This is a genomic window from Okibacterium fritillariae (genome assembly GCF_052783725.1).
This window is the reverse complement of sequence record NZ_CP199917.1, coordinates 281,050-394,115: the sequence shown is the minus strand read 5'-3', so window position 1 is coordinate 394,115 and position 113,066 is coordinate 281,050. Positions and strand designations below refer to the sequence as shown.

Annotated in this window: 107 protein-coding genes (2 of these 107 only partly in view); 43 read left to right on the top strand and 64 right to left on the bottom strand. The window is 67.0% G+C overall.

Annotated features, from left to right (window positions below; translation table 11 throughout):
• The 7 genes from arfA to ACUWEX_RS01895 all read right to left on the bottom strand — a co-directional run.
• Window positions 1–866, bottom strand: the 5' portion of a protein-coding gene (arfA, locus tag ACUWEX_RS01925) for an arabinosylfuranosidase ArfA (RefSeq protein WP_445996939.1). The gene continues 661 nt to the left of window position 1, outside the view; 866 of the gene's 1,527 nt are visible here — the first part of the coding sequence; the start codon lies at window positions 864–866; its stop codon lies beyond the left edge, outside the window.
• Complete coding sequence (locus ACUWEX_RS01920) at window positions 859–2,238, bottom strand: family 1 glycosylhydrolase (RefSeq protein WP_445996938.1); 1,380 nt, start codon at window positions 2,236–2,238, stop codon at window positions 859–861. Before ACUWEX_RS01920 ends, arfA begins: the two co-directional genes overlap by 8 nt.
• Before the next feature lie 5 nt (window positions 2,239–2,243).
• Entirely contained in the window at window positions 2,244–3,221 is a 978-nt protein-coding gene (locus ACUWEX_RS01915; RefSeq protein ID WP_079726593.1) for a carbohydrate ABC transporter permease, read from the bottom strand.
• Window positions 3,221–4,174, bottom strand: coding sequence for a carbohydrate ABC transporter permease (locus tag ACUWEX_RS01910; RefSeq protein WP_079726592.1), 954 nt, complete (start codon window positions 4,172–4,174; stop codon window positions 3,221–3,223). Before ACUWEX_RS01910 ends, ACUWEX_RS01915 begins: the two co-directional genes overlap by 1 nt.
• Before the next feature lie 126 nt (window positions 4,175–4,300).
• A complete protein-coding gene (locus ACUWEX_RS01905; protein ID WP_445996937.1) occupies window positions 4,301–5,560 on the bottom strand; it encodes an ABC transporter substrate-binding protein in 1,260 nt (419 codons plus the stop codon).
• Window positions 5,561–5,917: 357 nt separating this feature from the next.
• On the bottom strand, window positions 5,918–6,943 hold the full coding sequence (locus ACUWEX_RS01900; RefSeq protein WP_079726590.1) for a LacI family DNA-binding transcriptional regulator: 1,026 nt from the start codon (window positions 6,941–6,943) through the stop codon (window positions 5,918–5,920).
• A 124-nt stretch (window positions 6,944–7,067) separates the two neighbouring features.
• Window positions 7,068–8,420, bottom strand: a complete 1,353-nt coding sequence (locus ACUWEX_RS01895; protein ID WP_079726589.1) for an MFS transporter — start codon at window positions 8,418–8,420, stop codon at window positions 7,068–7,070.
• 139 nt (window positions 8,421–8,559) lie between these two features.
• Between ACUWEX_RS01895 and ACUWEX_RS01890 the strand changes: the two genes are divergently transcribed.
• Window positions 8,560–10,938, top strand: a complete 2,379-nt coding sequence (locus ACUWEX_RS01890) for an FAD-dependent oxidoreductase (RefSeq protein WP_445996936.1) — start codon at window positions 8,560–8,562, stop codon at window positions 10,936–10,938.
• A gap of 39 nt (window positions 10,939–10,977) precedes the next feature.
• Window positions 10,978–11,760: an IclR family transcriptional regulator gene (locus ACUWEX_RS01885; RefSeq protein WP_445996935.1), complete on the top strand. Its 783-nt coding sequence runs from the start codon at window positions 10,978–10,980 to the stop codon at window positions 11,758–11,760.
• A gap of 108 nt (window positions 11,761–11,868) precedes the next feature.
• Here the strand turns inward: ACUWEX_RS01885 and nagB are convergent, their stop codons facing one another.
• The 7 genes from nagB to ACUWEX_RS01850 form a co-directional block, all read right to left on the bottom strand.
• Window positions 11,869–12,648: a glucosamine-6-phosphate deaminase gene (nagB, locus tag ACUWEX_RS01880; RefSeq protein ID WP_079726586.1), complete on the bottom strand. Its 780-nt coding sequence runs from the start codon at window positions 12,646–12,648 to the stop codon at window positions 11,869–11,871.
• A gap of 44 nt (window positions 12,649–12,692) precedes the next feature.
• Window positions 12,693–14,420 carry a copper homeostasis protein CutC gene (locus ACUWEX_RS01875; RefSeq protein ID WP_445996934.1) on the bottom strand — a complete coding sequence of 576 codons (1,728 nt, stop codon included), beginning with the start codon at window positions 14,418–14,420 and terminating at the stop codon, window positions 12,693–12,695.
• A complete protein-coding gene (locus tag ACUWEX_RS01870; protein ID WP_327196272.1) occupies window positions 14,417–15,472 on the bottom strand; it encodes an asparaginase in 1,056 nt (351 codons plus the stop codon). The genes ACUWEX_RS01875 and ACUWEX_RS01870 overlap by 4 nt, the downstream gene beginning before the upstream one ends.
• A 51-nt stretch (window positions 15,473–15,523) precedes the next feature.
• A complete protein-coding gene (locus ACUWEX_RS01865; protein ID WP_445996933.1) occupies window positions 15,524–16,438 on the bottom strand; it encodes an amino acid ABC transporter permease in 915 nt (304 codons plus the stop codon).
• Entirely contained in the window at window positions 16,435–17,079 is a 645-nt protein-coding gene (locus tag ACUWEX_RS01860; RefSeq protein ID WP_077054369.1) for an amino acid ABC transporter permease, read from the bottom strand. Before ACUWEX_RS01860 ends, ACUWEX_RS01865 begins: the two co-directional genes overlap by 4 nt.
• Before the next feature lie 208 nt (window positions 17,080–17,287).
• Window positions 17,288–18,244, bottom strand: coding sequence for a glutamate ABC transporter substrate-binding protein (locus ACUWEX_RS01855; protein ID WP_234990935.1), 957 nt, complete (start codon window positions 18,242–18,244; stop codon window positions 17,288–17,290).
• A gap of 61 nt (window positions 18,245–18,305) precedes the next feature.
• On the bottom strand, window positions 18,306–19,034 hold the full coding sequence (locus tag ACUWEX_RS01850; protein WP_143785393.1) for an amino acid ABC transporter ATP-binding protein: 729 nt from the start codon (window positions 19,032–19,034) through the stop codon (window positions 18,306–18,308).
• 244 nt (window positions 19,035–19,278) lie between these two features.
• On the opposite strand from ACUWEX_RS01850, the gene ACUWEX_RS01845 reads away from it, so the two are divergent.
• The 3 genes from ACUWEX_RS01845 (at window position 19,279) to ACUWEX_RS01835 (ending at window position 21,370) form a co-directional block, all read left to right on the top strand.
• The gene (locus tag ACUWEX_RS01845) at window positions 19,279–20,481 is read left to right on the top strand and encodes an ROK family transcriptional regulator (RefSeq protein ID WP_079726582.1); all 1,203 of its coding nucleotides are present in this window, start codon (window positions 19,279–19,281) and stop codon (window positions 20,479–20,481) included.
• 17 nt (window positions 20,482–20,498) lie between these two features.
• On the top strand, window positions 20,499–21,071 hold the full coding sequence (locus ACUWEX_RS01840) for a hypothetical protein (protein ID WP_079726581.1): 573 nt from the start codon (window positions 20,499–20,501) through the stop codon (window positions 21,069–21,071).
• Between the two features lie 65 nt (window positions 21,072–21,136).
• Complete coding sequence (locus tag ACUWEX_RS01835; protein ID WP_159449461.1) at window positions 21,137–21,370, top strand: PLDc N-terminal domain-containing protein; 234 nt, start codon at window positions 21,137–21,139, stop codon at window positions 21,368–21,370.
• Window positions 21,371–21,396: 26 nt separating this feature from the next.
• Here ACUWEX_RS01835 and ACUWEX_RS01830 read toward each other — a convergent pair whose 3' ends face one another.
• Together ACUWEX_RS01830 and ACUWEX_RS01825 are read right to left on the bottom strand one after the other, a co-directional pair.
• On the bottom strand, window positions 21,397–21,801 hold the full coding sequence (locus ACUWEX_RS01830) for an SRPBCC family protein (protein ID WP_445996932.1): 405 nt from the start codon (window positions 21,799–21,801) through the stop codon (window positions 21,397–21,399).
• Between the two features lie 38 nt (window positions 21,802–21,839).
• Window positions 21,840–22,559, bottom strand: a complete 720-nt coding sequence (locus ACUWEX_RS01825) for a maleylpyruvate isomerase N-terminal domain-containing protein (RefSeq protein WP_445996931.1) — start codon at window positions 22,557–22,559, stop codon at window positions 21,840–21,842.
• 79 nt (window positions 22,560–22,638) lie between these two features.
• Between ACUWEX_RS01825 and ACUWEX_RS01820 the strand changes: the two genes are divergently transcribed.
• Window positions 22,639–23,094: a hypothetical protein gene (locus ACUWEX_RS01820; RefSeq protein ID WP_079726576.1), complete on the top strand. Its 456-nt coding sequence runs from the start codon at window positions 22,639–22,641 to the stop codon at window positions 23,092–23,094.
• A 12-nt stretch (window positions 23,095–23,106) separates the two neighbouring features.
• Here ACUWEX_RS01820 and ACUWEX_RS01815 read toward each other — a convergent pair whose 3' ends face one another.
• The 3 genes from ACUWEX_RS01815 to ACUWEX_RS01805 all read right to left on the bottom strand — a co-directional run bounded on the left by ACUWEX_RS01815 (window position 23,107) and on the right by ACUWEX_RS01805 (window position 25,260).
• On the bottom strand, window positions 23,107–23,841 hold the full coding sequence (locus tag ACUWEX_RS01815; RefSeq protein WP_079726575.1) for a hypothetical protein: 735 nt from the start codon (window positions 23,839–23,841) through the stop codon (window positions 23,107–23,109).
• Window positions 23,842–23,908: 67 nt separating this feature from the next.
• Window positions 23,909–24,907: a DUF1648 domain-containing protein gene (locus tag ACUWEX_RS01810; protein ID WP_445996930.1), complete on the bottom strand. Its 999-nt coding sequence runs from the start codon at window positions 24,905–24,907 to the stop codon at window positions 23,909–23,911.
• The gene (locus tag ACUWEX_RS01805; RefSeq protein WP_079726573.1) at window positions 24,904–25,260 is read right to left on the bottom strand and encodes a GntR family transcriptional regulator; all 357 of its coding nucleotides are present in this window, start codon (window positions 25,258–25,260) and stop codon (window positions 24,904–24,906) included. The genes ACUWEX_RS01810 and ACUWEX_RS01805 overlap by 4 nt, the downstream gene beginning before the upstream one ends.
• Before the next feature lie 87 nt (window positions 25,261–25,347).
• On the opposite strand from ACUWEX_RS01805, the gene ACUWEX_RS01800 reads away from it, so the two are divergent.
• Complete coding sequence (locus ACUWEX_RS01800) at window positions 25,348–25,920, top strand: hypothetical protein (protein WP_445996929.1); 573 nt, start codon at window positions 25,348–25,350, stop codon at window positions 25,918–25,920.
• A gap of 119 nt (window positions 25,921–26,039) precedes the next feature.
• Here ACUWEX_RS01800 and ACUWEX_RS01795 read toward each other — a convergent pair whose 3' ends face one another.
• Together ACUWEX_RS01795 and ACUWEX_RS01790 are read right to left on the bottom strand one after the other, a co-directional pair.
• Complete coding sequence (locus ACUWEX_RS01795; RefSeq protein WP_079726571.1) at window positions 26,040–26,276, bottom strand: DUF1059 domain-containing protein; 237 nt, start codon at window positions 26,274–26,276, stop codon at window positions 26,040–26,042.
• Window positions 26,277–26,357: 81 nt separating this feature from the next.
• Window positions 26,358–27,221 carry a sigma-70 family RNA polymerase sigma factor gene (locus tag ACUWEX_RS01790; RefSeq protein ID WP_445996928.1) on the bottom strand — a complete coding sequence of 288 codons (864 nt, stop codon included), beginning with the start codon at window positions 27,219–27,221 and terminating at the stop codon, window positions 26,358–26,360.
• Window positions 27,222–27,598: 377 nt separating this feature from the next.
• Between ACUWEX_RS01790 and ACUWEX_RS01785 the strand changes: the two genes are divergently transcribed.
• The 3 genes from ACUWEX_RS01785 (at window position 27,599) to ACUWEX_RS01775 (ending at window position 34,488) form a co-directional block, all read left to right on the top strand.
• Window positions 27,599–31,795, top strand: a complete 4,197-nt coding sequence (locus ACUWEX_RS01785) for a beta strand repeat-containing protein (protein WP_445996927.1) — start codon at window positions 27,599–27,601, stop codon at window positions 31,793–31,795.
• A 122-nt stretch (window positions 31,796–31,917) separates the two neighbouring features.
• A complete protein-coding gene (locus ACUWEX_RS01780; protein WP_079726568.1) occupies window positions 31,918–33,471 on the top strand; it encodes a SpaH/EbpB family LPXTG-anchored major pilin in 1,554 nt (517 codons plus the stop codon).
• Between the two features lie 72 nt (window positions 33,472–33,543).
• Entirely contained in the window at window positions 33,544–34,488 is a 945-nt protein-coding gene (locus ACUWEX_RS01775; protein ID WP_445996926.1) for a class C sortase, read from the top strand.
• A gap of 25 nt (window positions 34,489–34,513) precedes the next feature.
• On the opposite strand, the gene ACUWEX_RS01770 is transcribed toward ACUWEX_RS01775, so the two are convergent.
• Window positions 34,514–35,521, bottom strand: coding sequence for a LacI family DNA-binding transcriptional regulator (locus ACUWEX_RS01770; protein ID WP_445996925.1), 1,008 nt, complete (start codon window positions 35,519–35,521; stop codon window positions 34,514–34,516).
• Between the two features lie 278 nt (window positions 35,522–35,799).
• Between ACUWEX_RS01770 and ACUWEX_RS01765 the strand changes: the two genes are divergently transcribed.
• The 4 genes from ACUWEX_RS01765 to ACUWEX_RS01750 all read left to right on the top strand — a co-directional run bounded on the left by ACUWEX_RS01765 (window position 35,800) and on the right by ACUWEX_RS01750 (window position 41,254).
• Window positions 35,800–37,890, top strand: coding sequence for a glycoside hydrolase family 127 protein (locus ACUWEX_RS01765; protein ID WP_445996924.1), 2,091 nt, complete (start codon window positions 35,800–35,802; stop codon window positions 37,888–37,890).
• Window positions 37,891–37,991: 101 nt separating this feature from the next.
• Window positions 37,992–39,287, top strand: a complete 1,296-nt coding sequence (locus tag ACUWEX_RS01760) for an ABC transporter substrate-binding protein (RefSeq protein WP_083709800.1) — start codon at window positions 37,992–37,994, stop codon at window positions 39,285–39,287.
• Window positions 39,288–39,312: 25 nt separating this feature from the next.
• Entirely contained in the window at window positions 39,313–40,308 is a 996-nt protein-coding gene (locus tag ACUWEX_RS01755; RefSeq protein WP_234990934.1) for a carbohydrate ABC transporter permease, read from the top strand.
• Window positions 40,301–41,254: a carbohydrate ABC transporter permease gene (locus tag ACUWEX_RS01750; RefSeq protein ID WP_445996923.1), complete on the top strand. Its 954-nt coding sequence runs from the start codon at window positions 40,301–40,303 to the stop codon at window positions 41,252–41,254. The genes ACUWEX_RS01755 and ACUWEX_RS01750 overlap by 8 nt, the downstream gene beginning before the upstream one ends.
• A gap of 87 nt (window positions 41,255–41,341) precedes the next feature.
• Here ACUWEX_RS01750 and ACUWEX_RS01745 read toward each other — a convergent pair whose 3' ends face one another.
• Both ACUWEX_RS01745 and ACUWEX_RS01740 read right to left on the bottom strand, forming a co-directional pair.
• On the bottom strand, window positions 41,342–43,009 hold the full coding sequence (locus ACUWEX_RS01745; RefSeq protein ID WP_445996922.1) for a ricin-type beta-trefoil lectin domain protein: 1,668 nt from the start codon (window positions 43,007–43,009) through the stop codon (window positions 41,342–41,344).
• Window positions 43,010–43,085: 76 nt separating this feature from the next.
• Window positions 43,086–44,108, bottom strand: a complete 1,023-nt coding sequence (locus tag ACUWEX_RS01740; RefSeq protein ID WP_445996921.1) for a LacI family DNA-binding transcriptional regulator — start codon at window positions 44,106–44,108, stop codon at window positions 43,086–43,088.
• Window positions 44,109–44,250: 142 nt separating this feature from the next.
• On the opposite strand from ACUWEX_RS01740, the gene ACUWEX_RS01735 reads away from it, so the two are divergent.
• The 4 genes from ACUWEX_RS01735 (at window position 44,251) to ACUWEX_RS01720 (ending at window position 49,651) form a co-directional block, all read left to right on the top strand.
• Window positions 44,251–45,624, top strand: coding sequence for an ABC transporter substrate-binding protein (locus ACUWEX_RS01735; protein WP_445996920.1), 1,374 nt, complete (start codon window positions 44,251–44,253; stop codon window positions 45,622–45,624).
• Window positions 45,625–45,794: 170 nt separating this feature from the next.
• Window positions 45,795–46,514, top strand: coding sequence for a carbohydrate ABC transporter permease (locus tag ACUWEX_RS01730; RefSeq protein WP_234990933.1), 720 nt, complete (start codon window positions 45,795–45,797; stop codon window positions 46,512–46,514).
• Window positions 46,515–46,517: 3 nt separating this feature from the next.
• Window positions 46,518–47,456, top strand: a complete 939-nt coding sequence (locus ACUWEX_RS01725; RefSeq protein WP_234990932.1) for a carbohydrate ABC transporter permease — start codon at window positions 46,518–46,520, stop codon at window positions 47,454–47,456.
• Between the two features lie 5 nt (window positions 47,457–47,461).
• Window positions 47,462–49,651, top strand: coding sequence for a glycoside hydrolase family 2 protein (locus ACUWEX_RS01720; RefSeq protein WP_445996919.1), 2,190 nt, complete (start codon window positions 47,462–47,464; stop codon window positions 49,649–49,651).
• A 225-nt stretch (window positions 49,652–49,876) separates the two neighbouring features.
• Here ACUWEX_RS01720 and ACUWEX_RS01715 read toward each other — a convergent pair whose 3' ends face one another.
• Genes ACUWEX_RS01715 through ACUWEX_RS01705 form a run of 3 tightly spaced genes read right to left on the bottom strand, consistent with a single transcriptional unit; the run spans window position 49,877 to window position 50,892 of the window.
• Window positions 49,877–50,305: a hypothetical protein gene (locus tag ACUWEX_RS01715; protein ID WP_445996918.1), complete on the bottom strand. Its 429-nt coding sequence runs from the start codon at window positions 50,303–50,305 to the stop codon at window positions 49,877–49,879.
• Window positions 50,306–50,348: 43 nt separating this feature from the next.
• Entirely contained in the window at window positions 50,349–50,711 is a 363-nt protein-coding gene (locus tag ACUWEX_RS01710; protein ID WP_445996917.1) for a DUF6578 domain-containing protein, read from the bottom strand.
• Window positions 50,712–50,721: 10 nt separating this feature from the next.
• Window positions 50,722–50,892, bottom strand: a complete 171-nt coding sequence (locus ACUWEX_RS01705; protein WP_445996916.1) for a hypothetical protein — start codon at window positions 50,890–50,892, stop codon at window positions 50,722–50,724.
• Between the two features lie 168 nt (window positions 50,893–51,060).
• On the opposite strand from ACUWEX_RS01705, the gene ACUWEX_RS01700 reads away from it, so the two are divergent.
• Window positions 51,061–51,753, top strand: a complete 693-nt coding sequence (locus ACUWEX_RS01700) for a hypothetical protein (RefSeq protein ID WP_445996915.1) — start codon at window positions 51,061–51,063, stop codon at window positions 51,751–51,753.
• Window positions 51,754–52,101: 348 nt separating this feature from the next.
• On the opposite strand, the gene ACUWEX_RS01695 is transcribed toward ACUWEX_RS01700, so the two are convergent.
• The 4 genes from ACUWEX_RS01695 to ACUWEX_RS01680 form a co-directional block, all read right to left on the bottom strand.
• Window positions 52,102–52,740 carry a helix-turn-helix transcriptional regulator gene (locus ACUWEX_RS01695; RefSeq protein WP_445996914.1) on the bottom strand — a complete coding sequence of 213 codons (639 nt, stop codon included), beginning with the start codon at window positions 52,738–52,740 and terminating at the stop codon, window positions 52,102–52,104.
• 66 nt (window positions 52,741–52,806) lie between these two features.
• Window positions 52,807–54,249, bottom strand: a complete 1,443-nt coding sequence (locus ACUWEX_RS01690) for a hypothetical protein (RefSeq protein WP_445996913.1) — start codon at window positions 54,247–54,249, stop codon at window positions 52,807–52,809.
• A 305-nt stretch (window positions 54,250–54,554) separates the two neighbouring features.
• Complete coding sequence (locus ACUWEX_RS01685; RefSeq protein WP_445996912.1) at window positions 54,555–56,015, bottom strand: P-loop ATPase, Sll1717 family; 1,461 nt, start codon at window positions 56,013–56,015, stop codon at window positions 54,555–54,557.
• Window positions 56,016–57,327: 1,312 nt separating this feature from the next.
• Window positions 57,328–57,741, bottom strand: coding sequence for a (deoxy)nucleoside triphosphate pyrophosphohydrolase (locus ACUWEX_RS01680; RefSeq protein ID WP_445996911.1), 414 nt, complete (start codon window positions 57,739–57,741; stop codon window positions 57,328–57,330).
• 115 nt (window positions 57,742–57,856) lie between these two features.
• On the opposite strand from ACUWEX_RS01680, the gene ACUWEX_RS01675 reads away from it, so the two are divergent.
• Window positions 57,857–58,810, top strand: a complete 954-nt coding sequence (locus tag ACUWEX_RS01675; RefSeq protein WP_445996910.1) for a thymidylate synthase — start codon at window positions 57,857–57,859, stop codon at window positions 58,808–58,810.
• Complete coding sequence (locus tag ACUWEX_RS01670) at window positions 58,800–59,732, top strand: alpha-glutamyl/putrescinyl thymine pyrophosphorylase clade 3 protein (RefSeq protein WP_445996909.1); 933 nt, start codon at window positions 58,800–58,802, stop codon at window positions 59,730–59,732. Before ACUWEX_RS01675 ends, ACUWEX_RS01670 begins: the two co-directional genes overlap by 11 nt.
• Here ACUWEX_RS01670 and ACUWEX_RS01665 read toward each other — a convergent pair.
• The 4 genes from ACUWEX_RS01665 to ACUWEX_RS01650 all read right to left on the bottom strand — a co-directional run bounded on the left by ACUWEX_RS01665 (window position 59,716) and on the right by ACUWEX_RS01650 (window position 62,453).
• The gene (locus tag ACUWEX_RS01665) at window positions 59,716–60,816 is read right to left on the bottom strand and encodes an ImmA/IrrE family metallo-endopeptidase (RefSeq protein WP_445996908.1); all 1,101 of its coding nucleotides are present in this window, start codon (window positions 60,814–60,816) and stop codon (window positions 59,716–59,718) included. The two genes, ACUWEX_RS01670 and ACUWEX_RS01665, sit on opposite strands and share 17 nt — an antisense overlap.
• The gene (locus ACUWEX_RS01660; RefSeq protein ID WP_445996907.1) at window positions 60,813–61,154 is read right to left on the bottom strand and encodes a hypothetical protein; all 342 of its coding nucleotides are present in this window, start codon (window positions 61,152–61,154) and stop codon (window positions 60,813–60,815) included. Before ACUWEX_RS01660 ends, ACUWEX_RS01665 begins: the two co-directional genes overlap by 4 nt.
• A gap of 350 nt (window positions 61,155–61,504) precedes the next feature.
• Window positions 61,505–61,726 (bottom strand): hypothetical protein, encoded by a 222-nt coding sequence (locus tag ACUWEX_RS01655; RefSeq protein ID WP_445996906.1) that lies wholly within the window; start codon window positions 61,724–61,726, stop codon window positions 61,505–61,507.
• Window positions 61,727–61,949: 223 nt separating this feature from the next.
• Window positions 61,950–62,453 carry a hypothetical protein gene (locus ACUWEX_RS01650; protein ID WP_445996905.1) on the bottom strand — a complete coding sequence of 168 codons (504 nt, stop codon included), beginning with the start codon at window positions 62,451–62,453 and terminating at the stop codon, window positions 61,950–61,952.
• A gap of 339 nt (window positions 62,454–62,792) precedes the next feature.
• On the opposite strand from ACUWEX_RS01650, the gene ACUWEX_RS01645 reads away from it, so the two are divergent.
• From ACUWEX_RS01645 to ACUWEX_RS01635, 3 genes are all read left to right on the top strand, one after another.
• Window positions 62,793–63,134 carry a hypothetical protein gene (locus tag ACUWEX_RS01645; protein ID WP_445996904.1) on the top strand — a complete coding sequence of 114 codons (342 nt, stop codon included), beginning with the start codon at window positions 62,793–62,795 and terminating at the stop codon, window positions 63,132–63,134.
• A gap of 170 nt (window positions 63,135–63,304) precedes the next feature.
• On the top strand, window positions 63,305–64,369 hold the full coding sequence (locus ACUWEX_RS01640) for a PASTA domain-containing protein (RefSeq protein WP_445996903.1): 1,065 nt from the start codon (window positions 63,305–63,307) through the stop codon (window positions 64,367–64,369).
• 274 nt (window positions 64,370–64,643) lie between these two features.
• The gene (locus ACUWEX_RS01635) at window positions 64,644–65,228 is read left to right on the top strand and encodes an SRPBCC domain-containing protein (protein WP_445996902.1); all 585 of its coding nucleotides are present in this window, start codon (window positions 64,644–64,646) and stop codon (window positions 65,226–65,228) included.
• Window positions 65,229–65,249: 21 nt separating this feature from the next.
• Here ACUWEX_RS01635 and ACUWEX_RS01630 read toward each other — a convergent pair whose 3' ends face one another.
• A complete protein-coding gene (locus ACUWEX_RS01630) occupies window positions 65,250–66,371 on the bottom strand; it encodes a zinc-binding alcohol dehydrogenase family protein (protein WP_445996901.1) in 1,122 nt (373 codons plus the stop codon).
• A gap of 167 nt (window positions 66,372–66,538) precedes the next feature.
• Here ACUWEX_RS01630 and ACUWEX_RS01625 point away from each other — a divergent pair, with 167 nt between their 5' ends.
• Window positions 66,539–67,138: a TetR/AcrR family transcriptional regulator gene (locus ACUWEX_RS01625; RefSeq protein ID WP_445996900.1), complete on the top strand. Its 600-nt coding sequence runs from the start codon at window positions 66,539–66,541 to the stop codon at window positions 67,136–67,138.
• Here ACUWEX_RS01625 and ACUWEX_RS01620 read toward each other — a convergent pair.
• From ACUWEX_RS01620 to ACUWEX_RS01580, 9 genes are all read right to left on the bottom strand, one after another.
• Window positions 67,135–67,902 (bottom strand): SGNH/GDSL hydrolase family protein, encoded by a 768-nt coding sequence (locus tag ACUWEX_RS01620; RefSeq protein ID WP_445996899.1) that lies wholly within the window; start codon window positions 67,900–67,902, stop codon window positions 67,135–67,137. The two genes, ACUWEX_RS01625 and ACUWEX_RS01620, sit on opposite strands and share 4 nt — an antisense overlap.
• Window positions 67,903–67,914: 12 nt before the next feature.
• On the bottom strand, window positions 67,915–68,880 hold the full coding sequence (locus ACUWEX_RS01615) for a universal stress protein (RefSeq protein WP_445996898.1): 966 nt from the start codon (window positions 68,878–68,880) through the stop codon (window positions 67,915–67,917).
• A gap of 88 nt (window positions 68,881–68,968) precedes the next feature.
• Window positions 68,969–69,883, bottom strand: coding sequence for a M23 family metallopeptidase (locus ACUWEX_RS01610; protein ID WP_445996897.1), 915 nt, complete (start codon window positions 69,881–69,883; stop codon window positions 68,969–68,971).
• A gap of 153 nt (window positions 69,884–70,036) precedes the next feature.
• Complete coding sequence (locus tag ACUWEX_RS01605; RefSeq protein ID WP_445996896.1) at window positions 70,037–71,071, bottom strand: carbohydrate kinase family protein; 1,035 nt, start codon at window positions 71,069–71,071, stop codon at window positions 70,037–70,039.
• On the bottom strand, window positions 71,068–72,162 hold the full coding sequence (locus ACUWEX_RS01600; RefSeq protein WP_445996895.1) for a glycosyl hydrolase family 32: 1,095 nt from the start codon (window positions 72,160–72,162) through the stop codon (window positions 71,068–71,070). The genes ACUWEX_RS01605 and ACUWEX_RS01600 overlap by 4 nt, the downstream gene beginning before the upstream one ends.
• Window positions 72,163–72,168: 6 nt before the next feature.
• Complete coding sequence (locus tag ACUWEX_RS01595) at window positions 72,169–73,191, bottom strand: carbohydrate ABC transporter permease (protein ID WP_445996894.1); 1,023 nt, start codon at window positions 73,189–73,191, stop codon at window positions 72,169–72,171.
• Window positions 73,192–73,193: 2 nt separating this feature from the next.
• Window positions 73,194–74,168: a carbohydrate ABC transporter permease gene (locus ACUWEX_RS01590; protein WP_445996893.1), complete on the bottom strand. Its 975-nt coding sequence runs from the start codon at window positions 74,166–74,168 to the stop codon at window positions 73,194–73,196.
• 73 nt (window positions 74,169–74,241) lie between these two features.
• The gene (locus ACUWEX_RS01585) at window positions 74,242–75,534 is read right to left on the bottom strand and encodes a sugar ABC transporter substrate-binding protein (protein ID WP_445996892.1); all 1,293 of its coding nucleotides are present in this window, start codon (window positions 75,532–75,534) and stop codon (window positions 74,242–74,244) included.
• A gap of 99 nt (window positions 75,535–75,633) precedes the next feature.
• Window positions 75,634–76,665, bottom strand: a complete 1,032-nt coding sequence (locus ACUWEX_RS01580) for a LacI family DNA-binding transcriptional regulator (RefSeq protein WP_445996891.1) — start codon at window positions 76,663–76,665, stop codon at window positions 75,634–75,636.
• A gap of 253 nt (window positions 76,666–76,918) precedes the next feature.
• On the opposite strand from ACUWEX_RS01580, the gene ACUWEX_RS01575 reads away from it, so the two are divergent.
• The 3 genes from ACUWEX_RS01575 (at window position 76,919) to ACUWEX_RS01565 (ending at window position 80,258) form a co-directional block, all read left to right on the top strand.
• On the top strand, window positions 76,919–77,170 hold the full coding sequence (locus ACUWEX_RS01575) for a hypothetical protein (protein ID WP_079726535.1): 252 nt from the start codon (window positions 76,919–76,921) through the stop codon (window positions 77,168–77,170).
• A gap of 299 nt (window positions 77,171–77,469) precedes the next feature.
• Window positions 77,470–78,723 (top strand): LPXTG cell wall anchor domain-containing protein, encoded by a 1,254-nt coding sequence (locus ACUWEX_RS01570; protein ID WP_445996890.1) that lies wholly within the window; start codon window positions 77,470–77,472, stop codon window positions 78,721–78,723.
• Between the two features lie 275 nt (window positions 78,724–78,998).
• Window positions 78,999–80,258 (top strand): LPXTG cell wall anchor domain-containing protein, encoded by a 1,260-nt coding sequence (locus tag ACUWEX_RS01565; protein WP_445996889.1) that lies wholly within the window; start codon window positions 78,999–79,001, stop codon window positions 80,256–80,258.
• A gap of 179 nt (window positions 80,259–80,437) precedes the next feature.
• Here ACUWEX_RS01565 and ACUWEX_RS01560 read toward each other — a convergent pair whose 3' ends face one another.
• Window positions 80,438–81,043 (bottom strand): TetR/AcrR family transcriptional regulator, encoded by a 606-nt coding sequence (locus ACUWEX_RS01560; RefSeq protein WP_445996888.1) that lies wholly within the window; start codon window positions 81,041–81,043, stop codon window positions 80,438–80,440.
• 67 nt (window positions 81,044–81,110) lie between these two features.
• Here ACUWEX_RS01560 and ACUWEX_RS01555 point away from each other — a divergent pair, with 67 nt between their 5' ends.
• Together ACUWEX_RS01555 and ACUWEX_RS01550 are read left to right on the top strand one after the other, a co-directional pair.
• Entirely contained in the window at window positions 81,111–81,668 is a 558-nt protein-coding gene (locus tag ACUWEX_RS01555) for a hypothetical protein (protein ID WP_445996887.1), read from the top strand.
• A gap of 55 nt (window positions 81,669–81,723) precedes the next feature.
• Entirely contained in the window at window positions 81,724–82,317 is a 594-nt protein-coding gene (locus tag ACUWEX_RS01550) for a hypothetical protein (RefSeq protein ID WP_445996886.1), read from the top strand.
• 13 nt (window positions 82,318–82,330) lie between these two features.
• Here ACUWEX_RS01550 and ACUWEX_RS01545 read toward each other — a convergent pair whose 3' ends face one another.
• Entirely contained in the window at window positions 82,331–82,849 is a 519-nt protein-coding gene (locus ACUWEX_RS01545) for a MarR family winged helix-turn-helix transcriptional regulator (protein WP_445996885.1), read from the bottom strand.
• A 63-nt stretch (window positions 82,850–82,912) separates the two neighbouring features.
• Between ACUWEX_RS01545 and ACUWEX_RS01540 the strand changes: the two genes are divergently transcribed.
• Complete coding sequence (locus ACUWEX_RS01540; protein ID WP_445996884.1) at window positions 82,913–84,979, top strand: MMPL family transporter; 2,067 nt, start codon at window positions 82,913–82,915, stop codon at window positions 84,977–84,979.
• A gap of 113 nt (window positions 84,980–85,092) precedes the next feature.
• Here the strand turns inward: ACUWEX_RS01540 and ACUWEX_RS01535 are convergent, their stop codons facing one another.
• Window positions 85,093–85,356: a GlsB/YeaQ/YmgE family stress response membrane protein gene (locus tag ACUWEX_RS01535; RefSeq protein WP_077054416.1), complete on the bottom strand. Its 264-nt coding sequence runs from the start codon at window positions 85,354–85,356 to the stop codon at window positions 85,093–85,095.
• Window positions 85,357–85,620: 264 nt separating this feature from the next.
• On the opposite strand from ACUWEX_RS01535, the gene ACUWEX_RS01530 reads away from it, so the two are divergent.
• Window positions 85,621–88,248, top strand: coding sequence for an ABC transporter (locus ACUWEX_RS01530; RefSeq protein WP_445997593.1), 2,628 nt, complete (start codon window positions 85,621–85,623; stop codon window positions 88,246–88,248).
• Between the two features lie 10 nt (window positions 88,249–88,258).
• Here ACUWEX_RS01530 and ACUWEX_RS01525 read toward each other — a convergent pair whose 3' ends face one another.
• The gene (locus ACUWEX_RS01525) at window positions 88,259–88,573 is read right to left on the bottom strand and encodes an ArsR/SmtB family transcription factor (protein ID WP_445996883.1); all 315 of its coding nucleotides are present in this window, start codon (window positions 88,571–88,573) and stop codon (window positions 88,259–88,261) included.
• A 93-nt stretch (window positions 88,574–88,666) separates the two neighbouring features.
• Between ACUWEX_RS01525 and ACUWEX_RS01520 the strand changes: the two genes are divergently transcribed.
• The gene (locus ACUWEX_RS01520) at window positions 88,667–89,758 is read left to right on the top strand and encodes an SDR family oxidoreductase (protein WP_445996882.1); all 1,092 of its coding nucleotides are present in this window, start codon (window positions 88,667–88,669) and stop codon (window positions 89,756–89,758) included.
• Between the two features lie 978 nt (window positions 89,759–90,736).
• Here the strand turns inward: ACUWEX_RS01520 and ACUWEX_RS01515 are convergent.
• The 3 genes from ACUWEX_RS01515 to ACUWEX_RS01505 form a co-directional block, all read right to left on the bottom strand.
• A complete protein-coding gene (locus ACUWEX_RS01515) occupies window positions 90,737–91,177 on the bottom strand; it encodes a GNAT family acetyltransferase (protein ID WP_445996881.1) in 441 nt (146 codons plus the stop codon).
• Window positions 91,178–91,408: 231 nt separating this feature from the next.
• Window positions 91,409–92,659, bottom strand: a complete 1,251-nt coding sequence (locus ACUWEX_RS01510) for a Fic family protein (RefSeq protein ID WP_445996880.1) — start codon at window positions 92,657–92,659, stop codon at window positions 91,409–91,411.
• A gap of 70 nt (window positions 92,660–92,729) precedes the next feature.
• A complete protein-coding gene (locus ACUWEX_RS01505; RefSeq protein WP_445996879.1) occupies window positions 92,730–93,572 on the bottom strand; it encodes an alpha/beta hydrolase family protein in 843 nt (280 codons plus the stop codon).
• A 119-nt stretch (window positions 93,573–93,691) separates the two neighbouring features.
• Between ACUWEX_RS01505 and ACUWEX_RS01500 the strand changes: the two genes are divergently transcribed.
• Both ACUWEX_RS01500 and ACUWEX_RS01495 read left to right on the top strand, forming a co-directional pair.
• A complete protein-coding gene (locus tag ACUWEX_RS01500) occupies window positions 93,692–94,210 on the top strand; it encodes a MarR family winged helix-turn-helix transcriptional regulator (protein WP_445996878.1) in 519 nt (172 codons plus the stop codon).
• Window positions 94,211–94,218: 8 nt separating this feature from the next.
• Window positions 94,219–95,118, top strand: coding sequence for an NmrA family NAD(P)-binding protein (locus ACUWEX_RS01495; protein WP_077054423.1), 900 nt, complete (start codon window positions 94,219–94,221; stop codon window positions 95,116–95,118).
• A gap of 358 nt (window positions 95,119–95,476) precedes the next feature.
• Here the strand turns inward: ACUWEX_RS01495 and ACUWEX_RS01490 are convergent, their stop codons facing one another.
• A complete protein-coding gene (locus ACUWEX_RS01490; RefSeq protein ID WP_445996877.1) occupies window positions 95,477–96,109 on the bottom strand; it encodes an isochorismatase family protein in 633 nt (210 codons plus the stop codon).
• Between the two features lie 177 nt (window positions 96,110–96,286).
• On the opposite strand from ACUWEX_RS01490, the gene ACUWEX_RS01485 reads away from it, so the two are divergent.
• Window positions 96,287–97,231, top strand: coding sequence for a GlxA family transcriptional regulator (locus ACUWEX_RS01485; protein WP_445996876.1), 945 nt, complete (start codon window positions 96,287–96,289; stop codon window positions 97,229–97,231).
• Between the two features lie 53 nt (window positions 97,232–97,284).
• Here ACUWEX_RS01485 and ACUWEX_RS01480 read toward each other — a convergent pair whose 3' ends face one another.
• From ACUWEX_RS01480 to ACUWEX_RS01465, 4 genes are all read right to left on the bottom strand, one after another.
• Window positions 97,285–97,758: a hypothetical protein gene (locus tag ACUWEX_RS01480; protein ID WP_445996875.1), complete on the bottom strand. Its 474-nt coding sequence runs from the start codon at window positions 97,756–97,758 to the stop codon at window positions 97,285–97,287.
• A gap of 10 nt (window positions 97,759–97,768) precedes the next feature.
• Window positions 97,769–98,635, bottom strand: coding sequence for a hypothetical protein (locus ACUWEX_RS01475; protein ID WP_445996874.1), 867 nt, complete (start codon window positions 98,633–98,635; stop codon window positions 97,769–97,771).
• 85 nt (window positions 98,636–98,720) lie between these two features.
• The gene (locus ACUWEX_RS01470) at window positions 98,721–99,032 is read right to left on the bottom strand and encodes a hypothetical protein (RefSeq protein ID WP_445996873.1); all 312 of its coding nucleotides are present in this window, start codon (window positions 99,030–99,032) and stop codon (window positions 98,721–98,723) included.
• Complete coding sequence (locus ACUWEX_RS01465; protein WP_445996872.1) at window positions 99,029–99,445, bottom strand: hypothetical protein; 417 nt, start codon at window positions 99,443–99,445, stop codon at window positions 99,029–99,031. Before ACUWEX_RS01465 ends, ACUWEX_RS01470 begins: the two co-directional genes overlap by 4 nt.
• A 255-nt stretch (window positions 99,446–99,700) precedes the next feature.
• Here ACUWEX_RS01465 and ACUWEX_RS01460 point away from each other — a divergent pair, with 255 nt between their 5' ends.
• The 5 genes from ACUWEX_RS01460 to ACUWEX_RS01440 all read left to right on the top strand — a co-directional run bounded on the left by ACUWEX_RS01460 (window position 99,701) and on the right by ACUWEX_RS01440 (window position 104,753).
• Window positions 99,701–101,413 carry an amidohydrolase gene (locus ACUWEX_RS01460; RefSeq protein WP_445996871.1) on the top strand — a complete coding sequence of 571 codons (1,713 nt, stop codon included), beginning with the start codon at window positions 99,701–99,703 and terminating at the stop codon, window positions 101,411–101,413.
• Between the two features lie 112 nt (window positions 101,414–101,525).
• Window positions 101,526–102,422: an ABC transporter substrate-binding protein gene (locus ACUWEX_RS01455; RefSeq protein ID WP_445996870.1), complete on the top strand. Its 897-nt coding sequence runs from the start codon at window positions 101,526–101,528 to the stop codon at window positions 102,420–102,422.
• A gap of 2 nt (window positions 102,423–102,424) precedes the next feature.
• Window positions 102,425–103,438: an amino acid ABC transporter permease gene (locus ACUWEX_RS01450; RefSeq protein ID WP_079726513.1), complete on the top strand. Its 1,014-nt coding sequence runs from the start codon at window positions 102,425–102,427 to the stop codon at window positions 103,436–103,438.
• 65 nt (window positions 103,439–103,503) lie between these two features.
• Window positions 103,504–104,256 (top strand): amino acid ABC transporter ATP-binding protein, encoded by a 753-nt coding sequence (locus ACUWEX_RS01445; protein ID WP_143785391.1) that lies wholly within the window; start codon window positions 103,504–103,506, stop codon window positions 104,254–104,256.
• An 86-nt stretch (window positions 104,257–104,342) separates the two neighbouring features.
• Window positions 104,343–104,753: a hypothetical protein gene (locus ACUWEX_RS01440; protein ID WP_445996869.1), complete on the top strand. Its 411-nt coding sequence runs from the start codon at window positions 104,343–104,345 to the stop codon at window positions 104,751–104,753.
• Window positions 104,754–104,790: 37 nt separating this feature from the next.
• Here ACUWEX_RS01440 and ACUWEX_RS01435 read toward each other — a convergent pair whose 3' ends face one another.
• Genes ACUWEX_RS01435 through ACUWEX_RS01425 form a run of 3 tightly spaced genes read right to left on the bottom strand, consistent with a single transcriptional unit; the run spans window position 104,791 to window position 107,078 of the window.
• A complete protein-coding gene (locus ACUWEX_RS01435) occupies window positions 104,791–105,219 on the bottom strand; it encodes a hypothetical protein (protein ID WP_445996868.1) in 429 nt (142 codons plus the stop codon).
• A 22-nt stretch (window positions 105,220–105,241) separates the two neighbouring features.
• Entirely contained in the window at window positions 105,242–105,700 is a 459-nt protein-coding gene (locus ACUWEX_RS01430; protein WP_445996867.1) for a hypothetical protein, read from the bottom strand.
• Between the two features lie 46 nt (window positions 105,701–105,746).
• Window positions 105,747–107,078: an MFS transporter gene (locus ACUWEX_RS01425; RefSeq protein ID WP_445996866.1), complete on the bottom strand. Its 1,332-nt coding sequence runs from the start codon at window positions 107,076–107,078 to the stop codon at window positions 105,747–105,749.
• 64 nt (window positions 107,079–107,142) lie between these two features.
• On the opposite strand from ACUWEX_RS01425, the gene ACUWEX_RS01420 reads away from it, so the two are divergent.
• On the top strand, window positions 107,143–107,748 hold the full coding sequence (locus tag ACUWEX_RS01420; RefSeq protein WP_445996865.1) for a CGNR zinc finger domain-containing protein: 606 nt from the start codon (window positions 107,143–107,145) through the stop codon (window positions 107,746–107,748).
• Window positions 107,749–107,758: 10 nt separating this feature from the next.
• On the opposite strand, the gene ACUWEX_RS01415 is transcribed toward ACUWEX_RS01420, so the two are convergent.
• From ACUWEX_RS01415 to ACUWEX_RS01405, 3 genes are all read right to left on the bottom strand, one after another.
• Window positions 107,759–109,144 carry an MFS transporter gene (locus ACUWEX_RS01415; RefSeq protein ID WP_445996864.1) on the bottom strand — a complete coding sequence of 462 codons (1,386 nt, stop codon included), beginning with the start codon at window positions 109,142–109,144 and terminating at the stop codon, window positions 107,759–107,761.
• Window positions 109,141–109,794: an ArsR/SmtB family transcription factor gene (locus tag ACUWEX_RS01410; RefSeq protein ID WP_445996863.1), complete on the bottom strand. Its 654-nt coding sequence runs from the start codon at window positions 109,792–109,794 to the stop codon at window positions 109,141–109,143. The genes ACUWEX_RS01415 and ACUWEX_RS01410 overlap by 4 nt, the downstream gene beginning before the upstream one ends.
• 88 nt (window positions 109,795–109,882) lie before the next feature.
• Window positions 109,883–110,728 (bottom strand): pentapeptide repeat-containing protein, encoded by an 846-nt coding sequence (locus ACUWEX_RS01405; RefSeq protein WP_445996862.1) that lies wholly within the window; start codon window positions 110,726–110,728, stop codon window positions 109,883–109,885.
• Window positions 110,729–110,954: 226 nt separating this feature from the next.
• Here ACUWEX_RS01405 and ACUWEX_RS01400 point away from each other — a divergent pair, with 226 nt between their 5' ends.
• Window positions 110,955–111,431, top strand: a complete 477-nt coding sequence (locus ACUWEX_RS01400) for a DUF805 domain-containing protein (protein WP_445996861.1) — start codon at window positions 110,955–110,957, stop codon at window positions 111,429–111,431.
• Window positions 111,432–111,595: 164 nt separating this feature from the next.
• Here the strand turns inward: ACUWEX_RS01400 and ACUWEX_RS01395 are convergent, their stop codons facing one another.
• Window positions 111,596–113,066: the 3' portion of a hypothetical protein gene (locus ACUWEX_RS01395; RefSeq protein WP_445996860.1), read on the bottom strand. It continues 1,346 nt past the right edge of the window; 1,471 of the gene's 2,817 nt are visible here — the last part of the coding sequence; the start codon falls outside the window, past its right edge; it ends in the stop codon at window positions 111,596–111,598.

The window sequence follows — 113,066 nt, the reverse complement described above, 5'->3', positions numbered from 1 at the left end:
AACGAGATATTGATGGTCTTGTCGCTGCCGCGCACGGCTTTGACATGGTCGGCGGTGGCCACGACCGAGTCGATGAAGTGGTCCATGTTCACACCCGACGCGAGGTAGCTGGGCAGGTCGCCCTTGTCCTCGTAGTAGGCATGGCAGGAGATGTAGTCGACGTCGTCGTAGGTGTGGGTGAGCACGACGCGCTCCCATTCGCCGAAGGTCGGCATGGTGGCGCTGGATGAGCCGCACACGACGAGTTCGAGGTCGGGGTCGAACGAGCGCATGGCGCGGGCGGTCTGGGCGGCCAGCTTGCCGTAGTCGTCGGCCGAGCGGTGCCCGAGCTGCCACGGGCCGTCCATCTCGTTGCCGAGGCACCACATCTTCACGCCGAAGGCCGACGCCCGGCCATTCTCGGCGCGTCGCTCGGCGAGCGCGGTGCCGCCCGGCAGGTTGGCGTATTCGAGCAGGTCGAGCGCCTCGAGGGTGCCCCGCGTGCCGAGGTTCACGGCGAGCATCAGCTCGCTGCCCACCTTGTCGAGCCACGTCTGAAACTCGTGCAGCCCGATCTGGTTGGTCTCGGTGGAGTGCCACGCGAGGTCGAGACGGCGCGGCCGATCGGCCACGGGCCCGACGCTGTCCTCCCAGCGGAAGCCCGAGACGAAGTTGCCGCCGGGGTAGCGGATGGCCGACACCCCGAGCTCTTTCACGAGCTCGATCACGTCGGTGCGAAAACCGTCGGCGTCGGCCGCGGGGTGCCCGGGCTCGTAGATGCCGTCGTAGACGGAGCGCCCGAGGTGCTCGACGAACGAGCCGAAGAGTCGGCGGTTGACGGCGCCGATGGTCTGGCGCGGGTTGACGGTGATGCGGGCGTTAAGCATGGTGGTCCTGAATGTGCGGGGCGCCGAAAGCGCGGGCGGATAGGGCGTGTTGCGTGTCTTCTGCGTGCCGGGCGGCCTCGGCGTGCTGCCGGTAACGGTCGGCGACGGGGTTCTTCTGCCGCAGCAGACCCGACGGACTCTCGACGAGGTCGTAGAGCCCCATGGTGAGCAGGTGGTCGATGCGCGGGTTCTCGGTGTGCCGGTAGGTCCACTCGTACATGTCGAAGAGCGGCCACCAGGTGTAGCCGACGACCTGCTGCCCCTCGGCGCGCATCGTGTGCACGAGTTCGACGGATGCATCGAGCCACTCGATACGCTCCGCCACCGTTCCGGTGACGCAGGTTTCGGTCACCATGACGGGCGCACCGTAACGCGCCGCATACGTCTCGAGCACCTCCCGCAGACCCTCGGTGCCGGCGTCGAATGACGGTCGCGGATCGGCGAATCCCCCACCGTGGTGCACCCCCGCCTCGAAGACCTCGGTGGAGTGCCGCGGGTAGTAGTTGACCCCCATGACGTCGGGGCGCACCGCGTTGTCGAGGAACCAGGTCAGCTCGGCATCCGTGCAGCCCTTGTGCCGCAGGGTGTCGAGCAGCGGGTGATGGGGGCCGACACCACCCGTGACGAGGTCTTCGACGAGGAAGCTTTGGTGTCGCAGACGGGTGGCGAGCTCGGCGTGTTCGGTCGCCTCGGCGTCGCCCGTGTAGCGCATGCCCGCGTCGACGTGCACAAAGGTGGCGCGCTCGCCGATCGAGCGGGAGATGGCTTGCTGGGTGAGGACGAACCCTTTCGACAGGGCCAGCGACATCTGCACGAACCCGTCGGCACCCGAGAGGTACGGAGGCCAGTAGCCGTATTCGCCCGAGAAGAGCGCGTGGATGACGGGTTCGTTGACGGGCGTGTAGTCGGTGACGAACGATCCGTATCGATCGGCGAAGCGCTCGGCGTATTCGGCGACATGCTGCGGGTAGTCGGGATGCGCGAACTGCCGCTCGAGCCACGCGGGCGTGCCGTAGTGCAGCAGGTCCACGAGGGGCCGGATGCCGTTCTCCTGCATGCTCTCGACGGCACGGTCGACGAAGCCCCAGTCCCAGACGCCCTTCTCGGGCGTCACGCGGTACCACGGCACGCCCCAGCGCAGCATTTCGGCGCCCACCGTGGAGGCGAGCGCGAAGTCGGTGTCGTACTGCTCGTAGTGCTCGGTCAGCTCGTATTCGTCGATGGCCCGTTCACCCGCGCGCGTCTGCGGCACGAAGGTGTCCTCGATGCCGAGGGCGAAGTGCAGCGCGCCGTCGGCGAACCACGGGGCCGCGGCCACACCGGGGGTGGCGACAGAAGCGGGAGTAGCGCTGGGCGCGGTCGGGTCAGACACGGGGCTCATTTCAGACCGGTGGTGGCGACGCTCTCGATGAAGCGTCGTTGGACGAACAGGAACATGATGGCGAGGGGCAGCACCGCAATGAGCGAGCCGGCCATCATGACGCCGTAGGGGATGATGCCGCCGGGGCCGGTCAGCAGCGTGAGCCCCGATGTGATGGTGCCCATCTCGCTGTCGGTCGTGAACACGAGCGGCCACAACAGGTCGTTCCAGTTGTTCACGAACGTGAAGATGGCGAGCGTGAGCAGCGCGGGAACGGCGTTCGGCAGCACGACGCTGCGGAACACCCGCCACTCGGAGGCTCCGTCGATGCGGGCGGCACTGTCGAGGTCGCGCGGCAGCGAGACGAAGAACTGACGCAGGAAGAAGATGCCGAAGGCATCCGCGGCCCTCGGGATGATGAGCGCCGCGAACGTGTTCACCCAGCCCAGGTCGCTCACGAGCTGGTAGACGGGGATGAGCGTGGCCTGGAACGGGATCATGAGACTGGCGATGATCGCGATCAGCAGCACGTTCTTGCCCCGGAAGTCGATGCGGGCGAGCGCGTAGGCCACGAGCGAATCGAAGACCAGCGCGCAGATCGTGACGCCGCCAGCGAAAACGAAGCTGTTGGCGATGAGCCGCGCGAAGGGCAGCTCGGTGAAGATGCGCGTGAAGTTGTCGAACGTCCACTCGGTGGGCACGAGCGTGGGCGGGAACGCGTTGACCTCACTCGTGGGTTTGAAGGCCGTGAACACGATGATGATGATCGGCAGCAGCAGGAAGAACGTGGCCGCGAGGAACACCACGAGCGAGATGCCGCGGAGCACCAGGCTGCGCTGACGGGCCTTCTTGCGCGCGGGCGTTTCGACCCGGCCCGCCGTCGCACCTCCCGGGCGGGTCGACCGCGAGCCGCCGCGCGCGGAGCGGGTGGAGCGGGTGGAGCGGGGCGTGCGGCCGGATGAGGCGTCGGCCGGGGTTTCGAGGGTGTGTGACATCAGCTGGCGTCCTTTTCGCGGCGGCCGGCGAAGCCGAACTGAACGAGCGAGAGAATGAGCGTCGCGATCAGCAGCACATAGGAGAGTGCCGAGGCGAAGCCGAGGTCGAGGTCTTTGAAGCCGGACTCGTAGATCTCCATGACGACCGTCTGGGTGCTGCGGTAGGGGCCGCCGCCCGTGAGCACGTAGATCTGGTCGAAGGCCTGCAGCGCGGCGATGAGGGCCACGATGCCGACGAAGGCCAGCGTGTTGGACAGCTGCGGCAGGGTGATGTTGGTGAAACGGCGCCAGGCGTTGGCGCCGTCCATCTTGGCCGCCTCATAGAGGCTGCCCGGGATGTCTTGCAGGCCGGCCAGGAAGATCACCATGTAGAAGCCGAAGTTCTTCCACACCGCCACGAGCACGACGGTGGGCATAGCGAGGGCCGGGTCTTGCAGCACGTTGCCGAGGCTGATGCCGGCACCACGCAGCCAGTAGTTGAGCAAGCCGATCTGCGGGTCGAGCAGGTACTGCCACGCGAAGGCGGCGACGGCCAACGACACGATGAACGGCAGGAACAGCGTGGTGCGGAAGAAGCCCCGCCACGGCAGCCGCGGGTTGTTGAGCGCCACGGCGAGCAGGAGGGCCACGATGACCGCGAGCGGCGTGAACAGCACCGAGTAGAGCGCCGTGTTGCCGATCGACTGCAGGATGTCGGGATCGGTGAAGACCCGCACATAGTTGTCGAGCCCCACGAAGTTCTCGGCCCCGAACCCCGACGCGTCGGTGAACGACAGCCGCAGCGCCGACACCATCGGCCAGCCCACGAACACCACGAGGATCGTGAGGCCGGGGATGAGGAAGGCGGCGGCTGTGAGGCGGCGTTGCGTGCCGCCCGGCATGGGGCCTCGCCCGCCCAGAGGGGCAGGGGTGCGGAGCCGCTTGCGCGGACGCTCCCTCGTGGTGCTGGTCATGTCTCAACCTTGTGTGCTGAATCGGAGCCGACGCCTCGTGGCGGCGGCACTGTGGAGAAAGTCGTGCCAATGGCGATGTGGAGAACAGATTCGGGGGCGACGCCGTGTGCCGCCGCCCCCGAAGCGTTAGTCCTTCAGGGCCTTGTCGATGGCGGTCGATGCCGATCCGAGCAGCTCTTTCGGGTCGCCGCCCGCCATGGCCTTCTGGGTGGCCTCGTCCATCGCGCTCAGGACATCCGTGCTGTTGATCACGCCGGGCAGCAGCGCCTTGGTGGTCGACGAGATGTCGGTGAGCGAGGCGACGACGGGGTTGGACGAGACGTCAGCGGCCGGAACATCGGTGCGCAGGGGCGGCCACCCGGAGCCGAGCGACCATTCGGTGGCGACATCCTTCGAGAAGAAGTAGGAGAAGAAGTCCTGAGCGGCCTTCTGTTCCTCGGGCGAGGCCTGAGCCGTGACGGCCATCGACACGCCGATACCCGAGGATGCCTGGGCGACGGGTCCCGCCGGGATCGCGGCGATGCCGTAGTCGATCTTGTTCTCGGTCGAGACGCTGGCCATCCAGGGTCCGCCGATCGTCATGGCCGCTTTGCCCGAGGAGAACAGCTTGTCGGTGGCGACGCCATCCAGTCCTGTGGGGCTGATCTTGTCGTCGTTCAGCGCCTTCGACCAGTATTCGAGGGTCTCGACGTTCTCGGGAGAGTCGATGACGGACTTCGAGTCGTCGACGATCTCGCCGCCGTTGCCCGCGAAGAGCGAGGGCCAGACGCCGTTGCCGACCGTGGCGTGATCGGCCAGGGCCAGACCATATTGCTCGGGCGTGCCGTCGCCGTCCTGGTCGACCGTGAGCTTCTTGGCCGCGTCGACCCATTCGTCCCAGGTCTCGGGGAATTCAGTGACGCCGGCCGCTTCGAAGAGCGCCTTGTTGTAGAAGACCGAGAGCGGCACGAAGCCCGTCGGCACGCCGTATTTCGCGCCGTCGACGGTTTCCATGGCCGCGGCCTGCTCCGAGATCTCGGCCGCGTTCTTATCGTCGGCGTAGAAGTCGTCGAGGTTGACGAGCGCCTTCTTCGAGGCGTAGACGGGCAGGCGTTCGGCGGGCATAGCCACGATCTGCGGGCCCTTGTTGGCCGAGAGCGCGGTGAGCAGGGTGTCGTCGATGACATCCCAGGTCTTCACCTGCGTCTTGATCGTCACCTTGTCTTGGGACTTGTTGTAGTCGTCGACGATGCCGTCGAGGACTTTGCCGTCTGCCTCGGTGTAGCCGTGCCAGAAGGTGAGGTCGATGTGACCGTTGCTGTCGGTCGACGACGAAGACGTGGAGCAACCGGCCAGGGCCGCCGTGGCCGTGACCGCGACAGCGAGTGTCGCCAAGAGCTTCCTCATTGAATGCCTCTCTTAGCTCGCCGACATCCGTGTCGGGCGAGATCTCTGCAACGCTGCAATTACAACGTTGTAAAAGTGATGATAGGCACGAGCTCACGAGACTGTCAATTCATTTGCGCAGATCCCTCATGCCCAAAACGAGTGACACGACGGATGCCTGAGCGCGCCGCTTCAGCAGGGCACCCGTCAACCCCGGCCCCGAGCCGTGTGAGTATCAACACGCCCCGTCGAGAATGCGCCGAAATGGGGGCCTCGCCACCCTCGAAGCCTCACGGCGTCACGCCATCACGCCGCCACACCGTCGCGCCTTCACGCCTTCACGCCTTCACGCCTTCACGCCTACACGCCTTCACGCCTTCACACCGCCTGGCGCACGGCCGCCGATTCACGCTCGACCACCGCGAAGGGCGCGTTGATGCGCCGCGGCTGCCCGATCGCGCCACCCCGGTCGGAGATGCGCTCGATCAGCGCCGACACCGCGGCCTCGGCGATCTGCCGCCGCCCCGGGTCGATAGTGGTCAGGCTCGGCAACGAGAACTGGCCCTCGGTCAGGTTGTCGAAACCGACCACCGCCACATCGGTCGGCACGCGCACGCCCTCTTGCTGCAGCACACGCATGGCGCCGAGGGCCAACTCATCGTTCAGCGCGAACACCGCATCGAACTGGATGCCCCGCGCCAGCAACTCCTGCATCGATCCGGCGCCGTCCATGCGGTGCCAGCCCTCGCGATAGACCACGAGGCTCTCATCGAACGGGATGCCGTGAGCCGCCAGGGCCTCGCGATAGCCCTGCAGTCGCAGTGCCGCCGAACCGACGGCCTCGCGGGCGTGGGCACCGATCGCGGCGATATCGCGCCGACCGGAGCGGATGAGGTATTCGGTCGCCGCGCGCGCCGCCTCGACGTTCTGGATCGTCACGTGGTCGGTGGGGCCGCCGAAGATGCGCTCGCCGAGCAACACCAACGGGTAGGGGACGTCGAGATGCGAGGCATCCTCGTTGGACATGCCCAGCGGGCTGAAAAGGAGACCGTCGAGCATGGCGATGCGGGGGCTCTCGAGCACATCGATCTCGCGGTGACGCTCGCCGCCGGTCTGCTCGATGAGGACCGTGAAGTCCTGGGCGCGCGCGGCCGTCAGCACGAGGTCGGCCAGATCGGCAAAATAGCTGAAACTCAGCTCGGGAACGGCGAGACCGATGACGCCCGTGCGACCCGTGCGCAGGTTGCGGGCGGCGATATTCGGTTGATAACCGAGCTCCGTCACGGCCGCGGACACCTTCTCGCGTGTTGCCGGCTTCACGAACTCGTAGCCGTTGACCACGTTAGAGACCGTCTTCACCGAGACTCCGGCGAGCGCCGCGACATCCCGCAATGTTGCCGCCATCACGCCCCTCTCCGTCGCACCGGTGCTGACGCCATCCTAGCCAGGCGGGGACAAACGGTTGAGCCACCTGTCACAGCCGCGCGGGTCGCGCGTCACGTGCACGACCCGCGCAGTGCGGGCCGGCCTAGGACGGCAGCGGGGCCTTCGCGGTCTCGCGAGCGCGCAGCACCACGATGAGGCTGATGAGCGCGGCGGCCATCACGTAGAAGGCGGGGGCGAACTTGTTGCCCGTCGAGGCGATGAGGAAGGTGGCGAAGTAGGGCGTGATGCCACCGAACACGGCGACCGACATGTTGTAAGCGATCGACATGCTGCCGTAGCGGATGCGGGTGGGGAAAAGTTCCGCCATCGCGGCACTGGCGGCACCATCGAACGCGGCCATGAAGACACCCAGGATGATCATGGCTCCGGCGGCCGCCCAGAAGTTGCCGGCGTTCATGAGCATGAGCGTGGGGTAGGTGAGCACGAGGAAGCCCAGGCATCCGGCGATCATGACCGGTTTGCGACCGATCTTGTCGCTGAGCAGACCCATGAAGGGCACGAGCGTGGCGATCGCGAGCAGGCCCACGACGGTGGCGCCGTAGCTGAGGGTCTTGCTATAGCCCAGGTCGGTTTGCAGGTAGGACGGCATGAAGGTCTGCAGAATCCAGTGCCCGACGGCCTTGAGCACGACGAATCCGACGCAGAACAGCAGCGCGCGCCACGACGTGCGGAACGAATCGCGCAGCGGGGAGGCCGACACCTCGCCGGCGGCCTTCACGGCCTGGAATTCGGGGGTGTCCTCGAGCTTGTTACGCAGGTAGAGGCCGACGAGACCGAGCGGCAGGGCGAGCAGGAAGAGGACGCGCCATCCCCAGTCGGTGAGGGCGTCTTCGCCGAGCGTCGTGGTGAACAGCAACACCAGGCCGGCACTCACAACGAAGGCGGCGAAGCCGAAGACGTCGATGAAGCTGGTGACGAAACCGCGGCGGTTGGACGGCGCATATTCGGCGAGCAACGTCGTCGCCCCCGAGCTTTCGCCGCCGGCCGCGAAGCCCTGCACGAGCCGCACGATCACGAGTAAGAACGGCGCCCACAGCCCCACCATGTCGAAGGTGGGCAAGAGGCCCATCACCACCGTGGCACCCGAGGTGACGAGGATGACGGTGGCGAGCGTCGTCTTGCGGCCGAGCCGGTCGCCGATCGAGCCCCAGAAGAGGCCACCGAGGGGGCGCATCACGAAGCCGGCGCCGAACACGGCGAAGGCCGAGAGGAGGGCGGCCTGCGTGTTGCCCTGCTGGAAGAACTGCACGCTGATGACGGTGGCGAGGGTGCCATAGAGGCCGAAGTCGAACCATTCGACAAAGTGCCCGGCCCCCGCGGCGCCGATGACCTTGCGCATGCGCCGGCGGCGTTCCGCGTCGTCTAACGGGGTCAGGCTCGTGCGGGCGGCGGCCTCGTCGAGGCCGGCCTGCGGCTGTTTCACTGTCTCGCTCATCGGGAATCCTCACGTCATTGTTGAAGCTGGCGACGATCAACATACCACCAAGCGATCGTTTAATCCCACTGAGCGGAACATTAATCCCATTCAGTGATAGTTTGAGGTCGTCGTCCCCCGGTCAAAGGAGCCCAACCCCATGCAGAGTCGAACAGAGTCCAGCGATGTCGTCGTCATCGGCGGAGGCCTCGCCGGCGTCTCAGCCGCCGTTGCCGCCGCCCGACTCGGTTCGCGCGTCTCGCTCATCACCAATCGTCCCGTGCTCGGCGGCAACTCGTCGAGCGAGATCCGCGTGTGGGTGGTGGGCGCCACCGCGCACGGCCACCATCGATTCGCCCGCGAGACCGGCATCATGGGCGAGCTCTTCCTCGAGAACCAATACCGAAACGCCGAGGGCAACCCCTACTACTGGGACCAAACGGTGCTCGACCTCGTGCGCGCCGAGCCCAACATCCACCTGCACCTCAACACGGATGTCCGCACCACCGTCATGCGCGACGCAACACCCACTGCCGCACCCGCTGCCACCCTCGACGCCGCGCCCGCTGCCGCCCCCGACTCAGCCCGGGCTGCCGCACCCGCCATCGAGGCCGTCATCGGCTGGACCATGGGCAGCGAAATCGAAACGCGCTTCGAGGCCCCGATCTTCATCGACTGCACGGGCGACGGCCTGATCGGCGCCCAAGCCGGCGCCACCTACCGCATCGGCCGCGAGGCCCGCTCGGAATACAACGAGCCGTGGGCCCCCATCGAGGCCGACGACGAGCTCCTCGGCAGCTCCATCTTCTTCTACACGAAGGATGCCGGCCGCCCCGAGCGTTTCGTGCCGCCGAGCATCGCCATCGACCTCGCCCAGACGCCCATCCTGGCCAACCGCATCATCCGCACCGGCGACAACGGTTGCAACTACTGGTGGATCGAATGGGGCGGCGAACTCGACACCGTCGGCGACAACGAGCGCATCCGCGACGAGCTGTGGGGCGTCGTCTTCGGCATCTGGAACCACATCAAGAACTCCGGCGAATTCGACGCCGACACGCTCACGCTCGAATGGGTCGGTGCCATCCCGGGCAAACGCGAATACCGCCGGTTCGTGGGCGACCACACGCTCACCCAGCACGACATCCTCGATCAGGTGCGCTTCGACGACGCCGTCGCATTCGGCGGCTGGTCGATCGACCTGCACCCCGTCGAGGGCGTCTATGCCGACAAACCGGGTGCCCAGCAGCGTTTCAGCGATGGCACCTACGACATCCCCTTCCGCAGCCTCTATTCGTGGGATGTCTCGAATCTGCTGTTCGCCGGGCGCAACATCTCGGCTTCCCACGTGGCCTTCGGGTCGACGCGCGTCATGGCCACGTGCAGCACCCAGGGCCAGGCGGTCGGCACGGCCGCGGCCCTCGCCGCGCGCCTCGACGTGACCCCGCGCGAGCTCGGTTCCCGTCACCTCGACGTCTTGCAGGGCACGCTCCTGCGCGAGGACGCGCCCGTCATCGGCGTGCGGGCGGCTGATCCCGACGACCTCATGCACACCGCCACTCTGACCGCGTCGAGCACGCTCACCCACCTCTCGACGGTGCCGCACGCGGGGGCCGACACCACCCTCCCCCTCGACCGCGACGTCGCCCTCGTCATCCCGGTCGAGCCGCGCCTCGACGACATCACCTTCCGCGCCGACGCGAGCGCCGACACCACCGTCACGGTCGAGCTCTGGGGCACGGGCAAACCGCAGAACTACGCCCCCATCGTGCCGCTCGACACCCGCACCGTCGCGGTGACGGCGGGCCGCAGCATCCCGATCGCCGCCCGTTTCGACTGGCTGCCCGACGACCCCCAGAACGCCGTCGTCGTCGTGCGGGCCAACCCCGACATCGCGCTGCACCTGGCCGAGGAGCGCCCCTACGGCGTGCTCGCCCTCACCGCCAAACACGCCTCGGACGAGTCCCTCGACGACCACATCCCCGAAGAGGGCGACCAGCCGGTCACGGATTGGACGGCCCGGATGCTGCGCCGCCGCAGCTTCGTCGCGACCGTGTCGCCCGCGACCACCGCCTACTCCCCCGCCCACCTGATCGACGGCCTGCAGCGCCCCTTCGGCGGACCACACCTGTGGTCGTCGGCCCCACTCGACCCGACCCGCGACCTCGCCACCCACCCCGAAACGGTCGAGGCGACGTGGTCCGAGCCGGTGACCATCCGTTCGGTGCGCATCGTGTTCAACGACGACGTCGACGAGGATCTGGTGAACCTGCACCACCACCGCACGGAGTTCGAGGTCATCCCGGAACTCGTGTCCGACTACGCCGTCGAGGCGCGCACCGCCACGGGCGAATGGATGCCGGTGGCCGAGGTCTCGGGCAACCGCCACCGCCACCGCGTGCACGACATCGACGCCGTCACGACCGACGGTTTGCGGCTGGTGGTGCGCGGCACAAACGGTTCGCCGTATGTCACGGTCGTCGCGCTCAAGGCGTACTCGGCGCCGAGCGGCCGCGCCGGAGATGCCTGGGTAGGCTGACAGCTGAGTCCCCGTCCGTCCCGAGCGAAAGAGGTCCCCGTGCCCGGCGAAATCCAGCAAGGCATCGGCCGCGCCGCCTCGGTGCTCGAGGCTCTCGGTGCGTCGACGAGCGGCCCGCTGCGGGCATCCGATATCGCCCGCGCGACGGGGCTCGGCGCCTCGACAACCGCCCGGCTGCTCGGCACGCTCGAAGAGCTCGGCTATGTGAGCAAGCTCGCGGCCGGCCCCGCCTACACGATCGGCCCCGCCATCCTGGCCCTGGCGAGCGCCGGGCTCAACCAGAACGCCGTTCACCGCGAAGCCCGCAGCGCCGCGCAAGAGCTGGCCCACCGCACGGGCCTCAGCGTCAACGTCGCCGTGCGCGACGGGGCGAGCTCGGTCTACCTCTGCCACTTCGAGGGCTCGCTCGCGCCCAAATCGCACACCATGGTCGGGTTGCATCAACCGTTGCACGCCTCGGCGCTCGGCAAATGCCTGCTGTCGGGCCTCGGGGACGACGAGCGCCGCGAGCTGCTCGGCGACGAGCCCTACCCGCGCTACACGAAGAACACGCTGACCACGTTCGAGGCGCTGACCGCCGACCTGGCGCGCATCGCCGAACGCGGCACAGCCCTCGAAGACCAGGAGCTCGCGCTCGGCCGCCTGTGCGTCGCCGCCCCCATCCGCGACGCCACGGGCTCGGTGGTCGCCGCGATCTCCATCTCGGGCCGCCTCACCGTGATGAACGACCACGACCTCGACGCCCTGTCCGAGGAACTCGTCGAGGTAGCCGACCGCATCAGCGTCGGCCTCGGCATGATCTCGGCCATCCCCGTTCGCTGAGGTTGCTTCACCTTCCGCCGATCGCTGATCGACGAAAGAGAGCGTTCACTTTTTGCCACTGTTCAGTGAAACTGAACAGCGCTGAAAAATGAACGGTGGCTAACCTCTTTACAACACTTGCCAGTCCGGCTTGTTGTCGTAGGTGTAGCGGTAGTAGTCGGCGTGGGCCAGGCGCGAGGCGGCGGCCTCGTCGACCACGACCGTCACGTGCCCGTGCAGTTGCACGGCCGAGCCCGGCACCGACGCCGTGAGCGGGCCTTCGAGCGCGGCCGCCAGCGCCTCGGCCTTGGCTTCGCCGAACGCGAGCAGCACGAGGTGACGCGCCCGCAGGATGGTGCCGAGACCCTGCGTGATGCAGTGGCGGGGCACGTCGTCGACGCTGTCGAAGAAGCGCGCGTTGTCGCGGCGGGTCTGCTCGGTGAGCGTCTTCACGCGGGTCAGCGACGCAAACGATGAGCCCGGCTCGTTGAAGCCGATGTGGCCGTCGGTTCCGATGCCCAGAATCTGCAGGTCCACGCCGCCGGCGGCTTCGATGGCGGCCTCATAGTCGGCGCCCGCGTGCTGGATCGTGGCGGCATCCCCGTTGGGGGTGTGCACGAGCTGCGGGTCGAGGCCGAGCGGTTCGACGACCTCACGCGTGATGACCGAACGATACGACTCGGGATGCTCGGCGGGCAGCCCCACGTATTCATCGAGGGCGAAGGCGCGCACGCGGGAGAGATCGAGGCCGGCCGAGCGTGCCGCCAGGGAACGGTAGACGGGCAACGGGGTCGAGCCCGTGGCGACGCCGAGCACGGCATCCGGTGTGCTCGTGATGAGACGCACGATAGCGTCGGCCACCAGGTCTCCGGCGGCTTCTTTCGTGGGGAGGATGACGACTTCGGCCATGTCACGTGCCTTTCGATACGGGGATGATGTGGGGTGCACGCCGCTCAGGCGCGAGGCTCTTCAGCCAAGACGTCGGCGGTCGTCCACCGGTCGACGACCTCGCCGTGGCCGCTGGCGCGGAACGCGAGGACCGCGGCGCCGATGCGCCCGCCCGCCGTGCCCAGTTCGGAGACGCGGATTTCGGGCGCTTCCCGCCACACGAGCGACTGCGCGAGTTCGGCACGCAACGGGTCGAGCAGCAGGCCGCCGGCGCGCGACACTCCGCCGGCGAGCACGATGACGGCCGGGTCGATCAGCAGCGTCACCGATTTCAGTCCCAGCGCAAGAGCGTGCACACCGTCGGCCCACACGCGGTCGGCAACGGGGTCGTGCCCGAGGCGCACCGAGATAGCGGCGGCGTCCAGGCCAGGCTCTCCCCCGGCGGCGGCGTAGCGGCGCGCGATTCCGGCACCCGAGAGATAGACCTCGAGACATCCGTGTTGGCCGCACGTGCACGGCTCGCCGTCGGGAATGGCGGGGATGTGCCCGAGTTCGCCGGCCGTGGTGACCGCGCCGACGACCGGATGCCCGCCACTCAAGATCGAGGCCGCGACACCCGTTCCGATGGCCACGAGCACCGAGTTGGCGACACCCTTCGAGGCGCCGAAGAGGCTCTCGGCGAGCCCGCTCGACCGCACATCGTGGCCGATCTCGACGGGCACGCCCAGTTCGGCCGAGAGGATGGGGCCCAGAGGAACGTCGGTCCAGTCGAGCGTCGAGGCGTAACGCACGATGCCGTTCTCGGCCTCGACCATGCCGGGCGTGACCACGCCGATGCCGACCACGTGGTGTCCCGATTGTTCGGTGTGCGCGCGCAAACCCTGCAGCAGCTCAATGATGCGGGCGATCGACTCGTCCCCGGTGGCGCCGACGCCCACGGACCGCGACGCAATGGTGCGGCCCGAGGCATCCACGATGGCGCCCTTGAGGTTGGTGCCGCCGATGTCGACGGCGATGACGACGGATGCGTCGGAGAGCGTGTCGGTCGTCGGATTCTCGAGCGCCGCGAACAGGTCACGCACGACGTCGGGGTCGGTCCGCAGCGTCCCGTCCCCGCGCGGCGACGCGGTCTGGGCGCGCAGGTGAACCTCGGTCGCGCCCGTCGCGTTGAGGATCTCTCGCACATTGGCGGGGCGCACCGATCCGCCGACGAGCACGGTCGGGGCTGCGGGCTCCGCGCGCGACCAGCGCACGAGTTCGGCCAACACGTCGATGCCCTGAAGCGCGGGATGCGGTCCACCCGAGGTCAGCACGCGCTCGACGCCGGCCGCGGCCAGCACGTCATAGGCGGCCAGCAGATCGGATGTCGCATCGAACGCCTTGTGAAAAGTGACGGGCAGCGGCGCCGCGGCGTCGATCAGGCGGCGGAGCGCGGCGGCATCCACCTCACTTGCGGCGGTCAGGGCGCCGACGACGACGCCGACGGGAGTGCGCGCACCGGCCGCGGCTGCCGCGATGGCCCGCAGGTCGCGGCACATGACGTCGACCTCGGCCTCGCTGTAGACAAAGTCGCCCCCGCGCGGCCGCACGATGATCTGCACGCCGACGCGTTCGACGGCGTCGAGCACCGCCAGGATCGTGCCCATGCTCGGCGTCGTCCCGCCCTCGAGCAGGTCGGCGCACAGCTCGATGCGGTCCGCACCCTCACGGTCGGCGACGAGCGCCCCCTCCAGGTCGTCGACGCACAGCTCGACGAGCACGCGGCTGGTCTGCGCAGAGTCGGATGCGCTCACTGCACGTCACCGCGCGCGGCGATCCACGCCGTCACATCGGCACCCGCCGCGATCTCACCGACGGGCACGCCGCCGCCCAGAACGGGCAGCTCGACGAGCGAACCGGCGGCCGCGACATCCACGCCCAGCGCGCCCAGCACCTCGAGCGCGAGCAGGGTCGTCGCGCGCGGGTTGCCGTCGACGATCTTCATCGCGACCGCCTGACCCGTGGCCGCGGCCATGCCGATGACGCCCTCGGCGCCGCCCTTGGCGAGCACGCCGGGCACGCGCGTCATGGTGTCGCTGTTGGCGTGGTTGTCGCCGCCCACGAAGAAGGGGTGCGCGCGCATGGCGTCGGCGACGAGGCGTTCGGGGGTTCCCTCGGGTGCCGTCACGAGGGCGCGGAACGAGCGCGCCAGACCCTCGACCGTGGTGCTGAACAGGGGCGCGCCGCATCCATCGATCGCCGTGTATTCGACGGCCGTGCCCGCCACGCGCTCGACCGTCTGCCGCACGAGCTGCTGCAGCGGGTGCTCGGGGTCGAGGTAGGTGGCCGTGTCCCAGCCGTTGGCGGCGCACGCCAGCAGCATGGCGGCGTGCTTGCCCGAGCAGTTCATGCGCACACGCGAACGGGTCTCGCCGTCGCGGATGAGGCGCTCACGCGTGGGCTCGTCCTCGGGCCAGTCGACGGGGCAGCCGAGCGCCGACTCGTCGAGACCCGCGCGGTCGAGGATGCGGCGCACGGCGTCGACGTGAGCGTCCTCGCCCGTGTGGCTGCCGGCGGCGATCGCGAGCTCTTCGCCGCTGAGGTCGGCGCCGGCGAGGACACAGGCGAGGGCCTGCAGGGGTTTCGTGGTCGAACGCGGCAGCACCTGCGTGGAGCCGCGGCCGAGGTCGGCGGCCACCGTTCCGTCGGCGTCGAGGGCTACGAGCCAGCCGAAGTGGCGGCTCTCGATCACACCCGAACGCACGATCACGGCGAGCTCGGCCAGCTCGGAGGCGGCAGCGGGCACGGACGACGCCGCGGCGGGCGCGGACGAGGCGGCCAGGTCAGAGGAGGGAAGGGTTGCCACGGTGTTGCTCCTTCGTCGCGGTGCGACAGTCGATCGGGAGAGAAAGGACGCTCAGTCGAGCACGGGCGCGCCCACGATGGGCACGGGCGCCGCGGCATCCGGTTTGCGCAGGCTGCGCTTCGAGGGGCGCGTGCGCAGGCGGGCGGCGAGCGTCGAGAGCGCGCCGTTGAAGACCAGGTAGATGAGTGTGACGACGACGAACGTCTGAATCAGCAGGTGGTTGAACGACGACAGCACCTGGCCGCGATAGAGCAGCTCGGTGAAGGCCACGATGTAGCCGAGCGAGGTGTCTTTCACGAGGCTCACGAGCTGCGTCACGAGCGAGGGCGTGGCGAACCGCAGCGCCTGCGGCAACACGACGAGTCGCGAGGTCTGCGCCTCCGACATGCCGAGGCTCAGGCCGGCTTCGCGCTGACCGCGAGGCAGGCCCAGGATGCCGGCGCGGATGATTTCGGCGAACGCGGCCGAGTTGGCCACCGTCAGCGGGATCACGAGCTTCCAGATGAGCGGGAAGTTGAGCCCCAGCTGCGGCAGGCCGAACAGCATCAGGTATATGAGCAGCAGCACGGGAACCGTGCGTGCGATCTCGATATACCCGGTCGACAGCCAGCGGATGACGCGCACCCGGCTCAGGCGTCCGAGCGCCAGGAACAATCCGAGGAATCCTCCGAGAACGGCCACGAGCGCGGCCGCCTGGATCGTTCCCCACAGGCCGACGAGCAGGTACTCCCACACGGGCCACGAGAGGAACGGCGTCCACTTGTCGGCATCCAACTGCCCCTTCGAGCCGAACTGGATGAGCCCGGCCACGACGATCCCGACCAGGATCAGGATGACGACGGCCGACCAGATGCGAATATTGCGGCGGGTCTTGGGCCCGGGCTCGTCGTACAGCGACACCTTCTGCGTCGCGGCGCCCTTGCCCGCGCCCGTGCCGGTGCCGGTCGTTTGCGTTGTCGCGCTCATCGGACGATCGCCACCTTTCGCTCGATGCGGCCGGCACTCAGGCCGATGATGAGGGCGAGCAGCATATAGACGAGGCCCGCCGCCGTGAAGATGAGGATGGGTTGCGCCTCGACGAGGTTGAGCTTGTTGGCCGCCGAGGTGAGCTCGACGACGCCCACGGCCGCGGCGAGGGCGGTGTTCATGGTCAGCGCGATCATGACGTTGCCGATGGGTTGCACGGCGGCGCGCAGTGATTGCGGCAGCACCACCAGGCTGAGGGTCTGGCCGAGCGTGAAGCCCAGCGCGCGGCTGGCCTCGATCTGCCCGTTGCCCACCGTGTTCACGCCGCTGCGGATCGCCTCGGCCACGTAGGCGGCCTCATACAGCGTCAGCACGACGACCGTGGTGGGGGCCAGGGGCATGAGGATGCCGGCATCCGGCAGTGCGAAGACCGCGAGGATGAGCAGCACGAGCAGTGGCACGTTGACGAAGAACTGCACGTAGGCGAAGGCCGCTCCGCGCAGCACCGGGATCGGGCTGATGCGGGCCGCCGCGATGAGCGTTCCGACGATGAGCGAGCCGATGCCGGCGACCACCGCCATCACGACCGTCGTTCCGAGCGCGGCGAGGAGCGGGCCGGCGCTGTCGACGAAGATATCCATAACTTCCTTCGGGCGGTTTCGGGGCTGTTCGGGTGGGGCAGGTGGGGCAGGTGAAGCGGATGAAACGGGTGGTGCGGTTCAGCCCGGGCGACGCAGACGCGGCGCGACGTGCGAGACGACGCGGATGCCGCGGGGCCCGGGCGCGAGCCGCCGGAACCGGTTGCCCCTCAGAAACGTGAGGCAACCGGCATCCGGCGTCTGCTGTGGCTTAGGAGCCGGGGACCGAACCGATCTTCGGAGCGTCGGGCGTCTCGGACTCGACGGCCGCGCCGAGCGTGGCGTCCCAGACCTTGGCCCAGGTGCCGTCTTCCTGGATCTTGACGAGCCAGTCGTTGATGAACGTCTTGAAGTCGTCGTCGTCGTGCTTCAGACCGATGCCGTAGGCCTCGGTGGTGAAGGGCTGGCCGACGACCTTGATCGAGTCATCCGAGGCGGCGTTCGAGGCGAGCAGCGTGAAGTCCTGCACGTAGGCGTCGCCGCGACCCTGCTTGAGAGCCTGCATGGCCTGCGGGTCGGTGGCGAAGGAGACGAGCGTGGCGGTGGGCTGCTCTTCGGGCACGGCGGTCACGGCCGGCGTGTTCGCGCCGACGATGACGGTTTTGCCGGCGAGGTCCTCGATGCCCTTGATGTCGTCGTTGTCGCTCTTGACGGCGACGGCCAGACCGGACTCGAGGTAGGGGCCCGCGAACGAGACCTGCGCGGCGCGCTCCTCGGTGATCGTGTAGGTGTTGAAGACCACGTCGACGGTGCCGTTCTGCAGCAGCGCCTCACGGGTTTCCGAGGCCGGCGGGATGATCTCGACGTTGGGCTCGCCCAGAATGTAGATCGCCAGCAGCTTGGCCAGGTCGGCGTCGAAGCCCTCGACGTCGTCGGGGTTCGAGGGGTCCTGCTGCGAGAGCAGCGGAGCGTCGAGGGCCTCGCCCACGATCAGCTTGCCGCGCTCCTTGATCTTGGCCATGGTCGAGTCGGGCAGGATGTCTGCGGCCTCGGCGACGACCGCGTTCTTGTAGACCTCGTCGAGCGAGGAGGCGGCCGACGAGGCCGTGGGGTCGGCGCCGGGAACGGCGGCGTCTCCGCCCGAGCAGGCCGCGAGGCCGAGCATGGCGGTGAGGGCGACGGCGGCAACGGGGATGGCCCGGCGAAGGGGTGAACGTGAAACGCGCAAGGTGGTGCCTTTCTCGGTGGGGTTCTAGGGCTGTGTGTCTGTGTGGCTGTAGGGCTGCGGGTCAGTGGGTCAAGATTTTGGAGAGGAAGGCGCGGGCGCGTTCCGACTCGGGGTGGTCGAAGAACTCGGCGGGCGTGTTCTGTTCGACGATGCGGCCGTCGTCCATGAAGACGACGCGGTCGGCGGCGCGGCGGGCGAAGCCCATCTCGTGGGTGACGACGACCATGGTCATGCCCTCTTTGGCGAGCGAGACCATCACGTCGAGCACCTCGGTGACCATCTCGGGGTCGAGAGCCGAGGTGGGCTCGTCGAACAGCATGACCTTGGGGCGCATGGCGAGCGCGCGGGCGATGGCGGCGCGCTGCTGCTGGCCGCCCGAGAGCTGGGCGGGAAAGCTGTCGGCCTTGTCGGCGATGCCCACGCGGTCGAGCAGTTCGAGGCCGTGCTTCTCGGCATCCTTCTTCTTCTCGCCGCGCACCTTGATGGGGGCGAGCGTCACGTTCTCGAGGATGGTTCGGTGCGCGAAGAGGTTGAACGACTGGAACACCATGCCCACGTCGGCCCGCAGCTGCGCGAGCGCCTTGCCCTCTTGAGGCAGTGTGACACCGTCGATGCGGATGTCGCCGCTCGTGATCGTCTCGAGCCGGTTGATGCAGCGGCACAGCGTTGACTTGCCCGAGCCGGACGGCCCGACCACGACGACGACCTCTTGCGGCGCGATGCTGAGCGACACGTCTTTCAGCACGTGGTGTTCGCCGAAGTGCTTCTGCACGTCGGTCATGACGACCATGTCGGTCGATGCAGTGCGTGCCGCGGACGATGCCGTGGGGGTTCCAGGTGCGTGTGCCATAGTGCCGCCTTCTCGTGAAATGCGGCCTTCGGGGGCCGCATCGCCATCCTCGGTCGGATCCCCCATCCATGATGACGGGATCAACCTAACAACTGATTGTTACACGTAGATTTCGATAAACTTTATGCAATACTGGAGCAACTGCGGAGGCATCCGCCACCCCGACGCGACCGGAAGAGCCCCGATGAGCACGAGCGAGTTGTTCCGCACACCGCCCCGCCACGCGCCCCAGAACGTCGAGATCCTCGGGCCGTTGCGCTCCGGCCGCGCCACGTCGCGCGCCGCCCTCGCCAAGGCCACGGGCCTCTCCCCCTCGACCGTCGCGTCGCGCGTCGAGGACCTCATCGCGCAGGGCCACATCGTCGAGGTCGGGCACGGCGAGTCCCGCGGCGGCCGGCGCCCCCGCCACCTCGAGATCCGCGGCGACGCCGGTCTCGTCGGCTGCATCGACCTGGGCGTCGACCGTGCCACCTTCGGCCTCATCGATTTCGCCGGAAACCTCGTCGGCGAGCGCCACCTCGACCTCGACATCGCGGCCGGCCCGCACGACGTCCTCTCCTTCGCCGTCGCCCAGTTGGTCGACATGGTCGAGCAGTCGGATGTTCCGAGCCACACGCGCCTGCGCGGCATCTCGGTCGGGGTGCCCGGGCCCGTGTCGTCGACCACGTCCCGCATCGTCGCGCCGTCGCGCATGCCCGGCTGGAACGGCGTGTCGGTGGCCGAGGTCGTGCAGCGCGACATCCAGCTGCCCGTCGTCGTCAACAACGACGCCAACCTGATGGCCGCGGGCGAACTGCTCGACGCCGACGAAGCGGCCGCGTTCGCCAACCAGGTCTTTGTGAAGGTGGGCTCGGGCATCGGCTGCGGCATCGTGTCGGGTGGCGAGCTCTACACGGGCAGCAACGGCTGGGCGGGCGACATCAGCCACGTCTCGGTGCCCGGGGCCGCGGCGGTTCCGTGCTCGTGCGGGCGCACCGGATGCCTCGACGCCCTCGCCTCGGGCAACGCGCTGGTGCGCGAGATGCAACTCGCCGGCCACGACGTGCACACCGTCGAGGCGATGATCACCCTGGCCCGCGACTCCCACCCCCTCGCCACACGCCTTTTGCGCAACGCGGGCGTCATGACGGGCGGCGTGCTCGCCACCATCGTCAACTTCTTCAACCCCGACCGCCTCGTGTTGGGCGGCGTGCTCGCCGATTCGGCCGTCTTCGTCGCGGGCGTGCGCTCCACCCTGTACGCAGACTGCCTGCCCATGGCCACCGAGCAGCTCACCGTCGAGGTCACGCGTCACCAGGGCACGGGCGGCCTGCGCGGCGCGGCCCGCATGTTCCTCGACCGCGTCTTCTCCACCGAGGGCCTCCCCCCGCTCACGCCGGCGCCCTGACGCACTAGGGTCGATCCGTGACCCAGACTCCGCCGCCGTCGTCGTCGACTCCGGCATCCGCGCCCCTGCCCGCCGCGCTCGTGATGCCCAGCGAGATGACGCACTATGTGATCCCCCTGGGTTTCGCGCACCGATCGGCCGTCGCCCTGCTGCGCGCGAGCCTCTTCACCCGCAGCTTCACGGTCGCCTTCATCGTCGTCGCGGCGCTGTACCTCATACTCATGGGGCTGGATGCCGCCGACATCGTCGAATCCGGGGCGCTCTCGTGGATTGGGCTCATCTACTTCGCCTTTATGTGCCTCATCGCGGTCCTCCTGTACGCCGCGCAGAGGCGGTCTACCGCTGCGTTACTCCCTACGGGCAGCACTCTTTCCGCGCGCTTCGACGCCGAGACGTTCTGGGAACAGACACCGGTGGCCGAACAGATCGTGCGCTACGACGCCTTCGAGAAGCTCATCGAACAGAGCGGCTTCGTCTTCCTCAAAACGCGCCGCGGCGGCATCGCCTCCGTTCTGCCCCGCGAGCTCGTCCCCTCCGACGCCTGGCTCGACTACATCCGTTCGCAACTGGCACCCGCGTCGCGACGCTAGGTGCGCCTCCGCTCGGTCACTAGGCTGGGCGCACAGACCGGCCGGGTCGGCGGATGGGGGAAATCATGGATGTCGCACTCGCGATCGTTCTCGGCGTCGTCTTCGTCGGCGCTTACGTGGCGGTCATCGTCTACGCCATCACGCAGATCCGGCGCGAACCGACGCTGAACAGCTCCGAACGCACCGTGTGGATCCTGGCGGTCATCTTCTTCCCACTCATGGCCGGTTTCGTCTGGCTGTTCATGGGTCCACACCCGCTCGGACTGCGCATCGACCAAACGCGAACTCCGCGCAGCTAGCGCCGGCCGGACGGCTCGTCGGCCCGTCAGGTTCCGTGCTGCTCGCGCAGAACCTCGTGCTCGAGTCGCTCGAGGTCGGCGGCGACCAGCTCGATGTCGCGCGCGAACTCGTCGTCGGTGAGCTCGATCTGGCGCACCGTGAAGACGATCTCGGCACCGTTTGGATGGGCGAGCACGCGTACCGGATTCGTGACGACGGTCCCGGATGGCAGGGTCACATCGTGGTCGAGGACTCCCAGGTCGTTCCGCTCGACGAATCGAACGGTCACCCGGCCCATGGGCGACTCGACGACGAGGACGTCGCCCTCGCGAACCACTTCGGACTGCGCGAGACCCGCCGCCCACCGCGGAAGATTGTCGACATTCGACGCATACTCATACACGGCGTCCGGCGAAGCCGAGATGACCCGACTGACGTGATGGCTTCTCATACTCTCGGTCACTGATCCTCGCCTTTCGGGTTCTTCGGTCACAAGACGTGCAGCGCGTCGGACTCGTCGCGCTCGCGCCGGCTCAAAGCGCGCAGCACCGCGAGGTCGCCGTGGCGCACACGCGCCGCACCCACGAGAACGTCGACGGCAGCGGCCAGGGCGGCGGGAGGACTCGTGACGGCCGCGCCGATGCTGAGGGACAGGTCATCCGTGTGCACGGCGAATTCGACGAGACGGGTGCGCAGGTAGTCGTCGAGCGAGATGATCTCGCCCGGACGATGCGCAACGCTTAGGCGACGTTCGGCAGGTTCCATAGCGAGGCGCGATCGCAAGCGATCGAGGGTTTCACGGCACTGCGCGACCACAGCCAGAACACCCTTCTCCGCTGATTCCGTTCCACGTCGGATGACGCCGCGACTGACGTCTGACTCGCGATCGGCAATGCCCTCGAAGGTTCCAAAATAGGTGGATGCATCGATAACGGCGATGTCGGTGCCCCCGGGCCCGCCGCCCGCCTCACGACCGCTGTCCGAGTCGGGGCCAGAGTCGACCCCGGAGTCAACCTCGAGGTCGAGGAGGAACTCGACCTGCGTCAGACTGCGCCCGAGATGAGCCGCCAAAACCCCCATGGTCATGCCGGGCAGCACGGATTCCTCGTGCCACCTGCTCGCAACCCGCTCATCGCCGATGAGGTCGACGGCGCTGGCCGCGGCCTCGAGGTAGGTCACGCGAGGGATGCTCAAGGCGCTGTCAGTCATGGGCCTCAGTGTGGCAGCCGCCGACGCCCGCGAACAGGCCCAAGCTTGAGGATTCTTATCGACCGAATAGGCTGGTGGGATGGATCCAGCAGCAGTGAATTCCTGGGGATGGTTCGCTTTAGCCCTGGTCAATGCGGGCCTGGCGGAACAGAAGAACCGATCGCGCCTCAACTGGTTCCTCGTCTCGATCTTCCTCGGACCGATCGCCACCCTGCTCATCGTCGTCTGGAAACCGGCGCCCGCGCAGCCGGACGACGAGGCCCCTCAGCCCATCAGCCTGTCGACCGGTTTTCTGGCCATCGGTGTGACGCTTGCCCTCGCCTCGATCATCGTCATCGCACTGCTGGCATCGAGTCCCCCGAGCATCCTGGCGTGGATCATCTCGGGCGTCATGATGGCCGGCGCCCTCGCCTGCCTCATCACGTTCGTCGTGCGCCGCCCCGCCGATCGGGCTCGCTCGCTCGCCGGCGCACCGCAACAGACTCCCGCCCCGAGCAACACCGAGGTCTCGGCGCAGGACCGCGCCTCCTCCTGAGCCCGGCCGCTCTCACGGAACGGGTATCGGATCCCATGCCACGTTCACCGTCAGGTGAAAGAGCTTGTCCACCGAGGTGGGGCGAAAGGATGTCCCGGCGCTGAGTTGCAGTCCGCCCGCCGCGGGAAGCGACTCGCCCACACCGACGAGCTGCCAGTCCTCGATCGGGTCGGCGTTCTCGGCCGCCACGATTTTTGCGTCGAGTTCGGTGAGGCTGTCGAGGGGCAGATCCAGCTGGCCGAGCACGTCGCGATACACGGCTCGCCCGTCATCCGGGCCGTGCTCGATAGCGGCGTTGATCTGCAGACCGAAAAGCCGACCGGCGGGGACGAGCACCTCATCGGATGTCGGGTCTGTGATGGCTTCGTCGTGATCGGAGGCCTCGAAGATGACCTCGGTCGCGTCGACCTGCACGCTCTTCCCCTCGGGCAGCAGCAAGCGCACCGGCCGGGGGCCGACGGAGGTCGAACTGTAGGCGCCCACGAGAATTGGGGTGTTCGGGCGGACATCGGTATCGATGCCGAACGCCTCCGTGCTGGGAGGCACAGTGAGATCCCAGACCTCGACACCGTCCTCATAGGTCATGGCGGTGGGCTCGGGCCCCGAGTGCACGACGCCGTATTCGTTGCGCGGGAATCTGTCGGGTGCGGATGTCGGCGGGCCGATGACGGGCAGACACCCGCTCGCCCCGAGAACGACCGCGGTCAGCAGAGAAACGATCGCCGTGCGGCGCCACAGTGTGCTCATGTCTCCCCCACAGCACGCCCTCCAGACGACGGCGGTTCAACCGGAAGCTTACCGAGACCGACCGGCGTCAGCTTCCCTGCTGCACCCGGCTTCGCTCGCGCAACGCATTGGCAGCCGCCGCCGCTTCCTCGGCGTCGCGCACCGTGACCGCGACGACCGATCCGCCCGCGCGGTGAACGACCACGCCGGAGCCTCGCCTGATGACATAGGCACGCCCGCGTCCCGAGAAGCGATACCCCCAGCCGCCCCACTGCCCGGGCTCGATGGTCTCGGCCGAGACGACGTCGATGTCGCGCAGGGGGATGCGGATGAGCGGAATGCCGAAGGCACCTGAACGCAGACGCACTCCGAACCGGTCGATGGTCAGGCGCGCCGGCGACAACGCGAGCACCGAGAGCGCCACGAACGAGAGCGTGGCGCAGGTCGTCCACAGCCCCGCATCCGCCGATCTCGCCGCCGCGACACCGAGGGCCACCGCGGAGGCCACGAGCACGACGGCGATGGCCACCAGCAACGGGCTCGTGATGGTGCGCGACCAGACCAGGCGCTCGTTCGAGGCGAGACTTTCGAGCGGCTCGGGCACGCCCTGCGCGGCGCTCAACACCTCGTCTTCTGTCTCGGGGACGACGGGGAACAGGAGGAAGACGACCGTGGCGACGAGGAACGGGATCACGAGGAAACCGAGCCGTGCTCCGAGATCGGCGGACTCGGGCGAGGCGGCATCGGCCGTCGTACCGGCCAACACGATCCACACAGTGCTGGGGAACGCCGCGATCAGGGTGGCGGCCGACGCCATCTTGCGGTTCTCACGGGAGGCGCTGCCCATCAGCACCACCGCGACGGCGATCGCCGTGACGGCCGCGGCGATGGCGGCAGAGATCCAGAACGACATCCACGTCGAGCCGTAGCCGTCGGGTTCCATCGCGAAACCGGACCAGTGCGTGGCCATCGTGGGCCCCAGGCGCGGCGCGAAAACGAGCGCGGCCGCCCCCATGGCGATCAGGGGCAGAATCTGCAGGACCACCGCGGCGCTTCGCCGCAGGCCTGCACCCGATATTCGTCTCATGTCGTCTCCATCCCCTTCACGATGCCGGCGAGTTCTCGCGGCGAGATGCCCGCTCGCGCCGCCTCGGCGACCATCGCCGCCACGGCCTCGAGCACGTCGCGCACCCCCGGCTCGTCGCCGCCGACGACAGTCGCGCCGCGACCCCGACTCAGGGCGATGACCCCCGCCTCGCGCAGCGAGTCGTACGCGCGCAATACCGTGTGCATGTTCACGTCGAGCGAGGCGGCGAGGTCTCGAGCCGAGGGCAACTTCTCGCCCACCGCGACGTCGCCGCGCGAGACCGCGAGCCGGATCTGGAACGAGATCTGTTCGGCGATCGAGGCGGGTGAGCCATCCGAAAGTCTAATGAGCATGTTTGTATTATATGCAAACAATGCAAAGGTGGCGCGTGCGAACCGTGGCGGAAGCATTGCGGCGACAGGAGGCGACATACTGTCACCATGACCGACTACCCGCAGGCCCCCCTTCCGCCGCTCGTCGTCGGCTCCGACCCCGTTCGCACCGAGCGGGCCACGCGACCCTCGTTCGTTCTCACCCTGGTGGCCGCGGCGCTCGTCCCGGTCTTCGCGGCAACCGTCGCCGCTCTCATCGCGTCGTCGAGCGGCTTCGCGATGGGCTTCGTGTCGGCTCTACCGCTGCTGCTCGTGTCGTGGTTCACCCTGTTCACGGTCGCGCAGGTGGCGTCGGTGCGCGGCGCGCGGTCACGCCCGGGCACAGTTCTCACACTCGACACGGCGGGCCTGCACAGCAGCATCGAGCAGGGGGATGTCTTCCTCCCCTGGCCCGCCATCGAACGCCTCTCGGTGCGCCGCCGTGGCAAGTTCCGCATCCTCACGTTCCGCCTCGCCCCCGGCGTGACCGCGCAGTCGCCCGGCATCCACTCGACGCTGCCCACGAAGTCGTTCGCCACCCTGAGCAAACTCGGCTTCCAACTCGGCGAGGTCGCCATCGACTGCCCGCTCGACACCGTCATCGCGGCCTCGACAGCCTTAACGGGCGGCCGCCTGCGCTAAGCGATCCCAGGCGGACAAGCGGCCGATCCACCCCAGTCAGGCAGGCGGCCTCGGTCGCTTCGCTGAGTGGCCGCCTGCACCAAACGATCACAAACTAGGCGGACATCCGGATGCGTCGCCTACGACGCGGGCAGCTCGGCGAAGGCGCTCTTCACGCCGTTGTACCAGTCGAGGGACTTCTTCGGGTGGCGCCAACGGCCCTTCATGTCCTCGCGCGCCGGAACGTGAGCCTCGTCACCTGCCTTGACCGCCTCCTTGAGGTGCCGATCCTGGGCCTGGATGATCTCGTCGGCGGTCTCGGCCCGGTGCTCGAGGCCGCAGGGTCCGCCCAGGTCGGCGCAGGTCATGGTCTTCATCGTGTCTCCGTTCTCGCCGTCGCGTCTGCTGCGGCTCTCACCATATTGACGAACGGGCCACGTGGGATGTGACCATCCGCATCATTCCGCCGTCGCCCCGGGCGTGTCGCGCACGACCGGGCGTCGAACGATCGCGGCCAACACTTCGGGTTCGGCGCGGAAGACGATGGCCTCGACCACACCATCGGCAACCGTGAAGTCGAAGGCGACCATTGCCTGCCCGCGGTTGAACCAGGCCGCACCCGGTCGCCCGTCGACGAGCGCCGGAAGTGCGGCGTGTGCGCTCCCGTTGAAGAAACCGGCCACGGCCTCGCGACCTTCGATGCGTGTCGGCGTACCCGCGGCGATCGCGGCCGCGTCGGCGCTGACGGTCGCCCCCGGCGCGAGGAGCGTGAGAAGCCGCATCAGGTCACTCCCCCGGGCCGCAGCCATGAAGGCGTCGACGACCTGTTGGTCGGTCTCGGGGCCGCCCCGCTCGGCATCCGCGACTTTCGCGCGCGCCCGCGAGGCGAGTTTGCGGGCCGCCGACGGCGTGCGGTCGAGGATCTCGCCGATCGAGTCGAAGTCGAACCCGAACGATTCGTGCAGCACCCATGCGACCCGTTCGTTCGGCGTGAGGCGGTCGACCACCACGTGCAGGGCCTGACCCACCGACTCCCGGTGCAGGGCGGCCTCCTCCGGGCCGGGCTCGAGCGAGGCGGCGACATCATGGGCCTCGGCCGTGTCGGCAGGTTCCGGGATGCGCGCGCGCAATCGGTCGAGGCACAACCGGGTCGTGACGGTCGTCAGCCAGGCGGCGGCGCTGTCGAGCTGGGCGGTGTTCTCGTGCAGGCGGATCCAGGCGAGCTGCACGACATCCTCGGCCTCGTGTCGATCGCCGAGGATGCGGGCGGCGATGTTGGTCAGCCGGCCGCGCTCACCTTCGAAGACCTCCGATGCCACCATGCGCCCACTCTAGGCCCGACGACCGCTGTGTCGCCCCACAAAAGAGGGCCGCAAAAGCCCTGGCGGGAAGAGTAGAGTGCGACAAGTTCCGACCCCGCGCCCGGGGCGCCACAGTTCGCGCGATATCGCATCCGGAGCTCGCCCAGCGCCGGAACGACATCCGAATCCCAGTAGTCGCGCCGAAAAGTTAAGTACTCCTCAGCATTGCCGGTGAGGATGCTTCATTTCTACGCTGTGACAGACAGGGATGAGAAGAGGGTTTCATCCCACGCATGCAAGCGGCTTTCCTGCCGCGGTGCGCATGTCTCGATCTCTGTGGTCGTGCGGTGCTTTCTCGAGCACCCCGATCCATCTGACCGCGATCCGGGGGGCCGCAGGTGGCTTCTCGACGCACGGGCGGTGACAGACGCGCCTCAAACGGCCGCGCATCAGGGCCTCGCCGAATCGGCACGATCGCCGCCGCGACATGCGCCGTCGTCGCCCTGACACTGGGTCTCATCGCTCCCGGCGCGTCGGCCGCCACCGCTTCGGCCGCCGCGCAGGCCCAGCCCGCGGCGCCGTCGACGGCCCTCGACGCATCCGCTGACGCCACCGTCACCCAGGCACTCGCGCCGAGCACGGCATCGCAGCAGACGGCGCTGGCGCGCGTGGCCTCCGACGTCTCGATTCTCGCCGCGGGTGTGCCCGAGGCACCCGCCCAGCTCTGGCTCGAGGACTTCGAGGCGAGCACGCCGCCCGCGCAGCTCGGCACCTATGCATCGAACCGCTACACGGCAGCCGCATTCTGGCTGAACTACTCCAACTGCAACGGCGTGCTCCTCAACTACACCGTCACGTTCCCCGCCACCGGATTCTGCGGCACCACCAGCGACACGGTGTCGCGCAATCAGGTGCGTCGACTGGCCGATGTGCTCGGCCAGTCGCGCCTCGGCGTCGTCGGCAGCACGAGCAACACCGCGCCCGTCAACGGTTCGACCACGGGAACCGCCGGATCGCAGGCGAACCGGGCCCTCGCCGCGCTGACGATGGCGGGCGGCACGACGACGGCCAACCAGACGCTCATCGAATCGGTCGCACCCGTCGGGCTGTCGGCCACCGCCGAGCGCTACTACGCGGCATCCATCGACGTCGCAGAGGACTCGTGCTCGGCTCGCCCGGGCGGCGTCAACAACAACTCCCGATTGGATGTCGCGCTCGTCGTCGGCGCGACGGCGACGAACCTCACCGCGGCGCCCATCATCGCGTGCAACACGCCCGCCGGCCGCTACACCTCCCCCGCGCTGACCGGCGGTTTCGGCTCCGAGACCGCGGTGCGCGCCGGCCGGTTCTTCACCGACACGGCCGTGCGTCTCACCCCCGCGCAAGCCGCACAGGCACGCATCCGGGTCAGCAATGAGATCTCGGCGTCGACCGGCAACGACTTCGCGGTCGACAACCTGCGCATCGTCGACGCGACCCCGAGCCTCGACAAGGCGTTCTCGACCGACCTGACCACGACGGGCACGCCCACCACGCTCACCTTCACCGTGACGAACACGTCCGAGCTGGCGGCCAAGAACGACTGGAACTTCACCGATACCCTGCCGCAGGGCCTCGTCGTCGCCCCCACCCCCGCGGTCGGCGGCACGTGCGTCAACGTCACGGGCACGGCATTCGGCGTGCAAGCCGCGGCCGGCGCCAGCTCGATCGTCGTCACGGGCGGCGACCTCGCGACCAACGCCGCCAGCTGCACCATCACCGTGGATGTCGTCGCCACCGCCCCCGGAACGTTCACCAACGGCCCCGCCAACGTCGCCACCGTGCTGAACGCCCCCGAGGGCGCCACCTTCGTCGCCGAGGCCCCGGCCCGCATCACCATCCAGAAGAACGTCGCGGGCCGCGCCGTCGTGGGCGACCAGTTCCGCCTCGCCCTCAGCCTCGGCGCCACCGAGGTCGCCAGCGTGACCACGACGGGCGCCAACACGGGGCTGCAATCGGCCCAGATCGGGCCCATCAACGTGACGCGCGGCAGCGTCTACACGATCTCCGAATCCATCGTCTCGACGGCCACGCTCAACACCTATACGACGGGCTATCAATGCCTGCGCGGCACGACCACGATCGCCACGGGCACCTCGATCTCGGGCCCCATCACCATCCCCAACGAGGCCGGCGCCGAGATCGTCTGCACGTTCACCAACACGCCCCAGGCCGCATCCCTCTACTGCGACGGCACCTATTACTACGCCGTGCGCACCAACGGCTCGATCGCCCAGGTCAACGCCACGAGCTCGGCCGCGCCGACGCAGCTCTTCGGCGCGGTGACGGGCGCGACCGACATCAACGCGCTGGGCGTGAACGGCGACGGCTCGAGCGCCATCGCGATCGACCGCACGGGAACGAACGCGGTCAACGCCAGCGGCGTGGTCAACTACACGATCGTCAGCGGCGCACTGCAGGGCAACCGCACGGCGTTCACGGGCACGCAGGGGTCGTTCCTCGACCGCTCGGGTGCCGCGCTCGACGGCACGATCATCGCGGGCGCCGTCGACCCGCTCAACGGGCGATTCGTCGTCGGCAAGTCGGCGGTCGGCTCGGTGCGCCTGTGGGAGTACACGCCCAACACGCTCAACAACGGCAGCCGCTTCCTCTACCTCGGGCAGGTCACGACGGGCACGACGGCCGGCGAGAACGGCGACATCTCGTTCGACGCACAGGGCAACCTGCACGTCGTGCAGACGGCGGCCGACTCGAGCAACGTGGGCATGTTCAGCGTCACGCGCGAGTCGTTGCTCGCGGCATCGGGCGGCACCATCCCCTCGAGCGCCACCACGCGTCGCGCCCTGAGCGGCACCGACACGGGCAACGCGCTCACGGCCGTGAACGGCGTGGCCTTCTCGCCCACCGGAACCGTCTACCTCGGCAACGGCACCACGGCCTACCAATTCGACCCGCTCACCTGGACCCGCGTGCCGAACAGCCCGCGTGCCACCATCGGCACCACCGCCCCGAACACCGCCACCGACCTCGCCGCCTGCACGTCGCCGTCGACGATCTCGCTCGAGAAGAACGTGGTCGGGCGCGTGAACGCGGCCGACCAGTTCCGCCTCGCCCTGTCGGCCGGCTCGCCCCTCACCGAATCGACCGTCGCCACGACGACCGGCACCGCGACCGGTGTACAGAGCGCCCGCATCGGCCCGACGCCCGTGCAGATCAACACGTCGGTCACGATCTCCGAAACCATGGCATCCGGTTCGGTCTCGCCGCTGACCGCCTACACCTCGGTCTATGAATGCTGGGCCGACGGCGTGCGCATCTTCACGGGCACCGACAAAACGGCGGCCATCACCATCCCGAACCGTCTGAGCGTGGGCGTGGCGTGCACGTTCTCGAACTCGCCGGCGCCGTTTGCCACCGTGCGCGTGACGAAGGTGGTCGAGGACTTCAACGGCGCCAACCGCACGCCCACGGCCGGATGGACCATGACGACGACCGCGGTCGCGAACACCGGGAGCACCGTCAGCGTGCTGCCGTCGCGCAACCCCTCGCAGCAGACGGGGGCCGACGGTTCGGCCACGTGGCAGGTGCTGTTCGGTGCGGCATCCCAGCGCGGGCGCGTGACCGTGGCCGAGACGTCGCAGACCGGTTTCCGCTACCAGAGCCTGGTGTGCACCGTGAACGGCGCCGCGGCGGCCACCACCGTGACGACCGTGGGCACGCAGGTTCGCGGCGCCGTCAACGTGGATGTCGCACCCGGCGCTGCCGTCGACTGCACGTATACCAACCGACCGACCGCCACGCTCACGCTCGTCAAGAACGTGTCGTTCGGCGCGGCGGCCCCCTCGGCCTGGCAGCTGAGCGCCACGCGCAGTCAGGCCACGGCCTTGGCCGGACCGACCGGGGCGGGCGGAAGCGGCACCCTCAACGCCGTCCCCGTCTCGGCCGACACCCCGTATCGCCTGGCCGAAGCGGGCGGTCCCGCCACCTACGTGCAGGTGGGCAACTGGGCGTGCGTCACCGCGACCGGCACGGCCGTTCCCGTAACCGCGGCCGGTGACGTGACCCTGACCCGGGCCACGGATGTCACGTGCACGGTGACGAACGCGACGGCCGCCATCACGCTGCTGAAGAACGTGCAGAACCCGTCGACCGGATTCCAGCCCTCCACCTGGAACCTGACGGCCACGCCCGCCGCCCTGACGGGACTCAGCGCAACCACCGTTCCGGGCGCCGACTACTCGGCGACGAACGGCAACGCGGCGAGCACGTTCGCCGTGCGGCCGGGGCACAGCTACACACTCAGCGAAGCCCTCGCGCAGAGCGGCACGCGCCTCGCCTACCAGCAGCTGCGCCTCGAACTGCGGCAGCCGAACGGCACGTGGACCCCCGTGAGCTCGCAGACCATCACGGCCCCGGCGGCCGGGCAGACGGCGATCTATCGCTACGTCAACGCGCCCGTCTCGCCCCCCATACTCCCCCTCGCCGGGGGACCCAGCACGGACGCGTTCGTCATCGGCGGTATTGCCGTCTTGACGCTCGCCCTGGCCCTCGCGGCCTGGCAACGACGCCGCCGCACGCGAAGGAGTGCGATGTGAAGCATTGATCACACTGCCTCGACGCCTTCGTCCCTGACTTTCACTGTCACCTTCTCTTCACGCAATTTGCTTTCTACTTTTCAAGCTTTGTCAACTCACTCTCATCTCTGACAGGAGCAACAATGTCCAGGTCCATCACCCGGCGGGTCACCGCCGCGATCGGCGCCCTCGTCTTGGCGGCCGGCGCGGCGTTCGTGGCCACGGCCCCCGCGCAGGCTGTCACGCAGCCCGGAAACATCAACCCCGACCAGCCCCGCAGCCTCACGGTGCACAAGTTCGCGCTCGGCCCCAACAACGGCCAGATCGCGGGCACCGGCCAGGAGCTGCCCTCCACCACCAACCTCGGCACGCCGCTGTCGGGCGCCGTCTTCACCGCGACGCAGGTCGCCGGTGTCGACCTCACCACCCCCGAGGGCTGGGCCATCGCCAACAGCCTGAGCCCGCAGTCGGCCTCGACGCGCCTCACGGGCACGCCGTTCACGTCGACGCCCTCCGCCGCGAACGGCACGGCCACGTTCCCGACGACCATGCCGCTCGGCCTGTTCTACGTGCAGGAGACGGTGCTGCCCGCCGACGCCACCAACCCGACGGCCCCGTTCCTCGTGTCGCTGCCGTTGCCCACCGGCCCGTCCGGCGCCCCGGCGAACCAGTGGATCTATGACGTGCACGTCTACCCCAAGAACGCCGTCACCGAGACGACCAAGACGCGCATCCCCGCCCCAGCCAACTCGGCCGAGGCTCGCAACCCCGACCTCATCCGCTGGTCGATCGCCGCGAGCATCCCCACCCTGGCGGCGGGTGACGCGGTGACCGCGTTCTCCCTGACCGACACCGTGCCGAGCGCGCTCGTGTTCCCCGCGACACCGCCCGCGGGCGTCTCGCCGTCGACCGTGACCGTCACCAGCGCCGCGGGTGTCGCGCAGAACTTCGCCCTCGGAGCCGACTACACGATCACGAACACCGCGGCCACCGCGACGGCCGACGGCACCTCGGTGCTGACCTTCACGGCGGCCGGCCTCAACCGCCTCACCTCCCTGCAGGGCGGCGTCGTGTCGTTCAACGTGCTGACGCGCGCCGTCTCGATCCCGCCGAACGGCCTGATCACCAACACGGCCACGGCAAGTATCAACGGCCTCACCGACACGGTTTCGGGCACGACCCCGATCGGTCAGCTGACCGTCTTGGCCTACGAGAGCAACAACGGCGGCGCCCGCACGCCGCTGGGCGGCGCGGTCTACCAGGTCTACCTGAACCAGAACGACGCCAACAACCAGCAGAACCCGATCACGATCAACGGCAGCACCAACTGGACCACCGATGCCACCGGTTTCGTCGCGATCCCCATCATCACGCCCGGCAACTACTACGTGCGTGAGATCACCCCGCCGGCGGGCTTCAACCTGCCGCAGAGCAACCCGGTGCAGACCGTGGTCGTCGCGGGCCCGACCTCGACGGCACCTCCCGTGCAGAACTACGTCGAGTTCAACCACACCCAGGTGTCGGCAGCGAACTTCCTGCTGCCCTTCACCGGTGGTGACGGTGGCGTCTGGTTCGGCATCGGTGGCGGCGCGCTCCTCGCGATCGCCCTCGGCGCCGCGGTCATCGTGTCTCGTCGTCGCGCCGAAGCCGGTGCCGTCGCCGAGCAGACGCCCGTCGCAGCAACGACGTCCGCGTAGTCTGACGTGATGCACACGAAGGCGGGGAGTCCTTCGGGGCCCCCGCCTTCGTCGTCCCCACAACGCTGGCGCATGTCGTGGGTCTCCCTCGTCATCGCCCTGATCTCGGTGCTGGGCGCAGGCCTTCTCCTGTTCCCCACCGTCGTCTCGTGGTTCAGCCAATACGAGCAATCCCAACGCATCAACGGCCTCACGCAGGATGTCTCGGACCTCGGCACGGCCACCCTGCAGCAACAGCTCGACCAAGCCCGCGAGTACAACCGCAACCTCGTCGGCGGAGGCGCCAACCTCCTCGCCAACGAACGCCTGCCGGTCGCCGACGAACCCGACCAGACCGGCCAATACGACGACATCCTCAAGGCCGACAAGGCCGGCCTCATGGCCCGGCTCAAGATCCCGGCCATCAACGTCGACCTCCCCGTCTCGCATGGCACGGGCCCCGACGTGCTCGAGCACGGCGTCGGCCACCTCGAGGGCACGGCGTTCCCGGTGGGTGGCGCGTCGACGCGCTCGGTGCTCACCGCCCACCGCGGCCTCGCCACCGCCGAACTCTTCACCCACCTCGACCGCGTGACGGAGGACGACACCTTCACCATCGAGGTCTTCGGCGAGGTGCTCGTTTACCGCGTCATCGACACCCGCATCGTCGAACCGACCGACGGCCAGAGCCTCTTCCCGGTCGACGGCCAAGACCTCGTCACGCTCGTCACCTGCACGCCCCTCGGCGTCAACAGCCACCGCATCCTGGTCACGGGCGAGCGCGTCATCCCCACCCCCCAATCCGACCTCGACGGCGCGGGCCAACGCCCCGACATCCCCACCTTCCCCTGGTGGGCCCTCATCGCCGCGGGCGTGCTCCTCACGGCCACGGCCTATGTCTGGCACTCGGGCCGGCCGCCGCGCGTGCGCCCGGCTGCGCCATCCGCTGAGGCCGAGGCTGAGGCTGAGGCTGCAGCTGCAGCCCAGGACGACGTCGAGCCCGAGCCCGAGCCCGAGCCCGAGCCCGAGCAAAAGTAGCCTCTCGACTCGCCTCGCCTCGCGCTTAGGGAATCGTCGTACCGCGCGCGACGAGCCGGCAGTCCGTGCGTTCGATACCGGTCGGCAGCGGCGACCCGTCGATCGCGGCGAACAGCAGCTCGGATGCGCGGCGGCCCAGCAAGTCGAGGTTCATGTCGACACTGGAGATGGGTGGATTGGTGTCGGCCGTGATCAACTCCCAGTTGTCGAAGCCGATGAGGGCGACATCCGTCGGCACCCGTCTGCCTCGCGCGTGCAGAGCGTCGAGGGCACCGCGCGCGATCTGATCGGAGTCGCAGATGACGGCGTCGATCTCGGGATGGGTGTCGAGGAGCATGAGGGTGGCGCTGCGGCCCCAGCGTTCGGTCCACTCGCCATAGTCGGTGCGGTGCTCGAGCGGCACCCCGGACGCCGTCAGTGCGGCGTCGATGCCGAGCGCCCGGTCGCGCGCCGCTTGCGCCGTCGGCAGGCCGCGCACGTGCGCGATGCGGCGCCGGCCGGTCGAGAGGAGGTGTTCGGCGGCGATGCGCCCGCCCTGCACGTTGTCGGGCGTGAGCGAGAAGTCGGATGGATCGTCTGAGGGCGTGTAGACGTAGGCGACAGGGAACGGAAGCGACGCTCCGAGCGAGCGACGGGCGTCGGTGAGGCTGCCGACGACCATGAGCGCGTCGACCTGTTTGGCGGCGAGCGTGCGCACGTGACGCTGCTCGCGAATGGCGTCGCCCCGAGCATCGCTCAGCAGCACCGAAATCTCATCGGCCCCGAAAGCGTCTTCGGCGGCCATGAGGATGGGCAGGCTGAAACGACCTTCGAGGTCGGATGTCAGCAGGCCGACGGTTCCGCTGCGCCCGCGGGACAGGCTGCGGGCCATCGCGTTGTGCTCGAACGACAGCGATCGCGCCGCCTCGTGGACGCGCGTCTTCGTCGCTTCGCGGACCTCGGAGCGGTTGTTCAGTGCCTTCGAGGCCGTCGCCACCGACACCCCGGCCAGACGCGCCACATCGACCAGCGTGACCGCTTTGCTGCGCCGCATCCAAAACTCCTCGAAAATGTTTTGTCACCGTTCGACGGCGCCACATCTCCGCCAGCCCCGTGCGGTTTCTAGAGTAGCGGACCTCTCGCGAGCGCCGAAGAACCATCCGCAAAATCTCAACTCTTGAAACCGCTTTCGTTTTACATTACGGTAACCAGATCGACTCATTGCCGACACTGTGGTGGGCTTCGATATGTGACATAGCACAAGAGCGTGCGGTCGCCGTGGGTCGTTCGACTCATCGCATCGCTGCGAATGAACGAACGAAAGGATGCGCGGTGACCCTCACCAGTGCACGATCAACCGGCCCCCTCGCCACACCGCGCCGAGCGCGCCGCCAGCCCCTCGATGCCGACGCCGCGAGCTTCACGTCGGGCCTGCACGCATCCTGGCTGCGTCGCAACGTCGACGCCTCCCTCCCCCACGGCATCGCGATGCTCGAAACCGCCGGCAACCTCGACAACCTGAGGCGCCTCGCCGGTGAGTCCGATGCTCCGTTCCGCGGGCAGCTCTTCGCCGACAGCGACGTGTACAAGACGTTGGAGGCGATCGCGTGGCAGGTGGGCGACGCCGAGGCGCAGCATCCCGAACTCATGCGGTTCTATTGCGACACCGTCGGCCTGCTCGAACGTGCCCAGCGCGACGACGGCTATCTCGACTCGGCCTACCAGCTCGGCGAGGGCGACGCCGGGCCCTGGACGAACTTCACCCACGGCCACGAGCTGTACTGCCTCGGGCACCTGCTGCAGGCGGGCATCGCGGGGTATCGAGCCCTGGGCGACGATCGACTGCTCGGGGTCGGCATCCGCTTCGTCGACCTCGTGATCGACCTTTATGGCGGGCCCGAATCGGACGTGTACTGCGGTCATCCCGAGATCGAGACGGCCCTCGTTGAGCTGTATCGCACGACGGGCGACGAGCGTCACCTCGATCTGGCCGAGGCGTTCATCCGCCGCCGGGGAAGTGGCTTCATCGGCGAGGGCGTCTATGGTGCGCAGTACTACCAGGACGACACGAGCGTGCTCGACACCGACATCATGCGCGGCCACGCCGTGCGCGCGCTCTACCTGAACGCCGGGGTCACCGACCTCTACCTCGAACGCGGTGACGAAGCCCTGCTCGACGCCATGAAGACCCAGTGGGATGACCTGGTCGGAAAACGCCTCTACCTCACGGGCGGCACGGGCTCGCGGCACCGCGACGAGTCGTTCGGCGACGCCTACGAGTTGCCGAGCGAACGCGCTTATGCCGAGACCTGCGCGGGAATCGCCCTCATCAACTGGGCGTGGCGCCTGCACGTCGCCACGGGCGAGTCCCGCTACCTCGATGCCGCCGAGAACGCGCTCTACAACGTGGTGTCGGCCGGCATCTCGGTCGACGGCCTGTCCTACTTCTATAGCAACCCGCTGCAGAGGCGGCCCGACCACGGCGCCAGCCAGGAGGAATCGAGCGGTCGCCGTCTGGCTTGGTATAGCTGCGCGTGCTGCCCGCCCAACCTCATGCGCACGTTCGCGTCGCTGCAGAACCTGCTCGCGACCTCGGGCGGCGACACCGTGCAGGTGGCCAACTACGCCGCGAGCAGCATCCGTCTGCCGCGCATCGACGCCACCGGGGCGACCTCAACCGATGAATCCGCGGATGCCGAAGCCGCCGTGCTGCACGTCGACACCGACTACCCGGCCTCGGGTTCGGTGACGCTGCGCTTCGACGATGCCTGGGCGGGAACGCTCGAGCTACGCGTTCCCGAGTGGTCCCGCACCGGAGGGCGGCGAGCGCGGCTCACCGTCGATGGCGAGCCTCGTGACTCCGCCTCGGCGAACGCCCCCGTCGACTCGGGGTGGCTCCGCGTGGAGGGGCCCTTCGCGGCCGATACCGTGATTCGGCTGGAGCTCGACGTGAGCCCGAGCCTGGTGTTCCCGCATCCGCGCATCGACGGCCTGCGCGGCAGTGTCGCGGTCCGACGCGGGCCACTCGTCTACTGCGTCGACCAGACCGACAACGCCGTCGACATCGAGACCGTGGATGTCGCAGCCGACGCCTCGGTCGTCGAGGTCTCGGGCAGCGAGATCGTCGGCGGCTTCGGGCCCTTCCTCAGTATCGCCGCGCTGCGCACCCTGCCCGATCCGGCGGCCGTGAGCCTGTATTCGAACACCCCGGAGCCGATTGCCGGGGCATCCCCCGAAGCCGCTGCATCCGGCTCATCCGGCTCATCCGGCGCAATCCCCGCGTCGCAAGCCGAGAAGGCGCGCCTGATCTTGCGCCCCTACGCCCTCTGGGGCAACGGGCCGGCACCCGCCGCCATGCGCGTGTGGATGCCCCGCGCCTCGGCCCCCGCGCACCCCACCCCCACCGACCGCACCACCGCATAACCCTGCACGACGACACCCCGCACGACGACTCCCGCTCCACCGCACGACGACCCGACCCCCGCCGGGCCGCTCCCACCCTTCAGAAGGAGAAGTGACGCACCATGAGGCACTCAAGAACAACGCTGTTTCGCCTGATCGCGCTCGGCACCGCAACGGCTGCCGCGTTCTCGCTGTCCGCCTGCAGTTCGGGTGGTGGCGACGCCGACACCCTGACCGTCTGGACCCGTTCCGACGGCGAGGTCTACACCAAGCAGCTCGCCGAGATGTACGAGAAGGCCAACCCGGGTCTCACGGTCGATGTGACCGTGCTGCCGAACTCCGATGTGCAGCAGAAGCTGGGCTCGGCGATCAGCTCGGGCAACCCGCCGGATGTCGTGGCCATCGACGTCGTGAAGGCGCCCTACTTCATCAACGCGGGCGCCTTCCAGGACCTGACCGAGCGCATCGACGGACTCGACTACGCCGACGACCTCCTGCCCGCCCAGGTCGATGCCGGCACCTTCGAGGACAAGAAGTACACGTCGCCGTTCACCGCCGACACCTCGGTGCTCTACTACAACAAGGATCTGTTCCGTCAGGCGGGGCTCGACCCCGAGGCGCCGCCGACCACCTGGCAGGAGTTCGCCACCGCGGCCGACAGCATCGGCGGCCTCGGCGACGACATCACCGGCTACCACTACTCCGCGGGCTGCGGCGGGTGTGCGGCGTTCGCCCTCGCCCCCATGGTGTGGGCGTCCGGCGGCGACTTCATCGACGCCGACAGCGGCGCGTTGAACCCCGACGCCACGTTCACCGACCCGGTCGTCACCGAGTTCATCGAACTGCTCAACGGCATGGTGGCGGATGGCGGCATCACGACGGCCAGCCAGACCGACGGCGGCGAGAACTATGGCGGCGCATTCGAGAACGGCAAGCTCGGCATGGTCGCGAGTGGTTCGTTCTACCTGAACACGCTGCAGTCGTCCGATCTGCCGTTCGAGATGGGTGTCACGCCGCTGCCCGGGAAGAATGCCGGTGAGATCTCATCCATGGTGGGTGGCGATGTGCTCGCCATTCCCGAGGGTGCCAAGAACGGTGACGCCGCCTGGGACTTCGTGAAGTGGGCGACCGGGGATGACGCGCAGAAGTCCCTGGCCGAGAGTGGTTTCACCCCGGTGCGCACCGACCTCTACGAGTCGGACTACAGCTCGAAGGGACCGGAGCAGGCCGCACTCGTCGAGGCCGCGCTGCAGGGTCAGGTGCCGTACACGGTGTCGTTCAACGCGCTGTTCAGCGACCCGAACGGCCCCATGGTGAGCCTGATGCAGGCCGGTGTGTTCGGTGACGATGTGGATGCCGCATCCGCCGCCGCGCAGAAGACCGCCGAGCAGATCGTCACGCAGAACGCCACGGAATAGCCGCCGACGAGTTGATGGAGCAGACATGACCGAGACCCTCAGCACGCCGGTGACGCCGTCGCCGGACACGTCGCGCCGCGCGTCTTCGCGTGTCCGCTCCACCTCTCGCGGGCGTCGACCCGGAGGGGCGGCCGGTCCGTCCCTCCGGGAGCGCCGGCTCTCCCGCACCGGACTGCTGGCGGTGACACCCGCGCTGCTCCTCACGGCGGTGTTCTTCGTCGTGCCCGTGGCGCTCATGGCCTGGATGAGCCTGCACAGGTGGCCTCTTCTCGGCCGCAGCACCTTCATCGGCCTCGACAACTACGTGCGCGCCTTCACAGCCGACGACACGTTCCTGCGTTCCATCGGCTTCACCCTCATCTATACGGTCGTCATCACGCCGATCCTGTTCGTGGCGGGCCTCGCCCTCGCGTTCTTCGTACGGCGGCCGTCTCGCGCGAGCACGTTCTTCCGCACCATCTTCTTCACGCCCTATGTGATCGGTTTCGCGGCGGCCAGCTTCCTGTGGCTGTGGTTCACCGATCCGAGCGCCGGTTCGGTGAACGCCATCCTCACGAGCCTCGGCACCGAGGTCGACCAAACCTCCTGGTTCGTGGAGCAGTGGCCCGCCCTCATCAACGTCATCGTCATGGTCACGTGGAAGGTCGTCGGCTTTCAAATGATCCTGCTGCTCGGTGGCCTCAACAGCGTTCCGGAAGATGTGCTCGAGGCGGCGCAGATCGACGGGGCCGGGTGGTGGAGGCGCCTCACCGGAATCATCCTGCCGCTCATGAAACCCACGATCATCCTGGTGTTGGTGTTCTCGATCAGCGGCTCACTGCTCGCCTTCGAGCAGTTCTTCCTCATCACGAAGGGTCGCCCCGACAACGAGACGGTCACGGCCGTCTATTGGATCTACAACGTCTCCTTCACCAAGTTCGAACTGGGCTATGGCGCCGCGCTGTCGGTCATCATGCTCGTGCTGTTGCTCATCGTCGCGGCCGCGCAGATCCGCCTTCTGAGAGGACCCAAGAATGACTGAGCCCCGATCGGATGCGTCAGCTCCGGCCTCGTCGTCCACCGCTGTGGCCGCTCCCCCGGCTGCGGCCATCGCGGCCATCAGCCCGACTCCGGCCGCGTCCCCGCGTCGCAAGCGGGGTCGCGGAGCCGTCGGCGTCTGGTGGTGGGTGGGCGGCATCGTGCTCGTCTCGCTCTTCGCGTTGCCACTCCTCTCGGCGGTCACGGGCAGCCTCAAGTCGCCCGCCGAGTTGCAGCAACGCCCGGCCACGTTCTTTCCGCAGACGCTGAGCGGCGACGCGTGGTCTCGCCTGTTCGACCCCTCGCAAGGCACCCTCACGGGCCTGGCGAACAGCCTGGTCGTCGCGATCGGCACCGTGGCCCTCACCGTGGTGTTGTCGACCCTCGCGGGCTACGGTTTCGGCCGCTTCCGCTTTCGTGGAAGCACCCTCCTGTTCGGCGTCGTGCTCGCGGGCATGATGATCCCGTTCAGCGTGCTGCTCACCCCGATCAGCGTGGTGTTGCGCACCCTCGGCGTCAGCAACTCCCTGCTCGGCCTGGTGCTCGTCTACACGACCTACCAGTTGCCGTTCTGCATCTTCATCATGCGCAACGCCTTCGCGGCCATCCCCGACGAGATCGAAGAGGCGGCCATGATCGACGGATGCTCGCGCCGCAGTGTCCTGTTGCGCATGTTCGTGCCCCTCGTCGTGCCCGGCATCGTCACGGCCGCGATCTTCGCGTTCCTCAACGCGTGGAACGAGTTCCTCGGCGCCCTCGTCCTCCTGTCGGACCAGGCTCTCTTCACGCTCCCCGTGGTCCTGCAGACCAAGCAGATCGGCCAATTCGGCAAGGTCGACTGGGGCCTGCTCGACGCGGGTGTCGTCGTCTCGATGATCCCCTGCCTGCTCATCTTCTTCCTGCTGCAGCGCTACTACGTCAACGGCATCTTCAGCGGCGCGGCGAAGTAGGCGGCGGGCCGCCCGCCGCGCCAATGTCCATGACGACAGACGGCCGCGCAGCTGAGCGCTGCGACGGCCGTCCATACGGCAACTCGCCTAAGCGGGCAGGTTCCAGGTCTGGCTCGCTAGTCCGTTGCAGTCGTAGATCTGCAGTTTGGTGCCGTCAGCGGTGTTGCCCATGGGCACATCGAGGCATCGGCCGGACTGCGGGTTGCGCAGGCTGCCGTTCGCTCCGACCACCCATTGCTGGGCTCCGGCGTTGGGGAGGCAGTCCCAGAGCTGCACAGGGCTGAAGTTCGCCGTTCCGTTGGCCGTGATGTCCAGGCATTTGCCGAAGGCGCGGATAGTGCCGTTGGCCGAGATCGACCAGCGTTGGCCGGTGGCAACACCGCAGGTGTAGAGCTGGACGGCTCGTCCGGCGTTAGCAGTATTCGTGTCGACGTCGAGGCACTTGCCCGACGGCGACGTGATAGCGCCCGTGCGGCCGGGCAGGCTGCCAATGCCGAACTTCAGCTCGCACTGAGAACCCTGCTTGAGAGTGGCCGCGAAGTAGACGAACGATGTGCCGTCCTCGCGCGGGATGGCGGGCGTCGAGTAGCCGGGGCAGGAGGGCACACCCGGCGCGTAGCCGCCGGTCGGGTTGACGGTCACGGGAGCCTCGACCTCGGTCCAAGCGCCGACCCCGAGGTTCGTGTTCTGGAACAGCACGGTGCCCGATTCTGCGAGCACTGTCTTATTTCCGGTCGGCCCGGAAACGACGCGCTGGCCCGAGATCAGCAGCGTTCCGTTCGGGCCGCCGCCGGACGCCCAGGAGATGTAGGGCGTGTGTAGCAGCTCGCGAGAGTCGGACGTGGAGACGAGGGTTCCGGCGGTGCCGAGGGCACCCCAATTGAGACCGTCGTCGCTGAACTTGATGTAGACCTCACACGCGTGGTCAGGGTTCGTGGCATCGCGGCACATCTCGTAAGACATCACGAAGGTACCGTTCGGCAAGGCGGCGAAGGTCTGCATGCCGGGTCGTCGCAGATTGTCGGTGGGGAAGGCGACATCCTGGGTCTGCGTGCTGCTCCAGCTCGCACCGCCGTTGGTCGACGTGTAGTGGCCGATGACCTGATTGTTGGTGGCCGAGTTGGCCGGTCGCTCGTCGGAGATGAAACAGGCCAATGCGTTGTTGTCGGTCACGAGGAAAGACGGCTCCCAGATGCCGTGGCCGATCGAATTGGGCAACCCCGAGGTCTGGGTGCAGTTCGACAGGAAGGTCCAGGTCTGGCCCTTGTCGGTGCTCCTGAACACCTCCACCTTCTGCTGCGTGTAGTCACCGATCGACCACGCCGTGCCCGCGGCGAGGATGTCACCCTGGTTGAGGCCCGGGATGCTGCGAGGCACCTCATACAGCGTCGGTGCTTCGATGGTCCAGCCCGCCGTGTGCGAGGTGACCGTGGAAATCTGGCTCCAGTTCGCACCTCCGTTCGTGCTGCGGTAGATCGGCATCGTGCCCGGGCCGTTGTGGCCACCCTGGGCAAAGGTGGCGAGCATGGTCTGCGCTGCGGATCCGTCGTTGTCGACGCGGATGGCGCGCGGGTAGCCAACCGTACCGTTGGGGAATTGACTGAGATTCGGTGAGTACAGCACCTGGCCGGCCTGCGCGGCTTGCGCGGGTGCCGGCGAGCCCCCGACGGCGCCAGCTATGAGAAGAAAACTGGCGAGGAAGGCGAACACCAGCAAAATTCTGGGCTCGATCGAGCGGCGTGCGAATGACGACATTGTTATCCCTTTTTTCGAGAACGCGCCAACGCACTGATTACATTGCCCACAATTTGCCATCGTGGCAAGTCCCGATTTATGGGGACTGTGCGATGGCTGTACTCTCGCGCGCGCGCAGGGCATGGGGCGCGATGATCTGCTCGGGGGCACGATCGGGATCATCGATGCGCGCGGCCAGCCGCTCCATCGACCGCTCGGCGATGAAGGCCGTATCGAGGGATACCGAGCTGAGCGAGGGGCGCGAGAACCGCCCCTCCTCGATGTCGTCGATCCCGACGATCGCCACATCCTCCGGCACTGAGTATCCGGCATCGAAGACGGCCCGAATGGCCCCCATGGCGAGCAGGTCGGAGAAACAGAAGATGGCGTCGGGTCGCTCGGGCAGCGCCATCAAAGCGGTCGCCGCGTCATAGCCGTCAGCGCGGCTGTAGTGCTCGGCCTCGCGCACCAGCTCGGGTTCGATGGCGATGCCCGCTTCGGTGAGTGCAGTCTCGTATCCGGCGCTGCGCTGCTGCGGAGTGGCGTATTGCTCGAGCGGCTGGGCGCCGATGGCCGCGATGCGGGTTCGACCGCGATCGAGCAGGTGCTGCACGGCATCCTGAGCAGCCCTGACGTTGTCGATGGCTACATGGTCGTAGCGACCGTCGAAGTCATGCTCCCCCAGCAGGACGAGAGGCATCTTGGTCGGTGAGTTCATCTCGAGCAACTCGAGTTTCGTGACGAGCGGGCTGAAGAGGATGCCATCGAACAGCATGGTGCGATCGTTTCCCGTGAGAAGGTCGCGTTCGCGCTCGTGGTCATGGCCGGTCTGATCGATCATCACGCGGTAGCCGAAGGTCGCCGCGGCGTTGATCATGTCCCGGGCGAGGGCGCTGAAGTAGGGCACATCGATCTCGGGGACGATCAGCGCCACCACTCCCGTTCGGCCCGTGCGCAGCGTGCGAGCCACGGGGTTCGGACGGTAGTCGAGTTCTTCGATCGAGCGCAGCACGTGGGCGCGCATCTTCTCACTGACGTGCGTATAGCCGCTGACCACGTTGGACACCGTGCGCATCGAGACCTGCGCATGATCGGCAACGTCCCGCAGAGTCGCTGCCATGGTCACCCCCCTCACTTGTCACGGGTGCAGCGGTCACTGCGAATCCCTTTTTCCGACTTCTCGAGCATATCGTTTGCAACGTGCGCAAACAGGGGCTAGTGTTTTGCACACGTTGGCAAACGCCGTCACGAAGGAGTGTCACGTGTCACAGAAACCTCGCCGTCCCCGCAAGACGGCACAACGCATTTTCGCCATCGGCCTGGCCGCCGGCGTCGCGCTCGGAGCTTCCGGGTGCGGCCCCGACATCACGGGAGGGGGTGATGCCGCAACGTCCGATCGCCTCGCCGCCCCGACCGAGAAATCCCCGAAGGGCGAGATCACCATTTGGGATCGCTCGGGAGACCTCTACGAGGTCTTCGACGATGCCATCGAGGATTTCAACAAGGTCTACCCCGACATCACCGTGCACCATGAAGCCGTCGATATCGATGCGAAGCTGCAAAACACCCTCATCACCGGCACCGATGTGCCCGATGGCGTCTTCCTCGACGACGCGAAAGTCGCTGGCCTGGCCGACTCGCTCTGGGACCTGAGCGATGTACTCGCCCCCTACGTGAACGACATCGCGCCCCAGAAGGTCGACGTCAACTCCATCGGCGGCGGCATCTATGGTGTCCCGTTCGACTCCAACCCGGGTCTGCTCTACTACAACGCCGCGGCGCTCGAGAAGGCCGGCGTGGATGCGTCGACCATCGAGACCTACGACGACCTACTCGCCGCGGCCCGCGCGTACAAAGAGGCCGTTCCCACGGCGAAACCCATCCACCTCGAGCAATCGGCGTTCCTCGGTCAGTTGCAGCTCGAGATGTATGCGAGCCAACTCGGCACGAGCATCGCCGACGCCGATGGCGCGTTGAGGCTCGATTCGCCCGAATATAAAGAGATTCTCACCTTCCTCGACACGGTTCAGACCGATGGACTCGGCACCCGGGCCGAATACCTGAACGCAACCGACATCGCCGAACTGGAGAACGGCAACCAGGTCTTCTATCCCTGGGCCATCTGGTACAGCTTCGCCACCCAGCAGTTGCTGCCCGAGACGCTCGGCGACTGGCGCGCGATGCCCCTCCCGGCATGGAAGGACGGAGGCGCTCGAAGCGGCGCCATGGGTGGCTCGTCGTTCGTCATCCCGCGCGGCGGCGAAAACTCCGAGCTGGCGTGGCTCTTCTATCAGTTCCTCATGTTCGATAAAGCGGGTTACACAGCCGTGTGGGGTCCGAACGATATCTATCCAAATGGCCTCAACACGTCGATCCCCAGCTACCAACCGGCCGCACAGTCCGACGCACCGCTCTTCAAGCCCGTCGATGCACTCGGCGGTCAGGACCTGTGGGCGGTCGCGACGACGGCCGGCGCCGAGATCCCGCGGAGCGTGCCGACGCCGTCGTGGTGGGCCGGTTCCGTCGACTACCTCGGTAACAACATCCAACGCATGCTCGACGGCGACCTCACGCCCGATCAGGTCATCGGGAACTCGTCCGACGAGATCCAGAAGAACCTGATCGACCGACAGTAAGGAGAGGGAACATCTCCACGATCCTTCGCTCGCGCCCGAGGAGCCGCCTCGCGCCGTATGTCTTCGTCGCCCCGTTCGTCGCCATATTCCTGGCGTTCAGCATCTATCCGCTCATCTTCACCGCGCGTCTCAGCTTCACCGATTGGCGGGGGTTCGGCGCGGCGAAATGGGTGGGCTTCGACAATTACATCTATCTACTCACGAGCCCCGGCTTCTGGGCGTCTCTCGGCAACTCGGCCACCCTCTGGTTGCTGATCATCCCGGTGCAGTTGGTCGTCGCGGTCCTCGCGGCCGTGCTTCTGAACAACGCGAAGCTCAAACTGCGTGGCTTCTACCGCGTGGCGTTCATCGTGCCGTTCGTCACCCCGCTCGTGGCGATCGCGCAGATCTGGGTGGTGGTCTTCGACCAGGACTATGGCGCGGTGAACGGCCTGCTGAATCTGGTCGGGTTGCCGGATGTCGGATGGCTGACCACCAGCGAATGGGCGAAACCTACCCTCGCCCTGCTGTTCCTGTGGAAAACCACCGGGTTCATCGTCATCATCCTGCTCTCGGGGCTGCAGTCGATCGACTCGAACATCTATGAGGCGGCCGATCTCGACGGTGCTTCGGGCCCGAGGCAGCTCTGGAGCATCACGATTCCCCTGATTCGCCGCACCATCATGTTCGCCGTCGTGTTGCAGACACTCGCGGTGTTCCAGATGTTCGCCGAACCGTTCGTCGTGACGCAGGGCGGGCCGTACGGGTCCACGACGACGGCGGGGTACTACCTCTACAACCACATCACGCGCGCCGACCTCGGCACCGGCGCCGCGAACTCGTTCCTGCTCGTCATCGCTGTGATGGCGCTCTCGCTCGTGTTCGTCCGACTGCTGCGATCGAAGGACTGAACCGTGACGACTGTGCAGAAGTCTGCGCCCGCCGCTCCCCCCGGCCCACCCGCCTCGCGTAACGAACGGACGGCCGTCGCACCACCACGACCCCACCGGCGGGCGCGGCCGGCCATCGGCTCGCAGCTCTTCCTCGTGCTGCTGACGGTAGCTTTCCTCGCCCCTGTCATGTGGGCGCTGGTGTCGGCGTTCAAACCCGCGAACGACATCATCCGCGCGCCGCTCTCGTTCGATCCTTCGACCTTCACGCTCGACAACTACATCGCCATGTTCCAAGACGTCCCGATCGGATCGGGTTTCTTCAACACGGCCGTGGTGCTCGTGTTCAAGGGCGCGATCACGCTGTTCTTCGCGCCGCTCGCCGCCTACGCGTTCGCGAAGTATGACTTCATCGGCAAGAACGTGATCTTCGGTGCCGTGCTCCTCACGCTGACGTTGCCGACGATCGTGCTCATCATTCCGCTGTTGCTCGAAATGAAACAGCTCGGCTGGGTGAACACTTACCAGGCGCTGATCCTGCCGGGCTCCGTCGACGCCTTCGCAATCTTCTGGATGCGCCAGGTCATCTCCGCGGTTCCCGACGAGCTGCTCGATGCCGCACGAGTCGACGGATGCAGCGAATTCGGCATCTTCTGGAGGGTCGTGCTGCCCGTCATCCGACCGGGCCTGGCGGGTCTCGCCGTCTTGACCATCATGAATATCTACAACGACTTCGTGTGGCCCGTCGTCATAGCCAGCTCCGAGCGCATGTCGACCCTCCAGGTCGTGCTCTCGACCCTGGCGCAGAACATCACGGGCAACCGGGTGGGCGCCGACTATGCGACCGTCACCGGCGAACTGCTCGCCGCCAGCTCGGTCGCTCTCATACCGCTGCTCGTGCTCTTCATCGCACTGCAGCGCCATTTCATCAACGGAATCCTCGCTGGAAGCGTGAAGGGCTGAACAGAATGACACTCGTAACCGATCGACACCATCTCGACGCTTCCGCGTTCGACCGGTCGCCGATACCGCGGCCGGAATATCCGCGACCCGACAGAGATCGCTCCGATCGCTGGCTGAGCCTCAACGGAGAATGGGACTTCCGCAGCATCGACGGCGACGCCACCATCATCGTGCCGTTCGCGTGGGAGACCGAAGCATCTGGAATTGCCCGCACCTGGCTGGAACGCGCCACCTACACGCGCTCCCTCACCGTGCCCGCGGAGTGGGCGGGCGATCGCGTCGTGCTGAGCTTCGGCGCCGTCTGGCACGAGGCCGCGGTGTCGATCGACGGCGTTCTCGTTGGCACGCATACCGGCGGGTACACATCGTTCGAATTCGACGTCACCGACCATGTCACGGTCGGGCATTCCGCCGAACTGACCGTCGAGGTGTCGGCACCCGCCGATAAGCGCGAGATCGTGCATGGCAAGCAACGCTCCATCCCGCGCGACGATTACGACGGGGTCTCATTCACGCCCTCGTCGGGCATCTGGCAGAGCGTTTGGCTCGAGGCGAGGGGCCGCACATACGCGTCGTCCGTGACGCTGCGCGGCGATTCCCTGACCGGTATCGACGTGAGCGTCTCGGTCGCCGGGGATCGACCCGACGAGGCCACGGTCTCGGCGCGCATCCTCGGCGACGGGGCTGCCGGTGGTGACACAGTGAACGTCGGCCGGGCGTCGGACGGCTCTTTCTCGGCACGCCTCGACCTCGACGAACCCCGACTCTGGTCGCCCGAAGATCCGCACCTCTACCGTGTCGAGATCACGACCGAGGATGGCGCGAGCACGGATGCGGTGGTCGTGACGACGGGTCTACGCCGCATCGAGGTGCGGGGCGAGCAGCTGTTCCTCAACGATGAACGCCTGTATGTGCGGGGCGTGCTCGACCAAGGCTACTGGCCGACATCCGGTCTGACCGCACCCGACGACGACGCCCTTTTGCGGGACCTCGAACTCGCACGTGGTTTCGGCTTCAACCTCGTGCGCAAACACCTCAAGTTCGAGGAACCCCGGTGGCTGCACGCTGCCGACGAGATGGGCATGCTGGTGTGGGCCGAGCCGGCCTGCCCCAGCCGCTTCACGCCGGCGGCCGCGCGGGCCTTCGAGGAACAGATCGCGCCGATGGTCGAGCGCGACGGGAATCACCCGTCGATCGTCATCTGGGGGCTCTATAACGAGGAGTGGGGCCTGGATTGGGATATCCCCGGCAGCCCGGAACGCGCGGCAGCGGCCGTCGCGGCCTACGACACCCTCGCGGCGATCGACCACACGCGTCCCATCGTCGAGAACTCGGGCTGGTCGCACGTGAAAACCGACCTCGTCGACTGGCACTACTACGAACCCGATCCAGCCACGTGGGCTCAGAGCGTCGCCGACCTGGCGACCGGAGTCCGTCACGACTTCCCGGTGAAACTCGGCCCCGACTTCGTTGTCGACAAGAGCCTCTACGGCACGCGACAGAACACGCCGATGGGCGTGCCCATTCTGAACAGCGAGTTCGGTGAGGGATTCACGAGCCTCGAGCGCGCCTGGCACGTGCGTTGGCAGACGCAGGAGTTGCGGCGTCACGACAGGTTCGCGGGTTACGTCTACACCGAACTCGCCGATGTCGAACACGAGAGCGCGGGCCTCGTCGACGTCGACAGACGAGCCAAGGATGCCGGTGGCCTCGACCCCGCCGACAGCAATGCCGACACGGTGCTCATCGTCGACCTCATCCCGCGTTGCGCGGGAGCGGATATGTCGGTGCCGACGCAGCCGTTCGAGCTCGGCATCCGCCTGTCGCATCACGGGCGGCAGACCATCACAGGGCGCATGCACGCCACGTGGGTCGAGGCCGGGCGCTCCTTCGCGTCGTTCACGTCGGGGTCGCCTTCTGTGGCTTCAACGGGGTCTGCGGGCTCTGGGGCTTCTGCCTCTATCAACGTCTCCTCGGCGGTTGAGGGGGATGCTGAGGCATCCCTGTTCGCGTCCGCCCCGTTGTCCGCGCGCCCCTTCGAGGTCTCGCTTCCGGGCACTCTCACGGTGCAACCGCCCCGGGAAGCGGCGCGGCTCCTCGTCTGGTTCACAGACGTCGATGGAACGGTGCGCGCCCGCACGTTCATCGACGCGGCCGAGGTCGAGCAGCCGAACCGCCGCGGCGCTCGGACCTGATCCGGGCCACCCCAACTGTGGCGCGCGTCTCCTGCCAACGCGGCGCGCGCCACTTCTTCCTTGACCGGACGGCATTCGGCCGACCGCTCCTCGGAAGGAGACGTCCGTGATCGGCTTCTCCCGGTCAGCGCAGCCGGGCCAACCTCACGGCCCCAAATCGCGCCGCCCTGAAATGGCCAGCCATGGGGTTCTCGAGAGGCTCGCTGCAGCGGTGCGCGAGGTAGCCTAACCGCCGCGCCGCGCCACGAGCGCCACGACAGAGAGCGGAAGCAGCGCATAAATCGGAGCGAACGCGATCGCGCCGAGAATGGCCGGGCCCGTGGGCTCGGCATGTCCCAGATTGATGGCGATAAGCGCGACCGCCACCCCTCCGCTAACTGCCGTCAGGAGGGCCGCGGTGAACAAGGTGCCCTTATGTGCGGACCCTCGGTCCCTATCGATCGCCGCGGTGACGGCCAGGACGAGGCCCACGGCGGTGAGCAGAACGATCGGGATGAAGAAGGCCCAGAGGGGCTGCGTGTTGGTCACCTCTGTGCCCGACCATTGCACATCGAGAGTGCTCGGCGGCGGCATCCACGCGATGATCACGCCCGCGGCGACGAGCGTCGGCACCCCGACGAGGATCGCCGCGACCATGCGCCATACCTTCACCATGACACCCGAGTCTAGGCGGCTCGCGCACAGCCGCACTCGCTCGTTAGGCGATCTCGTTTGCCAGAACCCGCACATCGAAAACATCGGGTTTGGCGTCGACGAGCTGTCCCGTGTGCTGCTCCTCGAGGTGGCCGTCGTCCTGCGAGTCGAACCCGCGGAGCGCCGATCCGCTCGGAACACGGGCAATTGAGCGCCTCGCACCATGGATGTCGACGACCGAGATGTCTACGACGCGACCCCGGATGCGGACATCCGGCTCGTCATCATGGTGGGTCTCGACGTATTGTTCCTCCCCCGATGCTCGTCGGCGCACGAGGCATCCAAAATCGACGATCTGGTTCACCTCGACCGCCTCGCCGCAGCACTCGTGCTCCCAGCCGCCAACCTGCACGACAACCTCGGCCATCACTAGAACCTCATCCCGCCGTTGATCGCAAGATGTCGCCCAGAGCGATCACGCCCACGAGCGGCGCGAGCAGTAGCGCGCCCACGCCGACCAAGACCCCGGCCGTTCGATTGACCTTAGCGAAGACGTAATACGCGACGCAGAACGCAATCGCGACCGCCACCACACCGAGTAGAACCATCGCTGCCCCCTATCGCGTGTCCGTTGGTGTAGACATCTAAGCAGTTGTTTCATCTCCGTTCGCCGCGTCGCCTCCGTGCAAACAGCCTGCCGCAACAAGAGTCGAAAGCTGACGCACGGACACAGGCGCACGTACAGCCCTGGCGGGTGCCGCTGAATTGAGGGTGACATGAAAATGAAGTCGGTCGGCCTGGCCGCTATCTGTTGCGTTCTGGCGCTCTGCGGGTGCACGCCGCAGACGGATGATGCCGATGTGCCGTCGCCGTCATGGGCGGAAGTCGAGCGAGCCGCCGCGACCGAACGGATGTCCGCGCAGTCCAGTTTTCTGAAGACTACGGCAGGTTTTCCGCTCATCGCCGCAAGGACGGTCGACGGGTGCGGCGGAAGCTCGACCGGGGACGGCTTCAAGCCGCCCTACTCAGTCCAGACGTACAGCTGCTCCATGACGCGCGTAAGCATCTACGCGTTCCCACAAATGACCGACCCGGCCGAGATCGCCACGGCAGTGAATAGCGCATACGCAACGCAGGGATGCGACGAGGCACCACTTGCACCCGAACTCGCCACCGCCGACAATCTGAACTCGACCGCCCCGTCCAGGTACTTCGTCACGGGCGGTTACAGCTGCGAGGTCTACGAACCCACCATCGGTTTACAGTTGGGAAGCATCCAGAACGAAGGTGTCCTCGCCGACATAGCGGATGCTCCGAAGATCTATCCTTCGACGCCCGTCACGCAGGACGCCCCTTTCGGTGACGAAGTCGCGCACGCGGTCCTGAACATGAAATCCGAGTACGTCCTCGTCGTGCAGAACTCGCTGAACTACTACAGTGAGCCCACCTGCGACGGCCACCGCTGCTGACGGGTCTGCTCGGCGTGGGAACGCGCTTGAGCTCCTACGTTGTTCTCAATGGGCACTGACTAAGACCAGTCGCCCCGGCCCAAATGACCGAAATGATCCTAGAAGGCGGCACCAACGCATGAACCCAGGCATTGCATTCTGCCTCCTCCTCGCCATCGCGGCGCTAGTAGGAGCGCTCTTCGCGTTCTTCAAAATCAAGAACGGAGGAGGGGTTGTACTCGGAATTCTCGGTTTGATTGCGGCAGGCTTTTTCGGCCTTCTGTTCATTGTCTACTCCGCATTCGCATCGACAGGTTGAACCGCGGAATGGACACCTTTATTAATGTTCGCGGTGCCCACTGACGTGGCTCAGTCGCCCCGCCCATGCACCGGCCTGGCATTTGCCGGCGGCTCGCCGACCTCATCCACGGTGTGCCCTGCGCACGCCATCTTGGTCACGCTAGCCCGCTCGATGCGGGACACCGTGAACCAGCGCATTGCGTCGCGCATCCGGCACCACCCGATGAGGTACCACTGGCCGTTCGTGGACGCGAACAGCACGGGCTCGACGTCGCGCGTGGTCGTGGCCCCGGATTGCGCGGTGTAGCGGAGGCGGACGACTCGCTGCTCGGCCATCCCCTCCTCCAGCGCCGGACGGGTCGCACGCGAGGGCGACGGTGGCGCGTCGACCCAGACGCGGCCGGCCAGCTGCTCCGCGCGGGCGCGGGTGCGGGGGTCGAGGACATCCACGATCTTCTGGATGCCGGCTGCCGCCAGATCTGAGTAGGGGGCATCGCGCGCGGCCGACGCAGCAGCCATGAGCGCCACCGCCTGCTCTGCCGACAAGCTGACCGGCGGCAGGGATGCACCCACCGCCAGCCCGTAGCCACCGCCGGGCCCGGGCCGCGACCAGATGGGCGCGCCGCTGCGTTCGAGGGCGGCGAGATCCCGTTTGACGGTGCGCACGGAAAAGTCGAACTTCGTCGGAACAGCCTCGCGAATCGACACGCCTGGCCGAGCAAGACGCGACTGAAGTGTTCCGGTCCAGTTGCCCCTAGCTGCCTTACTCGAAGGCTAATCCGACCTGTTCCAGCCTAAGAGCATGCGCTGAGCATCCGCGACCGCCTCTCGAGAAAAAATACCTCGCTCGGCGAAGGGCATCCCGGGCAAGTGTGTGACGGTACGTAGATAGCCCAAGAGCGCCGCCTCAACGTCAGCGACGAACTCAATGGTGGCCAGTATTGTTCGCTCCACTATCAGTCCCGGGTCGGCAATGAACTCGCCAGATGCGAGCTCTTGTAACCCCCATCCGCTGAGTGGCGAGACAAGCGACGCCGCTGCCATTATCGGCCGGCCATCCTTTCGCGGGATCATGAGCCGCAGCTCCGCGATCTTCCCTCTTTGCCTGAACGCAACAGATGCGAGGCCTTCAGCATGGATGGAATTTCGAAGTAAACGAACGACGGTCAGTGCATGTGGATGGCTCGGGTGCCCGTAAACGGTTTCCCAAATCGAGAGCCCGTTTCTGCGCAACTCGCTTGACCACGTCGCCTTTTGCCAACCGACGTGATGAAGCTCACCTCGCAAACTATAAACGATGTGCAATAGGCGGGCCATTGCATCCAATGTCCCCATTAGATACGTGAGTAACGTCTCCATGGTCGCGGCAATATCTTCCCCAGTGTCTATGGTCGGAGGCTGGTCTATCAGCCTCCACACCTGGTCCCTACGCTCGATGCACCGGCTGATCCGACTGAATGCGGCGCCCGCGAGCTCCTTCAATTGAGGCAGCCCCTTATCGTCTGCCTGAATCTGAACGCGATGAAGTAGCTCGATGTGATCCGGCAGGAAGAGCAATGCGGAGGATTGGTAGAAGTTCGTCTTACTGGTCTTAACCGTAATATTCGGTGTCGCCGCTTGAAGGTAAATTCCGCGCGATCGGAGGAATAGGCCGACGAGCGCTACAGCGGGATCTACGCCAACGATCGTAAGATTCCGAGCAAAGTCGGATCGAAGTGAGGCTAACCCTGCGCGGCTCGTGACCAAGATGTCCGCGCCCATCTCAGCGCACGCAGCTACGAGGACAGAGTCAGGTGTGCTCTCAAATTTGAGATCCTCGCCACGAACCTGCGCGATATTCATCCCGAGCGCAGCGGCCGTCTCACCGCCAATGGCACCATCGTGGATTAATTCCCCATCGCACCAAGAGATTCCGTGGGTTCGGAGGGCGTCCGGTTCTTCATCCGGAGTAACTTCCAACCAGCCGATAGGCGCTGAGCCCCAGAATCTAGTGGTCAAGGTCGATGCATCTGAGGGAGCTCCACCGTCGGAGTATCTATATGAGTCAATGTTCTCGTCGCCAAGCTGCCCCGCCAGCAGCATTGTCTCCACGGTCACACCGCTGACTAAGTCGATAGTGTCGATGTCGATAACAATAATGAGTTTGCGCCGAGCGCCATCGGCGAATAGCGCTTCGACCGCTGGAAATCGACGCTCATCGGTACGCAGAGCAATCATCAATATCCTTTGTCTTCCGGTTGCACTACGAGTCGTACTAGGTGTTGGATCGACGCCCAAAAAAAGAGAACCTGTCGCGCCACCGCACGACGTGCTCGCCTGAATCAGACTCGGCGCGCACCCGGTTAAAGCAAGGCTTCTTGGCAGCCGGGAGGCTCAGGCGCGTTGCCCGCACTCTTGCGCCTCCAACGTGGTCGTTGTCGACTACCATTGCGCTACTTGGCGAAGTCGGAAGAGCCAAAGGCCGTGCAGGACACCTAATCGCATGCACGAGCTCGCGATGACACACAAGTCGACCGACGCGCCTAATCAGCGTCTGAAGACAGTTTTAGCTGAGCGAAGATATCTCCCATATTCTCCGGCTGCAAAGCCCAGCGATATGCAGGGTGCACTTCCCAATCGAACCCGAAATCAACGAAGGATGCTTGTAGGTAGCGGGACTCTTCAAAGTACCGACGTTCTATCGTCGAACCAGAGTCCTTTCGCGCGGTGATGAAGTTGATCTTGTATAGGAAAGCAGCGAGATCCTTGGTCGAGGCCACCTTACTGTTGGCGAATTTGAAGGCGCCTTGTTCTTGAATGCTTTTTATTTTGGTGAGAAGTTTCGATGTTTCGTAGGTGTAACCGGCTTTCGCGGTGCGCTCCTTCTTTGAGGGTTTCATCCCAAACAGGAGCCTTTCAATCTGAGGGAGTTCGGTCCGGTACTCGTTGATGGTGTCCTGCATCCGCCCTTGCGAATAGTCCTCGAAAATGTTCTTCAAGTTCTGGCTCGTAATGTGGTCGTTTCCCGAAATTTTGGCATTTTGAGCCGCCAAAGTGCACAGCTTCACCAAGTCTCGAGGCCGCTTACGAATAAGGGACATAAGAACCCGGTGGGTCGGCGCGCCCTTCCAGTGGCCCTCGCCGCTGAAATACGCGTCGAATAGCTGGTCGAGAGAATGAGAAAGGTAACCCTGCGAACTCTTCGAGTAACTCGCCCTGTTGATGTCCCGGCCCAGATACGTATCTATCCTGAGGGCGAGAAGCGCGAAGATTTCCTGTTGAGTCCATCGCTGCCATACGACCGAACCCTCAATTTTGTCCGTTGACTCATCACTGGTCCGCACGAGGAAGTAAACGTCGGTCCGGAGGGCAAGTCGGAACCGTATGTTTTTGTTCTCATTAGAGATATCTCGTACTGCATTCAGTAGAGCAGATATACGGGTGATGTCCTGTTTCCGCCCCTGCCACCCGCGATCGAGATCGTCGATATACACCGAGATTTCCGCACGATCCAGGAAACTTTGGGTAATAGCCTTTTTCGTAGGATCCAGAGAAACTAGCTTTGGATCTTTGATCGTATGCATTAGGTAATCGGTGAGCTTCCCCGACCACCGCTTAGCGAGGTCAGGCACAGTCTCTCCGCGGAATCCAAGCCCCGTCAGGGCCTTTTTGGCCAGTAGGTCCCCAAGTCCGATTTTCCAGGCGCGAACTGTCTTGAGAAAATCATGGGTATCTTCTGCCATGTCGGCGATGTCGTCCGGCTGAACGACTAGCGTTAGGCGGTTGGCATCACGATCGTCCGCCATCGCCACCTGGAAGAGTGCCGACTTTCCGACACCCTTGTGACCGACAAGGATTCGAAGAGGCAAATTCGCGGTCACTTGCTCGTAGGTTGAAGATTTGAGGTAATACTCCCTGAGTCGTTCTCCGTCCTCATCTTCAGCGGCCTCGTGACCAAAGATTCTCCGGATAGTTTCCTCGCTGAAATCTACTGATGAAGCCACACTGCCCCCTGAAACGTCGAGTTGTTCACCATGCGGCGCTGCAGGTGCATTTCATAAATATAGAGCGACGACACTCGCCCACAGCAATACTTAGCAGAATGCTGAATCATTTTGGTGCGGGGGCCAGTAACTTCAAGCTGGGCAAACCGCTGGATGGTTTTGCCCGCTCGAGTCGCTACGCGCACTGCCGTTCACGAATTCGGAGGCGCATCCCGGCGGCGACTTTCATGTCGAAACCGACGACGATGCGATCGGCTTCTATCGCCCACCGTTCGGTACCGCGAGACCCATGCTGGCCGGACGGCCGCGATACGCCTGCGAGGCAAAGGCCTCAGAAGCAAACTTTCGATCTTCAGGCGCGGCAAACGTACGGTGAGCGGGCTCGGTGAAGCGGCTCTCGACAGGGTGCTTTCATATGCAGAGTTCCATGAATCGCAACTCAAGGCAGTCCGCTGCTGTCCCAGCTCGGGCAGTTGCGAGGGCGTAGGACGCGATCCGGCAACTCGAAGTTGAAGTTCACGTCCGTTCGGCACATTCGAACTAGCATTCGCCTCGACTCAGATAAAGGCCCCCAGAACGAAAACTCTCCCCCGGGCTCTTCATCACCCTATGCACCTGTTGAGCTCCCGCCTGCAGGCGCCTGGAAGAACTACCCTACGAGCGCCTCCAATCCAACGATGCCATTGACCTTCCGAGTTAGCTGATTCGGCAAGACGATGAAGATCACAGGCCTACGAGGTTGACTCCCTGCTACGCAGAATCCCTTGAGCTATTCCAATGCCGAGGTCACCGGCGACTTCACCAAAGGTCTCTGGCCCTCCTGCGACCGACCACCCAAGGGCAACTCTACGAACCCAGACCGTACTCTGCCAAGCACCGTCAAAGTAGCGTCGGATTACAAAGACCCCTCCCTCGGAGTGATACACCTGGACGGCGGTTCCGTCGTCATCTAACTCCTGAGTGGCCCCGAGGGCGAGTGTGCTCCAGTCCGTCATGCTCACACAATATGGCAATCAGCGACGGAGGTGCGCGCTATTGCTGAAGGAGGGCGCCGGAACCTCGCGATGAGTGAGCGGTAGCTATTTAGACCATGCTGCAATCACTCAATGACCTACTAATCCATTCATTTGAAGCAGGCTTGCGAAGTGCCAAGGTCGAATCACGCTTTCCGCGCCGACAAGCTGGCCGTGGGTCTAATTCAGATCAATATTTAGTTCGGACCGCAACCGTCGATCACTCGCACCGGGTTGGCGGATTACACACAGGGCACCAGCTAATCACCCGCTTAGCTTTGCTGGGCTTTTGCCGGGCACTAGGACCGGATCCTCCGTAGGGATAGAAGCCGAACGGCCGGTAGGTCCGCTTCTGCCCAGTCCAGATCAGGGAGACGCTCGTACTGCACCCATCGGATGGCATCATGATCCGTGCTGCTTTCAGGTCGCGAACCGAGCAGTTCTGCTCGAAGACAGAAAAGCCTGATCGCCAGGCCGCCCACGACTGTGTCGTCCGTAGTGAACGTGCCGGTGACCGAGACTGTAACGCCCAGCTCTTCGCGAATCTCTCGGACGAGAGCTTGGCTCGGTGATTCGCCCGGCTCGATTTTTCCGCCCGGAAACTCCCACTTTCCGCCAAAATCTCGATCGAGATTTCGACGGCACACGAGCACCAGGCCGTCCTGTTCTATGATCGCTGCAGCCACGCGTAACGCATCGTAGTCACCAAGCATTCAGCAACTCTAACCGCCTGCGATATCGCCACGGTGATAACCCCTCTTAGATGTCGATGCGAGTCATTCTCGTCCGCTAACGTGAGCCGAGGGTTCGAATAATTCGAGGGGGAAGATGTCGATTCTGTGCGTTAGCGAAGCGTCACTCGATGATGTTTTGCAGGAGACATATTCAAGGCTCCTTCGGGACGGTGTGACGATCCACCCTACGAAGGGTGAGGCGCTCGAGATCACCGGGGCAGTGATCGAGCTTACGGATCCTCGTGCCAGAGTCAGTCGGAGCGCTAAGCGGAGTCGCATTTTCAGCGCCCTAGGCGAATTGCTCTGGTATATGTCCGGATCGGATGATCTCGAATTCATCGAATATTACATCTCGATCTATCCCGAATTTGCGGTGGATGGCCGAGTTGAGGGCGCATATGGACCTCGTTTATTCGGCGAGAACCATCGGCTATCGGACGTAGTTGACCTTCTACGCCAACGCCCTTCGAGCCGTCAGGCCGTTGTGCAGATTTTCGCGCATCAAGACCTTCAGAATGAGAAAGATGTCCCATGCACCACAAATATTCAGTTCTTCATCCGCGAGGGACGGTTGGACATGGTGACACATATGCGCTCGAACGACGCGTACCTGGGACTGCCACACGACATATTCACGTTCACGATGATTCAAGAGCTTGTCGCGATACGCCTAGGAGTGAAGCTGGGGACTTACAAGCACTTCGTCGGCAGCCTCCACCTATACGCACGGAACTCCGATGACGCTCGCGCATTTATTGGTGAGGGGTGGCACCCGTCGACGCCGATGCCATCGATGCCGATAGACGACCTCGAGGCGGGCGTGGCTCGGTTACAGTCCGCCGAACAAGCTCTGCGGGTCAATGTGAGCGTCCCGGCTTTAGGTGATCTAGGAGCGGACTATTGGGACGATCTAATTCGTCTGCTTCTTGCCTTACGCGCTTCGTCCGAAACTGAACTCAATCAGATACGAGCGTCATTTACCAATGATTTTTTCAAGGTCTACCTGACTGATCGACTTCTGCGATTCGAGGAAACAAGTGCGCGCTAACTACATCACTGAGGCCGAGCGGATAGCGGCGCTTCTTGAAGATTTCGAGGCGCACAACGGTCCTTTACCTGGAATCAGCGATCCCGGCGTGCGCGGATCGCTAATTCAGCAGATAATCGATTCGGAACAACGCGTTCGTTACTTCGCAGTCCTTCTCGAACGCGAGCTAGACCCTGCGAGTGTAGATCCCGCATCGCCTGGCTTCGACCCGTTGCGCGCGGCCATCATCAAACAGCGAGCCGGCGAATACGACGAGGCCATCTGGTTGGTGTTCCTCTATGTTCACTTCGGAAAACACCGCCGCGCAGGGTGGCGTTACGTCCGCGAGGTCTACGGGCGACTTGGACAGGGCGGGCTTTGGAACTGGTCGAATACGTCAAACGATGTCACCGCTTTCCGATTCTGGCTCCATGACAACAACCAGGAATTGCGCAGGCAACCGGGCCCGCACGGGTTTGGCAATCATCGGAAGTACGAGAGCCTCAATGCATGGGCCCAGACCGGGACCGGGTCAGCGTTTGAAAGCTATATCGACTGGGTGCATTCCGAGGGAGGCGAGCATAATCAGCGTTTCGCACCGTTCGTCTCACTGAGCCCGGAAGATCGTTTCGACGCGCTATTTCGGTCAATGCGAGATGTTAGGCGATTCGGTCGAATCGCAAGATTCGACTACCTCACGACTCTGCATCGTTTGGGCTTACTTGAGGTGGTGCCGCCGCATTCATATCTCGTTGGCGCTACCGGACCGCTTGCCGGTGCAACGATGTTGTTGAGTCAGAACGGCTCTCATGCCAGCGCGCGCGAACTTCAATCTTCGCTACAAAATCTGTCTTCGGCGACAGGTATCTCCCCAGACGTACTGGAAGACGCGATCTGCAATTGGCAGAAGAGCCCGGCTCATTACATTAGGTTCTCAGGGTAACGCCGTCCCATTTGTAGCGACGCTTAAGCGTGTTTAGCTGGTTGTAGCCAAGAACTCCTTCGTGCTGTAGTTGGCCTACCACGACCCCAGCCGAAATGTTGCAACTCGATGCGAACCTCAGCAAGTCACGCTTGGTCGGACCCCGGCCAGCCACCCGCAAGGCATCCAGACCACCGGGCATGAGGGACTCTTGTGCGAATCGATTTGCCTCAGCCTCCAGCGAACTGATCCCATCCGACTGAGGCGCCGTCTCGAAATCATCAAGGAACGTTTCATCAGTGCCGTGTAGTAAAAGGTGGCCGAGCTCGTGGAAAACCGTGAACCAGAAATGGTCGTCACTAAGGTGTCGCGCAGACAATGCGATGGCGGCTACGCCGTTCGATGTCTTGAACGCTGCCCCACTAAGGACGCACCCTTTCGGCGCCCTAACCACGACTACCGCAACCCCCGCCTCGGCACAAAGCTTCTGAAGAGCCGGAAGGAAATTTGTGGGATCCGGCATACGAGTCAAGCTCCGCATAACCGGCAGATTTTGGTGAAGTCGAGTGGCGTCCCATTCGTCAACCTCAAGCGCATCGGCTTCCAGCTCAGCTCGCCGTAGCCAGGCGGCCAACGTCACTTCTTCGGAAGAAAAGGCGCTAGAGGTTCGATAATGGGCAGCCCCAATGGCTTCGCTAATCTTCTTGGAGCCCTCCTCGGCATCGGACGCTCCGAAGAAGTCCAGACCTATCCTCGCCTGAGATCGCCAGCTGTCGCTCGACTCGACCCACCCTAGTTGGATCATTTGAGCCAAAGGCATGCGCTGCACGAACTCGTCGACGGTAAGCCATTCCTTCGCTTCTCGGTATTGACGCTCGCGTGTTAACCAAAAATCGACCGATCCGCCGAGCCGGTCCGAAAGCAACGTAGCGAGTTCGTCAGTGAACTCGTGAGTTCCTGCAATTAGTCGTCGAGTAGCGGGGTCACCAATACCGAGCTGGTCGGCGAGGTCTTCAATCGACCAGCCCCTTTGTTTGATCAATCGTCGGACCGCTTCGGAAGGACTAGAAGCCCACCGAGGCTCAAAGGCCGTAGTTGGATTCATCTTCTGTTCTCCCTATTACGCAGCTCATCGATGCGGATTCTGGTTGAACGCAAGCCGGCATGCCTCGCCAGTTGTGGCACATGATCCACGCGACCTTCAATGTTCCAGCCAGGATTGATGCTGATGGTGACCTCGCCAGGGTCCAGCTCGTTCACGACCACACCCCAGGGTATCTCCCTGAGCTCGCCGGCAGCCATTAGGTCAGCCAACGTCGCCACAAGGTCGGCAATATCCTCCAGGTGCATTACACCCGCGGTAGGCCTGATGCAGAATTCCCGGAGCTGCCGGGTACGGAAGCTGAGCTCCATCGACGAACTTCCCCCGAACTTCATCTCCACCCCTGCGTTCAAGCGCGAGTGCTTTGGATAACAACTGCGTTGGTCTGGATGATATCCGCGATCCGTCCGGTTCGTCGCGCCCCTCCCGGCGCGTCGGGTGGCACCCCAGTGGGCCTGGGCCATAGAAGCTTCATTTACCGGACCTGCTCCCGCCATCCACGTTGGAGACATGATTTTCGTAATCCGAAACAGTCTGATCGCGGACCCAAAGGAGCCCCCTCGCGCGCCCGGCTGATTTCGTGAGCACTCGATGATCCAGTAGGCGTCGTACGCTCCCGCAGATTTTCGCCCTCGAAGACATATCCGTCTGACCTGGCTACGCGCTCCCAACCGCCCCGCTGCGACAGATGCTACTCATTGCGGCGCATGACGCGGATGGCCGAGATCGTCATCCAGAGGAAGATGAGGGCGGCGACGAGGCTGAGCCAGCGGAGCGGGATGTCGAGGACGCGCGAGAGGGCCGTGTCGGGGATGAAGATGGCGCCCGCGATTGCAACCAGCGTGATGAGGCCGCAGAAGACGGCGCGGTTCATCGCCGTCGGCTTGTCGCGAGCGAGGTCGTCTTCGCTCATGGCGTCCGCTGGGTTGGTGGGCGGGGCACCAAGGGGTGGGGTTTAGTAGCGGCTGCTGCGCGCGAGGGCGAGGAGGGCTGCCGCGCCGAGGCCACCGCCGACGAGGGTGATGAGGCCGATCAAGGGGAGTAGGAATTCCGCCATGTTGTGCTCCTTCGAAAAGTTCGTCGAGTCCAGGGTATCCGCAATGTGAGGGATGCTCGGTGGGTGGGAGGCGGCTTGGTTAGCGCCGGCGAGAGAGTAGGGTGCGCAGGCGGGCGAAGGGGCCGCGGTGGGTGGGGGCTGTGGCATCCGGATCGCGTGGGCGGCGCGGCACGCTGATGTCGTCGAGGTCGATCGTGAGATTGCGGGTCGACGTGTGTTCGGTGGCGCGGTCGTCGAGAATGCGGGCCTGCAGCCGCGCGCGGATCGGCTCGGTGTCGTCGTCCGGCCAGGCAACACTCACCGAGACGGATGCCACGCGCACCCAGTCGCGGGGAAGGCGTCGGCGTTCCACGTGACGCCACAGGTCGGCGGGGAGCATGGCGGCCGTGCGCACGGTGTGGCGGCCTCGGGGTTCGACCAGGCCGGTGATCATGTCGAAATGGAACGTGGTGTCGCGCCAGGCGGCGTCTTTCAGGCATTCCCACATCACGGACGAATCCCGGCGGTCCTCCCACGGCGCGTAACGACCGAGGTGGCCGCTGATCCCGTCGGCGGCGTCCTGGAGTTCGATTCGGCGCGGCATCCCCTGACTCTACGAGACCCGCTGTGACCCTGCTGCCCTCCGGGACGTGTGCGTGCGAGTTCGTGGTTCGTCGTCGTGAGCGAAATTCGTTGCCCCCCGCAGCTTCCGCCTTTCGTCTTCTGACCGCTGGTGGCCGACCGCCGGGCAATTGGCGCACAGTCGTGGACCCTCATCCAGCAAATCGTGACGAAACCTCGTCGGAGAGCGTCTTAGGGGAGGGCGTATTGGGCGCTCGACGACAGGATGATTAGACGGGAGCTCACGACCGTGCCACTCTTTTCGCGTGTTTCGACCTCGGGGGCTCGTCGCCCGCGGCCCGCAGCGGTGTGGGCCGCTCTTGTGACCGGGGCCGTTCTCTGCGTCTCGACCGTGGTGTTCGTGCTGCTGCCGGTGCTCGGACTGATCGGGGCGGCGGATGGCAGCACCGTGGGGGCACTCGACGTTCCCGTCGGGTCGATCGCGGTGGCGCTCGTGATCGGGCTGGGGCTCGCGCTCGTGTTGTTGGCACTGATCGTTGCGACCCGCAATGGTGCGGTGGCGTGGGTTCTGGCGGTGGGTGCGGTGATTTCCACGCTGGTGGTGTCGTTGTGGCCGTTGGTGGCGACGGCATTTGCGGCCGTGGGGCAGGCGGGAGATGTCATCCCCTTTATTCAGGGCTTGATCGAGCAGGTTGGCCGGTAAACGCATGCGGCGCTGAGGGGGTAGCCCCTGTTCGGCGGTGAACGGCGCGCGGGCGGGCCGCGGGATTGCGAGGATTCGTCGAGGGTCACCCCGAATGAGGGATAGCGCGACAAAGTAGGACGCTCATACTCTTTGGGCGCGCTATGAGGCGCCTAAGTGGGGATGAATTCATGGATGAATCAGGCAACACGCCCGCGGGATGGTTCCGCGACAACAACGGTCAGCTGCGGTGGTGGGACGGCATGCGCTGGACCGAGAAGACGCAAGGGTTTGATGCGCGCAGCGGGTCGTCGGCTCCGACCGTGGTGATTCCGACATCCGCTCAGAATCGGGCCGCAGGGGCGCGGAGTGTGACCGGGCCTCACGGCGCGAAGCCTCAGCGCAAGATCGGCGCCTCGACGTGGATCGTCGGCGCGGTCGTCCTGGCGTTCGCCTTGATCGGGCTCGTGTCGGGCGGCCTCGGAGGATTCCTCATGATGCTCGGCATCGCCGGGCTGCTCACGGGCGTTTACGTCGCCATCACCGGGCGCGCCTCGTGGGCCATGCTGCTGCGTTCGCGCGGGGCGGGCGGCATCACGGCCGGTGTCGCCGTGGCCGCGCTTATCGCGGGTGGTGCCCTGCTGCCGGCCGGAGCGCAGACGTCTGTGGCAGAGACATCCCCGAGCGCTAGCGCTTCGGCCACCCCGACGCGCACTCCGACGCCGACCCCCACCCCCACACCGACCCCGGAGGCATTCCCGATCGCGGATGTCGTGGGCAAGAGTGCCACCGACGCCGCCACGACCCTCGAAACGGCCGGCTATGTAATCGCCTATGCCGGCGCGGATGGTGTCGATGCGGCGACCCGCGCTTCGTGGAACGTCGTCTCGCAGACGCCCTCGGCCGGTAGTGCGCTCGAGAAGGGGCAGACCGTGACGATCACGGTTGCCGCTCCGGCGCCGACACCTGCTCCTGCTCCGGCACCCGCGCCCGCACCTAAACCGGCTCCCGCGCCCAAGCCTGCGCCCGCTCCCGCTCCGGCACCTGCCCCGGCGCCCGCGCCTGCTCCGGCTCCCGCACCTGCCCCCGCTCCCGCTCCCGCACCGGCCCCCGCGCCGGGCGGCGTGATCCCAGGCGCCTTCTGCCCCGACGCCGCGGTCGGCAGCTCGGGCGTCGCCGACAACGGACGCACCTACGTCTGCGGCGGCAAGGGCCCCGACGCCAACGGCCACTACCACTGGAACACCACGGGCTAGCCCCGTCTCCCGAAGCGCCTGCGAGGCCGCCGTTGCCCTTGAGGCGCCGGCGGCCTCGTGTCGTATCCACGAGCCACGGCCGGCCCCCTCCCCTGGTCGGAGTCCGGCGGAATTCCGAATCAGCGGCGACACCCGGCACTTCACGGGAGGCATTGAGGCGGCGGCTCTTGATCGGCTTGGCCCAGAGCGACGAACCGCGGCTCGGTGGGTACAGCTGCAGGTCTTCCGTTTGGTCCACGGGAGGAGGACGCTGGGGTGAGCGAAAGGGGTGACCATGGCCGCAGAGCCGACGGGGCGTCGAGAGGCGAGAGAGTTTGGCGAGGCGGTCGTGTTCGATCGGCGGTTCGAGGCGGGAATCGACGAAGTGTGGGCGTCGATCACCGAATCGGCCGAGCTGCAGCAGTGGGTCGGCGAGTGGACGGGTGATCCTGGCAGCGGCTCCGTGCAATTTCGGATGACTGCCGAGGGTGACGATGTCCCCGCCGAGACCGTTTATCTCGACGAATGCTCGGCACCGTCACGGTTGCGGGCGCGGATCTACATGGGCGGCGGACCCGACGGCGACGAGAACGGGTCCGGCGAGAGCGAGCCCGACGCGAGCGGCCCGGGCGACGAATGGCACTGGGAGATCACGCTGGCCCAGACGGCAGGGGTCACGACGCTGACGTTTGCTCAGTCGGTGGATGGGAGCATCCCCGTGTCGGATGTCGCACCCGGGTGGGAGTACTACCTCGATCGATTGGCCGCCTACCTCGCAGGTGAGGATGTCTCGGCCATCAACTTCGAGCGCGATTACCACCCAGCGCAGTGCGAGTTCTACACCTCGCTCTTCGCCGAAACCGCGGCCTCCGGCGACTAATCATCGGGAGCGTGAAGTCACTTAGAGGGTGACGACCGCCTTGCGGGCCGAGACGCCGCGGCGGTTGGCGTCGAAGGCGGCCTGCACCTGGTCGAGGCCGTGGCCGATGACGAGGGGTTCGGGGGCGACCGCGAAGGTCTTCGCGGCCAGGGCCTGGGGCAGGAAGTCGGCGTAGATGGCCGTGCTGACGGGGGTGTTCTTGAGCGAGCTGCCGACCACGAACTTCGAGCGGATGCCGCGCATGCCGGCCTTGGCGAAGTACGCCGCTTGCGACATCCCGATGCGCATGAATGTGAGGGGAAGTCGTTTGCGGCGGCCGGGCTCGACGACGTTGTTGAAGGAGACGGGCGTGCTGAGCAGGGCGATGCGTTTGCGGCCGTCGACCCGGCGGACGATGTCGGAGCAGCGTTCGGAGGAGCCGGCGCCGATCGCCGCCGCACCCATGAAGGTTGTGCCGCGCAGGGCTGCCACGATGTCGCCGACCACCGAGGCGCTCGAGTAGTCGAACACCTGCGAGGCGCCGAGCGAGCGCACGTAGTCGAAGTTGCGGGGGGATGCCGTGGCGACGACGTCATAGCCGGCTGCGACCGCGAGCTGCACGGCGTTGCTGCCGACACTCGTCGACGCACCCCAGACGAGGACCGTACCCTTGCTCGCGGTCCCGGCCGAAGCGGCGGTCGGGTAGTCGAGCGCCAGCTGGTCGGCCTCGAAGAGGGCGCACGCGGCGGTCGAGAGGCCGAGCGGCAGGACGGCGGCGTTCTCGAAGGGCAGGTCGTCGGGGATGGGCGAGGCCAGGCGCTCGAAGACGACGCTGTAGCGCTGGAAGGCTCCGCGCGCCGACGAGTTGCTGTCCTTGTCGGTGCCGACCGTCATGCCGAGCACCCGGTCACCGACGGCGAAGCGCGTGACAGCCGAGCCGACCTCGACGACGACGCCCGCGACATCCGTGCCGATGACGGCCGGATACTTCACCCACGGGTAGATGATCGTGCCGACCTCTTGCAGGATCCAGTCGAGGGGGTTGATGGCCACGGCCCGGTTCTCGACCACGATCTCGTCGGCCTCAGGGCGCGTGTAGGGGGCGGGCCCGACGCTGAGGCGAGCATGTTTCGGCGGAAGCCAGGCGGCCTGATTGGTGGGCATGCGATGTCCTCTGCGGGTCGGGTCGGGCGGCCGCGGACGGATGTCGAGCGCGGGGTGCTGCGCGGAGCGAACGCAGCGGAGTGTTGGGCGATGCATCGAGTGATGACATCTCGTGTCATAAAGGTATCACCACATGACACGCAATGTCATCACCTACACTGGGGTCTATGAGTCGATGGCAGCCGGATGCGCGCGGGCGCCTGGAGCGCGCGGCCCTCGAGCTGTTCGCGCGGCAGGGGTTCGCCGAGACGACGGTCCCCGAGATCACGGCCGAGGCGGGGCTCACCACCCGCACGTTCTTCCGCCACTTCGCCGATAAACGCGAGGTTCTATTCGCGGCCGAGGCCGGGCTGCCGCCGTTCATCGCGCAGCTCATGGCTGAGGCGCCGGCCGAGCTCGGCCCCTACGACACGCTCACGCATAGCCTCGAGACGGTGGCCGCGACCCGGTTCGACGGGCTGCTCGACTTCTTGATCGCACGCCGTGCCGTCATCCGATCGGATGCGGGGCTGCGCGAGCGCGAACTGCGCAAACAAGAGGTGCTGGCCGAGGCGATCGAGCAGGGGTTTCTCGACCGCGGGGTCGATGAGGTGACCTCAGCTCTCGTGGGCCGCATGGCGGCCGTCGTCTTCAACGTCTCGCTCGACCGCTGGCTCGACCTCGGCGGCTCGCGCACGTTACTCGACCTCATGCAAGAGCACCTAGCCCTCACCCGGGTGACCTTCGCGGCCACTCCCCCAGCCACTCCCCCAGCCCACTCCTCTTAACCGTTCGTCACCGCACCCGGCAGCTCGACCGGCTGCAACGTCGCGAACTTCGGCTCCCGGTTGTCCCCCGACGACCGCCCGGTCAGCCGACGCCCGATCCAGGGCAGCACGTACTCCCGCCAGTACGCCGCCGTAGCCGGGCGCGAGACATCCTCATGGTCGGGGCCGAATTCGGGGGCCGGCACGTCGAGCGCCGCCAGAATGTTCGAGGCCACCCGTCGGTGCCCGCGCGGGGCCAGGTGCAGCCGATCGCGCGACCAGTAGCGCAGGTCGGCGAGTTCGGCATCCGCCCAATTGTCGACGAACGTCATGCCCTCGCGCGGCAGTTGCGCCCGCACCGCCTCGGCCAGCAGGTCGCCGCGCGCCTCGATGCGCGCCCCCATCGGCAGATGTTTCGTCGGGTTGGCGCCGCTGATCACGAGCACATGGATGCCCTCAGCCACCGCCCGATCGGCCGCCGCCACGAGCTGCGACGCCACGTCGTCGATCGACACCTTCGGCCGCATGATGTCGTTGCCGCCGCCGTTGATGCTGATCAGCTGGGGCCGCAACTCGATCGCCGCATCCATCTGGGGTCCGACGATGGGCGCCAGCAGCCGGCCTCGGATGGCGAGGTTGGCATAGGTCACGGTTTCGGGGGCCGCCGAAAGGGCGAGGCCCTGCGCCACCAGGTCAGCCCAGCCGCGCACGCGCCCGTCGGGCAGCTCGTCGCCGACGCCCTCCGTAAAGCTGTCGCCCACGGCCACGAAACTGCGAAAGTCCATGACCCCAGTCCATCACTTCTCGTGGTGCGGCACCACCAGGGTGGGGCACGTGGCGCGGTGCACGCTCTGGGCGCTGACCGATCCGACGACGAGACCCGCGAGCCGACCGCGGCCGTGCCGCCCGACCACCAACATGAGCGCTTCCCGCGAGAGGCGCGTCAAAACCTCGGCCGGATGACCGAGCATCGCTCGATATTCGATCGACACCGACGGGTGGGATGCCGCGTGCGGCGCGACCTGCGTTCCGAGCACCTCGCACACCGCCCGCGAGATCTCGTGGTGCGGAGAGACCCCGCCCTCGCCCCACACCGAACCGCGCGGCGCCGTCTCGATGTTCCACGCGCGCACCACCGTCAGGGGCACCGCCAGGTCGTCGGCGAGCGAGAGCGCTTCGAGCAGCGCGCGGTCGGCCTCGGGCGAGCCGTCATGCCCGACGACGATCGACCCGGCGGGCGCGGGGCGCGAGGATGCCTCAGCTTCGGCGCCCGCGGGAACGTCGTGCAAGACATCCGCCGCCGTCTTGGCCGCGTGCTCGGGCGACGGGACGATGAGCACGGGCCCGCGCGACCGCTGCAACAGGTGGATTGTCACCGACCCGAGCGTGAGTCCCCGGAACCCGCCGTGGCCCCGCGCTCCCACGACGAGCAGGCGCGCCCCGTCCGAGTTCTCGACCAGCACCTCGGCCGGCGAACCCCGGTGCACCTCGAGCTCGACGGGCACGACAGGATGCTGGTCACGCACGCGGGCCGTGTCGGATTCGAGGTCGCGACGCACCGTGGCCGAGACATCCTCATCACTCTGCGAGCGGCCGAGGATCTGCGTGACGGCGGGCAGGTGCGTGTCGAGGCTCCACGTGCGGACGATGTCGAGCGACGACTTCAGTCGCTCAGCCAACGAGATCGACACCTCGAGAGCGTGATCGGCCCCCGCCGATCCGTCGTGTCCGACAACGATTCGTGCGTGCGCGTTCGTGTCCACCGAAACTCCCTTGTCGAGGTGTACGAGCCGTCGGGCCCTACGGCCCATGCTGGCACTGCGCGACGCGGGCGTCTAGGCCGGGTGGGGGCTAGAGTGCGCCGCGCGCCTCGAGGTAGGTCTGCGGGTTGGTGAACTTGCCGTCGAGCTGCACCTTGAGGTCGAGGTGGCAGCCGCTGACGACGCCCGTCGCGCCGACGAGCGCCACGATCGTGCCACCCTCGATAAGGTCGCCGACCGCAACCTTGAACGAGCCGGTCTGCACGTGACCGTAGATGGTCTCGACGCCGCCGCCGTGGTCGACGATGACGCGCTGGCCGTAAGACCCGCCGCTGCCCGTGAAGGTGACGCGGCCGGCCGAGACGGCCTTGATGGGGGTGCCGCAGTCGGCGCTGAAGTCCATGCCGTCGTGGAAGCTGTTCGAGCAGCCGGCGCCGTTGCAGATGAGGCCGCGGGGGCCGTAGGGCGACGAGATCGGGCCGGCCACGGGGCGCTGCCACACCGTGGACACGGTGTCGAGGTATCCGCTGAGGTCGGCGTCGGTCGAGCCCGAGGACGAGCGGTTGGGGTCGAACGCGCGAGCGGCGGTGCCGGCGGCGGCCTGGGCGGCGAGACGCGCGGCCTCGTCGGAGGCCTTCTTGGCGGCAGCAGCCTCGGCAGCGCGGGATGCCGTGAGCTCGGCCGTCGTGGTCGCCGAGTAGGTGTCGCGGTTGACGAGGATCGGCAGGGCCTTCTCGTTCACGTTGAGGCTCTGGGCCTCGAGCTGCGAGAAGTTGCTGGCCGGCGGCAGGTTCGACTCGGTGAAGGCGAAGGCCGGCAGGGCAAGCGTTCCGATCAGACCGGGAACGGCCAGCAGCAGGATCGCCGAGCGGCGGAAGCTCTGCCAGAAACGGCGGCTCTGCGGCGTGCGCCACGGCTCTCGGTTGATGGCCCGCGTGGCGTCGGCTTTCTGCACGGCGGTGCGCGAAGAACGCGACGACGTCGAACGGGTGGAGCGTGAACGCACGGTGACCTTCCGGGGGCGAAACTTCCGAAGTCACCCATTCTAGGGTGGCGTGCGCTCCGGCGGGAGATTCTTCCCCGAAGCGCACGAGATTGCCGATGAGAGCGGGGGCACCGCACGATGGATGCGGGCGGCGCGGGCTTCGGCGCAAACGCGTCAGGGGGCGGGCGTCGAGCCGCCCAGTTCGTGCAGCCAGGGCGGGTTGGCGCCGCGGCGTGAGACGGTGATGGCGGCGGCGTGGGCGCTGAGGCGCAGCATCCGGTCGGCCGTGTCGAGCGTGATGTCGTGCAGGCGCGCGCGGGCCGAGGCGGCCGAGAGGTCGGCGCGCACGAGGCCCTCGATGAGGCCCGCCATGAAGGTGTCGCCGGCGCCGATGGTGTCGACGACGGACGTGCGCTCCGACGGGACCGTGAGGTCGCCTCGCGACGTGACGGCGGTGGCACCCGAGGCGCCACGCGTGACGACGACGAGCGCGGGCCCCGAGCGCTGCCAGTCGCGGGCGGCGTCGAGGGGGTCGACTCCGGGCCGCAGCCACTCGAGGTCTTCGTCGCTGAGCTTGACGACGTCGGCGGCGCGGATGAGGGCGTCGACGCGGGCACGCACGGCGGCGGCATCCGCGTCGGCGATCAAGGCCGGTCGGATATTCGGGTCAAACGTGATGAGCGACTGCGGCGAGCGCTCGGCGACGAGAGCTGAGACATCCTCGGCACCGGGGAGCAGGAACGCGCCCACCGACCCCACGTGCAGGATGTCGCTGCGGCCGACGGACCGCCGGTCGAGCTGCCAGCGCAGGTCGAACTCATAACGGGCGGCACCCGACGTGTCGAGGCGAGCCGTGGCGACCGAGGTCACGACAGACTCGCCAGACCCTTCCACCGACGACACGACGGCGACCCCCGACTCGGCGAGCCAGGCGCGCACGGTGTCGCCCGCCGCATCCGCTCCCAGCATCGTGACGAGCTCGGGATGCCGCGCCCACCGGCCCAGCGTCAGCGCCACGTTGGCCGGGCTGCCGCCGGGGGCGTCCTCGGACTCGCCGTTCGCCCGCAACACGCGGTCGATCAGCGCCTCGCCCACGACGACGATGCGCGGCTGCCCGGGCGACGCCGGCGAGTCCGGGCCCCGGTCCGCGACATGCTGCGCCGACGATGCCGACGCCGATACCCCGTCCGGCGACGCCACTTCGCTCATCGCGCGGCACTCACCGACAGGTCGGAGTCGTTGTCGACATCATCCCGGTCGCGGGCATCCGACTCGCGGGCATCCGACTCGCGGGCATCCGACTCGCCGGCATCCGACGCCTGGGCCTCGACTTCGGCCCCGGCCCCAGCAGCAACCCGCGGCACCAACCCGAGCACGGGATCGGCCGTCACCAGCACGGGATCGCTCAACGCCCCCACGAACTCGCCATCCACGATGTTCACGAACCCGAGCAACGCCCACCCGCCATCCGCGGCGCGCACCAGGCGCGAGGCATACAGGTCGGTGCGTTCGAACAGCTGCGCGCGCGAGAAGTCGACCTCGGCGAGCCGCTCGTCGACGACGACGCTGTACACGCCGCCCGCCTCCCCCGCGGCCTGCCGCTCGGGCGACAACTCGGCCCAGCCGCAGCAGAACAGCAGCACGGGCACGCCGTCGACGATCTCGAACTGGAACACCTCGAGCTGCCCGAAACCCTGCCCCGGCTCACTCAGCGGCGGCTGCACCGCCCAGTCGACCAGGTTCTCGCTCGTGGCGTGGCCGAGCACACCGCGCACGCGCGCATCGCCGTGGTTGGCGCGCGCCGTGATGAGCATGTGCCACGTAGCCTCGCCCGGGAAGCGGAAGACCCACGGGTCGCGCCACGCCTGGTCGTGCCAGAGCGAGCGGTCGAGCAGTTCGTACCAGCGCGGGTCGGCCTCGACGAGCGGTGCGCTCGACACCTTCGACCACGTCATCAGGTCGGGCGAGGTCGCGGCGCCGACGCGCTGCACCATGGTGTCCTCGGCGCGAGACGTGCCCGTGAAGAACATCCACCACAGCCCGTCGTCGCCGCGCACCACCGAACCGGTCCAGGTGGTGGCGTCGTCGAACGCGCCGGGTTCCGACACGATGAGCGCATCCTCGACCACGGTCCACGTGGTCAGGTCGCGGCTCACGGCGTGGCCGACGATCGGATGCCGGTGCCGACGATCGGGATCACCGAGCGCCTTGCTGGCGTGCAGATAGAACGCGTGGGTGACGCCGCCGTCCTGCACATACCAGGAGTCCCAGATCCACTTGTCGGGAAGCTGCAAAGACATGGGGGCCTAACCTTTCACACCGCTGGACGCGATGCTGTTGACGAACGAACGTTGGAACGCGATGAACAGGGCCACGACGGGCAGCGTGATGAGCGACGCATACGCCATCACCTCGCCCCACGACACGTTCAGCTGGAAGAAGTACTGCACGCCGACCATCACGGGCCGCAGCTCCTCGGTCTGCACCACCATGAGTGGCCACAGATAGGAGTTCCACGCGGGCAGGAACGTGAGGATGGCGACGGTCGCGACGGCGGGACCCGACAACGGCATGACGACCTGGCGGTAGATGCGGAACCATCCGGCCCCGTCCATGCGCGCCGCCTCGTCGAGCTCCTTGGGGATCGACTCGAAGTACTGGTGGAAGAGGTAGATCGAGAACGCGTTGGCGATGAACGGGATGATCTGCACCTGATAGGTGTCGATCCATCCCTTGCTGAAGCCCAGGCTGAAACCGTCGAGCGTGAGCGAGGGCAGCTGGTTGACCCACCACACGAGCGGCAGGGCCAGCGTCTCGAACGGCACGATGAGCGTGGCGATGATGAGCGTGAGGATGATCGACTTGCCCCGCATGTTCATGCGCGACAGGGCGAACGCGGCCAGGCTGTTGACGAGGATGCCGAGCAACACCGTGATGGCCGAGATGCCGATCGAGTTGACGAGGAACCGCGCCGCCGGAACGCGGTCGAACACGGCCGCGTAGTTGTCGAACGAGATGTTGCCGATGGGCAGGAACGCCGCGACCGAGGACAGGTCGCCGAAGATCTGCTGATCGGGTTTGAGCGACGACACGAACATGAAGAGCAGCGGGAAGGCGAAGACCACCGCGAGGGCGAGGCGCAGCAGCCATCCGCCGAGACCGGCGCGTCGGCGACCCGACCAGCGCGACGAGAGGCCGTCGGCCCGTCCCCCGCCGGTCGTGCCGCCGCGACGGGAGCGGGTGCCGCGCCGGCCGGAACCCGCCACCGTGACGACGGCGGGTTGCTCGGGCGATGACGCCGCGGCATCCGGAAGTTGTGTGAGAGCCATGATCAGTTCTTCTCTCTGGTGAGGAACCGTTGAACGAACGAGATGAGCAGCACGAGCACGAAGAACACGAGCGAGATCGCCGACGCATAGCCGGTCTCCTGCTGCACGAAACCGGACTGCACGGCCTCATAGACGACCGTCGTGGTTGAATCGAGCGGCCCGCCCTGCGTCATGACGCTGATCTGCGTGAACAGGCTGAGCGCCTGGATGGTGATGGTCACAAGGATGAGGCTGCGCGTGGCCGAGAGCCCCGGCCACGTGATGTAGCGGAAGCGCTGCCAGCCCGCGGCACCGTCGAGGTCGGCGGCCTCATAGAGGTCGGCGGGGATGGTCTGCAGGCCCGAGAGCCAGATGACCATGTGGAACCCCACGCCCTGCCACACCGACATGAGGATGATGGCGGGCATCGACGTCGAGGGGTCGTTCAACCAGTCGGGCCCCTGCACCAGGCCGAACGTGACGCGGTCGATGACCACGTTGATGAGGCCGTCCTGGCGGTACATGAACAGCCACAGCAGCGAGACGACCACCATCGAGGTGACGACGGGCAAGAAGTAGACGGTGCGGAAGAACGTGGTGCCCCGCACCTGCTTGTTGATGAGCAACGCGAGCACGAGCGCCACACCGGCCTGCACGGGCACCACGATCACGGCGAAGTAGGCCACGTTGAGCAGCGCGCGGAAGAACGTGGGGTCGGTGAAGAGGCGTGCGAAGTTGTCGAGCCCCACGAAGGTGGCGGGGTAGGGCGAGATGAGCCGCGCGTTGGTGAAGGCCAGCACGAAGGCCAGCACGGCGGGGATCAGGATGAAGAGGCCGAGCAGAATGACGGCGGGGGCGAGCATGGCCCAGCCGGTGCGCTGCTCTTTCTTGCCCGACCGCGAGAGCGGCTGCCGCGGGGTGCGGGCGGGGCGGGTGGCCTTGGCGGCCCGGGTGGCCGTGCGGGCGTCCGCGCGGGCCGATCGTTCGAGGGTGGTCATGGGTGTTCCTCCCGTCGGGGGTGGGATGCGGCGGCCCCGGCACTCGCGGTGGCCGCCGCATCCACGCCCACGGCTATTTCTGCGTGTAGCCGCCGTTGGACTTGATGTTGCCGTCGATGGCTTTGACCGCCTTGTCGAGCGTGGCCTGCGGGTCGCCGCCGTTCAGGATGTCCTGCGTGGCCTTCGTGAACTCGCTCGAGATGAACGGGTAGGCGGGGGTTTCGGGCCGCAGCTCGGCGAACTGCTTCGAGAATTCGCGGAACAGGGCCAGGTCGCCGCCCTCCTCGAATCCGGGGACGAGAGCCGCCGCGGCATCCGTTGCGGGGATGGTGGCCGTGGCCTTGGCGACGTCGGCGATGTTCTCGGGCGACAGGGAGAAGGACAGGTAGTCCATGGCGGCCTCGGGGTCGGCGCAGCCGGAGGTCACGCCCCACTGCCACGAACCGCCGCCGATCTTCACGCCCTCGCCCAGGTCGGGCAGCGGCAGCACCGAGAGGTCGTCGCCGAGCGCGGTGGACAGCTTGCCCGCCGCCCAGCTGCCGCCGAGCATGATGGCGCTCACGTTGTTCTCGAGGTCGAGGGCCGCGTCGGCGCCGCTCTTCGGGGCCACGTAGCCGTCGGTCACGAGGCTCTGCATCCACTCGGCCCATTCGACGGCCTTCTTGCCGTTGAGGGCACCGTCGGCGCTCTGCATGTCGTCGCGGTTGATGAGGTCACCGCCGAAGGACTGCAGCAGGGGCGAGTAGGCGTAGGGGTACCACTCGCCCACGTCGGCCGTGCCGAGGTCGAGCGGTTTGTCCCACGTGCCGTCGGCCTTCAGGGCCTTGAGGGCGGCGTCGAATTCGTCCTTCGTCCAGGGTTCGTCGATGGTGGCCACGCGGATGCCGGCCTTCTCGAGCACCGATGTGCGGGCGAAGAGGGCGAGGGCCACGTCGTAGTAGCCCACCGAGTAGGTCTCGCCATTCCACTTTCCGAGCGTGCTGGGCAGGTTCTCGTCGAGGTCGACGCTGAGGTCGAGGGGCGTCAGGTATTTCGCCCACGCCCAGTTGGGCACGTTGGGGCCGTCGATGTCGACGATGCACGGCAGCTTGCCCGACGCGGCGGCCGCCACGACCGAGTCGTTGTAGGACGACTGCGGGAAGGCTTGCACCTTGACGGTCGTCTTGTCCTGGCTGGCGTTGTACTTGTCGACCACAGCCTGCACGGCCGCGAGCTCTTCCGTGTTGCCACCGTTGTGGGTCCACAGCGTGAGTTCGCCGTTCTTGCCGTCGGTGCCCGTGCCGGCGCTCGCACAGCCGGCGAGCGATGCCACGAGACTGGCGGCGAGTACACTCGCTACGATCAGGCGCTTCTTTGCGTGTCGCATTCTTGTTTCCTTCTTCATCGTTGGGGTGGGATGCTCGTCGGCGCAGCGCCGATCACCGCGACCGTTGCAGCGGTCGAGGGGTTGGGGGTCCGTCGTCGCCTAGTGCGGCGGCGGGCCGACCGACTGCCGCGTGACGAGCGGGCAATGCATGCGGATCTGTTGGGGGGCGGGCGCGTCGTCGTCGTCGCCGTCGGCGTGGAGTTCGAGCGCGAGGCGTTCGATGGCCCACTGCCCCATCTCGTAGTGCGGCAGGGCGACCGAGTCGAGCCCGGGGAGCATCGCGTCGGCGAGGATCTCGAAGTTGTCGATGCTGACGATCGAGAGATCGTCCGGAATGCGCAAGCCTCGCGTCTGGGCGGCCTGGTAGGCGCCCATGGCGATGCGGTCGTTGAAGCAGAACAGCGCTGTGGGCCGGTCGCTTCGGTCGAGCAGGAGGGCCGCGGCGGCGCGCGCCGACGCGGTGGTCGAATCGCTCGCGGTGATGAGTGTCTCGTCGACCTCGATGCCGTGCGCCCGGAGCGTGGCGCGATAGCCGTCGAGGCGGCCGCGCGTGGCCGGGATGTCGTCGACATTCGAAAGGTAGCCGATGCGCCGGTGCCCGGCGGCGATGAGGTGTTCGACGGCCGTGCGGGCCGCGCCCTCTTCGTCAGGCACGACGCTCGAGATGTGGTCGTTGCCGGTGGAGGCATCGAGCAAGACGGTGGGCACCCCGACCAGAGCCTCGGGCACCGCGACGGTCTGGTGGTACATGCGGGCATAGATGATGCCGTCGACGCGGTGCTGCAGCAGGGCTTCGATGCTGCGGCCCTCGAAGCGCGGGTCGGCGCTCGTGTTCACGATCATGAGCACCCAGTCGTTCTTCGCGGCGGCTTCTTGGGCCCCGAGAAGCACGCGTCCGGCATAGGGAGTGGTCGAGATTTCGTCGCTCACGAAGCCGATGATCTGGGAGCGCTTGCTGCGCAGGCCGCTCGCGAGCCGGTTGGGCGCATAGTTGAGGTCGGCGGCCACGGAGCGCACCCGCTCGCGGGTGGCATCGCTCAGCTGGCCGGCTCCGCTCAGGGCATGGGAGACGGTGGTGAGCGAAACGCCCGCGGCTGCCGCGACGTCTCTGATTCCCACTCGTTTGCTCATCGTTGAACTTCTCTCCCAAAACGTTTTTGTTCCGTTGGCGATGACTCTACATAAACGTTTTTGTCGATGTCAAGAAAAATTCATCACGATGGATGTCTGACTGCAAGCGTTTGCAAGTGTGCATGTGGCACAGATGCGTAGCGTGCACATGCATTAACCGCAAGGGCCACCCCTCGAATAGGTGACAGCACCTTGCCTGAAATACATTCAAAGAACAGCAGGCCAGAAGACCGAAGCGACGGGAGAAATGCACATGAGTTTGGCCATTGAAGAGACCTTCGCCCTTCCGGCGCACCCCTCTCTCGGCGGAGACGATGTCGTCGTTTCGCTGGTGTCCTCCACGCGTTATGCGATCGCAAAGTCGGGCGAAACCGTCGGCTTCGTGGATGTCGAGGGGCCCGTGTTCGTCGCCCTCTCCGGTCTCGTCTACCCCTGGGCCGAGGAGATCTCGCAGCACCGCTCGCTGCTCGTCGCCATCCGCTCCGTCGTCCTCGCGGCATCCTGACGCCCTGCACTTCCCGGCGTCACCCCACCCCGACCTGTTTCGACAGGGCGGGGTTTTTTTCTTGCGCGAACGCTGCCACCCGGCACGCCCCCCATGCGGGGGGCATTTTGGGCCGGGCCGAAAAAGTCGAGATTAGACGCCAAATATTTCTCACTTAAGAAACAAACCATGCGCTAGGTTCTTGATTGGGCGCGATGTCGCGCTCCTCAGCAATCACCACACGTATCCCGCCGACCACTTCCGGCCGACGGGATCGTCATGTCTTCGGCGCCGAAGAGGCGTCGTCTAGGGGGACCTTCGTGAAGAAAAACACTTGGCAGAAAGTGCTGGCCGTTCCGGCCACGCTCTCGATCGGCCTCGGCGGCGCCCTGCTCGCCGTCGCGCCCGCCCACGCCGTCGTGATCGACGGCACCTCGAACACCGCAGAGGTCGCTCCGACCGACGTGCCCACGCCCGGTGCCACCGAGACCCCGGCACCCGCCGAGACCTCGGCTCCGACCGAGACGCCGGCTCCCGTCGAGTCCGCAGCGCCCACCGAGACGCCCGCTCCCACCGAGACGCCCGCGCCCGGTGCTGGCGCCGGTGCCGAGGACCCCACTGCAGAGGCTCCCGTTCCCGTGCTGCTGCCCACGCCCGTCGTGCAGACGCCCACCACCGGCGCCACCCTCCAGGGCCCGAAGGTCACCGCGACCGGAACCGGCACCGCCGGCAACTACGTGCTCGTCGAGGCCATGACCCCCGAAGAGTTCGCCGCCCTGCCCAAGCCCACCTCGCGCGCCGCGGCCCCCGTCGACCCCGACCCCTACTTCGGTGGCTCGCTGGTTCGTGCCGACGGCACCTGGACCTTCAGCACGAAGGTCCCCACCTCCGGTGACTACGTCCTCGCGGCCCGCGAATACTCGGTCGACGCCAATGGCGCCATCACGGGCGCATCGCGCATCACCAGCGGCACCCCCGTCTCGGTGACCGTCGCCGCTCCCGCCGCCCCGGTCGTCACCGCGCCCACCGCCGGTGAGGTCATTCGCGCGAAGAACATCACGATCTCGGGAACCGGTAAGCCCGGCGCCAACGTCGCCGTGTTCGTCGCTACGCCGAGCTACTTCGACCAGTACGTCGCCGAACAGCTCGCGCTGCTCGAAGACCCCGCCGCCGGTGTCGACCCCGCCGCCGGCGCCCGCGTGCAGGCCCTGGCCGCCGAGCCCGAGCCGAGCAACCCCGAAGACCCGATCATCGTCGACGGCAACGGCAACTGGACCGTCGTGCTCCCCCTCGAGATCGGCGCCTACCGCGTCGGCGCCGTTCAGGCCGCTAACGACGACACCGCCCTCGGCCTGTCCGAGCTGTCGGCCACGGTCGACTTCAGCGTCGCCGCCGTGCTGCCCGCACCCGTCGCCCTGCCCGGCACCTCCCCCGCCGGCAACGGCACCCTGCCCGAGACCGGCTCCGACGCCGGAATCATCGCCGGCATGGGCGCCCTGCTCGTCCTCGGTGGCGGCGCACTGTTGTTCGCCCGCCGTCGCATGACCGCGAGCACCACCGCCAGCGCCGAATAACCCTCCCCAGACGGCTCGTCAGAGCCACCGCTCACAGCCCCGCGCAACCCCAAACTGCGCGGGGCTGTGTTGCGCCCGGACACGTCGCGATCAGGCATCCCGAATCGTTATATACGTGAGGAAAATCCACTCACTTCGGAAACAAACCGTGCGCTAGGTTCAGGATGGGCGCGGTGAAGCGCCCCATCGAAATCACACGCGAACCCGCCCGCCACCATGGCCGACGGGTTCGTCATGTCCTTGACGCCGATGACGCGTCGAGTAGGGGGAAAAACGTGAAAAACAAGACCTGGCAGAAAGTGCTCACCGTGCCGGCTGCCCTGTCCATCGGCCTCGGCGGCGCACTGCTGACCATTGCACCGGCTCACGCCATCGGAACACCCGATGTGCCCACGGCCAGCGAGACGGCACCTTCGACCGAAACCGCAACCGCGACACCCACGGCGGAGTCGACGAGTACTCCTGCGCCCACGCCTGAATCCCCCCAAGAGCCCAGCGACGATACAGCGATCGCCACGCCGATCGCCACGCCGCTGGCGGAGCCGGCACCCGGAGCTCCCGAAAACGCCGTCGCCCCTCTGGCGGCAGTCCCTCTGGCCCTCCCGCTGCCCGTCGTCACCTCCCCCGCCGAGGGCGATAGCGTGCCGGGTGACTCGGTCACGATCACGGGCACGGCCGCAGAGGGTGACTTCATGTTCGTGGTGGTGGCGGAACCCGAGTTGTACGACGACACCGTGCGAGTCGACCCCGCTACGGCCGCCGAGTACGTGGACAACGACGAAGACGCTGTCCCCATCGTGGATGGGCGTTGGTCCTACACCTTCCCGCTGCCGTTGCGTGGAACCTTCAAGGTCGGCGGGTTCGCTTATACCGTCGACGCGTCTGGAGCCCCGACGGCGGCGTCGGGCTGGTCGGTCGCGCCGACCTTCATCGCCACCGGAACCCCCATCGTGGGCGTGACCGATGCTCCGATCGTGACGTCTCCCACCGCCGGTGAAGTCGTTCGCGCCCAGAACGTCACGATCTCGGGAACAGGTCGCCCCGGCGCCAACGTCGCCGTGTTCGTCGCCACGCCGAGCTACTTCGACCAGTACGTCGCCGAACAGGTTGCGCTGATCAAGGACGCCGTCGGCGGCACCGATCCCGCCGCCGGCGCCCGCGTGCAGGCCCTGGCCGCCGAGCCCGAGCCGAGCAACCCCGAAGACCCGATCATTGTGGACGGCAACGGCAACTGGAGCGTCGTGCTGCCCCTCGAGATCGGCGCCTACCGCGTCGGTGCCATGCAGGTCCTGAATACCCCGACCTTCATCGGCATCTCCGAAGTATCGGGCACGGTCGACTTCAGCGTCGCCGCCGTGCTGCCCGCACCCGTCGCCCTGCCCGGCACCTCCCCCGCCGGCAACGGCACCCTGCCCGAGACCGGCTCCGACGCCGGAATCATCGCCGGCATGGGCGCCCTGCTCGTCCTCGGTGGCGGCGCACTGTTGTTCGCCCGCCGTCGCATGACCGCGAGCACCACCGCCAGCGCCGAATAACCCTCCCCAGACGGCTCGTCAGAGCCACCGCTCACAGCCCCGCGCAACCCCAAACTGCGCGGGGCTGTGTTGCGCCCGGGCGCAAGAGGAATCCTCGGACTTGCGAGACCCGGCCCCGACGCGATCGCCGAGACTGTACGGCGATCGCGCCGCCTCGGCGCGACAGGAAACCCCAACGATCAAGCGCGGGTCGAGCCCGGGAGACGGTCGAGGTAGTCCGAGAGGATGCGCGAAGCATCCGCGCCGTCGTCGTGCGGGTCGGCGGCGAGGAGGTGGAGCGCGAGGCCGTCGACGAGGGCGTGCAGGGCGGCGGATTCGCGGTCGAGGTCGAGGCTGGCGGCATCCAGATCGTCCGCTTGCAGCAGGCGCTCGAGGAAGACCCGGCAGGCCGCACGCGTGTCGGCCAGGATCTGGTCGTAAGCGGGGCGGAGGGCCGAGGAGGTCAGGGCCAGGGAACCCATTGCGTGGTAGACCTCCATCTCGACGCGGCGGTCGGCGTCGAGGGGCAGCAGCTGCATGAGGCAGGCCTCGGCCGTGGCGCGCGGCGTGGGGCCGGGCTCGAGGGCGAGGATGCGGTCACGGGCCCGGCGTTGCACCAGCTGCAGCGAGAAGATGAGCAACGAGTCCTGCGTGGGGAAGGACCGGCGCAGCGAGCCCGTGGCCAAGCCCGCCTCGGCGGCGACGTTGCGCACCGAGATCTTGGTGATGCCGTCGCGCAGCAGAACGCGCCAGGCGGCCTCGGCGACCTCGATCTCGCGGGCGTCGTGGTCGATCAACTTGGGCATGGTCCGAGTTTATACAGTCGTGCTAGCATCGCTGTGTTAGTACAACCGTGCAAACAAGGAGGGGTGCATGATCTTCGGCATCATCGTGGCGTGCGAGATCGGCTTCTGGGTGGCGATCGGCGCCGGGCTCGCGGCCCGCTATCTACTCAAGGCTCCGCGCCTGGGCGTCGTCCTGCTGGCACTCGCGCCCGTCATCGACCTGGTTTTGCTCATCGCCACGGGCCTGCACCTCAAGAGCGGCGCGAATGCATCCTGGGAGCACGGCCTCGCCGCCGTCTACATCGGGTTCTCGGTCGCCTACGGTCACCGCCTCATCGCCTGGGCCGACGCGCGTTTCGCCAAACGGTTCGCGGGCGGCAGCATCCCGGCGCCGCTCACAGGCTGGGCTTACACCCGCAAATGCTGGGGGGATGTCGCGCGCACCCTGCTCGGGGTCGCCATCGCCGCGGGCATCCTGCTCGGCCTCACGTGGTGGGTGGGAGACGCCACGCGCACGGCCGAGCTGCAGAACTGGTTCGGCATCCTGCTCATCGTGCTCGGCATCGACACGATCTGGGCCGTCGGTTACACCCTCTGGCCGAAGAAGTCCACGGCGACGCAACCGGCTGGTGCCGCGCAACGCTGACGCGCCAGAATAGGGGTGGCGCCGACGAGCGGATGCCGCCACGAGGGGAATCAGCATGAGCGACAGTCCGTACGGCCCGCCGTCCACCAACAACGACGGCAACGACCGTGATTTCGGCCAGGGCGGATACTCGCAGCAGGGTCAACACGGTCAACAGGGCCAGCAGTCCGGCGCCCCGCAGGGCTACCCCTCGAACACCCAGGCGGGCTACCCGGGCGCCCCGCAGGGCTACCAGTCGGGCCAGCAGGGCTACGAGTCCGGCCAGCAGGGCGGCCACCCCTCTGCAACACCCGCGCCGCGCAAGCGCAGCAAACTCTTCGACGACGGCGGCGCGCCCAACCAGCTCGGCCTCTACTCCTTCTTCGCCGGCGCGGCCGTCATCGTGGTCGACTTCGTGCTCCGCCTCGTGCAGGCGGGATTCATCGGCACGGGGGCCTACGCCATGCTCGGCGTCATCACGCTGGCCAGCACCGTGCTGTCATTCCTCCTCGGCCTGCTGGCCGTCATTCTCGGCTTCACGGCCCTCACACGCCAGGGCGCCTCGAAGACATTCGCCGCTCTCGGGCTGGGAATCGGCGCCACCGTGCTGATCGGCGCGGTCTCGGGAATTCTCTACAGCGCACTGGCAAGCGCCGCCTCCGCCCTCTAAAGAACGCCTCGCGTCAGGCCGGCGTGTCAGCCTCGGCGGCGCCGGCCTCCAGCGCGCCCTCATAGACGTCGATGACCGACGCGAGGAATGCGCCGACGATGTCGCGGTGCTCGGCGGGAAGGTCGGCTGCGGCATCCGCGACGCCGTTGAGCACGGGCATGAGCGCGTCGAACGCGCGGGCCACCGACGGCGGCGATGGCACGATCACGGTTTTGCGACGGTCGGTGGGGTGGGGTTCGCGGCGCGCGTGACCCGAGGCCACGAGGCGGTCAACCGAGAACGTGGTGGCCGCATTCGAGATGCCGAGCTTCGGCGCGAGCTCGCTGGGTGTCATGGGGCCCGACAAAATCAAGTGCTCCATGGCCTCGAGGTCGGTGTCGTTGACGGCCAACGTGCGCCCGAGGTGCTGCTCGAACGCCTTCGACAGCGCGCCGATCGCACGCAGCTGGTTGCCGATGGCGCCGGCGGTCGGATGCTCGTGCCCCGCGGTCTGCACCCGACGCGGTCCCTCCGACTTGCGCTCGTCTTCCATGAACGTCATGCTAATGCAGTAAGTCGTTAAGTTGCTTAACTATTAAGTTCCTGGAGGAAAATCATGCGGGCTCTGTGGCGGTTCATCAGCGGGAAGCGCACCGCGTGGGCGGTTCTGGGCGCCACGGTCGTGGCCGTCGGGCTGCTGTTCGCGTTCCTCCCCACGCCCGAAACGGATGCCTACCCCGCATCCGGTCTGCCCGACAGCACGCAGAGCGCGCAGGTGGCCGCGGCGCTCGAAGACTTTCCGTCGGCCGAGCAGACCGCCGCGATTCTCGTGTGGAACCGTGAGGGCGGCTCGCTGACCGACGACGATCGCGCCGCCATCCAGGAGCGTGCGACCGCCCTGGCCGCCGACTCGACCGCGCCCGAGGCCGTGCGCCCGCAGTTCAGCGACGACGGGGAGGCCGCGCTCGTCGTCGTGCCGCTCGACAAGGCCACCGCGGAGGACGACCTCGCGGGCACGGCCGATGCACTGCGCGCCACGGCATCCGAGGACCTGCCCGACGGGCTCGACAGCTACCTCACGGGCGGCGTCGGTTTTCAGGCCGACATCAGCAACGCGTTCGCGGGGGCCGACGTGCGCCTGCTGCTCGTGACCGTCATCGTGGTGGCCGTGCTGCTCATCGTCACCTACCGCAGCCCCGTGCTGTGGATCGTTCCACTCGCCGTCGTGGGTCTCGCCGATGGACTGGCCGGCAAGGTGGCGAAGGCCGCGGCTGAGTCGTTCGGGGTGACCGTCGACGCGTCGATCTCGGGCATCCTCTCGGTGTTGGTCTTCGGCGCCGGCACCAACTACGCCCTACTGTTGGTCGCCCGCTATCGCGAAGAACTGCTGAAACAGGAGGATCGCTCGGCCGCCATGTTCACGGCCGTGACGAGCGCGGGCCCCGCCATCGCCGCCTCGGGCGGAACCGTGGCGCTCAGCCTCATCACCCTGCTGTTCGCCGAACTCAGCGGCAACCGCGCGCTCGGTTTCGCGTGCGCCATCGGTGTCGTGATCGCCGTGCTGTTCGCCCTGATCGTGCTGCCCGCGGCGCTCGTGGTGTGCGGCCGCGGACTGTTCTGGCCATTCATCCCGCGCCACGTCGGCGAGCACGCCGCGACCAAGACGAGCCTGTGGACCAAACTCGGGCGTGGCGTCTCGCGCAAACCCGTCACGATTCTCGTGGTGTCAGTGCTGGGCCTCGGCGCCCTCTCGGTCGGCCTCGTCGGCGCGAGCGTCGGCCTGTCGCAAACGGAACAGTTGCTCGGCGAACCAGAGTCGGTGACGGCGCAGAAGATCGTCGACGACTCGTTCTCGGCGGGACTGACCGGGCAGACCATCGTGCTCGCCCCCGAAGACGCCGTGGCCGAGGCATCCCAGATCGCGGAAGACACGGATGGCGTGGACAGCGTGCGCCCCGGCGAAACGGCCAACGGCCTGGCCCAGCTCTCGGTGTCGCTCACGGCCGCGCCCGACAGCGACGAGGCCTTCGACACCGTCACGGCCCTGCGCGCAAACTACGCGGACGCCTCGGGCGACGTCTCCGACACGATCGTGGGCGGCACGGATGCGACGGCGCTCGACGAGCGGACCGTCTCGGAACGTGACCAGAACCTCATCATCCCGCTCATCCTGGTGATCGTCTTCGTTATTCTGGCCGTGCTGCTGCGCTCGCTCGTGGCCCCCGTTCTGCTGCTGCTGAGCGTGCTCGCCACGTTCTTCGCCAGCCTGGGCGCCTCGAACCTGCTGTTCCAGAACGTGCTCGGCTTTCCCGCGTTCGACACCAACGTCGTGCTCTTCGCGTTCCTGTTCCTCGTGGCGCTGGGCGTCGATTACAACATCTTCCTCACCACGAGGGCTCGAGAAGAGCGGATGCTGCACGGCACGCGCGAGGGCATGATCCGGGCCCTGGCCTCCACCGGCGCGGTCATCACGAGCGCCGGAATCCTGCTCGCGGCCGTATTCGCCGTGCTCGGCGTGCTGCCCGTCGTCGCGCTCACGCAGATCGGCGTGATCGTGTGCATCGGCGTGCTGCTCGACACGTTGCTCGTGCGCACCATCCTCGTGCCCGCGCTCGTGTTCCTGACGGGCGATCGCTTCTGGTGGCCGTCGAAGGTGCGAGCCGTCGAGACATCCGACCGCTAGCCGCCGAGCAACAGCCGGCGCCGGTTAACCAGGAAACGCCCGCCAACCGTGAAGGTTGAGCGGGCGTTTCCCGTGCACAAGCCGCCGAAGGGGCGGTCAGGAACAACCGATCGTTAGGCCTTGCGGCGTCCGACGATCAGGCCGTAGATGAGGAGGACGATGATCGAGCCGGCGATGGCGAGGAGCCACGTCTGGATCGAGAAGAAGTCCTCGAGGGGTGCGTTGAACAGGAGGCCACCGAGCCAACCGCCGAGCAGTGCGCCGACGACTCCGAGAAGCAGGGTGATGAGCCATCCGCCGCCCTGTTTGCCGGGGAGGATGAGCTTTGCGATGGCACCGGCTGCGAGGCCGAGAATGAGGAAACCGAAGAATCCCATGATGTGTCCCTTCTAAACGGTTTAGCGAGTGCGCGCCGGGGTCTGGCACATGACTCGTCGGTTACGATGCTGGACCCGGTTCACCGAAAGGGCAAGCCAGGGCGGACCCCTTGCATTTGCCGCGAATTCCTGATTCACCGGTGACGAGTGGGCGTCGCCGTGGTAATAGCGCCGGGATGCTCGAGCGCAAGGCCCGAGCCCCACTCACGTGCAGCGCCTAGGGTTGAGCAGGTGTCTTCCCGCCGAGAAACCCAGCCGCACGACATCCCCAACGACCCGGCCGACCCCACCGCGGGAGGCTTCGTGCGGGTGCGCGGGGCGCGCGAGAACAACCTGCGCAACGTGGACGTCGACGTGCCGCGCGACAGCATCGTCGCCTTCACGGGCGTCTCGGGCTCGGGCAAGTCGTCGCTCGCGTTCGGCACCATCTTCGCCGAGGCGCAGCGCCGGTTTCTCGAGTCGGTGGCCCCTTATGCGCGCCGTTTGATCGCGCAGGGCAACACCCCGCACGTCGACGAGATCACGGGCCTGCCGCCCGCCGTGGCGCTGCAACAGAGGCGCGGCGCCCCCAGCTCGCGCTCGACCGTCGGCACGCTCACCACCCTGTCCAACTCGATGCGCATGCTCTATTCGCGCGCCGGAACCTACCCCGAGGGTGCGACTCGACTCGAGTCCGACTCGTTTTCGCCCAACACCGCGGCCGGCGCGTGCCCCCGCTGCCACGGGCTCGGCATTGCGCACACCGTGACCGAGCGGTCGGCCGTGCACGACGCCACGCTCAGCATCCGCGACGGTGCCATCGCCGCCTGGCCGGGCGCCTGGCAGGGCAAGAACCTGCGCGACGTCACCGCCAAACTCGGCTACGACATCGACGCCCCCTGGAACACACTGCCGCGTGAGGACCGCGACTGGCTGCTGTTCACCGACGAGCAGCCCGTGGTCGAGGTCATGCCGCAGCGCGACCGCGTGGCCAAGCCCTATAAGGGCAAGTTCTGGAGCGCCAAGGCCTACGTCATGCACACGCTCGCCGACTCGGGCAGCGAGATGGCGCGCAAGCGGGCGCAGCGCTTCGTCGAGTCGGGGCCGTGCGACCTGTGCGGCGGTACGGGCCTCACCCGCGCCGCGCTCGACGTGACCTTCGCGGGCCACACCATCGCCGAGCTCAACGCCCTGCCGCTCGCCGGCCTCGCCGACGCCCTGCGCCCCACCGCCCAGCTGGCCGAGACCACGACGGCCGTGTCGAACGCCTCCTCGGGCGAGACCACCGAGGTGGCCGTGCGCATCGCCGCCGACCTCGTCACGCGCGCCGACGTGCTCATCGGTCTGGGCCTCGGATATCTGAGCCTCGGTCGCGTCACCACCACGCTCTCCCCCGGCGAGATGCAGCGGTTGCGCATCGCCACGCAGCTGCGGTCGGGCCTGTTCGGCGTGGTCTACGTGCTCGACGAGCCGTCCGCCGGCCTGCACCCCGCCGACGCCGAACCCCTGCTCGACGTGCTCTCGCAGCTCAAGGCATCCGGCAACACCGTCTTCGTCGTCGAACACAACATGGATGTCGTGCGCCAGGCCGATTGGCTCGTCGACGTGGGCCCGGCCGCCGGTGCCGGTGGCGGGGATGTGCTCTACAGTGGGCCCGTCGAGGGGCTCGCGGAGGTTGCGGAGTCGGTAACGCGGCCGTATCTGCTCGGCGAACGATCCACGGGCGGCCGTTCGAACGCGGGCTCGGGCACGGACTCGTCAGCGCCGGGCTACCGTCAGCCCCGCGAACCCCGATCGTGGCTCGGATTGCGCGGCGTCTCGCGCCACAACCTGCGCGGCCTCGATGCCGACTTCCCGCTGGGCGTGCTCACGGCCGTCACGGGTGTGTCCGGTTCGGGCAAGTCAACGCTCGTCAGCCGCGTGCTGGCCGACGCCGTGCGGGTCGGGCTGAAACACGGAGGCGAGCTCGCATCCTTCACCGATCTCACGGCCGAGGCCGATGCCGACGGGGCCTCCCGCTCCGCCGCCGACGGCGAACCCGATGCGGATGCCGCAGCCGCCGAAGCCGCCACCGGCACCGCCCCCGCCACGACGACCGTCGACCGCATCACGGGTCTCGACGCCGTCGACCGCCTGGTGCGCGTCGACCAGCGCCCCATCGGTCGCACCCCGCGCTCCAACCTCGCCACGTACACGGGCCTCTTCGACACCGTGCGCTCGGTGTTCGCGGCCACCGACGAGGCGCGCGCCCGCGGCTACACCGCCGGCCGGTTCTCGTTCAACGTCGACGGTGGCCGCTGCGAGACCTGCCTCGGCGAGGGTTTCGTCTCGGTCGAGCTGCTGTTCCTGCCGGGCAGCTATGCGCCCTGCCCCACCTGTCACGGCGCGCGCTACAACGCCGAGACCCTCGAGGTGACGTATGCCGGGGCATCCATCGCGGATGTCTTGGCCATGACGGTCGACGACGCCGCCGACTTCTGGCGCGAGGTCCCTTCGGCTGCGCGCGCGCTCGACACCCTGCGCCAGGTGGGCCTCGGCTACCTGCGCCTCGGACAGCCCGCCACCGAGCTTTCGGGCGGCGAAGCCCAGCGCATCAAACTGGCCACCGAGCTGCAGCGCGCCCGCCGCGGCCACACCCTCTACGTGCTCGACGAGCCGACCACGGGCCTGCACCCGGCCGACGTCGAGCTGCTGCTCGCGCAACTGAACCGTCTCGTCGACCAGGACAACACGGTCGTCATCGTCGAACACGACATGTCGGTCGTCGCCTCGGCCGACTGGGTCATCGACCTCGGCCCCTCGGGCGGCGACGCGGGCGGCCGCATCCTCGCGACCGGCACCCCGGCCACCGTCGCGGCCTCCCCCGACAGCCGCACGGCGCCCTACCTGCGCGCCCGCCTCCCCCAGGGCTAGTCGAGCGACACTAGATCGCCAGCGAGACTCTCTTGCCGAGGGCCGCGATCGTTTCTTCGTTGCGGCTGTAGTGCGAGAACTGGCCGACACGCTGGCAGGTGACGAGCCCGGCGCGTTGCAGCGTGGCCATGAACTGAGATGCCGTCGACTGTGAGACATCGGCCCGCGCCTGAATGTGTTTGAGACACACACCGACTTCTTGCGCCGGGCGGTCTTGCGGCGGGAACGACTCGGGGTCTTTCAACCATCCGAGAATCGCCAAGCGGGTCGGATGCCCCAGCGCCTTGAAGGCGGCAACCACCTCGTCGTCCGTCAATTCGCTCATGACATCCAGCTTACATCGCCGTATCGCGATTTACCGATGATGTGCTAAACCTTAGATCGGTAAATCACGATTTAACGATGAGGATGGGCGAGCATGACGGAAACAGAAGCAGCGGCAGCGGCAGCGGCAGCGGCAGCACCGAAGACGGCGGTCGTCGTCGGAGCCCGGGGCGTGATCGGGGGCAACCTCATCGCGCACCTCGAACGCGAGGGCGACTGGCAGATCGTGGGGCTCTCGCGGCGCGGCGGCACCGACACGGCCGCCACCCGGCACATAGCCGTCGACCTGCTCGACCGCGAGCAGACCGCCGAGAAGCTCGCCGCCCTGACGCAGACGACCCACATCTTCTACGCGGCCTACCAAGACCGGCCGACGTGGGCCGAGCTCGTGCCGCCGAACCTCGCCATGCTCACCAACGTGGTCGATGCCCTCGAACCCGTCGCGCCGCAGCTCGAACACATCAGCCTGATGCAGGGCTACAAGGTCTACGGCGCCCACCTCGGCCCGTTCGCCACGCCCGCGAAGGAGAGCGATCCTCCGCACATGCCTCCCGAGTTCAACGTCGACCAGCAGCAGTTTCTCGAGCAACGTCAGCGCGGCGCCGCCTGGTCGTGGTCGGCCATCCGCCCGTCTGTCGTGGCCGGGGTGGGCCTCGGCAACCCCATGAACCTGGCCATGGTCGTCGCCATCTATGCCTCGATGAGCAAGGAGTTGGGCGTGCCCCTGCGCTTCCCCGGCGCGCCCGGCGCCTACACGAGCCTCATCGAGATGACCGACGCCGACCTGCTCGCGCGCGCCACCACCTGGGCGGCGACGACACCGGGCACGCGCAACGAGGCGTTCAACATCACGAACGGCGACATGTTCCGCTGGTCGAGCATGTGGCCCAAGATCGCGGCATTCTTCGGCCTCGAGGTCGCGCCGCCGCTGCCCCTCAGTCTCACCGACGTCATGGCCGACAAGGCCGACCTCTGGCAGCGGATGATCGAGCGCCACGACCTCGAGCCCACCCCCTACTCCGATGTCTCATCGTGGCCCTTCGGCGACTTCGTCTTCTCCTGGGACTACGACGTCATCGCGGACACCTCGAAGTCGCGCCGCGCCGGCTTCCACGACTACGTCGACACCGAAGCCATGTTCCTCAGCATCTTCCAGGACCTGCGCGACCGCCGCCTCATCCCCTGATTATCGCTCGCCCGTGAACCTGACACTCTGCTTTGAAGCTTGGATTCTGACGGACGAACGCAAAAACTCCTCCGTGCTTGCCATCGTCCCCGTGATAGCCTCGAGATGAACAACGGCAGACAGGATCTGTTCGTTACTAGTGTGAAAGCCCTGCATCATGCAGGGCTTTTGCAGTTTCGGGGGAGCAATGCCACAGCGACTTATTGCCGGGATGAACAATGCTCGATTGTCGTCTTACGAGCAGGAATGGGCCAAGCTGGCTCAGACCACACCATCCGCTGTGAGCCGTCCCGCAGTCGCGGCTTTGTACGCGTGGCAGGTCTCCCTGAGTGCGGCGTGGTACGAGACGCTTTCATATACCGAGGCCATCGTTCGAAATTCGTTAGATCAGGCTCTGCGTGATTGGAACCGCACCCAAGGTCGTTCGGAAGACTGGTTACTTGATGCGGCGCCTCCTCTTTCGGGGCTCGTCGGGAAAGCTCAGCAGGAGACCAGCTACCGCGCACAGCAAGCTCAATTAAGGCGTGCTAACACTCACCCCCGTCACGGAGCTGCCGTCAGTTTCGACGATCGAGTTGCGCAACTCAGCTTTGGGTCCTTGATTCATCTTCTCCCCGTAGATCCACCCTCGCAACGAGGGCAGCGCAGCTCAGGGCTCAGCAATAGGGAGAATCTGTGGCTCTACGCGCTGCGGCCAGCTTTCCCCAATCTGTCACCGGCTTTGACGCAAAGTTGGCAGCCCTATTTACCCGCCGGACTACCTGCGGGTGTCCAAGACGGATACGCGGTTGGACTTGCGCTCGAGAGACTTCGCCGTCTTCGCAATCGCATCGGACATCACGAACAGACCTTTCAGGTTCAGCATGGGCGTCGCTTGAAAGATGTGACTCTCATCCTGAGGAGTATCAACATGGGGACCGCGGCAGCACAGAAAGATTTTGATCGCGTGCGGCACACCCTGGCGATGCGACCGCAGCCTTAGCGCAACCACTTTCCGAGGACGACGACCTCGCCGTCCTCGTAACCGAGTCGCTCGTAGAAGTCGACGACACCCGCGTTGGTCGAGCGCACCATGAGTTGCACCTTGGGCACGTCGCGCTCACGCATCCACTCTTCGGCGGCGTCGTTCAGCTGCCGCCCGAGCCCGCTCCCTCGCCGCGTTTCGGCCACGGCCAGGTAGTAGATCCAGCCGCGATGACCGTCATGCCCAACCATCGCGGTGCCCACCAGCTCGTCGCCGTCGAAAGCCCCCAACACAGCGGATGTCTCGCCCCCCACCGCGCGCGCAAAATCTTCGGCGGGCGGATTCCACGGCCGTGTCAGCCCGGCCTCCTCCCACAACCGCGTCGCCGCCGCGCTCTGCTCAAGCCCCAGCGGGCGAATCGTGACCGCGGCGGCTGCGGAGTTTCTCTCAGACATCCACTCATCTTCGCAGCGCTGAGAGTCACGTCCAGCTCAGGAACGGCGTTGAGCGCGAAACTCGGCTCACCCATCGTCCGGAAGGCTGCCGAGTTCACTTGACGTCGCTACTGCAACGCAGGTCAGAACAATATTGCAGGCGTCCGGTTTGGTCTACCTTTTTGGCAGCATTCGTGCCATCGACCCGGGACAGGACATCTCGCCCCACCGGCTAAGTCGCCGCCCCGATGCCTAGCGGGCGCGGCGGATGTCGGCGGCGAAATCGTCGAGGACGGCGAGGATGCCCGGGTGCTGCCAGACGCGGTTGCGACGCAGGCCCGTGCGTTCGACGAGGACGCCGCGTTCGGTGAGCAGTTCGAGGGTGCGCTGCACGGTGACGTCGTTGAGTCCGAGCTGGGCCTTCAGGTATTTGGCGTTGACGACCGGTTGGCCGATGAGGAGGGGAAGCGCTTTCCACGCGACGGCATGGGCGCGCACTCCCGACATCCGCTCGCGTGAATCGTCGAGCTGGGCGGCCAGACGTTCGACAAGTGTTCTGCCGGACGCCGCGGCGAAGAGCGCCGCCTTGGCGAACCGGCTCACGATGGGGGCAGCATCCCCTGCTCGATAAGCGGTGAGGGCGTCGAAGTAGGTTTGCGTGTCGACGAGGAGGCCGGCGGAGAGGGGAATCGTGGTGTGCGAGACGACCCCTTTATTGCGCAGCATCGCTTGGGCCAGCGCGCGCCCCGTGCGCCCGTTGCCGTCGACGAACGGGTGGATGGTTTCGAACTGAGCGTGTGCGACCGCGACCTGGACCAGCGCGGGCACGTCGTCGCGCGCGATGAACCGGATGAGGTCAGCCAGCGCTGGCTCGATGCGCTCGTGATGCGGCGCCACGAACTGGGCTTCGCGTGGGCCCGCGTTGCCGTCGCCGATCCACACGAGTTCGTCGCGGAGGACCCCGGCGTGCTCCTCGAAGCCGAGTTGGTGCCGGAGGAGCTCGCGGTGCATCGCGAGCACCGTGCTCTCGTCGATCGTGCGGGAGAGCCGGATCGCCGCCTCCATGGCGCGCACATTGCCGATCACCGTCATGGCGTTCGCTTTTTCGCTCTCGTCGATCTCGGCGAGGGCGAGCTGCTTGGCGCTCGTCGTCAGGTTCTCGATCTGCGAACTCGACGCACTCTCGGTGCGGAGAAGAATTGCGGACATCGGAGCGATGGCGGGATTGTCAGAGCCCAGCGTGCGCGCAGCGAACGAGTCGAAGTCGGCGAGCGCTCGGCTTGCCTCGTCGACGTCGGCTCCGAGCCCGCCCTCTACGTCGGGCTGCCAGTCCGCGAGAACGGCGGGCACCGCTGATTTGTAGGGCCCTGTCTGTCGGTTCAGTTCGCGACGGGAGTACCGGCCGGAATCGACGGGCCGCCACTCACGGTCGTCGAACGTGATCGGCGGCACGACCATGTGGGGCTGAGCCGCCCGCTCGGTTTCGCTCGAAAACGTTGGCATAGATCGATCCTACTAACGTTTCGTCGAGAAAGTGTTAGTAAGACCAAAACTTACTTACACTTCTGCGGTGTCACAGGTTCTCGTCGAAGAAGGCAACCACATCCCGCGCCACCGCGTCGCGCACGCCGGTCGGGTCTTCTCGGTCGCCGAGGAAGACGTAGTGGCCGACGTCCGAGCCGACGCTGCGCGCCTGCGACCGGGGGAGGGCAGCCGCGTAGAGCTGGGCGTTGCCGGCGGGCGGGGTGATGTCATCCTGATCGCCCCAGCGGATCAAGACCGGCGCATCGATGCGCGCAAGCGAGTCTGGCGTGAGGAGTTCTCCGATTCCGGGGGCGAGAAGGACGCCCGCCCGAAGGCGTGGGTCGGCGACGGGCAGGGCGGTCGATTCGGCGAGGCCCGCCAGCTGCGCATCCGAGTACGACGAGCGCAGCGCCGCGATCATGTCGGGGAACTCGGGCACCGCGGGCGCGGGAACGTGGCCGGCGAAGAGGGCCGCGACGACGCGAGCATCCACCTGCGCGCCCAGCAGCGCGGCAACCGTGTAACCGCCCAGGGAGAAGCCGGCGCCACCGACGCGATCGAGGTCGATGTCGTATGCGGCGACGAGGTGATCAAGAAGGAAGCTCATATCCCTCGGCCGCTCGGAGACCAGGGTGAAACCTTCGACCAGGTACTCGTCCTGGTAGCTGTTGCCATGATGATCAACGGAGGCTACGAGAAAACCTGCGTCGTTCAGCGGCTGCGCCAGCCAGTCGAGGTCCTCGCCCGCTCCCCCGGTCCCGTGAGAGAGCAGAACGGTGGCGGCCGGGCCCGGTTGCGTGCGGGGCCATACCCGGATGCGGAGGGGTCGAGGCCCGTCACTACCCCAGCGGGTGCGCGTGGGGTCATAGAGCAGTGTCGTCTGCGGGTGCACGCTCGAAGCTTATAGCTCTGTCACGCGCCGCGATCCGCGCAGCTCGAGCAGCCCACGAAGCTCCTGTCAAGGGTCAATCGTCTTTCGCTGAGACGATCTTTTCGGCATACGATCGCAACATGGATGCTTCACCGACCCTCACCTCGGTGCCCGAGATCGACTGGGGCGCCGGCGGAATCGAAACCGAGCTCGGATGGGCCCTGCCCGCCATGTATCAGGGGTTCTCGCGCGCGGCGACGGGAGCCGTGGCCGACGTGCCCGGCGGGCCGCGCGGCTATCAGGTGCTCGTCGCCGTCACGACCGAGCAGCCCTCGTCGCAGCTCGCGCTCGCCCAGCGCCTCGGCATCGACAAGACCCAGATGACCTACGTCATCGACGCCCTCGAGACCGGCGGTTTCGTCGAACGCCGCCCCGACCCGTCCGATCGCCGCATCCGGCAGGTCCTTCCCACCCGGGCCGGCCGATCTCTGCTCGCGAAGGCCCGTATCGCCCTGCGCGAGGTCGAGGGCGTGCTCATGCGCCACCTCAGCGACGACGAGCAGACGACCCTGCGCCAACTCCTCGCCCGCGTGGCTCTCGGCACCGCCGACACGGCGACCTGCGCGATCGACGAATCACCACAGACCCCAACAGATTGAGACCACCCATGACCAGCACAATCCTCCTCGCGGGCGCCACCGGCGACCTCGGCCAGCGCATCGTGCGCGAGCTGCTGACGCACGACGTGCAGCTGCGCGTGCTCACCCGCCCCGGCAGCCAAACCGCCACCACGCTCTTCGGCCACGAAGAACGCATCGAGATCGTCACCGCCGCCTACACCGACCACGCCGCGCTGACCCAGGCGATGACGGGCGTGGATGTCGTGGTGTCGGCCGTGAACGGCCTGCGTTCCGTGATCGTCGACGCCCAGCGCGCCCTCCTGAAGGCGACCGTCGCGGCCGGTGTGCCCCGCTTCATCCCGTCGGACTACTCGGCCGACTACCGCCGCATCGCGCCCGACAGCAACCGCAACTTCGAGCTGCGGCGCGAGTTCGCGGCCGACGTCGACGCGGCACCCGTGCAGGCCACCTCGATTCTCAACGGCATGTTCACCGACCTGCTCGCGGGCGACGCGCCGATGATCTTGTGGGACCGCAAGCGCGTGCTGTTTTGGTCATCCGCCGATCAGATCCTCGACTTCACGACCAAGGACGACGCCGCGCGTGTGACGGCCCTCGCCGCGCTCGACGACAACGCCCCGCGCGTGGTCGAGGTCGCCGGTTCGCAGGTGTCGGCCCGCGAGGTCGCCCGCACCATGACGCGGTTGACGGGCACGCCCTTCAAGCTGCAGTGGGCCGGAACCGCCGGAACCCTGCTGGCCATGAGCAAGGCTATGAAGCTGGCCTCACGCTCGTCGGACGAACCCTTCCCCGCCTGGCAGGGCATGCAGTACTTCGTGAGCATGTTCAGCGGGCAGGCACAGCTGCACCACGTCGACAACGACCGCTACGGCGCGCACGAGTGGACGACCGTCGAGGATGTCTTGAAGGCGCGCCTGGCTCGCTAGCGACCCGGCCGGCACGCGCGTTCGGCGTGAGCGCGTCGCCGCGCGGCACCCCCCGTCCGAGTTTTGTTTGCGAGAACCGTAGGCTGCGGGCCGCACCAGACGTAGCCTGGCGACGAGGTTGACAGAGTTGGCCCAATGTCCGCGAGCGCGTCTCGCGGTTGAGGCAACTCATCGCGGGTTCGAATCCCGCACCTTCCGCTAAGAAATGCCCCCGCTAATGAGAGCGGGGGCATTTCTGGCATTCACGTTACTACCCGCGTGGCGACGCCTGCAGGGGGTTGCTCCTCTCCGCGGAACGCGCAGTGAGCGTCGGACACGAAGCGCTCATGCTCGGCCGATGGCGCGACGCGCGAGTGCCTTAGGCGGCGCGGCTCGCGCCCGTCGTCGCCGACTCGATGAGGTTGCTCGCTTCGAGGGGCTGGCCGTCGGCGAGCGCCGCCGTCCATGCTTCGGTCGTCGCGACGGTGGCGAGGTTGGAGTTGAGTAGGGCCATGAGCGTGGTGTGCACGGTCTGGGCGCTGGCGAAACCCGCCGAGTTGGCGATGTTGATGGCGCCCGTGGCATCCGAGAGAACTTCTGTAGTGAAACCCAGGAACTCGGCCTCGACCGATGACGCCAGAACGCAGTTGTTGGTCATGTAGCCGACGAGCGTCACGGTGTCGAGGTCGCGTTCGCGCAGCCACTCGGCCAGGCCGGTGCCCACATAGACGGAGCTGTAGGACTTGGTGATGCGCGTCCACTCGTCGGTCGCACGCGCCTCGATCTCGGGGTGCAGCTCGAATTCGGGCGTGCCGGGTGCGAAGAGGGGAGCACCCTCGCCGCCGCTGTGCTGGAAGGCGACGATGGGGATGTCCGAGGCCTCGGCCGCATCGATGGCGGCGAGAATGCGCGGCAGCGATTCGGCGTGCGGCGGGTAGTGGATCTCGAGGGTTCCGTCGAAGTATTGCTGCTGAACATCGATCAGGATCAGGGCGCGGCGCGGGTTCGTCATGAGGTTTCCTCCAAGTTGTCGGGATGCCTGAGCCGCGGTTCTCTCGCCGCGGCAACGGCACCTCACTATCGTCGCCCGGCAGCACTCCCCCGCGTGAGTGGCACGCATGCCGCCTTACAATGGATTCGGGCCACCGCGGTCACTCGCCGCGAACCGGCCTCACGAACGGAGTACAGCATGCGCATCGCCATCTACGCGTTCGACGACATCACCCTGTTCCACCTCTCGGTGCCCCAGATGGTCTTCGATGAGGTGCGCCGCCTGGGCCTCGCCGACTGGACCACCGTCGTCTTCTCCGACCACCCCGGTTCCGTGCGCAGCGCCGAGGGGCTCACGATCGGCGGCGTGGCGGGCCCCGAAGCCGCAGCCGACGCCGACCTCGTCGTGGTCCCGTCCTGGCACGACGACGGCCGGCCATCCACCCCCGCGCTGCAACGAGTTCTCGTCGACGCATCCGCCCGCCGCGCCCCCATCGCCGGGCTGTGCCTCGGAACGTTCCCCCTCGCCGAGGCCGGTCTGCTCGCGGGCCGCAGCGCCGTCACGCACTGGCGCGAGTTCGGCCTGCTCACGAGCCTGCACCCCGACATCGCGCTCGACGAGGGCGTGCTCTACATCGATCACGGAGACATCCTCACGTCAGCGGGCACCGCCTCGGGTCTCGACGCCTGCCTCCACGTCGTGCGCACACGCCTCGGTGCGGATGCCGCGAATCAGGTCGCCCGCAACCTCGTCATCGCGCCGCACCGCGAGGGCGGTCAGGCGCAATACATCGAGCGGCCCATCGCGCACGATCGTTCCGACGACGCCATCGCCACCGTGCTCGACTGGGCCCTCGCGCACCTCGCCGAACCGCTCACCATCGAGACGCTCGCGGCCCGCGCCCACCAGAGCCGCCGCACCTTCATCCGGGCGTTCCGCACGGGCACCGGCACCACGCCCGCCGCCTGGGTGCGCGCCCGCCGCCTCGACGAGGCCCGCCGCCTTCTCGAAACGGGCACCCTGCCCATCGAACACATCGCCAGCGACTGCGGCTTCGGCAGCGCCGTCACCTTTCGCCAACTCTTCCTCGCCGAGTTCGGCACCACCCCCTCCCGCTACCGCGCCCGCTTCACGACCGCGTGAGGGGCGCCACACCTTCCAAGGTCACACCACGTAGTAGAAAATCGCTCCCAGGGTCAGGCCGATGCTTCCTGTGGCCCCAACGCCTGCCAAAATGGCACGCGTCCGTCTCGAGTGTCGGAATGGTGCTTCCGGTGAGGGGGGGGTAACTTGCGCGCAAAGGCGTGAGCGAGGCAGATGACACTCAAACCGATCCCAATAATGAAGCCGAATCCAATGACCAACGGCATATAGCTGACCGGCGGTCCCTCCGAAGAAGCGTCGGGATGGTCGATGACGTACGTGATTCCCAGGGCCACTGCGATCAAGATCATGCCTCCGATCGCGCAGATCCACGTCAACCGAACACGAATGCCGAGTCCTTCCGTGGCCGGTTCGAGCCTGTTCTGGGTTAGAGAGCGTTCCTTATCGGAAAGTTCGGTGCTGCTCAGCGTTTCCAGCTTTCGAATGTGTTTTCTCGCTGCACGTATGTTTTCGAGCTCCGCGAAGACGATTACGACGACTGCAACAGTTATCAGGGAAGCGATCACGGTTTGTATCTCACCCTGTAGTTGAGATTTGGCTGGACCAAGCCGCAATTACTTGAGCGACGCGCCGCACTCGACGACGGCTCAGAGGTACACCCCGGAAGGCGCGTGAGGTTCCCGGGCGCAAGTTGATGACAGCGACTCTGACCAACCCGAACTCGGCGCCACGAGTAGCAACGCCGTCGTACGCCTCGTGATCTATGCGCCGAACATCCTCTCGAGCGATCACGTACGTGCGAAACCACGAGACGACCTTCAGCGACGAAGCGGATGTGTAGAACCCCATGAACATTGCTCGCCCGACGAAGTACGCAGCTGCCGCGCCAAAGAAGATCTGACCCAGACGATTCGCCGCGTCATCATGCAACGGTCCGACGATCGCCGCAACGATCCCGGCCAGGCCCCACGTGGCCCCGGCTACGCCGAGAGCAACACGCTCGGTGCCGAAGACCCTCACGAACCGCTTATCGACGACGGTATCCTTGCGGATGCGCTTCATCTTGCGGGGGCCAGGCCCGGAGTCATACAGGTAGGCGATGGGGGCGTAAATCCGTTCCAGCTGCCAGCGGGGCGGTGTGTGCGCGACCTGTTCCCGCAGCACAGTGAAGAGGTCGTCCTCGGAAGGACTGTTGCGCAGGATGTATTCGTCCGGGATGTCGAGATGACGAAACGGTTCGTTGACGACTGCGTTGGCGAACTCATCCCTGCGGCCCTGCAGCTCTTCCCCGAGGGCATCCTCGTAAGCTCCGAGCGCATCGATCAGCTCGACCTTCTCGCGATCTGACAGGCGGTCGATTCTGTCGCGCAGTTCGAGGTCGAGCAGGGATTCGGGGTCGAGGCGCGCGACCATGCCGAACGTCCCGTCCCCCTGAATCCACATGAGCCAAATCTAGGGGCCGCGGCGGGCCCCAAACACACCCCAGAAGGGGAAACACCCTCGAACCAGCCGATCCGACTTGGGCTGCCTAGAAACCGCCGCCTTGCAGCAGGACTGTACACAAAACGGCGAACATGACCAGTGGAACGGGGAGGACGTAGACCAGAGCGCGGCGGCGCAGGATGACGATAACCGTCGCGAGATAGCCGATCACCATCGCTCCCACGAGGGCGGGGGCAATCAGATTAAGCATCCCATCGGCCTCCACCGGAACGGCGGACGCATTCGACAGATGCCAGACGGTCACCTCAACGACGAGCCACATCTGCGCGAGCGTTGCACACGCCAAAATCGCCAGCGCAATCCGAGCGAGCCACCGCGACGCCGTGTTCCTGTTCATGAGCGCCGGAACCGCCTCAGAACGAAAGAGAGGCCCTCCTGCATCGGCAATTTCAGCGTTACCGTCCCTTCGTCGTCGTGAAGGCGTAATGATGGGAAACCGAGTCGCCGAGACCGCATCTCTTCGCCCTGGCCCAAGACATATGACACCGCCAGAGAAACGAGCCGGGAGAGCGCAGCATGGACCTCCTCGTCGGATGCGTCGTCGTCGACATAGTCCCACGTGAGCGTCGTCTCCGTTTGGACGCTGAAGTAACCCTGACCAGGCGTGTACACCGCCGCCCATCGGTCGGGGTCTTCCCGGTCCTCGACCCGCATATATGCGCGCGAATCTTGCATACCGACGAACGCAAAACATTCCGAGAGTCGCGGACGTAGCCCCTCGAGAACTGCCTGAGCGTCCTCCGCCTTCATTGCCTGAGCCCTTTCCCAAACTGTGTTGGCCGATCGGCCGGTGCGTACACACGCACAAGAGGTAAATCTAGGACCCGCGGCCGCACCCCGGACACACCCCGAAGGGGAACCGGCTCGCCCGGCCCTGCCGGGCACCCCGTAGGGATAATGTAAATACTTGATTACGCAGGCCATCCGGGCAGAGTCGCCGGGATACGATCTGGGAACCGCAACGGAGTGATCCGCTTCGTGGCGGTGACAGGAAACAGGCACCAGATGACAGCACGCGCCGACGTCATTTTCGTCAATGGCACGGTATTCGACGGTCGACGCCTGCTCGCGCCCGGCACCGACGTCGCCGTGCGGGGCGAGACGATCGTCGCGGTCGGCCCGGATGCCCTCGGCCTCCGTGACGCGCACACCGAGGTCGTCGACCTCGACGGCGGCCTGCTGCAGCCCGGGTTCGTCGACGCCCACATCCACCCCATCGAGGGCGGGCTCGAACGCATGCGCTGCGATCTGTCGGTGGGCGCGACATCCGATGACTATTTGAGCATCATTCGCGACTATGCGGTGGCGCACCCCGACGAGCCCTGGATTCGCGGCGGCGGGTGGCAGCTCGCGGCTTTTCCCGGCGGCATCCCCCCGCTCGATGCGCTCGACGCGGCCGTGCCCGACCGACCCGTCTTTCTCGCCAACCGTGACCACCACGGCGCCTGGGTGAACAGCCGCGCCCTCGAGCTGGCGGGCATCGATGCGCACACGCCCGACCCCGCCGACGGCCGCATCGAACGCTTCGCCGACGGCCGCCCCAACGGCGTGCTGCAGGAGGGCGCCCGAGAACTCGTCACCCCGTTCATGCCCGCCGACACCGCCGACGACGAATACGCCGCGCTGCTCTCGGCCCAGGCCTACCTGCACTCGCTCGGCGTCACCGGCTGGCAGGACGCCATCGTCGGCAACTACGGCAGCCACACCGACACGGGCGACGTGTACCGGCGCGCGGCCGACAACGGCGACCTCACCGCCACCGTGCGGGCCGCCCTCTGGTGGGACCGAGAGCGCGGCCTCGACCAGCTCGACGAACTCGTCGCCCGCCGCGCCGCCCTGCACGACAACCCGCGCTTCAGCGCCGCATCCGTCAAGGTCATGCAAGACGGCATCCCCGAGAACCAGACCGCCGCGATGATCGACCCCTACCTCGACCCGTCGGGATGCCGGTGCGGCACGCCCAGCACGGGCCACTCCTACATCGACCCCGCCGACCTGCGGCGCTACGTCACGGCCCTCGACGCCGCCGACTTCCAGGTGCACGTCCACGCGATCGGCGACCGGGCGGTGCGCGAGGCCCTCGACGCGCTCGAGGCGGCCCGCACCGAGAACGGCCGCGCAGACGGGGGCCCGAGCAACCGGCACCACATCGCGCACGTGCAGATCGTGCATCCCGATGACGTGCCGCGCTTCGCCCGGATCGACGCCGCCGTGAACATGCAGGCACTGTGGGCCACCTTCGATCCGCAGATGGTCGAGCTCAACCTGCCGATCCTGGGCGACGAGCGCGCGGCGTGGCAGTACCCGTTCGCGGCGCTCGAACGCGCCGGGGCCCGACTCGGCGCCGGCTCGGACTGGCCCGTCACGACACCCGACCCGTGGCAGGCGTTGCACGTGGCCGTGAACCGGCGGCTGCCCGCATCCGACCCCGATTTCAACCCGCGCGCGTTCTTCGCCGAGCAGGCGTTGACCCTCGAAACGGCCCTCGCCGCCTACACCTCCGGCTCGGCCCACCTCAACGGCCAAGACGACGCCGGACGTCTCGCCCCCGGTTTCGCCGCCGACCTCGTGGTGCTCGACCGCGACCCGTTCGCCGCGCCCGCCGACGAGATCCACCTGACCCGCACCCGCCAGACCTGGGTGCGCGGCCGACGCCTCTACGACGCGCCGGCCCACGACCGCGAATTCGACCTCACCTCATCGACTTCGCTAACCTGACGCACCAACCCGCTCCACCGCACTACCCGCTCCACACCACAGCACCGCACCGCACCGCACCGCTTCACCCGTTCCACCCGCACCGCCACCACGGCCCGACGAAAGAACCAACATGACAGCGAAATCCCTTGCACCGCTCGCCCTGCTCGCCAGCGCAGCCCTGCTGCTCACCGGTTGTGTGAACAACGAAACCCCCAGCCCCGGATCATCGGGTTCGGCCGCCGCCATGACCGTCGAAAAGGATGACGCGGCCGCCAAGCTGCTGCCCGAAGACGTGGCCTCCTCGGGCAAGCTCGTCGTCGGCACCGACGCCACCTACGCCCCCAACGAGTTCAAAGACGCCGACGGCAACCCCACCGGCTGGGAGATCGAGCTGGCCGACGCCATGGCCGCCAAGCTCGGCCTGAAGACCGAATACACGATCTCCAAGTTCGACAACATCATCCCCGGCATCACGGGCGGCAAATACGACGTCGGCGTCTCCTCCTTCTTCGACACCGTCGAGCGCCAGCAGCAGGTCGACATGATCGACTACTACACGGCCGGCATCCAGTGGGCCGCGCCCAAGGGCAAGCCCATCGACCCCGACAACGCGTGCGGCCTGAAGCTCGCCGTGCAGAACGGCACCACCGAGGCCCTCGACGACGGCCCCGCCAAGAGCGAAGCCTGCGTGGCCGCCGGCAAGCCCGCCATCGAACTGCTCGGCTACGACACGCAGGACGACGCCACCGCCGCCGTCGCGCTCGGCCGCGCCGACGCCCTCTCGGCCGACTCGCCCGTCACGCAGTACGCGGTCGCCCAGTCCGACGGCAAGCTCGAAACCTCGGGCGACGTCTACTCCGTGTTCCTCTACGGCATGCCCATCGCCAAGGACTCCGGTCTCGGCGAGGCGCTGAAGGCCTCGCTGCAGTCCCTGATGGACGACGGCACCTACACCGAGATCTTGAAGAAGTGGGGCGTCGACCAGGGCGCCATCGACGCCATCGACATCAACGGAGCCACGGAGTAATAATGACCTCCACGACCACCGCTGGGCGCCCCGACCGGGCGCCCAGCGCGGGCGGTTCAGAGCCTGAGCCCATCAAGGCCATCCCGCTCCGGCATCCGCTGCGCAACGTCATCGCCGTCATCCTGATCCTCGTGGTCGCGGCGTTCATCTGGGATGCCGCCACCAACCGCCCCGCCTATGACTGGCCAGCGGTCGGCAAATACATCTTCGACGTGCGCGTCTCACAGGCGGCGTTCGTCACCATCCAGCTGACCGTGCTGTCGATGATCATCGCCATCCTGCTGGGCGTTCTGCTCGCCGTCATGCGCCTGTCGCCCAACCCGGTGCTCAAGGGCATCGCGTGGATCTACCTCTGGATCTTCCGCGGCACACCCGTCTACGTGCAGCTCGTGTTCTGGGGCCTCATCGCCACCATCTACCGGCAGATCCAGGTGGGCATCCCGTTCACCGACGTGGTGTGGGCCGAGTGGACCACGCAGGATGTCATCAGCCTCTTCTGGCTGGCCGTCATCGGTCTGGCCCTCAATGAGGCCGCCTACATGGCCGAGATCGTGCGCGCCGGGCTGCTGTCGGTCGACGAAGGACAGTCCGAGGCGGCCACCGCGCTCGGCATGTCGTGGTCGAAGACCATGCGTCGCATCATCCTGCCGCAGGCCATGCGCATCATCATCCCGCCCACGGGCAACGAGGTCATCTCGATGCTCAAGACCACGTCTCTCGTCACGGCCGTGCCGTTCTCGCTCGACCTCTACACGCGCACGCGTGACATCTCGGCCGAGACGTTCAACCCGATCCCGCTGCTCATCGTCGCGTCGATCTGGTACCTCTTCTTCACCAGCATCCTCATGGTCGGCCAGTACTTCCTCGAGCGCCGCTTCGCCCGCGGCACCCGTTTCGTCGACGTGGGGCCGGGTGCGGATGCCGCAGCCACACCGGGTGCCGAAGGATCCGACGCCACGCCCACCGGTGTCACAAGCACCATCCCCGGCGGAAAACGAGACGGAGGCTCAGCATGAGCGCCACGACTGCACACCCCTCGCCCGCCGCATCCGCCGGGTCTGCCGGATCCACCGACACGCCCATGGTGGTCGCCGATCGCGTCGTGAAATCGTTCGGCTCCCACACGGTGCTGCGCGACATCTCGCTCACCGTCAAGCGCGGCGAGGTGCTGTGCGTGGTCGGGCCCTCGGGTTCGGGCAAGAGCACGTTCCTGCGCTGCATCAACCACCTCGAAAAAGTGGATGGCGGGCGCCTCACCGTCGATGGAACCCTCATCGGTTATCGCCAACGCGGCGACAAGATCTATGAGATGAAGCCGCGCGAGGCCGCCGAGCAGCGCAAGGACATCGGCATGGTGTTCCAGCGCTTCAACCTGTTCCCGCACCTGACGGTGCTCGAGAACATCATCGAGGCGCCGCAGCAGGTCAAGCGTCAGTCGAAGGCCGACGCCTCGAAGCGCGCCATGGAACTACTGACGCGTGTGGGCCTGGCCGAGAAGGCGAAAGCCTACCCGGCATCCCTGTCGGGCGGCCAGCAGCAGCGTGTCGCCATCGCCCGGGCCCTGGCCATGGACCCGAAGCTCATGCTGTTCGACGAGCCGACCTCGGCTCTCGACCCCGAGCTCGTCGGCGAGGTGCTCGACGTCATGAAGCAGCTCGCGGCCGACGGCATGACCATGATCGTCGTCACCCACGAGATGGGCTTCGCGCGCGAAGTCGCCGACACGCTCATCTTCATGGACGGCGGCGTGGTCGTCGAGAGCGGCGACCCCCGCGAGGTTCTCGGCAACCCGCAGCACCAGCGCACCAAGGCGTTCCTGTCGAAGGTGCTGTAGCGGCATATGCTGTAGCCACATCGTGGAGGGTCTCGCCGGTCACATGACGGGCGGGGCCCTCTCACCATCGCTCGAGGGGAATCGCCATGGCCGACAACGCAGCGCGGCGCGAGAAGTTCTACGCGCGCAAAGCCGAGCTGGATGCCGAGCGGCAGGGGCTCACCCCCGAGGAGTACGGCGTCTACAAGGGAAGCGTGGGCAGCGCGGTCCAGCCCGTGAACTCGGCCAGCGGCCTGCTGATCATATCGATCGTGCTGACGCTGATCTCGATCGGCGTCGCATATGGCGCCGTCATCATCGTCATGCAGAGCATGGGCCTCGTGCCCGTCGTCGAGGGCGACACCGAGTCCACCCCCGTGATGTGGTTCTTCTTTTTCCTCATGTTCCTAGCCCCCGTTGCGTCCTGGAGCTACTACATCAAGGAACGCCGCGCCCAGAAGCTGCGCCTCGCGCGCGGCCTGCCCCGCAACATCACCGAATCGGGCCCCTCGGCCTAATTACCGCCCACCACAATGCGCCACGGCTGCGTTGCCCTTAAAGCTCGGGGCCTGACCATGTGGGCGTGGGCGGAGCCGGAGGGCGAACCGGGTAGGGGTTGCGCGGGTTGAGATCCTGCAAGTGCTGCAGTTCGGCCGCCGAGAGAGCACCCTTCTGAGCTTGGGTCGCGATGGCCATCATCTCGATGTCGCCGCCCGTGGTGCGAAATCCGGTTGCCGACATCTGCTGCGCGATTGCCCACGCATAGACGGCCCGCTGCTCTTTCGACATCCGCCGATATTGCCGGCTCACAAAGATCAGCGCGCCGAAAAACCCCAGGCCAGCCAGGAAGAAGATCAGCCCATATCCCTTGTCGACGGGGCTGAGCAGCAGGAAGGCCATCCCGAACACGCTGAAGAGCACGCCGAGTACGGCATTCAGGATGATCTGCTGCCGCCAGTAGCTGCTCGTGCGCTGTGCACTCATGGCATCAGTGTGTCAGAGGGGCTCAGCAGGTGGCGTCGAGGTAGTCGCGGATGTCGCCTGTCGGGCCCGAGAGTTCCTTGACGATGGCGAAGATGCGGGAGTCCAGGACGGGTGAGCTCTTGTCGGGGACGGCCTCGGCGATCTCGACGCCCTCAGCGTAGAGGCCACGGGCGGACTGCCAGGCCGACTCGATCTCGGAGGGTGGGGTGACCGCATCCATGACGGCGACGCGACCCGAGAGATCGGAGATGGTTTCGTCGGCGGGCAGGCCGACCTGGAAGTTGCTGGGGGTGGCGAGGGTGCCGCCCGCGTCGGCGTAGGCGGTGCAGAAGTCACCGCCCGCGGCGGCCGCGGAGGTTTCGGGGGCCGACGAGGCGGCGGACGTGTCGTCGCTCGGCGCCGAGCTGGACGAGCATCCGACGAGGGCCGTGAGGGAGGCGCACGCGGCCACGGTGAGGGCAAGGGGTCGCAGTTTCATCATGTTCTTCAACCTATCGGCATGCCCGTGGCCCGGGCGATGGGGAGCCCTACCCATGAGGGGCGGCGGATGTCGCGGCCGGCGCCTCGGTCACGTCGAGGCTCTGGGGGTCACGCACGGAACGAAGTGGCGAGAGGGCGACCCAGAGGACCACGAGCAGCAGCCCCGAGCATCCGATGGCGATGCCGAACCGCGTGCCCCACAGTTCACCCGCGAGACCGCCGAGGCCCGCACCCACAGCGACCGTGCCGTAGGTGAGCCAACGCAGCGTCGCGTTGACACGGCCGAGCACCCGGTCGGGCGTGCGCAGCTGGCGGATGGTGAGGGCCACGACGCTCGAGAGGGCCGTGCCCGCGCCATTGACCGCGAACGCCGCGACGAGCGCGCTGATGATGACGAGCTGCGGCACGGTCGGGTCGAGGATCGGTAGGACCGCGAGCGCGAGGCATTCGGCGACCGCGCACGAGACGAGCACGACGCCCGCACCGCAGTGCCGCACGGCACGGGGTGCGGCAAGCGCCCCCAGCACGGCGCCCACCGCACCGAGGCTGAGCACGAGGCCGACGCCGCCGGCATCCAGCCCGAGATCGCGCACGGCGTGCACTGTGAAGAGCACCATGATCCACTGGGCGAAGAGGTTGTAGATGCCGCTGAAACCGGCGAGCGAGACGAGGATCGGGTCGGCGCGGACCACGTTCAAGCCGTCGACCAGGTCGCGCCAGAACCGTCGGCCGGTCGGTGCCGGTGACTCTTCCCGCGTGCGGATGCCGATGAGTGCCAGCGCCGAGGCGCCGTAGGTGAGCGCGTGAGCGAGCACGGCCCAGGGCGCGCCGAGCGCCTGCACGAGCAGACCCGCCAGCCCTGGCCCGCCCACCTGCGCCGCCGACGCCGTGGCCTGCAGACGCCCGTTGGCTCGCTCGAGCGCGGGTCGCCCGACCACAGCCGGCAGGTAGGACTGATAGCTCACCTCGAAGAGCACCGTGAAGATGCCGACACAGAACACGACCACACCGAGTAGCAGCAGGTTGAGCACCCCGCACACCGCGAGCACAACGATCATCCCGGTCAGGATGGCGCGAGCCATGTCTGCGCCCACGAGAAGCGGGCGGCGCCGACGCCGGTCGACCAGTACGCCGAGCGGCAGGGCGAGTAGGAGGAACGGGAGCCAGCGCAGCACCGCGAGCAGTCCGACCTCGCCGGCGCTCGCGCCGAGAGGGAGCACGGCGAGGAGCGGCAGGGCCAGGTCGCCGATCTGGGCACCGAAGGCTGAGGTCGCCTGCGCGGTCCAGAAACGGGAGAAGTCGCGGCCGAGTCGGCGAGGCGCGGCCCGGGTGGGGCTAGACGTCGACCGATCGCGACTAATGGGCGAAACGGGTTGCATGCGTTAGACCCTGGCAGATCGAGAACTAATGCCACAAGGCCCAGAAAGGCATTAGATTGAATTCATGTCGTCCGCCGCCGAGTTCAGCTACCCTCAGGTCGCAGGCCACCACGCCCTCGATCTCGTCGACACAGTGCATTGGCGTTTGAGCGAGACCAAACTCATCGACACCCTGCGCTCCTACGACCACGTTGTGGACTGGTGCGAGCAGATGGGGCTGCTGTCGCCCCATGATTGCGCGGCGCTGCGGCGATCGGCCGCGCACGAACCCGACGCGGCCGCGCGCGAGCACAGCGCCATCCAGGAGATGCGGGAGGCGATCTTCGCGGCCGTATTCGAACAATTAGGGGCCGCCGCCGAGCTTCTGTCCACCGAATATGCCGGGGCTATCGCATCCGCTCGGCTGGAACGCGAAGCCGACTCACCCGACAACCGTTGGGAGTGGCGACTCGACCTCACGCTCGCGACGCCCCGAGCGCGCATCGCCTTGCTCGCCGCCGAGCTGCTGACGGGCGATCTCTCGACAGCCCGGCAGTGCGCCGACGACGCCTGCGGCTGGGTCTATCTCGACACCTCGCCGCGGCACAACCGGGTGTGGTGCACGGCGGCCGGATGCGGCAACCGCAACCGCGTGGCCCGCCACCAGTCCAGGCAACGGAACGCCCGCTGACGATCGCGGCCTACGCGGCACGACCTCTCTCGACCCTCACCCCTCGCACGCTCCGACTGGATGCGGCGAGCACAGAGACCGCCGCGATGATCGCCGCGCAACCGAGCAGGGTGGGGCCGGTGCCGACGAGATGCGCGAGCGGCCCGACGAGAACCTCGCCGAGCGGGATGGCGACGAACGAGCCGACCATGTCGTAGGAGTACACGCGGGAGAGGGCATCGCGCGGGATCTGGGTTTGCAGGGATTGGTCCCAGGCGATGGCGAAGATTTCGAGGGCCACGCCGCCCAGGAAGAACGCGCCGAGCAGGACGGGCAGGTGCGGCAGGATGCCGAGCGCCGCGACAGGCACGGCCGTGACCGCCATGAGTGCGACCCCGATCGCGAGGGCACGGCGCGGCCGCCAGCGCAGGGCGATCACGGCACCCACCGCCAGGCCGACCGTTTGCGCGGCTATGACGAGACCCCAGGCCGCGCGACCGAATGAGGCATCCGCGACAACCGGGCCGAGGATGGTCGTCGCCCCGACGAACGCGGCGTTGAGTATCGCGAACTGGGCGACGACGATCCACACCCAGCTCCGGCTCGAGAACTCGCGCCAGCCCTCGCGCAGGTCGGCGAACATCGAGGGGCGGCGACCGGCACCCTTTTCGCGAGGCCGGCGCGGCAGGCGCATCCGCGAGAACAGCAGGCCGGCGACGGCGAAACCGGCCGCGTCGATGGCGAGACCCCAACCGGGGCCCACGACGGCGACGAGGCCCGCACCGGCCGAGGCGCCCACAATGCTGCCGCCGTTGAGGCCGAGGCGGAGCAGGGCGTTGGCCGGCCGCAAGAGGTCGGTCGGAACCGTCTCGGGCACCAGGGCGGCCGAGGCCGGCAGGCTCACGGCGGCGACCGCTCCGTTCAGCACGCCGAGCAGCACGAGCAACGCGATGGTCGCCGAGCCCGTGATGACCAGGGCCGCGATCACCCCCTGCGTTGCTGCGGCGGCCAGCGAGGTGCCGACGAGCACGACGTCACGAGGAAGCCGGTCGGCGATGACGCCCCCGAAGAGCAGCACCGCGACGTTGGCGAGGGAACGCGCCGCCACGACGAGGCCGAGATCGGCGGCCGAACCCGTCAGGTCGAGCACGGCGAACGCGAGGGCGATCGGCGCGATGGCGTTGCCCAGGATGCTCGTCGTGCGAGCCGCGAGGAGCCAGCGGAACGGGGTGTGACGGAGCGGGTTCATCGTGGTGCGGCCGTCGCCCGCGGTGTCGGGGCGGCCCGCCGGCGCCACGATAGGGCTCGAGTCGCTCGAGTCGCTCGGGTCGCCGCTCGGGCAGCGGTCGCCCTGGCCCGATCCGGCGGACAAGTGCGTCGAATTCGCGCCGGTCCCGGCCCGGGGTTCGTTCGTCATGGTCGCTTGAGCGGGAAGAGTGCCGCCGTCATCGACACGGGCCGCGTGCCCGGGGTGCGCGGGGGTTTCGCGGCCGCATGAAGGAGGGCCGACGCATCCCCGATGTGACGAACGACGCGGCGCCAGGTTTCGGGGGCGACCCAGAGCTCGGCGTCGGTCGAGACCTGCGGGCCGTCGCCGCGGCGAGCGTTGCGGCGACGCAGTTCGTGAATGAGGGCCTCGACATACTCAGCGCGGTCCTCGGCACTCGAAGCGGCACGACTCGGCACAACAGTCCTCACCCGGACTGCACCGTTCGCACCGCTCGCACCGGTAGCTGTCCCCGCCTCACCCGCGCCTGCACCCGCGCCTGCGCCCGCATCCGCGGTCATGCCCGCGCTCGCGCTCGCCTGAGCGTCGTCGAACCGGAAGCGTTCGGCCGAGGATTCGTGGCGATACCGTTTCGCCTCCCCGCCCCGCAGCCGCACGGTCTCGACCACCCGCACGAGCCCGGCGCGCTCGAGGACGCGCAAGTGATAGCTCGCGGTGGCCTGCGAGTAGCCGAGCTCGCGTCCCGCTTCGGCCGCGCTCATCGCCGCGCCGGTGAGCAACGACAGCAAACGCAGACGGATCGGATGGGCGGTCGCGCGCAATTCGTCGAGGGAAGACATCCCGCAATCGTCGCCCGCCGAGCCGTCACCGTCAAATGTGTCTTTGGGGGTTGGGCCATACCCGCGCGGGGAACGACGGGAGCCCACATCATCCCCAGTGCGACGGGCGATCGACCCAAGCGGGAAGCACGGTCGCGGAGCTGCCGCGCGCCGAGTTGAGCTGGCGTTGGGTGACGAAGAGGGCACCGTCGAGCTGAGCCCCGTCGAGCACCGCGTCGCGCAGGTCGACGCCCAGCAGGTCGGTGCCCGTGAGATCGGTGCCCCGCAGGTCGGCGGCGATGAGCAGGGATCCGCGCAGGTTGGCACCGCGCAGATCTCGCCCCGCGAACCGGGCACCCATCAGGTCGGCGCGTGGGCCCACCTTGCGCGTCACTGCGGAGGGCGTCCACGGCGGCGTGAGCTGGCCTCGCACCTGTTCGCTCACGCGCCCGAGCATCTCGCCGACGCGCGACCGAAGCGGCTCGATATCGCGACTTAGCAGATCGCCGGGCGCGAGGTCGGTCAGGTCACGTGTGCTCGCGAATGCGGCGGCAACCTCGTCGCGCAGAGCCGCGTCGACAGACAGCTCGGATGCTTCGGCGAGGTACCACAGCAACTCGTGCAGGTCACGCACCACCGGAAAGACGGCGAACATCTCGGCGCGCACGGCCGGGTCGTCGCGCCAGCTCACCCCGCCATACATGTCCCGCGAGACTTTCTGGCCGGCGCCCGAACAGTCGAAAACGGTGCACCCGCGAAACCCCGACGGGCGCAGGCGCTCATGGATGCCGCAGGCGAAGTCCGTCTGCAGGTTGGCGCAGGGTTCGCCCGCGGGCTTGTCGAACGCGAAGTCGGCCGAGCGGGCAAACGAGAGGGCGACGCAGCATAAGCCGAAACAGTTTGCGCAATCGGCGGCGAGAAGTGAGCGACGGTCGTCGCGTGAGGGGATGGGCATGACATTCTCCAGGGATCGATCAACGTGGTGGGCCGTGCGGGTTCTCGAGAGAACCCGTTTTCTGGCACAACGGATCGACATCCCTGACGAGTGCGAAAAGAGCAGCGGAGGATGCGGGGCCTAGGACATGCGCGTGATGATCACTGCCGACGATCCTACGGGCCCACGTGACCAGAAACCGTTTCGACGGTTGGCTCATCACGGTGGAAGACGCCAGTATCGAAGCATGAGCCCATCTCGGAGACCTGAGCCCGCCCTCGCATTTCCGTACTACCGTGCGCCCTACTTCGCCGCGATCAAACGCTTCTTCTTGAAGTACGGCGTCTTCCGCGGCCGCGCCAGCCGCAGCGAATACTGGTGGTGGATGCTGACCTCCTGGATCGTCACCGGCATCCTCAACAACGTCGGCAACTTCACCGGGCGCAGCGACGCTGTCGACCCCTTCTTCGAGTCCCTGCCCTTCGGCCTCTCGATCACGGCGCCCAACCCGATCGCCTTCACGTTCTGGGCGCTGACGATCGTTCCGAGCCTGGCACTCCTGTGGCGCCGCATCCACGACACCGACCACAGCGGTGCCTGGTTCTTCATCGGCTTCATCCCGATCCTCGGCTGGGTAGCCCTCTTCGTGCTCACGGTGACGCGCCCGGACCCGGAAGGCGCGCGCTTCGACCCGCCGCGCTCGGCTCGCGTGCCCCGAAACTAGACGAGCGAAGCAGCTGCTTGCGCAACACCGATGCGCGAGCCGGTTGCGCGCGAGCCAGCCCCGAGCATCTCGGGTACTGCCGCGCGGAGGACCTTCGTGTCGCGCGCGTAGAGGAGGGGGACGAGCAATCGCGCTCGTCCCCCTCCTTCTTTATTCGCCTAGCGCTACTTCCTCGAGGCCGGGGTGCCGCGTCGGCGCTTCGCGAGGGCGAGCGCGCCGAAGCCTGCGACGATCAGGCCCGCCGCGGCCCAGCCGATGGCAATGCCGCTCTCGGCACCGGTCGCCGCGAGACCGCGGTTGTTCGTGCCGCTCGTGCCTGCCGGGCTGTTGCCGTCGGGCGTGAGGGCGCCGGGCATGAGGCCGGAACCCGGGGTGCCCGGGTTTGCGGGCGTGACGGGCGTCGACGGGTCGGGGGTCGGCGACGGGTCGGGCACCGGCGCGACCTCGATGGCTGCGGAGGTGATGGCACCCACGCGCACGTCGGCGCCGAGGCCGGCCGTGTCGCTCACGTGCACGCCGATCACGGTGGCCTCGTCGACCGTGAGGATCTGCTCGTTCAAGACAACGCGCACGTTCGAACCCGCGAGGGGCACGACCGTGTTGGGGGCGATGGGACCGGCGGCTATGGTCGTGTCGCCGATGGTTCCTCCGAGCGACGAGACCTCGATCGACGAGGGGGTCGTGACGACCGTCAGGCCCGCCAGGTCGACCGCGATGGTCGTGCCCGGGTAGAGCGAGATCGGTCCCGTCGTCACCTCGGAGCGAGACGCGTCGACACGCGCACTCGGGGCCACGACGCTCACTTGACCGGCGGCCCCGTCCCCGAGCACGAGCGCGTCTGCAACAGCAGCAGCACCAGCGGCCGGAGCCTGAGCATCGGCTTCGGTGCGCTCCACCGACACAGGGGCGGCGGATGCGAGGGGCGTCGCGTCGATGACGCTCGGGCCCGTCGCCTGCACGCCATACGCGTGGCGCGCGGGCAGCTCGGTTCCCCCGTGTCCGGGCGGAGGCGTGGGTTCCGGCGCCGGGTTGGGCGTTGGCTCGGTCGACGCGGGTGTGACCGTGACGATGCCGAGGCGGACATCCGGGTAGGTGCCCGTCAGATCTTCGTAGTGCAGGGCCGTGATCGTGGTGGAACCGTCGGCGTTCTGCACGCGCTCGTTGAGGCGCACGCGCACACGCTCGGTGCCGGCCGCGTCGACGCCCGTGTAGAGGTCGGTCGCGGTATTGATCCAGACGCCGTTGACGAAGACGGCGCTCGACACGTTGTCGAAGGTGACGGTGGAGGAACCATCCGGGGCCACGGCCAGGTTGAGGCCGTAGACGCGCAGGGCGCTCCACACGTATTCGCCGATCGCCGAGGTGTCGGGGACCTGCGTGAACTCGTCGAGCGAGACTGCGGCACCCGTCTTGTCGGCCGTGACCGTGACGTTCTTGGCCCGAGCCGGGAACGACTGGGACGCGGCGACGAGTGCCGACGTGACCGAGCCACCGGCGGCATCCACGCGCGGTTGGCCGTCGATGAGCGCCTCACCCGTCGGCGAGGTCACGAGAACGCCGACGGTGCTCGCGATGCCCACGCCGGTCGACGGCGGAACGACCACCGGGTCTGGCGCCGGAAGCACGACCGAGCCG

Bases quoted from the DNA above. Each gene is read 5' to 3' on its own strand.
- ACUWEX_RS01720 (WP_445996919.1), top strand. From the start codon at position 47,462: ATGACACTCGTAACCGATCGACACCATCTCGACGCTTCCGCGTTCGAC.
- ACUWEX_RS01860 (WP_077054369.1), bottom strand. From the start codon at position 17,079: ATGGATATCTTCGTCGACAGCGCCGGCCCGCTCCTCGCCGCGCTCGGA.
- ACUWEX_RS01770 (WP_445996925.1), bottom strand. From the start codon at position 35,521: ATGCGGCGCAGCAAAGCGGTCACGCTGGTCGATGTGGCGCGTCTGGCC.
- ACUWEX_RS01600 (WP_445996895.1), bottom strand. From the start codon at position 72,162: ATGTCTTTGCAGCTTCCCGACAAGTGGATCTGGGACTCCTGGTATGTG.
- ACUWEX_RS01790 (WP_445996928.1), bottom strand. From the start codon at position 27,221: ATGGTGGCATCGGAGGTCTTCGAAGGTGAGCGCGGCCGGCTGACCAAC.
- ACUWEX_RS01410 (WP_445996863.1), bottom strand. From the start codon at position 109,794: ATGTCTTCCCTCGACGAATTGCGCGCGACCGCCCATCCGATCCGTCTG.
- ACUWEX_RS01655 (WP_445996906.1), bottom strand. From the start codon at position 61,726: ATGAGCGAAGACGACCTCGCTCGCGACAAGCCGACGGCGATGAACCGC.
- ACUWEX_RS01490 (WP_445996877.1), bottom strand. From the start codon at position 96,109: ATGACGAACCCGCGCCGCGCCCTGATCCTGATCGATGTTCAGCAGCAA.
- ACUWEX_RS01750 (WP_445996923.1), top strand. From the start codon at position 40,301: ATGACTGAGCCCCGATCGGATGCGTCAGCTCCGGCCTCGTCGTCCACC.
- ACUWEX_RS01905 (WP_445996937.1), bottom strand. From the start codon at position 5,560: ATGAGGAAGCTCTTGGCGACACTCGCTGTCGCGGTCACGGCCACGGCG.
- ACUWEX_RS01825 (WP_445996931.1), bottom strand. From the start codon at position 22,559: ATGACTGACAGCGCCTTGAGCATCCCTCGCGTGACCTACCTCGAGGCC.
- ACUWEX_RS01820 (WP_079726576.1), top strand. From the start codon at position 22,639: ATGGATCCAGCAGCAGTGAATTCCTGGGGATGGTTCGCTTTAGCCCTG.
- ACUWEX_RS01755 (WP_234990934.1), top strand. From the start codon at position 39,313: ATGACCGAGACCCTCAGCACGCCGGTGACGCCGTCGCCGGACACGTCG.
- nagB (WP_079726586.1), bottom strand. From the start codon at position 12,648: ATGGCCGAAGTCGTCATCCTCCCCACGAAAGAAGCCGCCGGAGACCTG.
- ACUWEX_RS01595 (WP_445996894.1), bottom strand. From the start codon at position 73,191: ATGGCTCTCACACAACTTCCGGATGCCGCGGCGTCATCGCCCGAGCAA.
- ACUWEX_RS01415 (WP_445996864.1), bottom strand. From the start codon at position 109,144: ATGACGAACGAACCCCGGGCCGGGACCGGCGCGAATTCGACGCACTTG.
- ACUWEX_RS01630 (WP_445996901.1), bottom strand. From the start codon at position 66,371: ATGCCCACCAATCAGGCCGCCTGGCTTCCGCCGAAACATGCTCGCCTC.
- ACUWEX_RS01780 (WP_079726568.1), top strand. From the start codon at position 31,918: ATGTCCAGGTCCATCACCCGGCGGGTCACCGCCGCGATCGGCGCCCTC.
- ACUWEX_RS01400 (WP_445996861.1), top strand. From the start codon at position 110,955: ATGAGCCCATCTCGGAGACCTGAGCCCGCCCTCGCATTTCCGTACTAC.
- ACUWEX_RS01740 (WP_445996921.1), bottom strand. From the start codon at position 44,108: ATGGCAGCGACTCTGCGGGACGTTGCCGATCATGCGCAGGTCTCGATG.
- ACUWEX_RS01700 (WP_445996915.1), top strand. From the start codon at position 51,061: ATGAAAATGAAGTCGGTCGGCCTGGCCGCTATCTGTTGCGTTCTGGCG.
- ACUWEX_RS01850 (WP_143785393.1), bottom strand. From the start codon at position 19,034: ATGGTCGTCATGACCGACGTGCAGAAGCACTTCGGCGAACACCACGTG.
- ACUWEX_RS01800 (WP_445996929.1), top strand. From the start codon at position 25,348: ATGACCGACTACCCGCAGGCCCCCCTTCCGCCGCTCGTCGTCGGCTCC.
- ACUWEX_RS01795 (WP_079726571.1), bottom strand. From the start codon at position 26,276: ATGAAGACCATGACCTGCGCCGACCTGGGCGGACCCTGCGGCCTCGAG.
- ACUWEX_RS01915 (WP_079726593.1), bottom strand. From the start codon at position 3,221: ATGTCACACACCCTCGAAACCCCGGCCGACGCCTCATCCGGCCGCACG.
- ACUWEX_RS01895 (WP_079726589.1), bottom strand. From the start codon at position 8,420: ATGAGCGAGACAGTGAAACAGCCGCAGGCCGGCCTCGACGAGGCCGCC.
- ACUWEX_RS01815 (WP_079726575.1), bottom strand. From the start codon at position 23,841: ATGAGCACACTGTGGCGCCGCACGGCGATCGTTTCTCTGCTGACCGCG.
- ACUWEX_RS01590 (WP_445996893.1), bottom strand. From the start codon at position 74,168: ATGACCACCCTCGAACGATCGGCCCGCGCGGACGCCCGCACGGCCACC.
- ACUWEX_RS01445 (WP_143785391.1), top strand. From the start codon at position 103,504: ATGGTGGTCGCCGATCGCGTCGTGAAATCGTTCGGCTCCCACACGGTG.
- ACUWEX_RS01640 (WP_445996903.1), top strand. From the start codon at position 63,305: ATGGATGAATCAGGCAACACGCCCGCGGGATGGTTCCGCGACAACAAC.
- ACUWEX_RS01495 (WP_077054423.1), top strand. From the start codon at position 94,219: ATGACCAGCACAATCCTCCTCGCGGGCGCCACCGGCGACCTCGGCCAG.
- ACUWEX_RS01540 (WP_445996884.1), top strand. From the start codon at position 82,913: ATGCGGGCTCTGTGGCGGTTCATCAGCGGGAAGCGCACCGCGTGGGCG.
- ACUWEX_RS01675 (WP_445996910.1), top strand. From the start codon at position 57,857: ATGTCGATTCTGTGCGTTAGCGAAGCGTCACTCGATGATGTTTTGCAG.
- ACUWEX_RS01405 (WP_445996862.1), bottom strand. From the start codon at position 110,728: ATGCCCATCCCCTCACGCGACGACCGTCGCTCACTTCTCGCCGCCGAT.
- ACUWEX_RS01450 (WP_079726513.1), top strand. From the start codon at position 102,425: ATGACCTCCACGACCACCGCTGGGCGCCCCGACCGGGCGCCCAGCGCG.
- ACUWEX_RS01430 (WP_445996867.1), bottom strand. From the start codon at position 105,700: ATGATGAAACTGCGACCCCTTGCCCTCACCGTGGCCGCGTGCGCCTCC.
- ACUWEX_RS01835 (WP_159449461.1), top strand. From the start codon at position 21,137: ATGGATGTCGCACTCGCGATCGTTCTCGGCGTCGTCTTCGTCGGCGCT.
- ACUWEX_RS01580 (WP_445996891.1), bottom strand. From the start codon at position 76,665: ATGAGCAAACGAGTGGGAATCAGAGACGTCGCGGCAGCCGCGGGCGTT.
- ACUWEX_RS01440 (WP_445996869.1), top strand. From the start codon at position 104,343: ATGGCCGACAACGCAGCGCGGCGCGAGAAGTTCTACGCGCGCAAAGCC.
- ACUWEX_RS01805 (WP_079726573.1), bottom strand. From the start codon at position 25,260: ATGCTCATTAGACTTTCGGATGGCTCACCCGCCTCGATCGCCGAACAG.
- ACUWEX_RS01555 (WP_445996887.1), top strand. From the start codon at position 81,111: ATGATCTTCGGCATCATCGTGGCGTGCGAGATCGGCTTCTGGGTGGCG.
- ACUWEX_RS01635 (WP_445996902.1), top strand. From the start codon at position 64,644: ATGGCCGCAGAGCCGACGGGGCGTCGAGAGGCGAGAGAGTTTGGCGAG.
- ACUWEX_RS01560 (WP_445996888.1), bottom strand. From the start codon at position 81,043: ATGCCCAAGTTGATCGACCACGACGCCCGCGAGATCGAGGTCGCCGAG.
- ACUWEX_RS01550 (WP_445996886.1), top strand. From the start codon at position 81,724: ATGAGCGACAGTCCGTACGGCCCGCCGTCCACCAACAACGACGGCAAC.
- ACUWEX_RS01510 (WP_445996880.1), bottom strand. From the start codon at position 92,659: ATGCCAACGTTTTCGAGCGAAACCGAGCGGGCGGCTCAGCCCCACATG.
- ACUWEX_RS01585 (WP_445996892.1), bottom strand. From the start codon at position 75,534: ATGCGACACGCAAAGAAGCGCCTGATCGTAGCGAGTGTACTCGCCGCC.
- ACUWEX_RS01650 (WP_445996905.1), bottom strand. From the start codon at position 62,453: ATGCCGCGCCGAATCGAACTCCAGGACGCCGCCGACGGGATCAGCGGC.
- ACUWEX_RS01520 (WP_445996882.1), top strand. From the start codon at position 88,667: ATGACGGAAACAGAAGCAGCGGCAGCGGCAGCGGCAGCGGCAGCACCG.
- ACUWEX_RS01485 (WP_445996876.1), top strand. From the start codon at position 96,287: ATGCGCATCGCCATCTACGCGTTCGACGACATCACCCTGTTCCACCTC.
- ACUWEX_RS01545 (WP_445996885.1), bottom strand. From the start codon at position 82,849: ATGGAAGACGAGCGCAAGTCGGAGGGACCGCGTCGGGTGCAGACCGCG.
- ACUWEX_RS01455 (WP_445996870.1), top strand. From the start codon at position 101,526: ATGACAGCGAAATCCCTTGCACCGCTCGCCCTGCTCGCCAGCGCAGCC.
- ACUWEX_RS01575 (WP_079726535.1), top strand. From the start codon at position 76,919: ATGAGTTTGGCCATTGAAGAGACCTTCGCCCTTCCGGCGCACCCCTCT.
- ACUWEX_RS01710 (WP_445996917.1), bottom strand. From the start codon at position 50,711: ATGGCCGAGGTTGTCGTGCAGGTTGGCGGCTGGGAGCACGAGTGCTGC.
- ACUWEX_RS01625 (WP_445996900.1), top strand. From the start codon at position 66,539: ATGAGTCGATGGCAGCCGGATGCGCGCGGGCGCCTGGAGCGCGCGGCC.
- ACUWEX_RS01535 (WP_077054416.1), bottom strand. From the start codon at position 85,356: ATGGGATTCTTCGGTTTCCTCATTCTCGGCCTCGCAGCCGGTGCCATC.
- ACUWEX_RS01425 (WP_445996866.1), bottom strand. From the start codon at position 107,078: ATGCAACCCGTTTCGCCCATTAGTCGCGATCGGTCGACGTCTAGCCCC.
- ACUWEX_RS01715 (WP_445996918.1), bottom strand. From the start codon at position 50,305: ATGGTGAAGGTATGGCGCATGGTCGCGGCGATCCTCGTCGGGGTGCCG.
- ACUWEX_RS01475 (WP_445996874.1), bottom strand. From the start codon at position 98,635: ATGTGGATTCAGGGGGACGGGACGTTCGGCATGGTCGCGCGCCTCGAC.
- ACUWEX_RS01605 (WP_445996896.1), bottom strand. From the start codon at position 71,071: ATGAGCGAAGTGGCGTCGCCGGACGGGGTATCGGCGTCGGCATCGTCG.
- ACUWEX_RS01845 (WP_079726582.1), top strand. From the start codon at position 19,279: ATGAGCACGAGCGAGTTGTTCCGCACACCGCCCCGCCACGCGCCCCAG.
- ACUWEX_RS01810 (WP_445996930.1), bottom strand. From the start codon at position 24,907: ATGAGACGAATATCGGGTGCAGGCCTGCGGCGAAGCGCCGCGGTGGTC.
- ACUWEX_RS01745 (WP_445996922.1), bottom strand. From the start codon at position 43,009: ATGTCGTCATTCGCACGCCGCTCGATCGAGCCCAGAATTTTGCTGGTG.
- ACUWEX_RS01900 (WP_079726590.1), bottom strand. From the start codon at position 6,943: ATGGCGGCAACATTGCGGGATGTCGCGGCGCTCGCCGGAGTCTCGGTG.
- ACUWEX_RS01515 (WP_445996881.1), bottom strand. From the start codon at position 91,177: ATGTCTGAGAGAAACTCCGCAGCCGCCGCGGTCACGATTCGCCCGCTG.
- ACUWEX_RS01525 (WP_445996883.1), bottom strand. From the start codon at position 88,573: ATGAGCGAATTGACGGACGACGAGGTGGTTGCCGCCTTCAAGGCGCTG.
- ACUWEX_RS01910 (WP_079726592.1), bottom strand. From the start codon at position 4,174: ATGACCAGCACCACGAGGGAGCGTCCGCGCAAGCGGCTCCGCACCCCT.
- ACUWEX_RS01680 (WP_445996911.1), bottom strand. From the start codon at position 57,741: ATGCTTGGTGACTACGATGCGTTACGCGTGGCTGCAGCGATCATAGAA.
- ACUWEX_RS01470 (WP_445996873.1), bottom strand. From the start codon at position 99,032: ATGAACAGGAACACGGCGTCGCGGTGGCTCGCTCGGATTGCGCTGGCG.
- ACUWEX_RS01460 (WP_445996871.1), top strand. From the start codon at position 99,701: ATGACAGCACGCGCCGACGTCATTTTCGTCAATGGCACGGTATTCGAC.
- ACUWEX_RS01865 (WP_445996933.1), bottom strand. From the start codon at position 16,438: ATGAGCGCGACAACGCAAACGACCGGCACCGGCACGGGCGCGGGCAAG.
- ACUWEX_RS01420 (WP_445996865.1), top strand. From the start codon at position 107,143: ATGTCGTCCGCCGCCGAGTTCAGCTACCCTCAGGTCGCAGGCCACCAC.
- ACUWEX_RS01665 (WP_445996908.1), bottom strand. From the start codon at position 60,816: ATGAATCCAACTACGGCCTTTGAGCCTCGGTGGGCTTCTAGTCCTTCC.
- ACUWEX_RS01690 (WP_445996913.1), bottom strand. From the start codon at position 54,249: ATGATTGCTCTGCGTACCGATGAGCGTCGATTTCCAGCGGTCGAAGCG.
- ACUWEX_RS01760 (WP_083709800.1), top strand. From the start codon at position 37,992: ATGAGGCACTCAAGAACAACGCTGTTTCGCCTGATCGCGCTCGGCACC.
- ACUWEX_RS01620 (WP_445996899.1), bottom strand. From the start codon at position 67,902: ATGGACTTTCGCAGTTTCGTGGCCGTGGGCGACAGCTTTACGGAGGGC.
- ACUWEX_RS01435 (WP_445996868.1), bottom strand. From the start codon at position 105,219: ATGAGTGCACAGCGCACGAGCAGCTACTGGCGGCAGCAGATCATCCTG.
- ACUWEX_RS01465 (WP_445996872.1), bottom strand. From the start codon at position 99,445: ATGAAGGCGGAGGACGCTCAGGCAGTTCTCGAGGGGCTACGTCCGCGA.
- ACUWEX_RS01830 (WP_445996932.1), bottom strand. From the start codon at position 21,801: ATGAGAAGCCATCACGTCAGTCGGGTCATCTCGGCTTCGCCGGACGCC.
- ACUWEX_RS01775 (WP_445996926.1), top strand. From the start codon at position 33,544: ATGTCGTGGGTCTCCCTCGTCATCGCCCTGATCTCGGTGCTGGGCGCA.
- ACUWEX_RS01500 (WP_445996878.1), top strand. From the start codon at position 93,692: ATGGATGCTTCACCGACCCTCACCTCGGTGCCCGAGATCGACTGGGGC.
- ACUWEX_RS01705 (WP_445996916.1), bottom strand. From the start codon at position 50,892: ATGGTTCTACTCGGTGTGGTGGCGGTCGCGATTGCGTTCTGCGTCGCG.
- ACUWEX_RS01890 (WP_445996936.1), top strand. From the start codon at position 8,560: ATGCAGAGTCGAACAGAGTCCAGCGATGTCGTCGTCATCGGCGGAGGC.